General features: G+C 65.3%; 123 protein-coding genes, 1 tRNA gene, 1 pseudogene and 1 riboswitch (2 of these 126 only partly in view). Of the genes and pseudogenes, 62 read left to right on the forward strand and 63 right to left on the reverse strand.

Annotated features, from left to right (window positions below; translation table 11 throughout):
* Both nadB and GGC65_RS12480 read right to left on the reverse strand, forming a co-directional pair.
* Positions 1–1,026 carry the 5' portion of an L-aspartate oxidase gene (gene nadB, locus GGC65_RS12475; protein ID WP_192647458.1) on the reverse strand. Its footprint begins 561 nt before the window's first position, so the window shows 1,026 of its 1,587 coding nt (coding positions 1–1,026); its start codon is at positions 1,024–1,026; its stop codon lies off the left edge, out of view.
* Between the two features lie 99 nt (positions 1,027–1,125).
* Positions 1,126–2,049, reverse strand: a complete 924-nt coding sequence (locus GGC65_RS12480; protein WP_192647459.1) for an ABC transporter ATP-binding protein — start codon at positions 2,047–2,049, stop codon at positions 1,126–1,128.
* Positions 2,050–2,151: 102 nt separating this feature from the next.
* Here GGC65_RS12480 and GGC65_RS12485 point away from each other — a divergent pair, with 102 nt between their 5' ends.
* From GGC65_RS12485 to GGC65_RS23770, 4 genes and pseudogenes are all read left to right on the forward strand, one after another.
* Entirely contained in the window at positions 2,152–2,706 is a 555-nt protein-coding gene (locus tag GGC65_RS12485) for a DUF4402 domain-containing protein (RefSeq protein WP_192647460.1), read from the forward strand.
* A gap of 138 nt (positions 2,707–2,844) precedes the next feature.
* Complete coding sequence (locus GGC65_RS12490; protein WP_192647461.1) at positions 2,845–3,042, forward strand: zinc-finger domain-containing protein; 198 nt, start codon at positions 2,845–2,847, stop codon at positions 3,040–3,042.
* Positions 3,043–3,194: 152 nt separating this feature from the next.
* Positions 3,195–3,692: a DUF4402 domain-containing protein gene (locus GGC65_RS12495; protein WP_192647462.1), complete on the forward strand. Its 498-nt coding sequence runs from the start codon at positions 3,195–3,197 to the stop codon at positions 3,690–3,692.
* A gap of 42 nt (positions 3,693–3,734) precedes the next feature.
* A pseudogene (locus tag GGC65_RS23770) lies at positions 3,735–4,370 on the forward strand (TldD/PmbA family protein); the annotation flags it as partial.
* Positions 4,371–4,746: 376 nt separating this feature from the next.
* Here the strand turns inward: GGC65_RS23770 and GGC65_RS12505 are convergent.
* A tRNA-OTHER gene (locus tag GGC65_RS12505) sits at positions 4,747–4,874 on the reverse strand.
* Between GGC65_RS12505 and GGC65_RS12510 the strand changes: the two genes are divergently transcribed.
* The 11 genes from GGC65_RS12510 to GGC65_RS12560 all read left to right on the forward strand — a co-directional run bounded on the left by GGC65_RS12510 (position 4,833) and on the right by GGC65_RS12560 (position 14,533).
* On the forward strand, positions 4,833–5,177 hold the full coding sequence (locus GGC65_RS12510) for a metallopeptidase TldD-related protein (RefSeq protein WP_192649701.1): 345 nt from the start codon (positions 4,833–4,835) through the stop codon (positions 5,175–5,177). The two genes, GGC65_RS12505 and GGC65_RS12510, sit on opposite strands and share 42 nt — an antisense overlap.
* A 125-nt stretch (positions 5,178–5,302) precedes the next feature.
* Positions 5,303–5,824, forward strand: coding sequence for a signal peptidase I (lepB, locus tag GGC65_RS12515; protein ID WP_192647463.1), 522 nt, complete (start codon positions 5,303–5,305; stop codon positions 5,822–5,824).
* A gap of 154 nt (positions 5,825–5,978) precedes the next feature.
* The gene (locus GGC65_RS12520) at positions 5,979–7,211 is read left to right on the forward strand and encodes a hypothetical protein (protein ID WP_192647464.1); all 1,233 of its coding nucleotides are present in this window, start codon (positions 5,979–5,981) and stop codon (positions 7,209–7,211) included.
* Between the two features lie 81 nt (positions 7,212–7,292).
* Positions 7,293–7,694 (forward strand): hypothetical protein, encoded by a 402-nt coding sequence (locus GGC65_RS12525; protein WP_192647465.1) that lies wholly within the window; start codon positions 7,293–7,295, stop codon positions 7,692–7,694.
* An 88-nt stretch (positions 7,695–7,782) separates the two neighbouring features.
* On the forward strand, positions 7,783–8,358 hold the full coding sequence (locus tag GGC65_RS12530; protein ID WP_225940801.1) for a DUF924 family protein: 576 nt from the start codon (positions 7,783–7,785) through the stop codon (positions 8,356–8,358).
* 28 nt (positions 8,359–8,386) lie between these two features.
* Positions 8,387–8,950 (forward strand): pyridoxamine 5'-phosphate oxidase family protein, encoded by a 564-nt coding sequence (locus tag GGC65_RS12535; protein ID WP_192647467.1) that lies wholly within the window; start codon positions 8,387–8,389, stop codon positions 8,948–8,950.
* Positions 8,950–9,180, forward strand: a complete 231-nt coding sequence (locus GGC65_RS12540; protein WP_192647468.1) for a DUF2007 domain-containing protein — start codon at positions 8,950–8,952, stop codon at positions 9,178–9,180. Before GGC65_RS12535 ends, GGC65_RS12540 begins: the two co-directional genes overlap by 1 nt.
* 18 nt (positions 9,181–9,198) lie before the next feature.
* Positions 9,199–9,897, forward strand: coding sequence for an endonuclease/exonuclease/phosphatase family protein (locus tag GGC65_RS12545; protein WP_192647469.1), 699 nt, complete (start codon positions 9,199–9,201; stop codon positions 9,895–9,897).
* 164 nt (positions 9,898–10,061) lie between these two features.
* The gene (locus GGC65_RS12550) at positions 10,062–10,400 is read left to right on the forward strand and encodes a P-II family nitrogen regulator (protein WP_192647470.1); all 339 of its coding nucleotides are present in this window, start codon (positions 10,062–10,064) and stop codon (positions 10,398–10,400) included.
* 17 nt (positions 10,401–10,417) lie between these two features.
* Positions 10,418–11,782, forward strand: a complete 1,365-nt coding sequence (locus tag GGC65_RS12555; protein ID WP_192647471.1) for an ammonium transporter — start codon at positions 10,418–10,420, stop codon at positions 11,780–11,782.
* A 315-nt stretch (positions 11,783–12,097) separates the two neighbouring features.
* On the forward strand, positions 12,098–14,533 hold the full coding sequence (locus GGC65_RS12560) for a TonB-dependent receptor (protein WP_192647472.1): 2,436 nt from the start codon (positions 12,098–12,100) through the stop codon (positions 14,531–14,533).
* Between the two features lie 231 nt (positions 14,534–14,764).
* Here the strand turns inward: GGC65_RS12560 and GGC65_RS12565 are convergent, their stop codons facing one another.
* Together GGC65_RS12565 and GGC65_RS12570 are read right to left on the reverse strand one after the other, a co-directional pair.
* Positions 14,765–15,244 (reverse strand): hypothetical protein, encoded by a 480-nt coding sequence (locus tag GGC65_RS12565; protein ID WP_192647473.1) that lies wholly within the window; start codon positions 15,242–15,244, stop codon positions 14,765–14,767.
* The gene (locus GGC65_RS12570; protein ID WP_192647474.1) at positions 15,241–15,615 is read right to left on the reverse strand and encodes a VOC family protein; all 375 of its coding nucleotides are present in this window, start codon (positions 15,613–15,615) and stop codon (positions 15,241–15,243) included. The genes GGC65_RS12565 and GGC65_RS12570 overlap by 4 nt, the downstream gene beginning before the upstream one ends.
* Before the next feature lie 96 nt (positions 15,616–15,711).
* On the opposite strand from GGC65_RS12570, the gene GGC65_RS12575 reads away from it, so the two are divergent.
* Entirely contained in the window at positions 15,712–16,254 is a 543-nt protein-coding gene (locus tag GGC65_RS12575; RefSeq protein WP_192647475.1) for a winged helix-turn-helix transcriptional regulator, read from the forward strand.
* Here GGC65_RS12575 and GGC65_RS12580 read toward each other — a convergent pair.
* The 5 genes from GGC65_RS12580 to GGC65_RS12600 form a co-directional block, all read right to left on the reverse strand.
* Positions 16,251–17,837 (reverse strand): GMC family oxidoreductase, encoded by a 1,587-nt coding sequence (locus GGC65_RS12580; protein WP_192647476.1) that lies wholly within the window; start codon positions 17,835–17,837, stop codon positions 16,251–16,253. The genes GGC65_RS12575 and GGC65_RS12580 overlap by 4 nt on opposite strands.
* Before the next feature lie 93 nt (positions 17,838–17,930).
* Entirely contained in the window at positions 17,931–18,239 is a 309-nt protein-coding gene (locus tag GGC65_RS12585) for a hypothetical protein (protein ID WP_192647477.1), read from the reverse strand.
* Positions 18,236–19,150, reverse strand: a complete 915-nt coding sequence (locus GGC65_RS12590) for a sterol desaturase family protein (protein WP_318780163.1) — start codon at positions 19,148–19,150, stop codon at positions 18,236–18,238. Before GGC65_RS12590 ends, GGC65_RS12585 begins: the two co-directional genes overlap by 4 nt.
* Entirely contained in the window at positions 19,143–19,550 is a 408-nt protein-coding gene (locus tag GGC65_RS12595; RefSeq protein WP_192647479.1) for a hypothetical protein, read from the reverse strand. Before GGC65_RS12595 ends, GGC65_RS12590 begins: the two co-directional genes overlap by 8 nt.
* The gene (locus tag GGC65_RS12600) at positions 19,547–19,981 is read right to left on the reverse strand and encodes a TIGR01244 family sulfur transferase (protein WP_192647480.1); all 435 of its coding nucleotides are present in this window, start codon (positions 19,979–19,981) and stop codon (positions 19,547–19,549) included. Before GGC65_RS12600 ends, GGC65_RS12595 begins: the two co-directional genes overlap by 4 nt.
* Before the next feature lie 103 nt (positions 19,982–20,084).
* Between GGC65_RS12600 and GGC65_RS12605 the strand changes: the two genes are divergently transcribed.
* Positions 20,085–20,714: a GNAT family N-acetyltransferase gene (locus GGC65_RS12605; RefSeq protein WP_192647481.1), complete on the forward strand. Its 630-nt coding sequence runs from the start codon at positions 20,085–20,087 to the stop codon at positions 20,712–20,714.
* Here the strand turns inward: GGC65_RS12605 and GGC65_RS12610 are convergent.
* The 6 genes from GGC65_RS12610 to GGC65_RS12635 form a co-directional block, all read right to left on the reverse strand.
* Positions 20,651–21,511, reverse strand: a complete 861-nt coding sequence (locus GGC65_RS12610) for a sterol desaturase family protein (RefSeq protein ID WP_192647482.1) — start codon at positions 21,509–21,511, stop codon at positions 20,651–20,653. The two genes, GGC65_RS12605 and GGC65_RS12610, sit on opposite strands and share 64 nt — an antisense overlap.
* A gap of 74 nt (positions 21,512–21,585) precedes the next feature.
* Positions 21,586–22,644, reverse strand: coding sequence for an AraC family transcriptional regulator (locus GGC65_RS12615; RefSeq protein ID WP_192647483.1), 1,059 nt, complete (start codon positions 22,642–22,644; stop codon positions 21,586–21,588).
* 62 nt (positions 22,645–22,706) lie between these two features.
* The gene (locus GGC65_RS12620; protein ID WP_192647484.1) at positions 22,707–23,012 is read right to left on the reverse strand and encodes a UrcA family protein; all 306 of its coding nucleotides are present in this window, start codon (positions 23,010–23,012) and stop codon (positions 22,707–22,709) included.
* Positions 23,013–23,160: 148 nt separating this feature from the next.
* Positions 23,161–24,939: a DNA helicase RecQ gene (recQ, locus tag GGC65_RS12625; protein WP_192647485.1), complete on the reverse strand. Its 1,779-nt coding sequence runs from the start codon at positions 24,937–24,939 to the stop codon at positions 23,161–23,163.
* Between the two features lie 63 nt (positions 24,940–25,002).
* The gene (ybaL, locus tag GGC65_RS12630) at positions 25,003–26,640 is read right to left on the reverse strand and encodes a YbaL family putative K(+) efflux transporter (RefSeq protein WP_192647486.1); all 1,638 of its coding nucleotides are present in this window, start codon (positions 26,638–26,640) and stop codon (positions 25,003–25,005) included.
* A gap of 131 nt (positions 26,641–26,771) precedes the next feature.
* The gene (locus tag GGC65_RS12635; protein ID WP_192647487.1) at positions 26,772–27,536 is read right to left on the reverse strand and encodes an SDR family oxidoreductase; all 765 of its coding nucleotides are present in this window, start codon (positions 27,534–27,536) and stop codon (positions 26,772–26,774) included.
* A 118-nt stretch (positions 27,537–27,654) separates the two neighbouring features.
* Between GGC65_RS12635 and GGC65_RS12640 the strand changes: the two genes are divergently transcribed.
* Positions 27,655–28,557 (forward strand): LysR family transcriptional regulator, encoded by a 903-nt coding sequence (locus tag GGC65_RS12640; RefSeq protein WP_192647488.1) that lies wholly within the window; start codon positions 27,655–27,657, stop codon positions 28,555–28,557.
* On the opposite strand, the gene GGC65_RS12645 is transcribed toward GGC65_RS12640, so the two are convergent.
* From GGC65_RS12645 to GGC65_RS12670, 6 genes are all read right to left on the reverse strand, one after another.
* Entirely contained in the window at positions 28,554–30,572 is a 2,019-nt protein-coding gene (locus GGC65_RS12645; protein WP_225940802.1) for a putative bifunctional diguanylate cyclase/phosphodiesterase, read from the reverse strand. The two genes, GGC65_RS12640 and GGC65_RS12645, sit on opposite strands and share 4 nt — an antisense overlap.
* A 119-nt stretch (positions 30,573–30,691) precedes the next feature.
* On the reverse strand, positions 30,692–32,512 hold the full coding sequence (locus GGC65_RS12650) for an ABCB family ABC transporter ATP-binding protein/permease (protein ID WP_192647489.1): 1,821 nt from the start codon (positions 32,510–32,512) through the stop codon (positions 30,692–30,694).
* A gap of 40 nt (positions 32,513–32,552) precedes the next feature.
* Complete coding sequence (locus GGC65_RS12655; protein WP_192647490.1) at positions 32,553–32,702, reverse strand: hypothetical protein; 150 nt, start codon at positions 32,700–32,702, stop codon at positions 32,553–32,555.
* A 104-nt stretch (positions 32,703–32,806) separates the two neighbouring features.
* A complete protein-coding gene (locus GGC65_RS12660) occupies positions 32,807–33,367 on the reverse strand; it encodes an LptA/OstA family protein (protein ID WP_413052752.1) in 561 nt (186 codons plus the stop codon).
* 14 nt (positions 33,368–33,381) lie between these two features.
* A complete protein-coding gene (gene lptC / locus GGC65_RS12665) occupies positions 33,382–34,020 on the reverse strand; it encodes an LPS export ABC transporter periplasmic protein LptC (protein ID WP_192647491.1) in 639 nt (212 codons plus the stop codon).
* A 17-nt stretch (positions 34,021–34,037) separates the two neighbouring features.
* The gene (locus tag GGC65_RS12670) at positions 34,038–34,655 is read right to left on the reverse strand and encodes a ribonuclease D (RefSeq protein WP_192647492.1); all 618 of its coding nucleotides are present in this window, start codon (positions 34,653–34,655) and stop codon (positions 34,038–34,040) included.
* 261 nt (positions 34,656–34,916) lie between these two features.
* Between GGC65_RS12670 and GGC65_RS23730 the strand changes: the two genes are divergently transcribed.
* Positions 34,917–35,696: a cold-shock protein gene (locus GGC65_RS23730; RefSeq protein WP_192647493.1), complete on the forward strand. Its 780-nt coding sequence runs from the start codon at positions 34,917–34,919 to the stop codon at positions 35,694–35,696.
* A 228-nt stretch (positions 35,697–35,924) separates the two neighbouring features.
* On the opposite strand, the gene GGC65_RS12680 is transcribed toward GGC65_RS23730, so the two are convergent.
* The 4 genes from GGC65_RS12680 to GGC65_RS12695 all read right to left on the reverse strand — a co-directional run bounded on the left by GGC65_RS12680 (position 35,925) and on the right by GGC65_RS12695 (position 38,137).
* On the reverse strand, positions 35,925–36,386 hold the full coding sequence (locus GGC65_RS12680; RefSeq protein WP_192647494.1) for a Dps family protein: 462 nt from the start codon (positions 36,384–36,386) through the stop codon (positions 35,925–35,927).
* A gap of 114 nt (positions 36,387–36,500) precedes the next feature.
* Positions 36,501–37,070, reverse strand: a complete 570-nt coding sequence (locus GGC65_RS12685) for a TMEM165/GDT1 family protein (RefSeq protein ID WP_192647495.1) — start codon at positions 37,068–37,070, stop codon at positions 36,501–36,503.
* A gap of 31 nt (positions 37,071–37,101) precedes the next feature.
* A complete protein-coding gene (locus GGC65_RS12690) occupies positions 37,102–37,431 on the reverse strand; it encodes a hypothetical protein (protein WP_192647496.1) in 330 nt (109 codons plus the stop codon).
* Between the two features lie 61 nt (positions 37,432–37,492).
* Positions 37,493–38,137 (reverse strand): GGDEF domain-containing protein, encoded by a 645-nt coding sequence (locus GGC65_RS12695; RefSeq protein ID WP_192647497.1) that lies wholly within the window; start codon positions 38,135–38,137, stop codon positions 37,493–37,495.
* A gap of 206 nt (positions 38,138–38,343) precedes the next feature.
* On the opposite strand from GGC65_RS12695, the gene purE reads away from it, so the two are divergent.
* The 10 genes from purE to GGC65_RS12745 all read left to right on the forward strand — a co-directional run bounded on the left by purE (position 38,344) and on the right by GGC65_RS12745 (position 48,118).
* Positions 38,344–38,841, forward strand: a complete 498-nt coding sequence (gene purE, locus GGC65_RS12700; protein WP_192647498.1) for a 5-(carboxyamino)imidazole ribonucleotide mutase — start codon at positions 38,344–38,346, stop codon at positions 38,839–38,841.
* A 6-nt stretch (positions 38,842–38,847) separates the two neighbouring features.
* Positions 38,848–39,921 (forward strand): 5-(carboxyamino)imidazole ribonucleotide synthase, encoded by a 1,074-nt coding sequence (locus tag GGC65_RS12705; RefSeq protein WP_192647499.1) that lies wholly within the window; start codon positions 38,848–38,850, stop codon positions 39,919–39,921.
* Positions 39,918–40,409 (forward strand): dihydrofolate reductase, encoded by a 492-nt coding sequence (locus tag GGC65_RS12710; RefSeq protein WP_192647500.1) that lies wholly within the window; start codon positions 39,918–39,920, stop codon positions 40,407–40,409. Before GGC65_RS12705 ends, GGC65_RS12710 begins: the two co-directional genes overlap by 4 nt.
* Before the next feature lie 4 nt (positions 40,410–40,413).
* Positions 40,414–41,595, forward strand: a complete 1,182-nt coding sequence (locus GGC65_RS12715) for a dipeptidase (RefSeq protein WP_192647501.1) — start codon at positions 40,414–40,416, stop codon at positions 41,593–41,595.
* A 118-nt stretch (positions 41,596–41,713) separates the two neighbouring features.
* A complete protein-coding gene (locus GGC65_RS12720; RefSeq protein ID WP_192647502.1) occupies positions 41,714–42,643 on the forward strand; it encodes a bifunctional riboflavin kinase/FAD synthetase in 930 nt (309 codons plus the stop codon).
* Positions 42,644–42,676: 33 nt separating this feature from the next.
* Positions 42,677–43,723 carry a glycerophosphodiester phosphodiesterase family protein gene (locus GGC65_RS12725; protein WP_192647503.1) on the forward strand — a complete coding sequence of 349 codons (1,047 nt, stop codon included), beginning with the start codon at positions 42,677–42,679 and terminating at the stop codon, positions 43,721–43,723.
* A 76-nt stretch (positions 43,724–43,799) separates the two neighbouring features.
* Entirely contained in the window at positions 43,800–44,090 is a 291-nt protein-coding gene (locus tag GGC65_RS12730; protein WP_192647504.1) for a GIY-YIG nuclease family protein, read from the forward strand.
* 136 nt (positions 44,091–44,226) lie between these two features.
* The gene (gene ileS, locus GGC65_RS12735) at positions 44,227–47,154 is read left to right on the forward strand and encodes an isoleucine--tRNA ligase (RefSeq protein ID WP_192647505.1); all 2,928 of its coding nucleotides are present in this window, start codon (positions 44,227–44,229) and stop codon (positions 47,152–47,154) included.
* Entirely contained in the window at positions 47,151–47,672 is a 522-nt protein-coding gene (lspA, locus tag GGC65_RS12740; protein ID WP_192647506.1) for a signal peptidase II, read from the forward strand. The genes ileS and lspA overlap by 4 nt, the downstream gene beginning before the upstream one ends.
* Before the next feature lie 26 nt (positions 47,673–47,698).
* Positions 47,699–48,118, forward strand: a complete 420-nt coding sequence (locus tag GGC65_RS12745; protein WP_318780164.1) for a DUF3035 domain-containing protein — start codon at positions 47,699–47,701, stop codon at positions 48,116–48,118.
* A gap of 58 nt (positions 48,119–48,176) precedes the next feature.
* On the opposite strand, the gene GGC65_RS12750 is transcribed toward GGC65_RS12745, so the two are convergent.
* The 4 genes from GGC65_RS12750 to GGC65_RS12765 form a co-directional block, all read right to left on the reverse strand.
* The gene (locus GGC65_RS12750; protein WP_192647508.1) at positions 48,177–48,845 is read right to left on the reverse strand and encodes a hypothetical protein; all 669 of its coding nucleotides are present in this window, start codon (positions 48,843–48,845) and stop codon (positions 48,177–48,179) included.
* A 117-nt stretch (positions 48,846–48,962) separates the two neighbouring features.
* Positions 48,963–50,891, reverse strand: a complete 1,929-nt coding sequence (dxs, locus tag GGC65_RS12755) for a 1-deoxy-D-xylulose-5-phosphate synthase (RefSeq protein WP_192647509.1) — start codon at positions 50,889–50,891, stop codon at positions 48,963–48,965.
* 46 nt (positions 50,892–50,937) lie between these two features.
* Positions 50,938–51,180 (reverse strand): hypothetical protein, encoded by a 243-nt coding sequence (locus tag GGC65_RS12760; protein WP_192647510.1) that lies wholly within the window; start codon positions 51,178–51,180, stop codon positions 50,938–50,940.
* On the reverse strand, positions 51,177–52,010 hold the full coding sequence (locus GGC65_RS12765) for a hypothetical protein (protein ID WP_192647511.1): 834 nt from the start codon (positions 52,008–52,010) through the stop codon (positions 51,177–51,179). Before GGC65_RS12765 ends, GGC65_RS12760 begins: the two co-directional genes overlap by 4 nt.
* A 212-nt stretch (positions 52,011–52,222) precedes the next feature.
* On the opposite strand from GGC65_RS12765, the gene GGC65_RS12770 reads away from it, so the two are divergent.
* Complete coding sequence (locus GGC65_RS12770) at positions 52,223–53,254, forward strand: MipA/OmpV family protein (RefSeq protein ID WP_192647512.1); 1,032 nt, start codon at positions 52,223–52,225, stop codon at positions 53,252–53,254.
* Between the two features lie 198 nt (positions 53,255–53,452).
* Here GGC65_RS12770 and GGC65_RS12775 read toward each other — a convergent pair whose 3' ends face one another.
* On the reverse strand, positions 53,453–54,343 hold the full coding sequence (locus tag GGC65_RS12775) for a LysR family transcriptional regulator (RefSeq protein WP_192647513.1): 891 nt from the start codon (positions 54,341–54,343) through the stop codon (positions 53,453–53,455).
* 138 nt (positions 54,344–54,481) lie between these two features.
* On the opposite strand from GGC65_RS12775, the gene GGC65_RS12780 reads away from it, so the two are divergent.
* From GGC65_RS12780 to GGC65_RS12795, 4 genes are read left to right on the forward strand one after another with little or no spacing between them, the layout of a single operon-like run.
* Positions 54,482–55,108, forward strand: coding sequence for a pyridoxamine 5'-phosphate oxidase family protein (locus GGC65_RS12780; RefSeq protein WP_192647514.1), 627 nt, complete (start codon positions 54,482–54,484; stop codon positions 55,106–55,108).
* Entirely contained in the window at positions 55,105–55,515 is a 411-nt protein-coding gene (locus tag GGC65_RS12785; RefSeq protein ID WP_192647515.1) for a VOC family protein, read from the forward strand. Before GGC65_RS12780 ends, GGC65_RS12785 begins: the two co-directional genes overlap by 4 nt.
* 12 nt (positions 55,516–55,527) lie before the next feature.
* The gene (locus GGC65_RS12790; protein WP_192647516.1) at positions 55,528–56,004 is read left to right on the forward strand and encodes a DUF1348 family protein; all 477 of its coding nucleotides are present in this window, start codon (positions 55,528–55,530) and stop codon (positions 56,002–56,004) included.
* Positions 56,005–56,029: 25 nt separating this feature from the next.
* Positions 56,030–56,485 carry a DMT family transporter gene (locus GGC65_RS12795; RefSeq protein WP_192647517.1) on the forward strand — a complete coding sequence of 152 codons (456 nt, stop codon included), beginning with the start codon at positions 56,030–56,032 and terminating at the stop codon, positions 56,483–56,485.
* Positions 56,486–56,793: 308 nt separating this feature from the next.
* Here GGC65_RS12795 and GGC65_RS12800 read toward each other — a convergent pair whose 3' ends face one another.
* The 3 genes from GGC65_RS12800 to GGC65_RS12810 form a co-directional block, all read right to left on the reverse strand.
* Positions 56,794–57,198 carry a GFA family protein gene (locus GGC65_RS12800; protein ID WP_192647518.1) on the reverse strand — a complete coding sequence of 135 codons (405 nt, stop codon included), beginning with the start codon at positions 57,196–57,198 and terminating at the stop codon, positions 56,794–56,796.
* A 77-nt stretch (positions 57,199–57,275) separates the two neighbouring features.
* Positions 57,276–57,971 carry a helix-turn-helix transcriptional regulator gene (locus GGC65_RS12805; RefSeq protein WP_192647519.1) on the reverse strand — a complete coding sequence of 232 codons (696 nt, stop codon included), beginning with the start codon at positions 57,969–57,971 and terminating at the stop codon, positions 57,276–57,278.
* Between the two features lie 15 nt (positions 57,972–57,986).
* The gene (locus GGC65_RS12810) at positions 57,987–58,427 is read right to left on the reverse strand and encodes a DUF6265 family protein (RefSeq protein ID WP_192647520.1); all 441 of its coding nucleotides are present in this window, start codon (positions 58,425–58,427) and stop codon (positions 57,987–57,989) included.
* A gap of 79 nt (positions 58,428–58,506) precedes the next feature.
* A riboswitch (TPP riboswitch) is annotated at positions 58,507–58,618 on the forward strand.
* A 42-nt stretch (positions 58,619–58,660) separates the two neighbouring features.
* Between GGC65_RS12810 and thiC the strand changes: the two genes are divergently transcribed.
* The 7 genes from thiC to GGC65_RS12845 all read left to right on the forward strand — a co-directional run bounded on the left by thiC (position 58,661) and on the right by GGC65_RS12845 (position 65,381).
* Entirely contained in the window at positions 58,661–60,547 is a 1,887-nt protein-coding gene (gene thiC / locus GGC65_RS12815) for a phosphomethylpyrimidine synthase ThiC (RefSeq protein ID WP_192647521.1), read from the forward strand.
* An 85-nt stretch (positions 60,548–60,632) separates the two neighbouring features.
* Positions 60,633–61,409: a hypothetical protein gene (locus GGC65_RS12820; protein WP_192647522.1), complete on the forward strand. Its 777-nt coding sequence runs from the start codon at positions 60,633–60,635 to the stop codon at positions 61,407–61,409.
* A gap of 259 nt (positions 61,410–61,668) precedes the next feature.
* The gene (locus GGC65_RS12825; RefSeq protein WP_192647523.1) at positions 61,669–62,559 is read left to right on the forward strand and encodes a hypothetical protein; all 891 of its coding nucleotides are present in this window, start codon (positions 61,669–61,671) and stop codon (positions 62,557–62,559) included.
* Between the two features lie 166 nt (positions 62,560–62,725).
* The gene (locus GGC65_RS12830; protein WP_192647524.1) at positions 62,726–63,661 is read left to right on the forward strand and encodes a hypothetical protein; all 936 of its coding nucleotides are present in this window, start codon (positions 62,726–62,728) and stop codon (positions 63,659–63,661) included.
* 250 nt (positions 63,662–63,911) lie between these two features.
* Positions 63,912–64,457, forward strand: a complete 546-nt coding sequence (locus GGC65_RS12835; protein WP_192647525.1) for a sel1 repeat family protein — start codon at positions 63,912–63,914, stop codon at positions 64,455–64,457.
* Positions 64,458–64,499: 42 nt separating this feature from the next.
* Entirely contained in the window at positions 64,500–65,012 is a 513-nt protein-coding gene (locus tag GGC65_RS12840) for a 2'-5' RNA ligase family protein (protein ID WP_192647526.1), read from the forward strand.
* Between the two features lie 60 nt (positions 65,013–65,072).
* Positions 65,073–65,381: a hypothetical protein gene (locus GGC65_RS12845; protein ID WP_192647527.1), complete on the forward strand. Its 309-nt coding sequence runs from the start codon at positions 65,073–65,075 to the stop codon at positions 65,379–65,381.
* A gap of 15 nt (positions 65,382–65,396) precedes the next feature.
* Here the strand turns inward: GGC65_RS12845 and GGC65_RS12850 are convergent, their stop codons facing one another.
* Both GGC65_RS12850 and GGC65_RS12855 read right to left on the reverse strand, forming a co-directional pair.
* On the reverse strand, positions 65,397–65,675 hold the full coding sequence (locus tag GGC65_RS12850) for a hypothetical protein (RefSeq protein WP_192647528.1): 279 nt from the start codon (positions 65,673–65,675) through the stop codon (positions 65,397–65,399).
* A gap of 17 nt (positions 65,676–65,692) precedes the next feature.
* Positions 65,693–66,121 (reverse strand): hypothetical protein, encoded by a 429-nt coding sequence (locus GGC65_RS12855; protein WP_192647529.1) that lies wholly within the window; start codon positions 66,119–66,121, stop codon positions 65,693–65,695.
* A 138-nt stretch (positions 66,122–66,259) separates the two neighbouring features.
* Between GGC65_RS12855 and GGC65_RS12860 the strand changes: the two genes are divergently transcribed.
* From GGC65_RS12860 to GGC65_RS12880, 5 genes are all read left to right on the forward strand, one after another.
* A complete protein-coding gene (locus GGC65_RS12860; protein ID WP_225940804.1) occupies positions 66,260–66,802 on the forward strand; it encodes a hypothetical protein in 543 nt (180 codons plus the stop codon).
* On the forward strand, positions 66,802–67,236 hold the full coding sequence (arr, locus tag GGC65_RS12865; RefSeq protein ID WP_192647530.1) for an NAD(+)--rifampin ADP-ribosyltransferase: 435 nt from the start codon (positions 66,802–66,804) through the stop codon (positions 67,234–67,236). The genes GGC65_RS12860 and arr overlap by 1 nt, the downstream gene beginning before the upstream one ends.
* A gap of 70 nt (positions 67,237–67,306) precedes the next feature.
* On the forward strand, positions 67,307–67,744 hold the full coding sequence (locus GGC65_RS12870; protein WP_192647531.1) for a nuclear transport factor 2 family protein: 438 nt from the start codon (positions 67,307–67,309) through the stop codon (positions 67,742–67,744).
* Positions 67,741–68,220 (forward strand): ester cyclase, encoded by a 480-nt coding sequence (locus GGC65_RS12875; protein WP_192647532.1) that lies wholly within the window; start codon positions 67,741–67,743, stop codon positions 68,218–68,220. The genes GGC65_RS12870 and GGC65_RS12875 overlap by 4 nt, the downstream gene beginning before the upstream one ends.
* Positions 68,221–68,231: 11 nt before the next feature.
* Complete coding sequence (locus GGC65_RS12880; RefSeq protein WP_192647533.1) at positions 68,232–69,041, forward strand: ThuA domain-containing protein; 810 nt, start codon at positions 68,232–68,234, stop codon at positions 69,039–69,041.
* Here the strand turns inward: GGC65_RS12880 and GGC65_RS12885 are convergent.
* The 4 genes from GGC65_RS12885 to GGC65_RS12900 are packed head-to-tail and all read right to left on the reverse strand — an operon-like array spanning position 69,038 to position 71,053.
* Positions 69,038–69,283: a hypothetical protein gene (locus GGC65_RS12885; RefSeq protein WP_192647534.1), complete on the reverse strand. Its 246-nt coding sequence runs from the start codon at positions 69,281–69,283 to the stop codon at positions 69,038–69,040. The two genes, GGC65_RS12880 and GGC65_RS12885, sit on opposite strands and share 4 nt — an antisense overlap.
* Positions 69,280–69,678, reverse strand: coding sequence for a DUF1801 domain-containing protein (locus GGC65_RS12890; RefSeq protein WP_192647535.1), 399 nt, complete (start codon positions 69,676–69,678; stop codon positions 69,280–69,282). The genes GGC65_RS12885 and GGC65_RS12890 overlap by 4 nt, the downstream gene beginning before the upstream one ends.
* 10 nt (positions 69,679–69,688) lie before the next feature.
* A complete protein-coding gene (locus GGC65_RS12895; RefSeq protein WP_192647536.1) occupies positions 69,689–70,117 on the reverse strand; it encodes a DUF1801 domain-containing protein in 429 nt (142 codons plus the stop codon).
* Positions 70,118–70,174: 57 nt separating this feature from the next.
* Positions 70,175–71,053 carry an arylamine N-acetyltransferase family protein gene (locus GGC65_RS12900; RefSeq protein ID WP_192647537.1) on the reverse strand — a complete coding sequence of 293 codons (879 nt, stop codon included), beginning with the start codon at positions 71,051–71,053 and terminating at the stop codon, positions 70,175–70,177.
* A 204-nt stretch (positions 71,054–71,257) separates the two neighbouring features.
* Here GGC65_RS12900 and GGC65_RS12905 point away from each other — a divergent pair, with 204 nt between their 5' ends.
* The 4 genes from GGC65_RS12905 to GGC65_RS12920 all read left to right on the forward strand — a co-directional run bounded on the left by GGC65_RS12905 (position 71,258) and on the right by GGC65_RS12920 (position 74,476).
* Positions 71,258–72,112, forward strand: coding sequence for a hypothetical protein (locus GGC65_RS12905; protein WP_225940805.1), 855 nt, complete (start codon positions 71,258–71,260; stop codon positions 72,110–72,112).
* A 29-nt stretch (positions 72,113–72,141) separates the two neighbouring features.
* Positions 72,142–72,603: a nuclear transport factor 2 family protein gene (locus GGC65_RS12910; protein WP_192647538.1), complete on the forward strand. Its 462-nt coding sequence runs from the start codon at positions 72,142–72,144 to the stop codon at positions 72,601–72,603.
* Entirely contained in the window at positions 72,600–73,817 is a 1,218-nt protein-coding gene (locus GGC65_RS12915; RefSeq protein ID WP_192647539.1) for an MBL fold metallo-hydrolase, read from the forward strand. Before GGC65_RS12910 ends, GGC65_RS12915 begins: the two co-directional genes overlap by 4 nt.
* 68 nt (positions 73,818–73,885) lie before the next feature.
* Positions 73,886–74,476: a hypothetical protein gene (locus GGC65_RS12920; RefSeq protein WP_225940806.1), complete on the forward strand. Its 591-nt coding sequence runs from the start codon at positions 73,886–73,888 to the stop codon at positions 74,474–74,476.
* On the opposite strand, the gene GGC65_RS12925 is transcribed toward GGC65_RS12920, so the two are convergent.
* The 4 genes from GGC65_RS12925 to GGC65_RS12940 form a co-directional block, all read right to left on the reverse strand.
* Positions 74,473–74,901 (reverse strand): OsmC family protein, encoded by a 429-nt coding sequence (locus tag GGC65_RS12925; RefSeq protein ID WP_192647541.1) that lies wholly within the window; start codon positions 74,899–74,901, stop codon positions 74,473–74,475. The two genes, GGC65_RS12920 and GGC65_RS12925, sit on opposite strands and share 4 nt — an antisense overlap.
* Before the next feature lie 114 nt (positions 74,902–75,015).
* Entirely contained in the window at positions 75,016–75,213 is a 198-nt protein-coding gene (locus tag GGC65_RS12930; RefSeq protein ID WP_192647542.1) for a DUF2061 domain-containing protein, read from the reverse strand.
* Positions 75,214–75,286: 73 nt separating this feature from the next.
* Positions 75,287–75,634, reverse strand: a complete 348-nt coding sequence (locus tag GGC65_RS12935; RefSeq protein WP_192647543.1) for a DUF962 domain-containing protein — start codon at positions 75,632–75,634, stop codon at positions 75,287–75,289.
* 35 nt (positions 75,635–75,669) lie between these two features.
* The gene (locus tag GGC65_RS12940; protein WP_192647544.1) at positions 75,670–76,359 is read right to left on the reverse strand and encodes an alpha/beta hydrolase; all 690 of its coding nucleotides are present in this window, start codon (positions 76,357–76,359) and stop codon (positions 75,670–75,672) included.
* Positions 76,360–76,461: 102 nt separating this feature from the next.
* Between GGC65_RS12940 and GGC65_RS12945 the strand changes: the two genes are divergently transcribed.
* Complete coding sequence (locus tag GGC65_RS12945) at positions 76,462–76,683, forward strand: hypothetical protein (RefSeq protein WP_192647545.1); 222 nt, start codon at positions 76,462–76,464, stop codon at positions 76,681–76,683.
* A 29-nt stretch (positions 76,684–76,712) separates the two neighbouring features.
* On the opposite strand, the gene GGC65_RS12950 is transcribed toward GGC65_RS12945, so the two are convergent.
* The 6 genes from GGC65_RS12950 to ung form a co-directional block, all read right to left on the reverse strand.
* Entirely contained in the window at positions 76,713–77,153 is a 441-nt protein-coding gene (locus GGC65_RS12950) for a hypothetical protein (RefSeq protein WP_192647546.1), read from the reverse strand.
* Positions 77,154–77,322: 169 nt separating this feature from the next.
* The gene (locus tag GGC65_RS12955; protein WP_192647547.1) at positions 77,323–77,508 is read right to left on the reverse strand and encodes a hypothetical protein; all 186 of its coding nucleotides are present in this window, start codon (positions 77,506–77,508) and stop codon (positions 77,323–77,325) included.
* Between the two features lie 153 nt (positions 77,509–77,661).
* On the reverse strand, positions 77,662–78,126 hold the full coding sequence (locus GGC65_RS12960) for a YaiI/YqxD family protein (RefSeq protein WP_192647548.1): 465 nt from the start codon (positions 78,124–78,126) through the stop codon (positions 77,662–77,664).
* A gap of 10 nt (positions 78,127–78,136) precedes the next feature.
* The gene (locus GGC65_RS12965; RefSeq protein ID WP_192647549.1) at positions 78,137–78,418 is read right to left on the reverse strand and encodes a DUF427 domain-containing protein; all 282 of its coding nucleotides are present in this window, start codon (positions 78,416–78,418) and stop codon (positions 78,137–78,139) included.
* Positions 78,419–78,434: 16 nt separating this feature from the next.
* Positions 78,435–79,193: a sulfite exporter TauE/SafE family protein gene (locus GGC65_RS12970; RefSeq protein WP_192647550.1), complete on the reverse strand. Its 759-nt coding sequence runs from the start codon at positions 79,191–79,193 to the stop codon at positions 78,435–78,437.
* The gene (ung, locus tag GGC65_RS12975) at positions 79,190–79,903 is read right to left on the reverse strand and encodes a uracil-DNA glycosylase (RefSeq protein WP_192647551.1); all 714 of its coding nucleotides are present in this window, start codon (positions 79,901–79,903) and stop codon (positions 79,190–79,192) included. The genes GGC65_RS12970 and ung overlap by 4 nt, the downstream gene beginning before the upstream one ends.
* 288 nt (positions 79,904–80,191) lie before the next feature.
* Here ung and GGC65_RS12980 point away from each other — a divergent pair, with 288 nt between their 5' ends.
* Complete coding sequence (locus GGC65_RS12980) at positions 80,192–81,022, forward strand: 23S rRNA (adenine(2030)-N(6))-methyltransferase RlmJ (protein WP_192647552.1); 831 nt, start codon at positions 80,192–80,194, stop codon at positions 81,020–81,022.
* 328 nt (positions 81,023–81,350) lie between these two features.
* Here GGC65_RS12980 and GGC65_RS12985 read toward each other — a convergent pair whose 3' ends face one another.
* Positions 81,351–84,431 carry a TonB-dependent receptor domain-containing protein gene (locus GGC65_RS12985; protein ID WP_225940807.1) on the reverse strand — a complete coding sequence of 1,027 codons (3,081 nt, stop codon included), beginning with the start codon at positions 84,429–84,431 and terminating at the stop codon, positions 81,351–81,353.
* A gap of 163 nt (positions 84,432–84,594) precedes the next feature.
* Here GGC65_RS12985 and GGC65_RS12990 point away from each other — a divergent pair, with 163 nt between their 5' ends.
* The 6 genes from GGC65_RS12990 to GGC65_RS13015 all read left to right on the forward strand — a co-directional run bounded on the left by GGC65_RS12990 (position 84,595) and on the right by GGC65_RS13015 (position 95,479).
* Positions 84,595–84,927 carry a phosphoribosyl-ATP diphosphatase gene (locus GGC65_RS12990; RefSeq protein WP_192647554.1) on the forward strand — a complete coding sequence of 111 codons (333 nt, stop codon included), beginning with the start codon at positions 84,595–84,597 and terminating at the stop codon, positions 84,925–84,927.
* A 10-nt stretch (positions 84,928–84,937) separates the two neighbouring features.
* A complete protein-coding gene (locus tag GGC65_RS12995; RefSeq protein ID WP_192647555.1) occupies positions 84,938–85,315 on the forward strand; it encodes a histidine triad nucleotide-binding protein in 378 nt (125 codons plus the stop codon).
* A 108-nt stretch (positions 85,316–85,423) separates the two neighbouring features.
* A complete protein-coding gene (locus GGC65_RS13000; protein WP_192649525.1) occupies positions 85,424–91,264 on the forward strand; it encodes an alpha-2-macroglobulin family protein in 5,841 nt (1,946 codons plus the stop codon).
* Between the two features lie 4 nt (positions 91,265–91,268).
* Positions 91,269–93,425, forward strand: coding sequence for a penicillin-binding protein 1C (gene pbpC / locus GGC65_RS13005; protein WP_192647556.1), 2,157 nt, complete (start codon positions 91,269–91,271; stop codon positions 93,423–93,425).
* Positions 93,426–93,529: 104 nt separating this feature from the next.
* Positions 93,530–95,068, forward strand: a complete 1,539-nt coding sequence (locus GGC65_RS13010; RefSeq protein ID WP_192647557.1) for an amino acid permease — start codon at positions 93,530–93,532, stop codon at positions 95,066–95,068.
* A 171-nt stretch (positions 95,069–95,239) separates the two neighbouring features.
* Positions 95,240–95,479: a hypothetical protein gene (locus tag GGC65_RS13015; protein WP_192647558.1), complete on the forward strand. Its 240-nt coding sequence runs from the start codon at positions 95,240–95,242 to the stop codon at positions 95,477–95,479.
* Positions 95,480–95,578: 99 nt separating this feature from the next.
* On the opposite strand, the gene GGC65_RS13020 is transcribed toward GGC65_RS13015, so the two are convergent.
* Positions 95,579–96,901, reverse strand: coding sequence for a hemolysin family protein (locus GGC65_RS13020; protein ID WP_192647559.1), 1,323 nt, complete (start codon positions 96,899–96,901; stop codon positions 95,579–95,581).
* Positions 96,902–97,122: 221 nt separating this feature from the next.
* Between GGC65_RS13020 and GGC65_RS13025 the strand changes: the two genes are divergently transcribed.
* Complete coding sequence (locus tag GGC65_RS13025) at positions 97,123–97,812, forward strand: OmpA family protein (protein ID WP_192647560.1); 690 nt, start codon at positions 97,123–97,125, stop codon at positions 97,810–97,812.
* A 57-nt stretch (positions 97,813–97,869) separates the two neighbouring features.
* On the opposite strand, the gene GGC65_RS13030 is transcribed toward GGC65_RS13025, so the two are convergent.
* The 6 genes from GGC65_RS13030 to GGC65_RS13055 are packed head-to-tail and all read right to left on the reverse strand — an operon-like array spanning position 97,870 to position 101,965.
* Positions 97,870–98,499, reverse strand: a complete 630-nt coding sequence (locus GGC65_RS13030) for a MarC family protein (RefSeq protein ID WP_056367581.1) — start codon at positions 98,497–98,499, stop codon at positions 97,870–97,872.
* Positions 98,496–99,164: a hypothetical protein gene (locus GGC65_RS13035; RefSeq protein ID WP_192647561.1), complete on the reverse strand. Its 669-nt coding sequence runs from the start codon at positions 99,162–99,164 to the stop codon at positions 98,496–98,498. The genes GGC65_RS13030 and GGC65_RS13035 overlap by 4 nt, the downstream gene beginning before the upstream one ends.
* Positions 99,164–100,060 (reverse strand): bifunctional methylenetetrahydrofolate dehydrogenase/methenyltetrahydrofolate cyclohydrolase FolD, encoded by an 897-nt coding sequence (folD, locus tag GGC65_RS13040; protein WP_192647562.1) that lies wholly within the window; start codon positions 100,058–100,060, stop codon positions 99,164–99,166. The genes GGC65_RS13035 and folD overlap by 1 nt, the downstream gene beginning before the upstream one ends.
* The gene (locus GGC65_RS13045) at positions 100,060–100,359 is read right to left on the reverse strand and encodes a YggT family protein (protein WP_192647563.1); all 300 of its coding nucleotides are present in this window, start codon (positions 100,357–100,359) and stop codon (positions 100,060–100,062) included. Before GGC65_RS13045 ends, folD begins: the two co-directional genes overlap by 1 nt.
* Before the next feature lie 44 nt (positions 100,360–100,403).
* Positions 100,404–101,312: an acetylglutamate kinase gene (argB, locus tag GGC65_RS13050; protein WP_413052727.1), complete on the reverse strand. Its 909-nt coding sequence runs from the start codon at positions 101,310–101,312 to the stop codon at positions 100,404–100,406.
* Positions 101,309–101,965 (reverse strand): queuosine precursor transporter, encoded by a 657-nt coding sequence (locus tag GGC65_RS13055; protein WP_192647565.1) that lies wholly within the window; start codon positions 101,963–101,965, stop codon positions 101,309–101,311. The genes argB and GGC65_RS13055 overlap by 4 nt, the downstream gene beginning before the upstream one ends.
* A gap of 116 nt (positions 101,966–102,081) precedes the next feature.
* Here GGC65_RS13055 and GGC65_RS13060 point away from each other — a divergent pair, with 116 nt between their 5' ends.
* The 3 genes from GGC65_RS13060 (at position 102,082) to GGC65_RS13070 (ending at position 104,497) form a co-directional block, all read left to right on the forward strand.
* Positions 102,082–103,422 (forward strand): NupC/NupG family nucleoside CNT transporter, encoded by a 1,341-nt coding sequence (locus tag GGC65_RS13060; protein ID WP_192647566.1) that lies wholly within the window; start codon positions 102,082–102,084, stop codon positions 103,420–103,422.
* A 120-nt stretch (positions 103,423–103,542) separates the two neighbouring features.
* Positions 103,543–104,166 (forward strand): beta/gamma crystallin-related protein, encoded by a 624-nt coding sequence (locus GGC65_RS13065; protein WP_192647567.1) that lies wholly within the window; start codon positions 103,543–103,545, stop codon positions 104,164–104,166.
* A gap of 13 nt (positions 104,167–104,179) precedes the next feature.
* Positions 104,180–104,497 carry an MliC family protein gene (locus tag GGC65_RS13070; RefSeq protein WP_192647568.1) on the forward strand — a complete coding sequence of 106 codons (318 nt, stop codon included), beginning with the start codon at positions 104,180–104,182 and terminating at the stop codon, positions 104,495–104,497.
* Positions 104,498–104,533: 36 nt separating this feature from the next.
* Here the strand turns inward: GGC65_RS13070 and GGC65_RS13075 are convergent, their stop codons facing one another.
* The 5 genes from GGC65_RS13075 to egtD all read right to left on the reverse strand — a co-directional run.
* Positions 104,534–105,676: an epoxide hydrolase family protein gene (locus GGC65_RS13075; RefSeq protein WP_192647569.1), complete on the reverse strand. Its 1,143-nt coding sequence runs from the start codon at positions 105,674–105,676 to the stop codon at positions 104,534–104,536.
* Positions 105,677–105,704: 28 nt separating this feature from the next.
* Positions 105,705–106,193 carry a hypothetical protein gene (locus tag GGC65_RS13080; protein ID WP_192647570.1) on the reverse strand — a complete coding sequence of 163 codons (489 nt, stop codon included), beginning with the start codon at positions 106,191–106,193 and terminating at the stop codon, positions 105,705–105,707.
* A gap of 150 nt (positions 106,194–106,343) precedes the next feature.
* On the reverse strand, positions 106,344–106,877 hold the full coding sequence (locus GGC65_RS13085; RefSeq protein ID WP_192647571.1) for an MAPEG family protein: 534 nt from the start codon (positions 106,875–106,877) through the stop codon (positions 106,344–106,346).
* 2 nt (positions 106,878–106,879) lie between these two features.
* Entirely contained in the window at positions 106,880–107,746 is an 867-nt protein-coding gene (locus GGC65_RS13090; protein ID WP_192647572.1) for a 3-hydroxyacyl-CoA dehydrogenase NAD-binding domain-containing protein, read from the reverse strand.
* Between the two features lie 68 nt (positions 107,747–107,814).
* Positions 107,815–108,719, reverse strand: the 3' portion of a protein-coding gene (gene egtD / locus GGC65_RS13095) for an L-histidine N(alpha)-methyltransferase (RefSeq protein WP_192647573.1). It continues 82 nt past the right edge of the window; 905 of the gene's 987 nt are visible here — the last part of the coding sequence; its start codon lies beyond the right edge, outside the window — the gene reads right to left on this strand; its stop codon occupies positions 107,815–107,817.

Genomic DNA, 108,719 nt, shown 5'->3' on the forward strand with positions numbered 1-108,719 from the left:
CACCACCGGGATCGGCTGCTTCGTCATGTCGATGCCGAGCGTCAGCAGCTTTTCATAAATGTTCGGGAAATGCCCCGCGACGAAATCGGGGTCGAGATGGCTGATGTCGAGATGGACATAGTCGAGCCCCGAGCGCTTGATCTGGTCGTCGTTGGCGCGCGCGACGACATCGCGCGGCGCGAGTTCGGCGCGCGCGTCATAATCGGGCATATAGCGATGCCCGGTGACGGGGTGCTTCAACAGGCCGCCCTCGCCGCGCACCGCCTCGGTAATCAGGAAATTCTTGACGTCGAGATTATAGAGGCAGGTCGGGTGGAACTGCATCATTTCCATGTTCGAGACGCGGCAGCCCGCGCGCCACGCCATCGCGATGCCATCGCCGGTCGCGCCGCGCGGCGCGGTCGAGAATTGATACACGCGCCCCGCCCCGCCGCTTGCTAGGATCGTCGCGCGGCCGACATGCGCGTGGACCTTGCCGCTCTTCTCGTCGAGCGCATAGACGCCCCAGACGCGGCCCGAGCCCGAATAGCGCTCCTCGTGCCGCCCGGTGATGAGGTCGATGCACGCCTGCCCCGGCAGCAGCGTGATGTTCGGATGCGCCTCCGCGGTCTTTAGCAGCGCCGCCTGCACCGCCCAGCCTGTCGCGTCGTCGACATGGACGATGCGGCGGTGCGAATGCCCGCCCTCGCGCGTCAGGTGCAGCGCCTCGGCATCCTTGTTGAACGGCACGCCCATTTCGACGAGCCGTTCGATCGCGTGCGGGGCGTTCTCGACGACGAACTCGACCGTTTCGCGGCGGTTGAGACCGCCGCCCGCGACCATCGTATCCTCGATATGATTTTCGAACGTGTCGCCCGCATCGAGCACCGCCGCTATCCCGCCCTGCGCCCATGCGGTCGACCCGCCGGTCAGCTCGCCCTTCGCGAGCACGAGTACACGGCAATGATCGGCGAGCGCGATCGCGGCGGTCAGCCCGGCAGCGCCCGAGCCGACGATGATGACGTCGTGGGGGATGGAATCCGCCATTAATTTCCCGTTCGTGTCGAGCGAAGTCGAGACGCCCCGAAGGGCATCACCACGCCGATGGGCATCTCGACTTCGCTCGATGCGAACGAGGAAGAGAGGCTAGCCATTCGCCGCGCGCGTCAGGTTGAGGAACACATCTTCGAGGTCGGCCTCGCGCGTCGACACGTCGACGATGCCATGCCCCATCGCATTGACCGCCGCGAGCACCTCGCCCGCGTTCATCCGGTCCTTGTTATAGCTGATGGCCAGCCCGCGCTCACCCTCGCGCTCGACCTTCTCGAACGCCGGGTGCGTCGGCAGCGTCGTCACATCGGCGTCGAGCGTCACGACGACGATCTTCTCGCGCGCCATGTCGACCAGCTCGCGCGTCGGCTTGTTCGCGATCAGCTTGCCATGGTTGATGATCGCGATCCGGTCGCACAGCTCCTCGGCCTCTTCCAGATAATGCGTCGTCAGCACGACGGTGACGCCGCGATCGTTGAGGCTCTGCACATATTCCCAGAGCTGCTGGCGCAGTTCGATGTCGACCCCGGCGGTCGGCTCGTCGAGCACGATGATCGGCGGCGAATGGACCATCGCCTTCGCCACGAGCAGGCGGCGCTTCATGCCCCCCGACAAGGTACGCGCATAGGCATCGCGCTTGTCCGACAGATGGACCGCGGCAAGCAGGTCGTCCGAAATGCGCTGGCCCTTCGGCACCCCGTACAACCCCGCCTGATTCTCCAGCGTCTCATACGGCGTGAAAAAGGGATCGAAGACGATTTCCTGCGGCACGATGCCGATCGAATATTTGGCGTTGCGCGGATCGGCGTCGATGTCGAAGCCCCAGATGCTCGCATGCCCGCTCGTCTTGTTGACCAGCCCCGCGAGGATATTGATCAGCGTCGACTTGCCCGCACCGTTCGGCCCGAGCAGCCCGAAGATCTGGCCGCGCGGCACGTCGAAACTGACATTGTCGAGCGCCTGCTTGCCGCCGGCATAGAGTTTGGAGACGGCGTCGATGCGGATGGCGGCTTCACTCATGGCCGCCTCCATAGCCGCGCGCCTTGCCATGCGAAAGCCCGCTAATTTTCCGTCATCGCGGCGTTAACGCTAAATTGGAAACTCGCCGCTAGGACGGCGGATGTGAGGACCAGCCACATCATTTGCCCGCTGCGCAAGCAGTGCGGCCTAGCCGCCTTTGCGCTTTTGCTTCTGCCCGCCGCCCCGGCGCTGGCGCAGAATGGCGCGCAGGGCGAAGCCGAAGCCATCGTGCTTCGCCCGCTTTCCTTCTTTAAGGTCAACGACCTCGATTTCGGCAGCATCATCGCGTCGGGAACCGCGGGCACGGTGCGCCTTGCCCCCGACGGCACGCGCACCCGCACCGGCGGGGTGACGCTTGCGGGCAACGGCGGCGAGCCCGCGCGCTTTGCCGGACTCGGAACGCCGAATCGCCAGGTCAATATCTCGCTCGGATCGAACACGATCTGGATAACCGGGCCGGGCGTGCGGATGCGCGTGCGCGATTTCGAGATCGGCAGCACGCCGACCGCGATCCTGTCGACGACGCCGACGCGCTTCTCCATCGCCAGCGCGCTCGGCAATTACAACTTTCCCGTTGGCGGGACGCTCGAGGTCGGGGCGAACCAGGCGCCGGGCGATTACAGCGGCACGTTCACGATCACGCTCAACTATCTTTAGGCCTTCTGTGGGGGAAGGACGGCACCGGGGGACCACTTGCACCCCGAAAGGGTGCCTGCGCCGGTGCCGTCAAAGCCCCCAATCGGAACGCGCAGACATGATTGCGGGCGCCCGCCGCGCTTGCTATGGGCGCGGTCGATGACCCAGCCCGCACCCGAAACCATCCGCACGCCCAAGACCCGCATCGCCTGCGACGGCACCGGCGACGGCCTCGCCAACGCGGCGCTCGGCCACCCGCGCGTGTGGCTCGAAATCGACACCGACGAAGGCTTCGCCGACTGCGGCTATTGCGACCGGCGCTTCATCCTGATCGGCGGCGTTGCCGACCACGCATAAGCCGGCCGCCGGAAGTAAACGGCCGCTTTACCAACCCTATGCATGAGTGATGAAGGTCCCGCTGGCATAAGATGTGCCAGACAGGAGCAGAATCTGTGGGGATTCAAGGGACCAGACACTGTCGGGGGGCTGCTCGCGCCCTGACCATCGCCGTGGCATCGGCAAGCGCGGCGCTATGCGCGCCGGCCTATGCCGCCGACATGGGCGGCACGGTCAATGCGGCGGTCGTCCGCCCGAACACGCTGATCAAAACCGACGACCTCGATTTCGGCACCCTGATCAGCGGGCCGACCGGCGGCACCGTCACAATCAATCCCGTCACCAATGCACGCACGACCAGCGGCGGCGTGACTCCGGTCGGCTCGGCGGCGCAGCGCGCGGTGTTCCAAGGCACCGGCGGCATCCTGCTGATCACCGTGTCGGGCAGCACCTCGGTCACGCTCACGCGCGCGGGCGGCGGTGCCGCGCCGATGACCGCGAGTCTCGTCCGCGCCGCGAGCACCAGTGGCGGCGGCATCGCGCTGCTCGGCGGAACCTTGCTGCCGAGCGGCGTCCAAACCTATTATATCGGCGGCACGCTCACCGTCCCCGCCAACCAGCCCGAGGGCGACTACAGCGGCACCTTCACGCTCACCGTCAATTATCTCTGACGAATCTTTGCGGTCGGCGGGCGCCGTGCCTATATCAGCTCCATGACAAGCCCGACCGATCCCCGCCGCTTCCTCTATCGCGCCGACGCGCTCGACCCCGATCTGGCGCAGGCGCTCGCGCGCGAAGCGCTCGCCAAGGCCGACGACGGCGAGCTTTACCTGCAATATCGCGCGACCGAGAGCTTCGGCTTCGACGACGGGCGGCTCAAGACCGCCGATTATTCAACCGACGCCGGTTTCGGCCTCCGCGCCGTGTCGGGCGAGATGACGGGCTTTGCCCACGCGAGCGACATCAGCGCCGGCGCGATCCGCCGCGCCGCCGAGACACTCGCGCTGCTCGATCCGTCAAATCAGGCGCATGCCGCGCCGCCGCCGCGCACCAACCGCCACCTCTATGACGAGGCGAACCCGCTCGACCTCATTCCCTTCGCGAAGAAGGTCGCGCTCTGCCAGGAAATCGACGCCGCGGCGCGCGCGCGCGATCCGCGCATCGTCCAAGTATCGGTCGCGCTCGCGGGCAGCTGGTCGGTCGTCGAAATCGTCCGCGCTGACGGTTTCCTCGCGACCGACATCCGCCCGCTCGTCCGCCTCAACGTGTCGATCGTGGTCGAGGAGAACGGCCGCCGCGAAACCGGCTATTTCGGCCTCGGCGGGCGTTACATGTACGATCATCTCTTCGAACCCGCGCAGTGGAACCGCGCGATCGACGAGGCGCTGGCCCAGGCGCTCGTCAACCTCCGCGCGGTCGACGCCCCTGCGGGCGAGTTCACCGTATTGCTCGGCCCCGGCTGGCCCGGCGTGCTGCTCCACGAAGCCGTCGGCCACGGCCTCGAGGGCGATTTCAACCGCAAGGGCACCAGCGCCTTTTCAGGCCGCATCGGCGAACGCGTCGCCGCGCCCGGCGTGACGGTGGTCGACGACGGCGCGATGGAGAGCCCCGTCGGCGGCGGCCGCCGCGGCTCGCTCAGCATCGACGATGAGGGCACGCCGACCGGCGAAACCGTGCTGATCGAGGACGGTATCCTCAAAGGCTATATGCAGGACCGCCTGAACGCGCGGCTGATGGGGGTCGAACCCACGGGCAACGGCCGGCGCGAGAGTTTTGCGCACGCGCCGATGCCGCGCATGACCAACACCTTCATGAAGGGCGGCAACGACGATCCCGCCGAACTGCTCAGCCGCGTGAAGAACGGCATCTTCGCCAAGAGCTTCGGCGGCGGACAGGTCGACATCGTGTCGGGCAAGTTCGTCTTCAGCTGCACCGAGGCGTACAAGATCGAGAATGGCAAGCTTGGCGACTCGATCAAGGGCGCGACCCTGATCGGCGACGGGCCGAGCGTGCTGACCAAGGTCACCGGCATCGGCAACGACATGGCGATCGACGAGGGCATCGGCATCTGCGGCAAGGGCGGCCAGAGCGTCCCCGCGGGCGTCGGCCAGCCGACCCTGCTCGTCAACGGACTGACGGTGGGCGGGACGGCGTGACCCCCGCAAAGGGCAACATCCCGGTCCGGATGTTGCCGCTGGGCCTGGCGGCCGCGCTGTTGAGTGGTGGTTTGGCGGCGGACGAACGGCCCGCCGACGCCGGCGCCGGGCTGCGGGAATTTCGCATGCCCAGCCGGTCCATGGAGCCCGCGCTACGCAGCGGCGAGCAGTTGACCGCGCGCACGAGGGGCTTTTCGCCGATCGCGCGCGGGTCCATCTATCTGATCCGAAAGCAAGGCGAAGTCCGTGCCTTGCGTGTCATCGGCCTGCCGGGAGACAGGGTCGCGATCACCGGCGGCGGCGTTTTCCTGAACGGCCGCGCGGCCTCTTATTCCGATCCCGATCCAGCAGGACTCGCGGGCCACTGCGTAAAGGGCGCCCCTCTGTTTCGGCGCGAGCATCTACCTGACGGCGAAACGCATGTCGTCATGGCCTGTGACTATCGCTTCGGCCCCGACATGCCCGCCATCGTCGTACCGGCGGGCCAATATTTCCTGCTCGGCGACAATCGCAGCAACGCCGCCGACAGCCGCTTTCCCGAGACCGATTCCGGTGTGGGGCTGGTGCCCGAAGCCGATTTCATCGGCAAGGCGGAGCGCATTTCCGTCAGCGCCGACGCGGCGCGGATCGGCAAGGAAATCGACTGAGCCGCGCCGGACCACCGCGCCGCGACATATGCATTGCACGACTGTGATCGCCCTCACTTGGCGTTCGCCCCTCCCGCGCATATAGCTCTCTCCAACAAAAGAAGAATCGGGTCGCATCATCCGCGGGGGCTCTCCCTGCAACAGGGAGGGTAATATGCGTTCGAGTCTGCGTTTCGTTTCCGTGGCCACCATTGCCGCGATCCTCGCCGCCGTCCCCGGTTCGGCGCAAAAGACCACCGGCCCCAAGGAACGCTACGAGATGGACGTCGCGACGATGTCCGGCTTCGCCGCGATGGCGGGCGGCGGCAAGGGCGGTCTCGGCGGCGCGATGGGGATGATGTTCGGCGGCGACCCGTCGAGCAAGGTCGCGCACCAGCTCCTGCTTCGCCTCGGATCGAACGACGCCGCCACCGCGCCGCCGCCGAAGGGCGATCATTTCTTCCTGCCGCAGGCCAAGATGGGCAAATCGGTCCCGCTGTTCTGGGAGGAAGGCAAGGAAACGCCCGGAACGGAAACCTTCGAGCGCCCGAAGGGCCGCCTGCTCCTCTATTGGGGATGCGGCGCGAAGGCAGGCCCCGGGCAGCCGGTGATCATCGATTTCGCAAAGGTCGCCGCGGGCCAGATCCCGCCGAACCTTTTCTCGAGCGCGGTCCCGGTGATCCGCGAAGTGAGCAAGGCAAACAGCCGCTCCTATATCGACTGGCCGAACAAGAAGGGCGGCCGGCAGCCCGGATCGGGATCTTCGCTGCTCGGCGCGCACCGCATCGCGAGCAATATCGGCCCCGACATCAATTTCACCCTCGCGCAGGATTATATGCAGGGCATCAGCGCCTCGACCGCGATCCAGGGCGACCAATCGGTGATGGTCCGCTGGAATGCCGTGCCGAACGCGACCGGCTATGTCGCCTGGACGATCGGCGGCATGGGCAATGGCAGCGGCAAGAATGACGTCGGCGACATCGTCTGGTGGACGAGCAGCGCGTCGAAGGAATTCGGCGGCGGCCTCTGGGACTGGTTGCCACCCTCTGTCGTCGCGAACCTGATCACCAAGAAGATCGTGATGCCGCCGAGCCAAACGAGCTGCCAGATACCCGCCGAGGTCAAGAAGGCGTCGGGCGAGATGCTGATGGGCAACCTCAATGCCTTCGGGCCCGAGGCGAATTTCTCCTATCCACCCAAGCCCGCGGGCAATGCGGTGTGGAACATCGACTGGACCGCGAAGGTGCGCTTCCGTTCGCACACGATGTTGCTGGTAGGCGCCGATTTCGGCGGCCTAAGCGGATCGGGGGGCGGGTCGAGCACCGGCGGCAGTACGCCGGCCGAACCGGCGAAGAAAAAGAAGTGCAAAGGCCCGCTCGGCATCCCGCTCCCCGACGGGGCGTGCTGAAACCGCGGCGAGTCAGCCTCTGTTCACGCGCAGCACTCTAAGGGAAGCGCCGGGTAGGGTATGAAAGACAGGAGTCGAACCATGCGTCACCTCATCCCGGCGCTTCTCGCCGCCGCCGCGATCGCGGCCGCCCCCGCCGCCACCGCGCGCGAAAAGCTCGCGCCCGAAGACCAGCTTGCGAAGCTGCTCGAAGGCCGCGTCGCGGGCGAGCCGCAGGATTGCATCTCGCTTTCGACCGCGCGCAGCTCGCAAATCATCGAGAAAACCGCGATCGTCTACAAGGTCGGCAGCACCTATTGGGTCAACCGGCCGAAAGGCGGCGCCGAATCGCTCGACGATGACGATATCCTCGTCACCAAGACGACCGGCAGCCAGCTGTGCAGCATCGACCCCGTCGAACTGCGCGACCGCACCAGCCATATGTATGCGGGCTTCGTATCGCTCGGCAAATTCGTGCCGTACAAGCGCGTCAAGGGCGAATAGCCTCGTTCGTCATTGCGACCCCGGCGAAAGCCGGGGGAGCAATCCAGGGGTTGCGTAAACCGCGCTGTATTGCTTCGCTATGCCCGCAATGACGAATGACTCCGAAACGCCCGCCCCGCCACCCGCCGACTGGGCCCGGCAACTCCTCGCCTTCTGGTTCGACGCGCACGGCATGGACGATTGGTACGGCGGCGGCGCCGAATTCGACGACGCCGTCCGCAATCTGGCCGAGGGCTGGCACGAAGCCTTGCGATCCCAGCCCGCCGAAAGCTTCCTGACCGATCCCGACACCGCGCTCGCGGCGACGATCCTGTTCGATCAGGTGCCGCGCAACATCTATCGCGGCCACGCCGACGCCTTTGCGACCGACGATCTCGCACGCGCGATCGCGCACGCTATCGTCGCGCGCGGCTGGCACGAAAACTGGCCCGACGAGCGGCGCCAATTCGCCTGCCTGCCCTTCCAGCACAGCGAGAATATGGACGATCAGCGCGAATCGCTGCGTCTCTTCGCGCAGTTCGACGATCCGATGTTCCAGGATTATGCGCAAAAGCATTTCGACGTCGTCGACCGCTTCGGCCGCTTCCCGCATCGCAACGAAGCACTCGGCCGCACCACCCGCGCCGACGAGGAAGCCGCGATAGAAGAGGGCAAGAATTGGTGATAGGGCGGTCACAAGACGGAGAACAGCCATGGCCGAATTCACCGACACGCTGACCGACAAGCATATCGCCTTCATCGAGAAGCAGCCGGTCTATTTCACCGCGACCGCCGCCGCCGATGCGCGCATCAACCTGTCGCCCAAAGGCTATGCCGACAGCTTCAAAGTGCTTTCGGACGCCCAGGTCGCCTATCTCGACCTCGGCGGATCGGGCAACGAGACCCACGCGCATCTTGCCGCCGATGGCCGCATCACGATCATGTTCTGCGCCTTCGACCGCACCGCTTTGATCCTGCGCATCTATGGCCGCGGTCGCCCGGTGTTGCCGCAGGACGCCGAGTGGGACGCGCTCGCCGCGAATTTCACCCTGATTCCCGGCACGCGCCAGATCTTCGTCATCGATATCGACAGCGTCCAGACAAGCTGCGGCTGGGGCGTGCCGATGATGGAATTGAGCCAAGAGCGCGACACGCTGCAAAAATATCACCGCCAGGCCGACCGCACGCTGTGGGTCGAAAAATTCAAGGAGCGCACGAAAAGCATCGACGGCCTGCCGACGCGTCCGACCGACCGTTTCATTACGGGCGACGCCTGATGCCCTTGGTCGAGCTGGTACGCCTGCCCAATGGCGCCGAGGCCGAGTTGCTGCGCGGCCGGCTCGAAAGCGCGGGCGTCCATGCCGTCTGCTTCGACGCAGGCATGAACATCGCCGAAAGCGTCGGCTTGCTCATCCCCGTGCGCGTGATGGTGCTCGACGAAGACCTCGACGAAGCGCAAGCGCTGATCGCCGAATTTGAGGCCGGCGGGAACGGAAGCGCCGCCTGAGCGCTTGAAAAACACGTCATGATCAAGGTCGCCAGTTATAATATGCGCAAAGGCATCGGGCTCGACCGGCGCCGCGACCCCGGCCGCGTGCTGTCGGTGCTCGGCGAACTCGACGCCGATATCGTCGCGCTGCAGGAGGCCGACCGCCGCTTCGGCACGCGCGCCAGCGCGATACCGCCGCATATGTTCGACGAGCATAGCGACTATGTCCCCGTCGACCTCTTGAGCGGCCGCCCCTATGCGATCGGCTGGCACGGCAACGCGCTGCTCGTGCGCAAGGGGATCGAGGTCGAAGAAAGCCACGCGCTCCACCTGCCGACGCTCGAACCGCGCGGCGCCGTTGCCGCGACGCTGCGCATCGGGGACACGCGGCTGCGTGTCGTCGGCATGCATCTCGACATTTCGGGGCTGCGCCGCCGCCAGCAGGCGCGCGCGATCCTCCACCATGTTGCCGAGGGCGAGGCCTTGCCGACGATCCTGATGGGCGACTGCAACGAGTGGCGCAACCGCGGCGGCTGCCTCGCCGATTTCGGCGAGCGCCACCACATGGTCGACACCGGGCACAGCTTTCACAGCCGCCGCCCCGTCGCCAAGCTCGACCGTATCTTTGCCACGCCCGATCTCGAAGCGGTCGAGGCCGGGGTGCACCAGAGCGCGCTTGCCGCGCGCGCATCGGACCATTTGCCAATCTGGGCGCGATTTAAAGCCGCCGACTGAACTGCCTAAAATTTAGGCAAGGCACTGCCTTTCCTGCCCATCGAACGACCGATTGTTCGCTGCATCGGCTCCAGACCGTCACAAAATGTTAACTTTCGCGCCGCCCGCGCAATCTGGCACAGCTGTTGCAGTGCAACATGGTGCCATTAGCAAAAGGGGGCGTCATGAAGCTGATCTTGGCCATCATCAAACCATTCAAGCTCGACGAGGTGCGCGAAGCGCTCACCGGCCTGGGCATCGCCGGCATGACCGTGACCGAGGTCAAGGGCTTCGGCCGGCAAAAGGGGCAGACCGAAATCTACCGCGGCGCCGAATATGCCACCAACATGGTGCCGAAGGTGAAGATCGAGCTCGTCTGCGACGATGCGCTCGCCGCAAGGGCGGTCGAAACGCTACAGCAGACGGCCGGCACCGGATCGATCGGCGACGGCAAGATTTTCGTCCTCGACGTCGGTCAGGCCGTGCGCATCCGCACCGGCGAGACCGGCGAGGCGGCACTGTAATGATAAAGGGGGAAGCAATGAACTTCGCAAACAAGATTGCGGCGGGAGCCGGGGCCGCGGGCCTCGCACTCTTCGCCGCACTGCCCGTTTGGGCGCAGGAAGCGGCACCCGCCGTCGCCGAAGCCGCCACGCCGACGCCCGACAAGGGTGACACCGCCTGGATGATGATCTCGACCGTGCTCGTCATGGCGATGATCGTCCCGGGCCTCGCGCTGTTCTACGGCGGCCTCGTCCGCACCAAGAATATGGCGTCGGTGCTGACCCAGATCCTCGCCGTCGCAGCGCTTGCGATGATCATGTGGGTGATGTTCGGCTACAGCCTTGCCTTCGGCGGCGATGCCAACCAGTTCATCTCGTCGGGCAAGGCCTTCCTCGCCGGCGTCACCGCCGATTCGACCGTCGCGACCTTCACCGACGGCGTCGTGATCCCCGAATTTGTGTTCATCGCCTTCCAGATGACCTTCTCGGCAATCACTGTCGCGCTGGTCCTCGGCGGCCTCGTCGAGCGCATGAAATTCTCGGCGGTCATGGTCTTCGCCATCGTCTGGCTGACCATCGTCTATTACCCGATCGCACATATGGTCTGGTATCTTGGCGGCACCGACGAAGCGACCGGCCTGATCTTCGGCTGGGGCGCGCTCGATTTCGCGGGCGGCACCGTCGTCCACATCAACGCGGGTATCGCCGCGCTCGTCGGCTGCCTCATTATCGGCAAGCGTTCGGGCTACCAGAAGGACATCATGGCGCCGCACTCGCTGACCATGACCCTGATCGGCACCGGTTTGCTGTGGGTGGGCTGGTTCGGCTTCAACGCCGGCTCGGCGCTCGAAGCCAATGGCTCGGCCGGTCTCGCGCTGATCAACACCTTCACCGCGACCGCCGCCGGCGTCCTCTTCTGGATGCTCACCGAACGCGTCCTCGGCCACAAGGGCTCGCTGCTCGGCGCTTGTTCGGGTGCGATCGCCGGCCTCGTCGCCGTGACCCCCGCTGCGGGCAATTCGGGTCCGTTCGGCGCGATCCTGCTTGGCGCGATCGCCGGTATCGTCTGCTGCTGGTTCGTGATGAAGCTGAAAGCGAAACTCGGCTTCGACGACTCGCTCGACGTGTTCGGTATCCACGGCATCGGCGGCCTGATCGGCTCGATCCTCACCGCGGTCACCATGCTGCCCGCGCTCGGCGGTCCGGGTGCCGACGATTATGATCTGGCTGGCCAGCTCGTCATCCAGATCAAGTCGGTCGGCGTCGCCGTCATCTGGTCGGCGGTCGGGTCCGCCATCGCCTTCTACATCGCCAAGGCCGTCACCGGCGGGCGCGTCTCCGAAGAGGTGGAGCGCGAAGGCCTCGACCTCGGCGAGCATGGGGAGCGCGCCTACAACTATTGATCGACGAGACAGGATACCCGCCACCGTACGCTCTCTCTCCTTTCAAAACGGCGGCGGCGGGATCCTACCGAGGTTCCTCCTGCGAACCACTGGCCGGGGCTTGTCCCCGGCCTTTTTTTCCGATTGTGGCCGGGACGGCCGCGGGCCCGGGGCTTGTCCCCGGCCTTTTTTTGCCCGTCGTATCGACTGTGGCCGCGGCGCAACATCTCGCGGTAATTTTGTTGCGCGCGATTCGAGCTCCATTGCGAATTGATGACAAGAGGCGCACCATCCTGTCCGGACCAGCAAAGATTGGCCATCAGGAGGAGGATTAAAATGAATGCACGAGCTTCCATGCTCGCGGGCTTGTCGTGCCTTGCGCTCGCAAGCACCCCGGCAGTGGCGCAGGATGCGCCCGAAAACAGCTATGATGGCAACGAGATTATCGTCACCGCGACCAAGCGCGACGCGAGCCTTCAGGATGTTCCCTTCTCGATCAATGCGCAGACCGAACGCGCGATCGAGCGCGCCAACGCGAGCACGGTCGAGGATCTTTCGCGTAATGTTGCGGGCCTGACCGTCCAGAATCTCGGGCCCGGCCAAAGCCAAGTGTCGGTGCGCGGCGTTTCGGCAGGCCAGATCGCCCGCGACCAGCCCGGCGTGAAGGAACAGGTCGGCGTCTATCTCGACGAATCGGTCGTCTCGCTGTCGCTGTTCACCCCCGACCTCGACCTGTTCGATTTGAACCGCGTCGAGACGCTGCGCGGGCCACAGGGGACGCTTTTCGGCTCGGGATCGGTCGGCGGCACGCTCCGCTACATCACCAACCAGCCCAATCTCGATCGCATCGAGGGCAAAGTCGAAGGCAATGTGAACCTTGTCGACGGCGACGATTTCGGCGGCCATCTGAAAGGCGCGATCAACCTGCCACTCAGCCCCAATCTCGCGATGCGCGCGGTCGGCTATTACACGCGCTACGCGGGCTTCATCGACGCGCTCCGCGAAGGCGGCGGGACAAGCGAGGACGTCAACAGCGGCGAACGTTATGGCGGGCGCTTCTCCTTGCTCTGGAAACCCGCCGAAGATCTGTCGATCACCCCGCGCTTCGTCTATCAGAAGGTCAAGACCGACGGCTTCAACCGGCAGGAGGTCTATAACCTCTTTGCCAATGATTTCACGACGACGCGGCCGCGCGTCGTGTTCGACGAACGCCAGCAATATCTGCTGCTCGACGAGGCGTTCGAAGATGAGGTCAAGCTCTTCGACCTCACGATGAACTATGACGGCGACGTGATCGGCGTGACGTCGGTGACGACTTACACAGACCGCGACATCCTCGTCAGCCGCGACGCAAGCGCGCTCACGGGCAGCGTGTCGTCGGACCTTGGCTTTCCCGATGCGGGCATCCTGCTGCCCTCGAACCTCGTCGATACCACGGGGGTCAAACAGTTCACGCAGGAAGTGCGGGTGAACTCGTCGGGCGACGGTCCCTTCCAGTGGCTGATCGGCGGTTACTATGCGAACGTCAAACGCGACTATACCCAGCGCCTGCCGACCCCAGGCTATGACGCCTTCACCAACCAGTTCTTCATCAACGCCTGCAACGCCGATCCCGACGATTGCGGACCGGGGGGCGTGCCGCTCACCGCGGCCGATATCGCCAACGGCTTCGGACCCGATTCGCCGTATAATGCCGACATTCCCTATGATCTCTCGCAGATCGCGATCTTCGGCGAGGTTAGCTACGACTTTACCGATCGCCTCACCGCGACATTGGGCGGACGCTATTATGCGTTCGACGAAAGCCGGCGATTCGTTTCGGGCGGGCTGTTCCCGAATGGCGACAATGCGCGTGACAAGACGTCGTCGACCGGCTTCTCGCCGCGCCTGCTGCTGAGTTACGATGTCGCCGACGGGATCACGCTCAACGCGCAGGCGTCGAAGGGCTTCCGCCTCGGCGGGGTCAACGATCCGCTCAACCTCCCGCTATGCGACGGCGGCAACGCGGGTGGTCCCGATGCCGAGACCTTCGGCGGGCGGCCGCGCTACGACGATGAGACGCTGTGGAACTATGAAGGCGGCGTAAAGGCGCAGTTCGGCGGCATCACCTTCAACGCCGCGGGCTTCTATACGAAGATCAACAATCTGCAGGTCACCGCCGACGCCGGAAGCTGCTCGTCGCGTATCGTCTTCAACGCCGATGCGCACACGATGGGGCTCGAATTCGAGCTGTCGGCCAGCCCGGTCACCGGGCTCGATCTCGGGCTGTCGGGGAGTTATGTCGAGGCCGAGTTCGATTCGACGCTGACCCGCCCGAACGGGACGGTGATCGAGGGGATCCGCAACGGCAACCGTTTGCCCTCGGTTCCGCGGTTCCAGATGGCGGCGAATGCGACCTACAGCTTCCCCATCGATCCGTCGGCGGACACCAATGCGTTTGTCACCGCGTCGTTCCAGCATGTCGGCAGTCGCTACACCCAGCCGGGCGATCAGGAGAACAACCCGCGGACCTTCGTCCACGGCTTCACCTTCGGCGGCGCACCCATCGGCTCGGCGACGACGCTCGACCTCAAGCTGCCCGACTATCAGCTCGTGAACCTCGGCGCGGGGATCGAGTTTCCGAACGAGCTCGAAATCTCGGTTTATGTGAACAATCTGCTCGACGAAAATGCGCTGCTCGCCTTCGACCGCGAACGCGGCGGACGCGCGCGGCTCGGCTTTGCGACGAACCAGCCGCGCACCTTCGGCGTCACCGTTCGCAAGGGCTTCTGAGGATGGAAAACGGGCCGGGACATATACGTTCCGGCCCGTTTTTACGCCCTGAAATGCTGCACAAATTTTGTGCAGCATTGCCGTAATTTTGGCCTTTTCAACATGACATTAATATGGCATTCATTGGGTCAACAGTTTCAGGAGGGGAGAGCCTGAAAGGCTGGGCCGGGACGCAAGTCCCGGCCCTCTTTTTTTGTGCGCAACACAGATTCTGCCGAGAATCGGCAGTTTTCAGGGATTTGTGCGCGTGTAGCGCAGCATGGCAAAGACGCGCCAGCTGCCGTCGTCCTGCAGAATCGAATCGCTGACGACGAGTCTTCCGCCCTCTTCAAGCACATAGGTCGATCGGCCGATCTCGACATCGGCGCTGCCCCAATGCGTCCACCATTTCGCCGCATTTGCCCCGCCGAGGACGGCGCGCGTGCGGCCGTAGCTATCGGTCCATTTCCCGCGCACGCGACCCTTCGCATCGAAGGCGTAATTGGCCCCGGCCGAATAGGCGACCGGCGGAGTGCCGGCGATATGCAGGCGATAGACGAGCCTCGTCGCGCCGCCCTCGCCCGGCGCGATGTCGAGCGTGGCGGTCGCGGGCTTGCCGAACGCCTCGCCCTCACCGGCCCAGTTTCCGTGCCACGCGGCGAGCGACGGCGCTTCGGCGGCGGGCGCAGTCGACGCGACAATCGCCGCGACCACCCACCAAGGCGCTGTCATGCTGCAATCTCGGACTGCGAAAACATGAAGGCATTGCCGTTGGGATCGTAGAAGGTGATGAGTTTCACCAGCCCCGGAATATGCTGGATGTCGCCGTCCTGCCGCACGCCCTCGGCATCGAGATGCGCCTTCGCCGCCTCGATATCGGCAACCTCGAACACATTGGTCGCGCCGCCGCCCTGCACGACATTCTCGACCTGACTCAGCCCGATATTCACCCCCGCCATCGGCGTCTTCAGTTCGCACCAGCCGATCTCGTCGGCGCGATAGAGAAGCTCGCACAACATCACCCGCTCGTACCAGGCAATCGACGCGGTCATGTCCTTGACCCCCATCGAACAGGTGAGCTCGGATCCGATCTGAAGCGCCATATCATATCTCCCTTTCCGCAAGAAAACCGGTGCGGGCGAGAATCACCCGGCCCGTATCGCTTGCGCCCATAGTCTGGTTTGTATAGTTAGTTGTAAATGCGGTCAACCACGCCCGACCCCCTGCTCGTACAGCTCGGCAGCCATCGCTGGCTCGTCCCGCTGCTCGCCGATCTGGCGGCGCACAAGGGCGCGCGGTTCGTCGAGTTGATCCATCGCCTGGGGCTGTCGCGCGACAGCTGCGCGCGCACGCTCGAGGCCGCGACGGCGATCGGCTGGGTGCAGCGCAACCCCGGTCACGGCCACCCGCTGCGCCCCGAATATATTCTGACGGAGAAGGGCAAGGCGGCCGCCGCACGCGCCGCGACGATCGCCAAGGCGCACGATGCAATCGGCCTGCCACCCGGCGCTGCGACGCGCTGGGGTCTGCCGCTCGTCGCCGGGATCGGCGCGGGCCACGACCGTTTCAACGCGCTGTCCCGCCTGCTGACCCCCGCCACGCCGCGCGCGCTCTCGCAGGGGCTCGCCGCGCTCGGCAAGCATGGGCTGGTGACACGCGAGGTGCTCGACCTGCGCCCGCCGGCCAGCCGCTATGATTTGACCATGAACGGCGCGCTGCTCGCCGCAGCGTGCGCCGCCTAGTTCAGCGCTGCCTTCACGAAATCGGCGGCGCGTTCGCCGATCATGATGCTCGGCGCGTTGGTGTTGCCCGACACCAGCCGCGGCATGATGCTCGCATCGGCCACCCACAGTCCCTCGATGCCATTGAGCTTCAGCGTCGGATCGACCACCGCGTCGGCGTCGCTGCCCATCCGGCACGTGCCGACGGGATGATAGACGGTGTCGGCGCGGCTGCGGATCAGCGCGTCGAGCGCCGCATCATCCTCGATATTCACCGGGTGCCGGTCGGTCCCCGCATAGTCCGCGAGCGGCGGCGCGGCGGCGATGCGGTGCATCATCCGCACCCCCGCGCGCAAGGTCGCCATGTCACGTTCGTCGGTCAGGAACCCGGGATCGATCGCCGGTGCCGCCGCAGCATCGCCCGACGCGAGCCGCACCGTCCCGCGGCTCTCGGGGCGCAGCACGCACGCATGGCACGAAAAACCGTGTCCCTTCACCTTGGTCCGCCCGTGATCCTCCAGCATCGCCGGAACGAAATGATATTGGATGTCGGGCGCGGGCAAGTCGGGCCGCGACTTCCAGAACCCCCCCGCCTCGGCAAAGCAGGTCGTCATGATCCCGCTGCGCTGCGTGCGATGCTCGAAGATCGCCTTCACCATCCGCCAGGTGCCGCCCAGGCTGTCACCGAACGGCTCGGTCGAGCGCGTCTCCCAGCTCGACACATAGTCGATATGGTCCTGCAGATCGGCGCCAACGCCGGCGCGATCCGCCACAACGTCGATCCCTTTGTCTTTCAAATGCGCACCCGGCCCGATCCCCGACAGCATCAGGATCTGCGGGCTGTTGAAGGCGCCCGCCGACAGGATCACCCCGCCCCGCGCGCGCAGCGTCTCGCGCTTCGACCCGCGCCGGATCACGACGCCCGTGGCACGACCGTCCTCGACGAGGATTTTCTCTACCAGCGCGCCGGTGCGCACCGTGAAATTGCCATGCTCGCGCAGCGGCTCGACATAGGCGCGCGCCGCCGACCAGCGTTCGCCGCCCTTCTGCGTCACCTGATAGAGGCCGAAGCCCTCTTGGCTAGCCCCGTTGAAATCGGCAGTGCGCGGCAATTGCAGCGCCGCCGCGCTCTCGATGAACCGACGGCTCGTCACATTGGGCCAGCGCTGGTCCATCACATTGAGCGGCCCGCCGCTCCCGTGAAATTCGTCGCCGCCGCGCTCATTGCCCTCGCTGCGTTTGAAGAAGGGCAGCACATCGGCATAGCTCCACCCCGTCGCGCCCAGCGAAGCCCATTGGTCGTAGTCGAACTTGTGCCCGCGAATATAGACCATCGCGTTGATCGCACTCGACCCGCCGAGCCCGCGCCCGCGCGGCTGGTATCCGATGCGGCCGTTCAGTCCCGCCTGCGGCACCGTCTCGTACCGATAGTTCGACGATTTCGGGATGAAGGGCATGAAGCCCGGCGTCTTGACCCGGACCGTGTCGTTGCGCCCGCCCGCCTCGATCAGGCAGACGGTGCGCGAGCCATCCTCGGCGAGCCGTCCCGCCGCCGCGCTCCCCGCGCTGCCGCCGCCGATAACGATGATGTCGAACTGATCCATATACCGCTCCCCTCGCGCCGCCTTGGGGCGGTCGCCCGGGTGCTTACATGAATGTCATTAGCCAACGACGCAAGCCGCCAGATGCAACGGTCGTCAGATGCAGTTGCCCATGGCGCAACCCGCCAGAAGGAGCAGTGACGGCGCCGCTCCCAGCAGGAGCAGCGTACCGCCCCCGGCGATCAGCCAGCGATTGCCGGACCGCCAGCCCATAGCGGCGCTCGTCAGGAAGATCGCGACGGACAGCAGAGCGGCTAGCGCGAACGACGGTCCCGCGGACCCGACAAAAATTGCCGGCCCGCCATAATGAAGTTCGTTGGCACTCGCGATCACGGCGAGAAGGATCGGGAACGCCCCGGCGACGAGGGCCAATACGTCCCAATATCGCCAGCGCACCGCACTCATTCGGCTGGCTCTTCCGCAGACCGCCCCGCCGCCCAGCGTTCCTTGATCGTCGCGCTCGTCTGCCGGCTGCCGTCATGGCTCCAGCCGGGTTCGCGCCACATATAATCGAGCTTGTGCTTCCACGGCGCGGCCCAGACATCCTTCGCGATGCCGACCCATTCGTGGACCGCGGCCCAGAGGATGTTGAAGCTGCCAAGCTGCTTGACGATGCCATAGCGCACCGGTTCGTCGTCGCGCTCGGCGACGAAACTGCCGAACATCTTGTCCCAGATGATGAAGACGCCGGCATAATTGGCGTCGAGATAGCGCGGGTTCACGCCGTGGTGGACGCGGTGATGCGACGGTGTGTTCATCACCGCCTCGAACCAGCGCGGCAGCCGCTTGATCGCCTCGGTATGGATCCAGAACTGGTAGATCAGGTTGAGCCCCGCGCAGAAGAAGACCATCGCGGGCGGAAAGCCGATCAGGAACAGCGGCAGGCGGAACAGGAAGGTCAGGCTGAAGAAACCCGTCCACGTCTGCCGCAGCGCGGTCGACAGATTATAATGCTGGCTGCTGTGGTGGATGACATGGCTCGCCCAGAACCAGCGCACGCGGTGCGCGCTGCGATGGAACGCATAATAGGCCAGATCGTCGAGGAAGAAGCAGAGGATCCACGCCCACCACCACGTCTTGAACGCGATCCCGATGTCGAACAGGCGAAACTGGTACACCCACACCGACATGCCGATCACCGCCGCGCCGACGAGCGCCCCGGCGACCTGGCTCACGGTGCCGAGCATCAGCGACGTCAGCGTATCGCGCGCCTCGTACCGGCTCTTGTCGCGCCGCAGCGAGATGATCATCTCGGCGATCAGCAGCAGGATGAAGGCGGGAACGGCGTAAGTCACCGGGTCCGGCAATTTATCCACGACTGAACTCGCGCATCCGGCTCGCCCACATCCCCGCATCCTTCCCCAATTGCAGCGTCACCGCGCCGAATGTCCTCTCCGGCATCGTCAGTGTCAGGAAATCCTTGTCGAGCCGCCCGATCACGCTCGCGTCGACCGGCCGCGCGGCAAAGAAATTGCCGTGCGCGCGCACCAGCATCATCCGCCCCTCGGCATTGCGCACGATCGCGGCAAAGCCGGCGCGGTCGCGCGCGACCTCAATCCCGCGAAACCCCGCCTCGGCCTCTTCGGCAAGCCGGATCGCATGATCCGCGTCGGCAATCCGCGGATCGCCGCCGAGACCGATCTTCCCGACCAGCCAGGCGACAAAAAGCACCGCCACCAGCGATGCGCCCAGCTGGATCAACTCGGCCTGGTTCATTTTTCCCCCGCGAGCGCGTCCAGCATCGGCCGCAGGCCACCGAGGTCATAGCCCGCATTCGCCGCCGCCTCGACGATGCCATCGACATCGTCACCCGCGCGCGCGCGCGTCAGCGCCCACAGATGCGTCGAGCGCGTACCCGACCGGCAATAAGCGAGGATCGGCCCCGTCGCACCGGCGAGCAATTTGTCGAGTGCGTCGATCTGCGCGTGGCTGAAACCCGCATGGCCGATGGGGATCGCCGCATAGGCCAGCCCCTCGGCGGCGGCGGCGTGCGCGATATCGTCGCCCTGCGGCGCCGACGGTTCCTCGCCATCGGGACGATTGTTGATCAGCATCGCAAAGCCCGCGGCTTTCGCCTCGGCGACATCCTCGATGCTGATCTGCGGGGCGACGCTATAGTCGGCGGACAGGGTTCGAAAATCGCTCATGCCAGCGATCTACTCCCGCCGCCCGCTTGCTGACAAGCATGAAGGTGGGGCAGAAGGCGCGTTGCCGCTTTCCTTGCCGCGCGCATCACCTATGGTCGCGACCATGAACGAACATTTCGAATGGGCCTTTGGCTATTGCGCGGCGCGCGGATACGCAGCGCCCGTTGCCGCCACGCTTCCCCCAGCGCTGTGGTTCGATGCCGGCAAGCCCGACCAGACCGGCCGCTTCATCCTCGGCAATGCGTCGGGCGAAGCCGCCGCCGCTGCCTTCGCCGCAGTCGACGCACCGCACATCTATGTCGACATCGCCGCCCCGCGCGACGCGATCCTTCCGCATATCCCCCCGCACTGGCAGCCGCGCGATCCGATGTGGCTGATGGCGACCGGCGCCAACATGCCCGAAGCGCGCGCCACCCCCGACTTCACGATCGAGGTCGAAGAAGGCGCCAACCGTTTCGAGGCGGTGGCGCGGCACACCGACGGCGCGCTCGCCGCGCGCGGCGTGCTCGGCATCCACGCCGCCACCGCCGTCTATGACCAAATTGTCACCGAAGCGCAGTTCGGCCGCCGCGGGCTCGGGTCGGCGATCATGGCCGAACTCGGTCGCCGCGCCCTTGGCCGCGGCGTCACCGAATGCCTGCTGGTCGCGACCAGCGACGGCAAGGCGCTCTACGAACGGCTCGGCTGGACGCTGCGCAGCGACATCGTTTCGGTCATTTCGCCGCCGGCCTGAGGCCCCGCCACCTCGCGCAGCGGTTCGCGCGCCACCACCTCGTGAAACCGCGCGGCATAGTGCGGATGTTCGGTCCCCATCCATTTGTCCCACCAGGTGAAATAAAGCCCGTAATTGCGGTTGAACCCGCCGCTATGATGCAGATCATGATGCGTCGTCGTGTTGATCCAGCGCGTCAGAGGGGTCGACAGCCACCAGCGCGGATGCAGTTCGAACCCGGCATGCCCCATCGCGTTGCGGATGATCTGGAAATTGATCCACAACATCATCACCCACGCCGGGGTCGCGACGAAGAACAGCCAGATCGGCACGAACAATATCATCACAAAGGCTTCGGGGATCGCAAAGCTGTATGCCGCCCAAGGCGTCGGGGTCACCGAGCGATGGTGCGCGCGGTGGAACGCCTTGAACAGCTTCGGATGATGCATCGCGCGGTGCACCCAATAGAAATAGGCATCATGCGCGACGATGATCGCCGCGAGCAACGCCATGTCGCCAAGCAGCCCATAACTGCCCTGGAACCGGTGCAGCACGCCCGCGTCGGTGCCCCAGACGATGAACAGCGCCACGAACAGATAGACGCCCGCCGTCTGCAATGATTGCAGGACCTCGCGGCGCCTGTCGGCGGCGGTGGCTTCGCGCGCCTGGATCTTGCGCGCGGCAAGGCTCGACCGCCGTAGCCCCCAGACGACCGCGCTCGTCACCCCCGCCGCAATCAGATAGCGGCCGAAGTCGAAGGCAAAGATCGCCGGACCCTTTTCGAGCAGGATGGCGAGGGGAGGAAAGGCGTGGATCATGCGGGCATCCTTCAAATCGATGTCCGCTGCTCAGCAGCTTTCCTCAGGCCCCGCGCCGCGAAGTCGAAAATCGGCTAGCCGATTCCGGAATCGGCCAGCCGCCCCGCGCGATAAGCGCTCGGGGTCATTCCCTCGGCATCGCGAAACGCGCGGTTGAATGGCCCCAGCGAACCGAAGCCCGCGTCGATCGCGATCGTCAGGATCGGCACCTCGCGCTGCGCCGGATCGGCGAGCGCCGCGCGAATCTCGTCGAGCCGAAAGCTGTTCAGGAACGCGGTGAAGTTGCGAAAGCCCATCTCGCCGTTGATCGCGCGCCGCACGCGATATTCGGGCTCGCCAAGCTGCGCCGCGAGGATGGTGATCGAAAAGCCCTCGGCGCGATAGGCGCGCGCCTCGGCCATCACCGCATGCAGCCGCTGCGCAAGCGCCGAGGGCGTAGCCGGCGGCTCCCCCCGCTTCGGCGGTGGCCCGGGCGCGGCGAACAGTTCGGCGAGCCGAAAGCGATACAGGCCGATCGATACGATAAAGGTCGCGATCAGGATCGCGACCAGCGTCACCGACCGCCCAAGGTCGGGCGCCGTGCCATGGCCGTCGAACATCTCGACAAAGGTCACGAGCAGGATGAAGCCGCCGATCGCGCAGACGAGCGCCGCGCGAAAACCGCGCCGCGCCTCGATCAGGTCGTTCGCCCGCCCGCGCCACGCGATCCACATGCCCGCCACCGCAAAGACGAACATGCCGATGCGCACCAGCACCCAGATTGCAAAGCTGAACGTCCCCGTCGCGGCCATCAATATGATCTGGGTCGCCGGCAGCACGGCGAACGCGGCAACGAGCAGCCAGCTGCGCCAGCCGATCCCCTGCTGGTCGTCGAACCACAGCCGCACGAACAGCCAGAAAAAGGCCGGGACCATCACCGACAGCGCGTCGCAAATGGCATAGGGAAAGCGCGCGACTCCTCCGGGGCTGAAGACCGGGACGAGCAGATAGGCAATGATCGACAGGTTCATCGCAATGGCGACGCGCGCGGGAAGGACATGACCATGGTCGCGCGCAAGGATGGCGATCCACAACAGGAACAGCGCGATGGCGCCGCCACGAATCATTGGGTCGAGGATCAGGAACGACGCCATCGCGTTTTGCTACTGCAAGCCACGTCGGCGCGCCACCGTCGCCGCGGCCGCGCCGCAGCGGCTCACTGCGCCGCCAGTCGCTGGAGCTGACTGTCCCGCAATGTCCGCATGGCCAGGTCGCGCGTCGCCGCGCGGCATTGCTTGGCTATACGGCGCGCCCGGGGGCTCAAATGCTCGACATCGCTCCGGCACGCCATCTTGACCGCGCGCGCGATCCGAAGTTCCGCGGTCTTCAGACCCGCCGGCGTACCGAGGTCGAGCCCGCGCATGTCGACACGCACGCGCGTCGGCGCTTCGGACGCTTGTGCCATCGGTATAGCAGCGACAAGGCATCCGGCGAGCAGCGCGGGGATCAGTCGGTGTTTCATCGTCGAAATCCTTTCATCGATCGGCGCCGCAAAGGGAGAGCGGGCTCGATGAAGGATCGGGTGGCGATAATCGGCGCAGCGGTCGCGCCGCGTTCGGAATATGGCTAGCCGTTTGCGAAATCGACCAGTCGCGCGACCGGCTTTTAGTTCAAAATTGCCGGATCACGTTCAGGAAAGCATCGCCCCAGGCGTCGAGCTTCTTGCCGCCCACGCCGGGAATATCGGCCAATGCGCTTCGCGTCGCCGGCCGTTCGCTCGCCATCGCGCGGAGCACCGCGTCGTGGAAGATCACATAGGGCGGCACATTCGCCTCGGCCGCCAGCTCGCGCCGCATCGCGCGCAGCGCATCGAACAGCGGATCGCCGACCGGGTTCGGCGTTGCGTTTGCGCCGCCCCGCGCCGCTCTTTGCGTCCGCTTCACCGGCGGTTCGGCCATCAGCACCGCGGTCTCGCCCTTCATCATCGCGCGCGCCGCGGGGCCGAGCATCAGCCCGCCATGCTCGGTGGTGTCGAGCGCCTCGCGCGCCATCAGCGAACGCACCAGCGGCTTGATCAGCCGCGCTTCTTCGCTCGCAACGATCCCGAATACCGACAATTTGTCATGCCCGCGGCCGACGATCCGCTCGTCGCTCCGTCCGCACAGCACTGCTTCGATATGCCCCGCACCGAAACTCTGCCCGGTACGATACACCGCCGAGAGCAATTTCTGCGCGAGCACGGTTGCGTCGACCTGCCGCCCGGGCTCGAGGCAATTGTCGCAATTGCCGCAGCGTTCGGGCGGGTTCTCGCCGAAATGCCGCAGCAGCAGCGCGCGGCGGCATTCGACCGTCTCGACCAGCGCCGCAAGCGCATTGAGCCGCACCCGCTCGCCCGCGACACGCGCCTCGGGCAGCTCCGCAAGGCGCATCCGTGCGCGCGCGAAATCGTCGGCGCCCCACAGCATCATCGCCTCGGCGGGGTCGCCGTCGCGCCCGGCGCGGCCGGTTTCCTGATAATAGCTCTCGATCGATTTCGGCAGCCCGGCATGCGCGACGAAGCGCACATCGGGCTTGTCGATACCCATGCCGAAGGCGACCGTCGCGGTGACGATCCCGTCCTCCGACGCAACGAAATCATGCTGGACCTGCGCGCGCCGCTCGGGGTCGAGCCCCGCGTGATACGCCGCAACACTCCGCCCCGTCGCCGCCGCAATCTGTTCGGCGAGCCGCTCGGTGCCATTGCGCGTCGGGGCGTATACGATCCCCGGCCCCGGATTGGCGGCGATAAATTCGACGAGTTGTTTCGCCGGGCTCACGCGCGGGCGGATCGCGTAACGGATATTCGGCCGGTCGAAGCCCGCGAGGATCAGCCCGTCGGCCGGAATGCCAAGCTGGACAAGGATGTCCTCGCGCGTGTGCTTGTCGGCCGTCGCCGTGAGAGCAAGCCGTGGCACCACCGGAAAGGCATCGAGCAAAGGGCGCAGCAGACGGTAGTCGGGCCTGAAATCATGCCCCCATTCGGACACGCAGTGCGCTTCGTCGATCGCGAACAGCGCCGGCATCTGCGCCTCGAGCAGGGTCTTGAACCCTTCACCCGTCGCGCGCTCGGGCGCGACGTAAAGCAGGTCGAGCTGGCCGTCGCGATACGCCTGCCGCGTGTCGGCCCAATCGGCGTCGACGCTCGTCAGGCTCGCGGCGCGAATCCCCGCCGCGCGCGCACCGCGCAGCTGGTCGTGCATCAGCGCGATCAGCGGCGACACGACGATAACGCAGCCGTTCAGCGCAACCGCAGGCAGCTGGTACGTCAGCGACTTGCCCGCCCCCGTCGGCATCACCGCGAGCGTCCGCGCACCCGCCATCACGCGATCGACGACCTCGCCCTGACGCCCGCGAAAGGCATCGAAACCAAAAGTGGACTTGAGGAGCGGGAGGAGAGCGTCGGCAGACATTGTGGGTGGGCGATAGGGCGGATGCGGAGGAGAGGGAAGCCCCGGACTCCTCCAATCCAATCATTAAGCCAAAGTCAGCATCGCCCGCTCAGCCATCCGCGACGCGGTCTCGCGTTCCGCCATCACGACATGATCGGCGCCGCGGCGCACCAGGTCGGCGACCTCCTCGTCCGAATGCGCACGCGCCACGATCACCAGCTTCGGGTTGATCGCCCGCGCGCGCCGCACAATCGCACCCGCCTCGACCCCCTCGGGGATCGCGATCAGCAGCGTCGCTGCGGTGTCGAGCCCGGCCTGTCGCAAGATGCTTTCCTTGGTGGCATCGCCGAGAATCACCGTCGCGCCCGCCTCGCGCGCCGCGGCCGCCATATCCTTCTGGTCCTCGATCACCGTCAGCCCCTCGCCGCGCCCGCAGATCAGGCTGCCGATATGGCTGCCGACGCGGCCGTAACCGATCAGCACGACCCCGGCGTTGCACGGTTCGGGCGCGTCGACGCCCTCCGCCTCGACCGCTTCGGGCTCGTCGGAACGCATGCGCTTGACCGCGAGCGAGAAGAGGATCGGATTGAACAGGATCGACAGCAAGGATCCCGCGAGGATCAGGTCGCGCCCCGTTTCGGGCAACACCTTCAGCCCCACGCCGAGCCCGGCAAGGATGAACGAAAATTCGCCGATCTGCGCAAGGCTGACCGACACCGTCAGCGCGGTCCCCGAATTATGGCCGAAGGCGCGGACAAGCGCATAGGCGGCGACCGACTTGCCGACGACGATGATCGCGACCGTCGCGAGCACCGGCCCCGGCTGTTCGATCAACACCTTGGGATCGAAGAGCATGCCGACCGAGACGAAAAACAGCACCGCAAAGGCATCGCGCAGCGGCAGCGTCTCTTCGGCCGCGCGCCGCGACAGCTGCGTTTCGCCGAGGATCATGCCCGCGAAGAAGGCGCCCAACGCAAAGGACACATCGAAAATCACCGCCGCGCCGAACGCGACCCCGAGTGCAATCGCGAGCACCGCGAGACGGAACAGCTCGCGCGATCCCGAATGCGCGACCCAGTGGAGCACCCACGGCAGCACGCGCCGCGCGATCACGAACATGAAGGCGACGAAGCCGACGACCTTGACCAGCACGATCGCCGCCGACTGGAGCAACCCGGCCGAGCCCCCTTCGTCGCCGCGCGACCCGAACATCGCGGGCAACAGCACGAGTGCGAGCACCATCACCAGATCCTCGACGATCAGCCAGCCGACCGCGATCCGCCCCTTTTCGGTCTCGACCATGTCGCGCGCCTGCAATGCACGCAGCAGCACGACCGTCGACGCGACCGACAGCGCCAGCCCGAACACCGCGCTGCCCTCGATCGACCAGCCGAGCCACAGCCCGAGCATCATGCCGAGCGCGGTCGCGACCGCGATCTGCGCGATGGCGCCGGGCACCGCGATCTTGCGTACCGAGAGCAGGTCTTTCAGCGAGAAGTGCAGCCCGACCCCGAACATCAGCAGGATTACGCCGATTTCGGCCAACTGCATCGCCAGCCCCGTATCGGCGACGAACCCCGGGGTGAACGGCCCGACCAAAATGCCCGCGAGCAAATAACCCGCGATCGGCGAAATCTTGAGCCGGTGTGCCAGCGCGCCCATCAGGAACGCCACGCCCAGACCGGCGACGATGGTTCCGATCAGGCTGGTATCGTGCGGCATAGCCCTTGCGTAAAGGGCGCGGGCGCGAGGGGTCAACCCAAGGCGCGACATTTAGTTACGATTGTCGGGGTCAGGACGCAATTCGGGCGGAGGTTCCGTCGAACCCCCGCCCGATTTACGATGCAGCGCCCTCAGCTGCGCGTGATCGACGCCCCGCCGTCGAGCAAAGATGCCGTGCCGGTGACGAAGCTCGCATCGTCCGAGGCGAGATAGAGCACCGACTTCGCAATCTCGATCGGCTGCGCGACGCGTTTCAGCGCGTGCAGATTGGTCACGAAATCCTTCTTGTCCGCGCTGTCGTTGACGTCGTGATACATGTCGGTTTCGACCGCGCCCGGCAGCACCGCATTGACGCGCACCTGCTGCGGCCCATACTCGGCGGCGAGCGCCTGCGTCAGCCCGATCAGCCCCGACTTGCTGGCCGAATAGGCCGCGCTGCCCGGGAAGGCGAAGCTGTAGCCGACAAAGGTCGAGGTGAAGATCACCGACCCGCCGCCATGCTTCACCATCTCGGCGATCTGGTGCTTCGCGCCGAGGAACGAGCCGGTGAGGTTGACCGCAAGTGCGTCGGCGAACCCCGCGCCCGACACTTCGGTGCTCGGTCCCGCTTCGCCGAACACCCCGGCGTTGTTGAACGCGATGTCGAGCCGTCCGTAATTGTCGACCGCGGCGCGAACGAGCGCTTCGTGGAAGGCTTCGTCGCGGACGTCGCCGGCGACCGCAACGGCCTTTCCGCCCGCAGCCGTGATTTCGGCAACCAGCGCGTCGAGTTCGGCCTGGCGGCGCGCCCCGACGACGACCGAGGCGCCCTCGGCGGCAAAGAGTTTCGCGGTTTCGCGGCCGATGCCCGAGCTGGCGCCGGCGACAATTGCGACCTTGTTCAGCAAACGATCCATGATCTTTCTCCTGTTCGGCGGCGGGCCCGATGCCCGTCTCGATGAAAGGAAGATGGACCTGAGGACACGTTCGGAATAGACGGCAACTCTTGGTCCTGCTTTTCGGGAAAACCGAACAATGATCCGCATCGAAGGTATCGCCGCATTCGTCGCCACGGTCGAGCATGGCTCGATCAGCGGCGCCGCGCGCCAGCTTCGCCTGTCGAAATCGGTGGTCAGCGAGCGCCTCGCCGAACTCGAACGCTCATTGGGCAGCGCGTTGCTCCACCGCACCACGCGCAGACTGAGCCTGACCGAGGACGGCAGCGCCTTCCTCCCGCGCGCACAACGGATCACGCGCGATGTCGTCGAGGCCGCAGCCGACATCGCCGAACGCCGCGGCACGCTCGCGGGCGCGCTGCGCATCGCGGCGCCGGTAACCTTCGGCCATATGCATCTCGGCCCCGCGCTCTATCCGTTCCTGAAAAGCCATCCCGAAATCCAGCTTACGCTCGACCTCGACGACCGCCGCATCGACGTCGCGTCGAGCGGCCACGACGCGATCATCCGGCAGGGTGTCATCGACGATACGCGCCTTATCGTCTGGAAACTTGCAAAGAGCCGCCGCATCCTGGTCGCGTCCGCCGCCTATCTCGCCGAGTATGGCACCCCGACCTGCCTGCAGGATCTGCGTAACCACCGCGGTATCTTCTACACCAACCGCGGCGCCAGCGACTGGCATTTCCGCACCGACGACGGCCCGGTCTCGATTCAGGCGAAACAGGCGCTCGGCGTCAACAATGGCGACATGATTCGCGATGCGGTCACCGCCGGCCTCGGCATCGCGATGCTCCCCGCCTTCATCGCCGGTCCCGCAATCAAGGCCGGCAAGCTCGTCGCCATCCCCATCGCCATCGCCCCCGACGAGGAGTGGATCTATATGGCGCATTCGCAGGGCCGCGACCCGTCGGCGAAACTCCGCGCGCTGCGCGATCATCTGAAAGCGACGTTCGGCGACCCGCCCTATTGGGAAACGGCTTAAGCGACCGCGACCTGTGGTTCGTCGTCGCCCCGCGCCACGCCGCGCCCCGGACGCCCGATCAGGAAGCCTTGCGCCTCGTCGCATCCTTCGCGGCGCAAGACGTCGAGCTGCTCGGGAGTCTCGATCCCCTCGGCAAGGATCGGGATCGAGAGGCTTTTGCCCAGCGCCAGCACCGCGCGAAGGATCGCGGTCGACTGGATATTCCCCTCCAGCTCGGCGGCGAAGAAACGGTCGAGCTTGATCTTGTCGAAGGGGAAAGCACGCAGCGTCTCGAGCGACGAATAGCCCGTGCCGAAATCGTCGAGCGCGACCCCGACGCCCAGCGCCTTGATCTGGCGCAGCACATGGAGGGCGCGTTCGCGGTCGGCGATGATCGCGGTCTCGGTCAGCTCGATCTCCAGCCGCCGTGGCGGCAGCCCGGTGTCGAGCAATATCTGGTGGAACAGGCGCGGCAGGTCGACGTGCGCGAGCTGGAGCGGCGACACATTGACCGCGACCTTCGAGGCATGTGGCCACGCCGCCGCATCGGAACACGCGCGCCGCATCACCCATTCGCCAAGCGTCAGGATGAAGCCATTCGCCTCGGCGAGCGGGATGAACACCGCCGGCGGGATCGGCCCACGCACCGGATGCGTCCAGCGAAGCAGCGCCTCATAACCCGTCACCTCGCCGGTCGTGACCGAGGTCTGGACCTGATAATGGACGTCAAGCTCGCGCCGGTCGATCGCGCTGCGCAGGTCGGCGGCAAGTTCGCGCTGGTCGCGGATTGCCTCGTCGAGCTGCCAGTCATAGTGGCACGGCGCGGTCGCCGCGTCGGTCTTCGCGCGGTACATCGCAAGGTCCGCATTGTTCGACAGCATCTCGGCGGTCGCCGCATCGTCGGGGAAGACCGCGACCCCGATGCTCGCGCCGAGCCGCGCCTCGAAATCGGGAAATACCAGCGGCGTTTTCAGCTCGGCATCGAGCCGCGCGGCGAACGCCATCAGCTGCGCGCGATCGGTAAAGCGGGTCAGCGCAACAAACTCATCGCCGCCAAGCCGCGCGACGAATTCATTGTGACCGAGCGCGTCGCGCATCCGCTGCGCAATCCGCGCGAGCACCTCGTCCCCCGCCTTGTGGCCATGGACGTCGTTGATTTCCTTGAACCGATCGAGGTCGATCGCACACAGCCCGACCCGCTCGCCGCTCACCAGCGCCGCGCCGATCTGCCGCGACAATTCGGCGCGAAAGGCGGTGCGGTTGGGCAAGCCCGTCAGCGCGTCGCTCATCGCCATATGCGTCAGCTCGCGCATGGCGTCCGAGCGCGTCTGGCGGTCGAGCATCGCGGCGAAGACCCCCGCAGCGATCACGATCCCGCCGACCAGCACGGTCGCGAGCGCCAGCGCGTTGAACTCCGCCGGGCGCAGCGGCGTTTCGTCGAGCGCCATCGGGGTGATCCGCATCGCCGTCATCGCGAGGAAGTGGAGCGACGCGATCGCGAGCACGATCAAACCCGTCGCCAGCGGCATGCGGTATCGAACCGCCCGCGCCGTACGGAGGACCGTCAGCGCGGCGGCGGCGAACACCATGCCGCAAATCACCGCCGCGGCGACATAGGCATCGTCCCACGCGACAATGCCGTCGACGCGGTACGCGGTCATCCCGGTAAAGTGCATGGCGGCGATCGCGCCCCCGAACAGCGCCCCGCCGATCGCGCCGAAAATCTCGTCCTTGCCCCACGCCGCAACCGCGAAGCCGATAAACGAGCCGACCATCGCAACCATCAGCGAGGCGATTGTCAGAACGGGATCGAGTGTCACCGGCGCCTTCGCCTCGAAGGCAAGCATCGCAACGAAATGGGTGCACCAGATCGTCGCGCTCGCGGCGACGGCGACCAGGAACGCCCAGGCGATGCCCTGCTTTCGCTGCGCCTCGCGCGCGCGTTCGAACATCTGCACGATCGCAAAGGCGCCAACGCCGCAAATTGCGACCGCCAGCGCAACGAGCCACGGATCGTGGTCGATTGCGATACACATCGCCAGCCTGATCAAATCCCCGCCTTTCAGATCGAAAGCCCGCCAAAATGGCGGGATGGTCCAGAAAGGGGCAATTGCTGGAAATCACTTACAAAATTGTAAATGCCAACCGGACGCAGTCAGGCCTCGACGGTCCCCTCGTCGCGCTCGGCCTGCTGCCGCGCCCACATGTCCGCATAGAGTCCGCGCATGTGCAGCAGTTGCTCGTGCGTCCCCGTCTCTGCGACGCGGCCGCGCTCGAGCACGATGATCCGGTCGGCGTTCACGACCGTCGACAGGCGGTGCGCGATCACCAAGGTCGTGCGCCGCGCCGCGATGCGCTCGAGCGTGTCCTGGATCGCCGCCTCGGTGCGGCTGTCGAGCGCACTCGTCGCCTCGTCGAGGATCAGTAGCGGCGGATTCTTGAGCAGCGTCCGCGCGATCGCGACGCGCTGTTTCTCGCCGCCCGAGAGCTTCAGCCCGCGTTCGCCAACCTCGGTATCATAGCCTTGCGGCAGCAAAGCGATGAAGGTGTCGATCGCCGCGCCCTCGGCCGCCTCGGCAATCGCATCGGCGCTCGCCCCCTCGCGGCCATAGGCGATATTATAGCCGATGCTGTCGTTGAACAGCACGGTGTCCTGCGGGACGATGCCGATCTCGGCGCGCAGGCTCTTTTGCGTAACTTGGCTGATATCCTGACCGTCGATCAACACCCGCCCGCCCTGCGGATCGTAAAAGCGGAACAGCAACCGCGCGATCGTCGACTTGCCCGCGCCCGACGGCCCGACGATCGCCAGCGTCTCGCCCGCGCCGGCCGCGAAGCTCACGCCGTTCAGGATCGTGCGGTCGGGCTCATAACCGAAGACGACATTCTCGAATGCCACCGCGCCGCCGTTCACGACCAGCGGCCATGCACCCGGCGCATCGCTGATCTCGGGCGGGGTGTCGATCAGGCGGAACATCGCCTCCATGTCGATCAGCCCCTGGCGGATCACGCGATAGACCATGCCGAGCATGTCGAGCGGGCGGAACAGCTGCGCGAGCAGCGTATTCACCAGCACCACGTCGCCGACCTTATATTCGCCGATCGACCAGCCCCACACGGTGTAGGCCATCGCGCCCGCGAGCGCGGCGTTGGTGACAAGGCTCTGGCCGATATTGAGCCAGGCGAGGCTGTTCTCGCTCTTCACCGCGGCCTTGGCATATTGGTCGGCAACGTCGCGATAGCGCGCTTCCTCCCGCTCCTCGGCGCCGAAATATTTGACCGTCTCGTAATTGAGCAGGCTGTCGACGCTGCGCCCAATCGTCAGCGTGTCGAGGTCGTTCATCCGCGTGCGCAGCGCGTTGCGCCAGTCGGTCACCTTGCGGGTGAAGATGATGTAGACGACGACCATGAACGCGGTCGCGCTGGCGAGGCCGAAGCTGAATTTGGTCCAGAAGATGATCAGCACCGCGGCGAGTTCGACGATCGTGGGCGCGATGTTGAACAGCAGGAAATAGAGCATCGTGTCGATGCTCTTCGTCCCCCGTTCGATCACCTTGGTGACCTCGCCCGTCCGCCGCGCGAGGTGGAAGCGGAGGCTCAGCGCATGGAGATGGCTGAAGGTCGTGATCGCCAGCTCGCGTGTCGCATCCTGTCCGACGCGTTCGAACACGACGTTGCGGAGGTTGTCGAACAGCACCCCGGCAAAGCGCGCGCCGGCATAGGCAAGCACCAGCCCGATCGCGAGCGCGACGCCATCCTCCATCCCCGGCGCCATCTTGTCGATCGCGGCGCCATAGAGGAAGCCCATCGACAGCTGGACGCCCTTCGACGCGAGCACGATGAGTGCGGCAAGGCAGATGCGGACCTTCGCCTCCGCCTGCCCCGCCGGCCACAGATAGGGGAGGAACCGCTTCAGCGTCGCAAGGACGGGCGGTTCGCGTGAGGCATCGGCGGACGTGGAGGTATCAGGCGGCATGCGCGCCCCATGTAGGGGCGATAGGCCGCGCTAACAACGCTTACCGCGACTGGCCATATCCGGCATGGCGGATGATCCGGTCGATCAGGCGCCGTTCTTCGGATGTCGGGGTCGGTACGATCACCACAGGGGGTTCCTGGCGGCGGCCGAACATCGGACGTCGGGGCGGGACGATGGGGGAAAAGCGCATGGGGGCTGCTTTCACACTATGCGGCGTCGCCCCCCGGCTCCGCGATGATCTGGTCCCGCACCCTTGGTGCAGGCGCGTGGTTGCAACCCGGTTAAAGCTGTTGGTTACTGCTTTCTTTCCGGTACCGTGAAGGTGCCCGTGACGCGCCCGCCGGTGCCGCCCTGGATCGGGTTGCCGTCGGGGCCGCGCGCCGCGCCGCGGCCGTCGACCGTCGCGCGGCCGGTGCTGAGGTCGATCACCATGCGCCCGCCGTTCAGCCGGTTGCCGCGCTGGGTCAGCTGGACATTGCCGACCATCGTGATCAGCCGCCGGTCGAGGTCATAGATCGCGACATTGCCCGAAGCGCGCTCGTCGCCCTTGGTCACCACGACGCCGCCGGTCGCGTCGAGCCGGTTGACTTCGGTGCCGCCCTGGCGGCTGTAGGCCACGGTCATCCGCGCCGCGGTCAGCGTCATTCCCGCCTGCGTTACGCGGACATTGCCCTCGAGCACGACGCGGTCGGCGCGGTCCTGCACCTCGATGCTGCCGGCGTCGAAATCGACCGGGGCGGCGCTGTTGTGGTTGGCGAGCGCCTGCGCCTGCGCGGTGTCGCCGCCGGTGCCGGCCGACAGCAGCGCAAGACTGGTCAGCGCAAAGCCCGCGCCGGCCAGCAACATGCTTTTCATCGGCGATAGGCGGTTCATTTGATCACTCCCTGATTGATCCGCAGCCGCGCATTGCCCTGCAGGCGCACGATCCGTTTGTCGAGGTCGGCGGTCAGCTGGTTGGCCGAAAACGTGCCGATGTTCAACGCGCCATTGACGCCATTTTGCCCGATCAGGCTGCGTGTCTTGAGATCGACCGCAACATTGCTCGCATCGATCCGGTATCCGCCCGCGCTCTTGACCTGCACCAGCCCCGGCACCGCGACCTTTTCGGTGTCCATATTATAGGCGCTTTCCTTCGCGACGATCGTCGCCGGGCCGTCGTTCAGGCGGATCGCGCCTGACAGGTCGGTCATCCGCACGATCGGTTCGGCCGAGCTTTTCTGGACCGCGCTGCCCGCGAGCAGCGCAAACGGCTGCCCCTTCGCATCCTGGCCGCGATATTCGGCGCGCGTCACCTTCATCCGCTCCTTGGCCATCTCGACCTTGTCCTTCGACAAGAGGAAGCTGATCTCGGCGCGCTGGGTGAAGGGCGAGAAGACGAGCACCGCCGCGACGACGCCGATGACCAGCGGCAGGCCGTAACGCAGGATGCGCACGACGCGGTCGTGGCTCGACCCGCTCGCCGCCCACATGCGGCGCATCGTGCGGTCAAGATCGGCGCGTTCGGACACTCGCGAATCGCTCCCCGTCAGGTGTGCGCGAAAATGTCGGCCTCGGGCCAACCCGCGAGGTCGAGCGCCGCGCGCGTCGGCAGGAAATCGAAACAGGCCTGCGCGAGTTCGGTGCGCCCTTCGCGCGCCAGCCGCGCATCGAGGATCGTCTTCATCGCATGCAGGAAGCGCACGTCGCTCGCGGCATAGTCGCGCTGCGCATCGCTGAGTTCGGCGGCGCCCCAGTCGCTCGACTGCTGCTGCTTCGACACTTCCTGGCCCAGCAACTCGCGCACCAGTTCCTTCAGGCCGTGGCGGTCGGTGTAGGTGCGGATCAGCTTCGAGGCGATCTTGGTGCAATAGACGGGCGCCGTAACGACACCGAGCGCCTGCTGCAGCGCCGCAATGTCGAAGCGTGCAAAATGAAATAGTTTCAACCGGTTAGGATCGGTCAATATCGCCTTTAGCACCGGCGCGTCATAGGCGCTGCCGGGTTTGAAGCGGACGAGATGCTCGTCGCCCGACCCGTCGCTGATCTGGACGAGGCACAGCCGGTCGCGCTGCGGGTTCAGGCCCATGGTTTCGGTATCGATCGCGACCGCGCCGGGGCCCAATACGCCCTCGGGCAGATCTTCTTCGTGGAAATAGACAGTCATAAGCCCGCCTTAGGCCAAGCGGCCGTGCCGCTCAATGACTGGTTTTCACTGCCGTGCCGGCGCCGCTTCGACCTGCGGCAAAGCGTGCAAAATTCCGCATCATCTTTCCGAAATTTTCTGTTCGCAGCCTGTGGATTATTAGGCTATATATTGCGCCCTTGGTGGCATGGGGCGAGTCCGTGCCTGTGGTGAACTGCGTCCCCGTCCGGCGCAATGAGCCGGTTGAATGGGGTGTGGACGACCGAAAGCGACTAACAGACTATGAGTTTCAACAAGGATCGGCGCGGCCAGCGTGGGCGCGGCAAGCGCGATGATTTTGGCAATTTCGACAGCTTCGAACCTGCACCCTATGGCGGCGACAGCTACGGCGGCGGACGCGGCGGCTTTGGCGACCGCGACCGCGGTGGTTTCGGCGGCGGTGATCGCGGCGGCTTCGGCGGTGGCGACCGCGGCGGCTTCGGCGGCGGCGATCGCGGCGGCTTCGGCGGCGGACGTGGCGGCGGCATGCCCGCGCAGGTCGTCGGCGAAGGCAATGGCACGGTGAAATTCTTCAACGCGGCCAAGGGCTTCGGCTTCGTGGCGCGCGACGATGGCGGCGAAGATGTGTTCGTGCACATCAGCGCGGTCGAACAGGCGGGCCTCGCCGGCCTCGCTTCGGGCCAGCCGCTCGGCTTCACGCTCGTCGAACGCAATGGCAAGGTGTCGGCCATCGATCTCAAGATCGAAGGCGAACCGATGCCGATCGAGGACCATGGTCCGCGCCGTGACGACCGCGGCCCCGGCGGCGCGCCGGGCGGCGCTCGCGGCCGTCGCCAGCTGACCGGTGAACGCACCTCGGGCACCGTTAAATTCTTCAACACGACGAAGGGCTTCGGCTTCATCGCGCGCGACGACGGACAGGCCGATGCCTTTGTCCACATCAGCGCGGTGCAGCGCGCCGGCATGGCGGGCCTCGACGAAGGCGACCGCGTCGCGTTCGACATCGAAGTCGACGACCGCGGCAAGTTCGCAGCGGTGAACATCCAGCCGCATCAGGACTGATCGGCCGGACAATCGGACAAATGAAAAGGGCGGCTCTCGGGCCGCCCTTTTTGTTTGGGGGTCACTGGCCGCTTTCGACCGATTGCGGATCTTGCGCCTACCTAACCCGTTCGCATCGAGCGAAGTCGAGATGCCCCTCGGGCTACACTTTGTTTCGACGGGTGTCTCGACTTCGCTCGACACGAACGGGCTTAGGGGTGGCAGCGTTCCACCTCAAAGCCGCCGACCTCAATACCCCAGCGTCGCCTCGAGGAACCAGATCCGCTGCTGCGCCTCGTCGGCCCAGCCGTCGACCAGCCCGCTCGTCGCAATGTCGCCATCGGCTTCGGCCGCGGCCTTCACTTCCTTGAGCTGGCCAAGCAGGGTCTTGTTGTCGTCCGCCAGTGCGCGGATCATCGCCTCGGCATCGACACCCGCGGCATCATCGTCGCGGATCGAGGCGCGGCGGCTGACGTCGCCGATCGAACGCAAGGTCGGCGCGCCATTCTTGCGCACGCGCTCGGCGATCAGGTCGGTCGTCGCGAAAATCTGCGCCGCCTGTTCGTCGAACAGCAGGTGGAGCTCGCGAAAATGCGGGCCCTGGACGTGCCAGTGATAATTTTTGGTCTTGAGATAGAGCGCAAAGCTGTCGGCGAGCAGCGCGTTCAGCGCATCGGCGACTGCGGGGGCGTTGTCATTCTTGTCGGACATGGGAGCATCCTTTCTGTTGCCCCACCGATATAGCGAAGCGCGCGGGCGCTTTCCCATTGAACCTTTGGCTAAGCTTCATCGACAAAAACGATGAAACTCGCCGCGAAAGATCGATCAGCCGATCAATCCGAACGCACCAAGCGCGGTGCGAAACCCCCAAAGCACGAGGATCGCCGCCGCCGCCCAGCGCAAATTGCGTGCGGCGCGCCGTTCGGCGAGCACTGGCCCGAAGGCGAGGAACGGCAGCATCGCGAGCGTCCAGCCGACCAGCCCGCCCGCCGCGGCCCACTGCCCCGCCCCGCTCGTTGCCGCGAGCGCACCGATCAGGAAATGACTGCGGTCGCCAAACTGTGCCGCGAGCATCCGCCCCGCGAGCATGACGGGCGACGCGTCGGCCATGCCCGCTTCGGCGAGTGCCGGCCGGACTCGCCATAAGAGCGCCACCGCCGCCGACAGCATCGCCATCGCAACGAGCAGAGCGGCGACCCCCTGCCCGATCATCCCATTCGCGATCGCTCCCGCAACCGCGGCAATGACGGCATTGACGATGAACGCGCCGAACGCGATCACGGCCGTAACGCGCCGGTCGGCGCGCGCGCTCAGCAGCCGCGACAGCGCGATCCCGCTGCGCCCGTCGGCATTGGCGAGCAGCACCGCCACCAGCGCAAGCATGATTGCATCCATCGATTAAGTCTGAATCGTCAGGCGTTTGGCGTCAATGCCCCAGCCGAACCGCGACCGACGCCAGCCAGGCTTCCTGCGCGGCCGACGGCAACGGCCCCCGCGGCACCGCCGCCGCATCGCTCATCGCGTCGAGATAGGTCAGGATCGCGGCGCGATAGCCGCCCCCCGCGACCGCCGATTCGAGCCGGCTTGCCAGGGTTTCGACCGCGGAAAAGCCGTTATCGCGTGCAAGGCAGCGGATATCGTCGATCCCCTGCACGATCTGCGCCAGCGCACAGTGCGGCAGCGCTTCGGCCAGCGCACCGATCTGTCCGGTGATCCGGTTCTGGATGTCGAGATATGGGTCGATCTGGTTTCGCATCTTACCCCCCTGTCGTCATGGGAAACGATGCGCCCTTTTGGTTAATGCGCGGTTAGCGCACTCACCGGTGCCCCGGCAGGCCGCCCAGCCCCTGTTTGCTGCGATACATATCGCGGTCGGCGGCCGCCAAAATGTCGGATTCGGTCATCCCGGTCTGCAACATCGCGACCCCGAAGCATGCCGACAATGCGATCTCGTGCCCGTCATATTCGGCGGGCGCCGCGGTCAGCACCGCGCACAGCCGGTCGACCTGCGCGCGCGCGCCGTCCTCGCTCGACTGGTCGAGGATCAGCCCGAATTCGTCGCCGCCGATGCGCGCCGCGACGTCGGTCGCGCGGATCGAGCCCGCGAGGCGCTTGGCGATCTCCATCAGCGCGAAGTCGCCCGCGGCGTGGCCGAAACTGTCGTTGATATATTTGAGCTGGTTGACGTCGATAAAGACGACCGCGGCGCGTTCGGCGTGCCGCTCGAACCGCGCCATGCGGTGGTGGATCGCGGTCAGGAAGTAACGGCGGTTGAACAGGGGCGTCAGCGTATCGCGCTCGGACACGCGTTCGAGCTCGGCGACGGCGATCTTCAACACGCGGTTTTCGCGGCGCAAAGCGTCGCGTTCGCGGCGTACTTCACGCAGCTGGTCCTCGATGGAGTCCAGAGCGACGGTGCCGAACTGGTCGACCGCGATCCGTGCCCCCCCTACGCTATCCATTCAATGTCCCCGAACCCTACCCACGATCCCCGGCCGAATGCCGACGGCTATTGAGCGGCGACCCTAGTCCCGACTTGATACCAATCGGTAAACGCGGCGGCATCAATCGCGCGGCGTTGCCCGCGCGCAAACCAGTCGCTAGGGGGGATGCGGCGGCGATTCACCGAGCGACAAGGGCGCGATGAACACCGGGCAGGAGGGATGGAATGGGCGATACAGCCCCGCAAGTCGGTGTCATCATGGGCAGCCAGTCGGACTGGCCGACGATGGCGCACGCGGTCCAGATCCTCGAAGAGTTCGGCATCGCGCACGAGGTGCAGATCGTCTCGGCGCACCGCACCCCCGATCGCCTTGTAAACTATGCCAAAAGCGCGGCAGACCGCGGTTTGAAGGCGATCATCGCCGGCGCCGGCGGTGCCGCGCACCTTCCCGGCATGGTCGCCTCGATGACGCGCGTCCCGGTGCTCGGCGTCCCCGTCCAGTCGGCGGCTTTGAGCGGCGTCGACAGCCTTTATTCGATCGTCCAGATGCCCGGCGGCATTCCGGTGGCGACCTTTGCGATCGGCAAGGCGGGCGCGACCAACGCCGGCCTGTTCGCCGCCGCGCTGCTCGCGAATAATGATGCCAGTCTGGCACAAAAACTCGACGCGTGGCGCGAGACGCAAACGAACAGCGTCGCCCCCACCCCCGTGCGCGAGGGCTGATCGCAGGTGCTCTCCCCCGGTTCGACGATCGGCATCTTGGGCGGCGGCCAGCTCGGGCGGATGCTCGCGGTCGCCGCGGCGCAGCTCGGCTATCGCACGCATATCTATGCGCCCGACCGCGAAAGTGTCGCCGCAGATGTCGCGGCGCAGCACACGCAGGCCGCGTGGGACGACGAACCGCGCCTCGCCGCTTTTGCCGCGCATTGCGACGTCGTTACCTATGAGTTCGAAAATGTGCCGGTCGATACGGTGCGCTTCCTGGCGGGCCATGTCGCGGTACGCCCCGGGGTCGAGGGGCTCGAAATTGCGCAGGACCGTTTGACCGAAAAGAATTTCGTCGCCGGGCTCGGCGGTCGCCCCGCGCCCTTCGCCGCGGTGCCCGACCGCGCTGCGCTCGACGCCGCGCTCGAACGGATCGGCGCGCCCGCGATCCTCAAGACCGTCCGCATGGGCTATGACGGCAAGGGGCAGGCGCGCCTCGCCACCGCCGCCGATGCCGATGCCGCCTGGAACGGCATCGACCGCCACGCCGCGGTGCTCGAAGGCTTCGTCGACTTCGACCATGAATTTTCGGTGCTGCTGGTCCGCGGCATCGACGGTGAGACGCGCTTCTGGGATTCGCCGGTCAATGTCCATGAGGGCGGAATCCTCGCGACCTCGACCCTGCCGCCGCCACAGGCCGTGCTCGACCAGCAGGACGACGCGCGCGCGCTAATGGCAAAGATCGCCGACGAGCTCGACTATGTCGGCGTCCTCACCGGCGAATTTTTCGTCGGCCGCGACGGCCCCGTCTTCAACGAGATGGCGCCGCGTGTCCACAACAGCGGCCACTGGACGATCGAGGGCACGGTCGCCAGCCAGTTCGAAAATCATATCCGCGCGGTCGCCGGCCTGCCGCTCGGCAGCACCGCCACCGCCGCTTTGCCGGTGACGATGCACAACCTCATCGGCGGCGGGATCGAGACGGTGCCCGCGCTGCTCGCCGATCCCGCCTGCCACGTCCACCATTATGGTAAAGCCGAGGTCCGCGACGGCCGCAAGCTCGGCCATGCCACCTGGGTCGGAGCCTCTCCCGCATGAATCGCCCCGAAATTACGCTTGTCCTCGCACGCGCCGCCAATGGCGTGATCGGCGCCGACGGCAAGATGCCTTGGCACCTGCCCGCCGACCTTCGCCGCTTCAAGCAGATCACGATGGGGCGCCCGATGATCATGGGGCGCAAGACCTTCGACAGCCTGCCCGCGATCCTCGAAGGCCGCCGCCACATCGTACTCACCCGCGATCCCGAATGGCAGGATGAGGGCGCCGAGCCGGTGGCGACGATCGAAGAAGCGCTCAAGCTCGCCAACGCGCCGCATGTGATGGTGATCGGCGGCGCCGAAATCTATCGCCTCTTCCTGCCGCTGGCCGACCGCATCGAGCTGACCGAGGTCGCGCTCGAACCCAAGGGCGACGCAGTCATCGACTATCCGGCCGCCGCCGAGTGGCAGGAGATCGCACGCGAGGATCATCCCGCCGACGACGCCGGCCGCCCCTCGTACAGCTTCGTCACGCTGACAAGGAAATAGGCTCATGCGTCGCTGGCTGATCGGCATATTGCTCGTCGTCGCGGTCGCCGCGCTCGCCTTCTTCACCCTCGCCCCCGGCATGCTCGAACGCGGGATGAACAAAATCGACGGCAAACCACTGCCGACGGTCAGCGAGCGCGCGAAGACGCTGCACCAGACGCTGACGATCGTCGACCTCCACAGCGACACCTTGCTCTGGAAACGCAATATCTTGGAGCGCGCCGACCGCGGCCATATGGACCTGCCACGGCTCGAGGACGGCAATGTCGCGCTGCAAATCCTCGCGAGCACGACCAAATCGCCCAAGGGCCAGAATTATGACGCGAACGGCGGCGATACCGACAATATCACCGGCCTCGTGATCGCGCAGCTCCAGCCTGTGCGGACGTGGAATTCGCTCCTCGAACGCTCGCTGTGGCACGCCGAAAAGCTGCACCGTGCGGTCGCCGCTTCGGCCGGCAAGCTACGCTCGGTCAATGCCCCCGAGGATATCGACGCGCTGCTCGCCGAACGCCGGGGCAAGGCGCCGCCCGTCGGCGCGATGCTCAGTATCGAGGGGCTGCACGGGATCGAAGGCAAGCTGACCAACCTCGACAAGCTCTACGCCGCCGGCTTCCGCATGGCCGGCCTCACCCATTTTTTCGACAATGATCTCGCGGGATCGATGCACGGCCTCAGGAAGGGCGGGCTCACCCCGACCGGGCGGCAGGTGGTCGAGGCGATGGAAGCCAAGGGCATGATCGTCGACATCGCGCATTGCTCGAACGCGTGCGTCACCGACATTTTGAAGATCGCGCGCCGCCCGGTCGTCTCGAGCCATGGCGGCGTGCAGGCGACGTGCAAGGTCAACCGCAACCTCAGCGACGAACAGATCAAGGGCGTCGCCGCGACCGGCGGCCTCATCGGCATCGGATACTGGGACGCCGCGGTTTGCGACACGTCGCCCGCGAGCATCGCCAAGGCGATGAAGCATGTCCGCGACCTCGTCGGCATCCAGCACGTCGCGCTCGGCAGCGACTATGACGGCGCCACCACCGTGCGCTTTGACACGTCGAAGCTCGTGCAAGTCACGCAGGCGCTGATCGACGCAGGCTTTTCCGACGACGAAATCCGCGCCGCGATGGGCGGCAACGCGATCCGCATACTCAAGGCCGGGCTCGTACCCCTGACGCCGCCAACTCTATGACGAAACTCACAAACTCCGTTCGTGCTGAGCTTGTCGAAGCACCGTCCTTCTTTCTTCAAAGGTTGAAAGGAAGAACGGCCCTTCGACAAGCTCAGGGCGAACGGAGAGGGGTGAGGTCATGATCCGCCTCGACGGCCATCAGCGCATCGAGGGCGATCTGCGCGGCGGCGTGATCGCCCTCGGCAATTTCGACGGCTTCCATGCGGGGCATCAGGCGGTCGTCGGCCGCGCGGTGCGTCATGCGAAAGACGAGGGCCGCCCCGCGATCGTCGCGACCTTCGACCCCCATCCGGTGCGCTTCTTCAAACCCGATGTCCCGCCCTTCCGCCTGACCACGCTCGCCCAGCGACAGGAATTGTTCGCCGCGGCCGGCGCCGACGCCATGCTCGTCCTGCCCTTCGACGCGACCCTCGCCGCGACGACGGCGGAGGATTTCATCACCGAACTGCTGCTGGGTCGCTACGGCGCCGCCGGCGTCGTCACCGGTGCCGACTTCGTCTTCGGCAAGGGCCGCGGCGGCGATGTCGTCACGCTCGCCGACCATGCCCGCCGTCTCGGCTTCTTCACCGAGATGGTCGCGCCCGTCGACGATACCGAAGAGGTGATCTCGTCGAGCCGCATCCGCGAGGCGCTCCAGGCCGGCGACTGCGCCGCCGCAACGCGCCTGCTCACCCGCCCCTTCACCGTGCGCAATGTCGTCCAGCACGGCGACAAGAACGGCCGCCTGCTGGGCTTCCCGACCGCGAACCTCGAAATGGGCCAATATCTGCGCCCGCGATACGGCATTTACGCCGTAACCGGAAAACTGCCCGACGGCCGTATCTTAAAGGGCGCCGCGAACCTCGGCATCCGCCCGAGCTTCGACCCGCCAAAGGAATTGCTCGAACCGCATTTCTTCGATTTTGCCGAAGACCTCTACGGGCAGGAAATCGACGTTGCCTTCCACGCCTTCATCCGGCCCGAGGCGAAGTTCGACAGCATGGACGCCTTAATGGTTCAAATCGCTATGGATTGTGACGCGGCAAAGGCGCTACTGGCGGGCATCTGACCCCTCGCCGCAAGAGGGGCGACGGGGGGGATGATGACCGACAGCGACGACTGGGCCAGCGCACTCGAAGGCCCGAAGAAAAAGCCGATGAAACGGCGCACGAAGATCCTGCTCTGGATCTTCGCCGCGATCGTCGCGTGGCTCACCCTGTCGAACGCCAGCTTCCTCGCCCCCGACCCGCAAGGCAAGCCAAAGCTCATCGCGCACCGCGGCGTCTATCACCTCTACGACAAGCGCGTCGCCGCCGGCCGCGACACCTGCACCGCCGCGCACGCGCTGCCGCCGAGCCATGAGGTGTTCGAAAACACCTCCGAATCGATGCGCTGGGCGGTCGGGCTCGGCGCGAACATGGTCGAGGTCGACGTAGCCCCGACGAAGGACGGCCGCATGGTCCTCTTCCACGACTGGACCCTCGATTGCCGCACTAACGGCAAGGGCGCGACGCGCGACCTGACGCTCGCCGAGCTCAAGGCACTCGACATCGGTTACGGCTACACCGCCGACGGCGGCCAGACCTTCCCGCTGCGCGGCAAGGGCGTCGGCAAGATGCCGACGGTCGAGGAAGGTCTCGCGGCGCTTCCCGTCCACCCCATCCTCTTCAACTTCAAATCGAAGGACCCGCACGAAGCCGACCAGCTGTTCGCGATCCTGAGGGCATCGGGCCGCGACAGCGCGAAACGCGGCGACGCCTTCTACGGTGCCGAAGCGCCCGTAAAGCGCATGCGCGAACTCCTTCCCAAAAATTGGTCCTTCGACCTCACGGGCGAGGGCAAGGCGTGCACCAAGGATTATGTCGCATACGGCTGGACCGGCATCGTCCCCGAAAGCTGCCGCAACGGCGTGCTCGCGATCCCGATCAACTATCAATGGGCCTTCTGGGGCTGGCCCGACCGGCTGATCGCACGCATGGACAGCGTCGGCGCGCGCGTCATCGTGCTCGGCCCCCATGAAAGCGGGAAGTCGAACGAAGGCCTGACGACCCCCGGGCAGCTCGCGAAGGTGCCCGCCAGCTTCAACGGCTATATCTGGGTCGAGGACATCCGCGAAGTGGGCCCCGCGCTCCGGCCGCGGCAGAAGTAAACCAGCGGCAGAGATTGCTCCGGTGCGGACAAAGGTGATCCCCGGCGAAAGCCGGGGCCCATTATAACCCCACGCCATGAAGCAAGGCTGGATCTATATCCTCACCAACCGGCGCAACGGGACGCTCTACATCGGCGTGACCAGCGACCTCCCGCAACGCATAGCACAGCATCGCGAAGGCCTGATCGGCGGCTTTGCCAAGAAATACGGCCTCAAGATGCTCGTCTGGCACCAGCATTTCGAAAATCTCCACGACGCCCGCCACCGCGAAGTCCAGATGAAAGAATGGAAACGCGCATGGAAGATCGAGCTGATCGAAGCCACGAACCCCGAATGGCGCGATCTATATTTCGAGCTTTTGCGCTAGCTTTCTGGGCCCCGGCTTTCGCCGGGGTTCACGATAGGGTTGGCCATTTGTGAACCCCGGCGAATGCCGGGGCCCACTGCGCCATACGCAATCGTGAAGGTTTGCTCCCACGCAAATCTGCGCTAAGCGGCCGCGCATGACTGATACGCCCTCCGCCGCCGAACAGCGCGACTATCGCGACACCGTCTTCCTGCCCAAGACCGACTTTCCGATGAAGGCCGGCCTGCCGCAGAAGGAGCCGCTGATTCTGGCGAAATGGATCGAAGGCAATCTCGAAGGGCAGATTCGCGAGAGCCGCAAGGGCCGCGAGCAGTTCATCCTCCACGACGGCCCGCCCTACGCCAATGGCGACATGCACATCGGCCATGCGCTCAACCATATCCTCAAGGACATGGTCGTCCGCACCCAGACGCTGAAGGGCAAGGATTCGCCCTACGTCCCCGGCTGGGATTGCCACGGCCTGCCGATCGAGTGGAAGGTCGAGGAGCAGTATCGCAAGAAAAAGCTCAACAAGGACGAGGTTCCGGTCGAGGAATTCCGCGCCGAATGCCGCGCCTATGCGCAGCATTGGGTCGACACCCAGCGCGAGCAGCTGAAGCGCCTTGGCATCGGCGGCGACTGGGATCATCCGTACCTCACGATGGATTATGAGGCCGAGGCCACCATCGTGCGCGAACTGCTCAAATTCGCGGCGAACGACATGCTCTATCGCGGCGCCAAGCCGGTGATGTGGTCGCCGGTCGAAAAGACCGCGCTCGCCGAGGCCGAGGTCGAATATGAGGATATCGTCTCGACGCAGATCGATGTCGCGTTCGAGATCGTCGAGAGCCCGATCCCGGAACTGGTCGGCGCTTATGCGGTGATCTGGACGACGACCCCGTGGACGATCCCGGTCAACCAAGCTTTGGCCTATGGACCCGAGGTCGAGTATGCGCTTGTACCCTATGGTGGGCGCAAGCTGCTCGTTGCGAACGCTCTTCTCGAAGGCGTGATGGAACGCAGCGCGGAGGCCTATTCTAACAACAATTCGAGCTTTGCTGGTTCGTTTGAACAGAACCACCCTCGGAAGCTATTCAAAGGCTCCGACCTCGCCGGGACCATTGCCCGCCACCCGATGCACGCGCTCGGCGGCTTTTTCGCGCGCCCGCGTCCCTTCCTTGCGGGCGATTTCGTCACCACCGACAGCGGTACGGGCCTTGTCCATATGTCGCCCGACCATGGCGAGGATGATTTCGACCTGTGCAAGGCGAACGGGCTTGACCCCGTGTTCGCGGTCGAGGGCGACGGCAAATATCGCGCCGACTGGGGTTGGCTCGGCGGTCAGGGATCGGTGATCAACCCCAAGTTCAACGCCCCCGACGGCCCGATCTGCACCGACCTTCGCGAAGCGGGCGCATTGCTCGCTGCCAGCGCTGATTACAAGCACAGCTATCCGCATAGCTGGCGCTCGAAGGCGAAGGTCATCTATCGCTGCACGCCGCAATGGTTCGTGCCGATGGACAAGGTGATGACGCATATCGAGCCCAAGACCCCGCGCGAAAAGCGCTGGGAGAATGAGGGCGGCGCGATCAACCCGCATGAAGAGGATCTCTGCGACGCGCCGACGCTGCGGCAGGCGGCGATGCAGGCGATCGACGACACGCGCTTCGTCCCCGCCAAGGGCCGCAACCGCATCGGGTCGATGGTCGAAGGACGTCCCGACTGGGTGCTGAGCCGTCAGCGCGCGTGGGGCGTGCCGATCACGCTCTTCGTCGACCGCAAGACCGGCCACTATCTCAACGACCCGATCGTCAACGACCGTATCGTCGCGGCGGTGCGCGAGGGCGGCGTCGACGCGTGGAACGACGCGCGCGCGCAGGAATATCTTGGGCCGAACTATGACGCCGCGAACTACGAACGCATCGTCGACATTCTCGACGTCTGGTTCGATTCGGGCTGCACCCACGCCTTCGTGCTCGAAAGCGGCAAATGGCCCGCGCTGATCCGCCACGACGGCGGCACGCACAGCGCCGACCTCTATCTGGAGGGCAGCGACCAGCATCGCGGCTGGTTCCAGTCGTCGCTGCTGGAGTCCTGCGGCACGCGCGGGCAAGCGCCGTACAAGGCAGTGCTGACGCACGGCTTCACGATGGACAGCAAAGGCTTCAAACAGTCGAAGTCGCTCGGCAACACGACCGATCCGGTCAAGGTGATGGAAACCAACGGCGCCGACATCATCCGCCTGTGGGCGCTGTCGGTCGACTTCACCGAGGACCACCGCATCGGCGACGAAATCCTGAAGGGCGTCGCCGACCAGTATCGCAAGCTACGCAACACCTTCCGCTACCTGCTCGGCGCGCTCGACGGGTTTTCGGAAGAGGAACGCATCACCGACGTTTCCGCGATGCCCGAGCTTGAGCGCTATATGCTCTCGCTGCTCGCCGTCCTTGATGCGAAGATGCACCGCGCGGTCGATGATTTCGACTTCAACGGCTATACGCGCCTGCTCGCCGATTTCTGCAACGAGGATCTGTCGGCCTTCTATTTCGACATCCGCAAGGACGTCCTCTATTGCGACCTAGGCCCCGCCGCGCCGCTCGGCACCGACACGCGCCGCGCGTACCGCAGCGTGCTCGACATATTGTTCCACGCGCTCGTCCGCTACGCGACCCCGGTGCTGGTGTTCACCGCCGAGGAAGTCTGGGGCACGCGCTATCCCGACGCGGGCAGCGTCCATCTGCTCGAATGGCCCGCCGTCGATGCCGCATGGAACGATGCCGCGCTCGCGGGCAAATGGGCGAACGTCCGCACCCAGCGCGAAGCGGTGACCGAGGCGATCGAACCCTATCGCCGCGAAAAGACGATCCGTTCGAGCCTCGAGGCCGAAGTCACGATCCCCGATCCGACGCTCGATCCCGCCGCACTGGAGGAAATCTTCATCGTGTCGGTCGCACGCGCCGGCGACGAGCTCGCGGTTACGCGCACCGAGAACCACAAATGCGGCCGTTGCTGGCGCCACCTGCCCGAGGTGACCGAGGACGGCGCCTTGTGCAATCGCTGCGACACGGTATTGGACGCAGCATGAGCAGCACACGTTCGCCGCACCTGCGCTTCGGCCTGATCTTTGCGGCCCTCGCCTTCGTCTTCGACCAGGTCACCAAATGGGTCGTCACCGTGCCGCTGTCGCTCGAGCCCAAGGGGCAGATCGAGCTTATTAGCTTCTTCAACCTGACCTGGGCGGAGAATTGCGGCATTTCGCTGTCGATGTTCGCCAGCTGCACCGACACGACGCGCTGGACGCTCGTCGCGGTGACGGGGATCGTCGCTGCCGCGGTCGCCTTCTGGATGACGCGCGAACAGGCGAAGGGCGACGTGATCGCGCTCGCGATGATCCTCGGCGGCGCGCTCGGCAATATCGTCGATCGCGTGCGCTTCGGCTATGTCGTCGACTTCGCCGACCTGCATATCGGGGATTTCCGTCCCTTCATGATCTTCAACGTCGCCGATGCGTGCATCACGCTCGGCGTGCTTTTGCTGGTTGCGCGCGCGCTGCTCTTGGGCGAAAAGGCCGCGACACCGGACGGCAAGCCGTCCGCCGATTAACGGGGCGCATTGGGAGTATGATTAAAGTGAACCGGACCACCGCCATTTTGGCCGCCTCGATCCTTGCCACGACGCTTTCGGCCTGCGGGTCGAACAGCCTGTTCAGCCGCGACCGTCCCGACGAGATGATGGTGTCGCGTCAGGCGCCGCTCGTCGTGCCGCCCGACTATTCGCTGACCCCGCCCGCGCCCGGCACCGCACGCCCCGGCGGCGAATCGACCGCCGAGCAGACGCTGCGTGCGCTCTTCGGCGGCCCGTCGGCACGCAGCGCGAGCGAAACGCAGATCATCGGCAGCGCCGACGGCCAGCGTGCCGATCCCGGCATCCGCAGCCAGGTCGGCAGCCCCGACACGCAGGTCGTCGACAAGGGCCTCGTCGTCCGCGACATCCTCGCCGCCCCCGAAGGCGACGGCCGCGACGCATCGGCGGCAATCCCAACCGCGTAACGCGCATTGCAAGTTCAGGATAACGGCCCGGCTTTCCGGGCCGTTTTCTTTTGCACGCCTAGCTGAACAGGCTCGACAGCAGCAGCATCGCAATCAGGCTCTCGACCATCGCGCGCGACGCATGGCCGAACGCCACCAGCCGCCCGCATTTCAGATGCTGGTTGAACCAGGCGGTCTGCAGGAAGCCGAACCACAGCAGCCCGACCAGCGCGAGCGCCCCGCCCGCAAGCACGGCCCAGTCGTGCGCGAGCTTGATCAATATCACCGCCCCGCCGAGCATCATCGCCAGCACCGCGGCAACATAGCATTGGCTGTAAAAGGGCGCGCGCAACGTGTCGCGGTTGACCTGCAATTTCTGCGCGCGGACCATCCGCGTCGCCATCATCACCGGGAACAGGCTGTAGGTGACGATCCGCAATATGATCAGGTCGGTGTTGTTGCTGACAAAGGCCGACAGCCCGACCTTGCTCGCGACCACCGCATCATTGCCGACCAGCGCGATCTCGGCGGCATGGATGATGATCAGCGACAGCAGCAGGAACAAAGGCGGGCTCAGCGTATCGGTATATTGCTGGTCGCTCGCGTCGCCCTGCTCGACATCCGAATAATCCATCATCTGCAGCGGCCGCACGAGCGTGCGCCACAGCGTGATCGGATAGAAGACCAGCCACGACATCACCTCGTACAAAAGCTCGTCGAGCGATTGCAGGAGGTTGAAGAAATTCATGGCGTTCGGCGCTCCCCTCTCTTCCGTTCGCCCTGAGCTTGTCGAAGGGCCGTCCCTCTTTCAAGCTTGGAAAGAAAAGAGCGGTGCTTCGACAAGCTCAGCACGAACGGGGAGAGTTCACGCCCGCGCGCCCGCTTCCTCGACGCCCGCGCTGTTATGCCGCAGCGCCTTCAGCACGGTGTCGACGATCTGCGGCGCGTTGAGCCCCGCTTCGTCATATTGCAGTTCGGGCTTGTCCTGATCCTGGAACATGTCGGGCAGGCGCATCGTGCGCAGCTTCAGCCCTGCGTCGATCAGTCCCTCGTCGCTCGCGAGCGTCAGCACATGTGCGCCGAGCCCGCCGACGCTGTTCTCCTCGATCGTCACGCAAACTTCGTGGCTCGCGAGCGTCTTGCGGATCAGCTCCTCGTCGAGCGGCTTGGCGAAGCGGAGGTCGATCACGCTCGTCGACAGCCCGCGCGCTTCCAGCGTGTCGGCCGCCTTCAGTGCCTCGGCGAGCCTTGTGCCGAGCGACAGGATCGCCACCGTCTTGCCGCTGCGCACGACGCGGCCCTTGCCGATCTCCAGCTTCACCGGAACCTCGGGCAGCGCCACCCCGGTGCCATTGCCGCGCGGATAGCGGAAGGCGATCGGGCCATCATCATATTCGGCGGCGGTATAGGTCATATGGACCAGCTCGGCCTCGTCGGCCGCCGCCATCACCACCATGTTGGGCAAGGTTGCCAGATAAGTGACATCGAACGAGCCGGCATGCGTCGAGCCGTCGGCGCCGACGAGCCCCGCGCGGTCGATCGCAAAGCGCACCGGCAAATTCTGGATCGCCACATCATGCACGACCTGATCATAGGCGCGCTGCAGGAAGGTCGAATAGATCGCCGCGAACGGCCGCATCCCCTGCGCCGCAAGCCCGGCGGCAAAGGTCACCGCATGTTGCTCCGCAATCCCGACGTCGAAGGTCCGCTCGGGATGCGCCTTCGCGAATTTATCGACCCCGGTCCCCGACGGCATCGCCGCGGTGATCGCGACGATGCGCTTGTCGGTCTCGGCGAGCTTCGCCAGCGTCTCGCCAAACACATTCTGGTACTGCGGCGGTCCCGGCGGCGCCTTCGCCTGCTCGCCGGTGATCACGTCGAATTTCTGCACGCCATGATATTTGTCGGCGGCGGCCTCGGCAGGGGCATAGCCCTTGCCCTTCACCGTCACCGCATGGATCAGCACCGGGCCATGGTCGCTGTCGCGCACATTTTCGAGCACCGGGATCAGATGCTCGAGATTATGCCCGTCGATCGGCCCGACATAATAAAAGCCGAGTTCCTCGAACAAAGTCCCGCCCATCGCCATGCCGCGCGCATATTCGTCGGTCTTCTTCGCCGCCTTGTGCAGCGGCTCGGGCAGCTTGCGCGCAAAGCGCCGCGCAATCTCGCGCAGCTCGATAAACGGCCGCGACGACACCAGCTTCGCCAGATAGGCCGACAGCCCGCCGACCGGCGGCGCGATCGACATGTCGTTGTCGTTGAGGATGACGATCAGCCGGTTGCCCGCCGCGGCGGCGTTGTTCATCGCTTCATAGGCCATGCCCGCCGACATCGACCCGTCGCCGATCACCGCGATCGCGCGGCCGGGTTCGTCCTTCAGCTTGTTCGCGATCGCAAAGCCAAGCGCCGCGCTGATCGAGGTCGAGCTGTGCGCCGCGCCGAACGGATCATATTCGCTCTCGCTGCGCTTGGTGAAGCCGCTGAGGCCACCCCCGGTGCGCAGCGTCCGGATGCGGTCGCGGCGTCCGGTGATGATCTTGTGCGGATAGCATTGGTGCCCGACGTCCCACACGATCTTGTCGCGCGGGGTGTCGAACACATAATGGAGCGCGGTCGTCAGCTCGACGACGCCGAGCCCCGAGCCGAGATGCCCGCCGGTCGTCCCGACGGCCGAAATCATCTCGGCGCGCAGCTCGTCGGCGAACTGGCGGAGGTCTTCGGGCTTCAGCTTGCGGAGGTCGGCGGGGACATCCACCGTGTCGAGCAGCGGCGTATGCGGACGATCAGTCATCGTGCGGTCATACTGCCAAGCGGATGGGGTGTCGAACGAAAAGGGATCAGTCGCCCTCGCGCTCGTCGCGCTCCCCCCCACGCTCTTTCGCCGCATCGACCTGCGCATAAAGCCCGCGCACCATCAGGTCGGTGAACACCAGCATCACCCCGACCATCCCCAGGAACAGCGCGACCGCGACCGCGGGAAGGGGCCCGACCATGCCGACCCCCTCCTTCTTCATCATGGCCGCGAGCACCGCCGCCGCCGCCATGAAGGCATAGCCGATGAAGCGCGGGATACGGCTCATTCCGCCTCCTCCGGGAGCGAACCATAGTCCGAAAGGTCGATTGCCATGATGTCGGCGACCAGGTCGCGCTTCGCAACATAGCGCGCCGCATCCTTGAGGTCGGCCGCGAGATGCGGCTTCAGATAGGGCGCCGCCGCCATCGGGTCGCGCCCGGCCAGCGTCTCGCTGATCGCCAGCGCGCTCATCAGCGCGCGTTCGGACAGATAACCCTGCCAGCCCGAGATATACCAGCCCGCGCCGATCGACGTCCCGGCCTCGTCCTTGGTGTGATAACCATAGCGTGCATTATTGCCGAGGAAGATACCAAAGCCGAGCGCGACCGCGGTGAGGTCGGTCAGCAGCTCCTCGCAGTCGGCACCGCCGGGCGCGGCACGCTGTGTGCCGGTCATCCAATAATGCGCCGTTTCGTGCCCCAGCGTCGCGACGAGCGCTGATTCGTCGGCGAGCTGGCTGCGCGAGGCGACGATCTCCGCCAGCCAGCCGCCCGCGCCGTCCTCGACGAGCTGGAAGGTGCCCGCCGCACTTTGCCCGCTGTGGGTGACCGCATGCCGCTCCGACACCGCCATATGCGCCCGCGCGCCATCGACCATCACCAGCCGCGTCGGCCAGTCACCGATCCCCGCGATCGCCATCACCTGTCCCAGCAGTTCGGACGCGCGGGCGTCGCCGGATAACCGGCTATCGGGAAAACAATCGCCGTCGGGCGTCGCCAACATACGGACGCGATGCGCATCCAGTCCGCCGAATTCATCGAGCAGCCAGCGGAACCCCGCCAATTGCCATTCCCACTCGTCGGCCGACAACGGCCGCTTCGGTCCGAACAGGCTCATGCCGACGGGCGTCCGGCGGGCACGCAATCGCGTCCGCTGGCGGAACCAATAGCGACGCGAAGGAATATCAAAACAGTGAAGGCGCATCGGTGCATGAAAACCACATGCGGCCAAATGCATCCTTCGGCAAGACGAAGCCGTTACAAGGACGGATTGTTTACTTACGCCCTCGTAAAACGGGGCAAGGCAACAGGATATTGAAGCGGATGACCATGCGCGATTTAAGACTGTTCTTCCGCATCGGCCCGTCTGGACGAATCATCCCGCTTCTTGCCGCCTTCGCGTTCGCCGCACCCGCCGCCGCCGACGACGCGCCCTTGCCTTATGACCTGACCGCCACAACCCCCGACAATGGGCTGGTGGACGGGCTCGCGACCGGCATCGACGCCGAACCGGCGCGCTATGTCCAGAACACCGATATCGACGAGAATATCCTGCTGCCGGGCCGGCGCGACGATGACGACGAGGAATCCGAACGCAAATGGTCGCGCGACTATATCGCCGTCGCGGCCGGGGTGATGAACACCCCCGATTATAACGGATCGGACGATCGCCGTTTCCTGCCCGCCTTTTACGTTCGCGGCCGGTACGAGGGTTTTTCCTTTTCGACCCGCGGCACCAATTTCCAGGTCGACCTGATCCGCCATCGCCGCGGGCAAAAGATCGACTGGAAATTCGGCCCGATCATCAGCCTGCGCAACGACCGTACCGGCAGCGTCAAGGATCCGCAGGTCGACCTGCTGCCCGACCGCAAGATGGCGGTCGAAATGGGCATCTTCACCGGGGTCACCAAGACGGGCGTGATCACCAGCGCTTACGACCAGCTCGGCTTTCGCATGGTCGCGCTCAAGGATATTTCGGGCCGGCACGGCAGCTGGACCGCCTCGCCGACGATCGACTACGGCACCCCGCTCTCGAAACGCGCCTTTGTCGGCATCTCGGCGTCGATGAACATCTATGGCAAGGGTTTTGGCCGCTATTATTTCGACGTCGACCCGCTCGGCAGCGCCGCGAGCGGCCTGCCCGTCTATAGCGGCGCGGGGCGGAAGGCGACGATCGGCAAATATACGCTCGGGATGGCGGGCGCCTATGCGCTGTCGGGCGACCTGCGCAAGGGCTTCGTCCTGATCGGCGGCGCGCAATATGGCCGCATGGGCGATCGCTTCGCCGACTCGCCGATCGTGAAGGACGCGGGCAGCAAGGACCAGTGGCTGTTCGGCGCGGGTTTGGCGTATCAGTTCTGACGGCTTTCGACCGGAAGCGGACGTCTCTTCTCCCCTCCCGCTTGCGGGAGGGGTCGGGGGTGGGCAGCAACGTTGCGATCAGCCCACCCCGCTGCGACTAACCAGCAAGCTGGCAAGTCTCGCTGCCCCTCCCGCAGGCGGGAGGGGATATTCGAGCACTACTCAAACGGCAGCTTCCCACCCCTAAGCCGCCATTCCTCAAACCAGCCCCGCCATCCGCATCCGCGCTTTCATTTCCGCGATGAACAGCCGCACCGCGGGCAAGCCCGCGCGCGACGGTTCGAACAGCAGATGCACCGGCAGCGCGGGCGGCTGCTCATCCGCCAGCAGCGATATCAGCCGCCCCGCATCGACCGCCTCGATGACCTGATAGCTCAGCAGATTGGCGATCCCCAGTCCCGCCTCGGCCGCCGCCAAAATCCCGTCGACGGTGTTGAGAAGCAGCCGCGGCCGCGGTTCGACGCGCCAGCGGCCCGATACGAACTGCCATTCGCCCGCCGCTCGCGGCCCCATCGCCGCGATCAGGTCGTGCCCCGCCAGATCGGTCACGCTTGCAGGCGCCCCGCGCCGCGCCAGATAGGCCGGACTCGCGACCAGCATCTGCCGCACCCAGCCGATACGAACCGCCTTCAGCCCCGAATCGGCGAGCGGCCCGATCCGCACGGCGACGTCGATCCCCTCCTCGACGATGCGGACATTGCGGTCGATCAGCATCATCCGCACCGCCAGCTCACGGTGCTGCGCCATCAGCCCGCCGACTACAGGTAGCACATGCAGCCGCCCGAACATCACTGGCGCGGTCAGGTGCAGCTGCCCACGCGGTTCGGCCTCGGCACCGCGCAGCTCGCGCTCGGCGCCCGCGAGATCGGCGAGGATGCGCCGCGCCTGCTCCAGAAACGCCGCCCCCGCGTCGGTCAACGCGACCGCGCGCGTCGAACGGTGGAACAGGCTCGTCCCCAGCCGCGCCTCGAGCGCCGCGATCCCGCGCGTTACCGCGGGCGGCGAGCTGCCGAGCTTGCGCGCCGCGGCGGCGAACCCGCCCTCGCTTGCGACAGCAACGAACATTTCCAGCGTGAGCAACCGGTCCATTATTATTCCATTTACCGGAATTAACTTGTTCGATCTTCCTTCATTATCACCAACAGCGCAATGACATATATCCGGACGGGCGAACGAAGGCAGCCCTCCTCCCGGCCTTCGTTCGCTTCCTTTTCGAAAGGCGATCCGATGGCGCAGAATTACCGGCACACATTGTTCGACGATGCGGTGAAGGCCGAGCAGGAGCGCCATGGCTCGCGCGCATCCTATGCCAAGATGGACGCCGGGGCCGATGGCACCCCCGACACGCTGACGCCCCGCGAAATCGCCTTTATCGAGGCACGCGACAGCTTTTACATGGCGAGCGTCAATGCCGAAGGCTGGCCCTATATGCAGCACCGCGGCGGCCCCGCGGGCTTCCTCCTCCACGTCGCGGGCAACCGCATCGGCTTCGCCGACTATCGCGGTAACAAGCAATATATCAGCACCGCCAATATCAAGGGCAATGACCGCGTCTCTTTGTTCCTGATGGATTATCCGAACAAGGAACGGCTGAAACTCGTCGGCCACGCCCACAGCGTCGAACTCGCCGACGATCCTGCCGCGGTCACCGCACTCATGCCAAAGGCTTATCGCGCGACGCCCGAGCGGGCCCTATTTATCGATGTGATCGGCTGGGAATGGAATTGCTCGCAGCACATCACCCCGCGCTTCACCGAGGCCGAGATTTCCGCCGCGATCCGCCCGATGGCGGATGAACTCAACCAATTGCGCGCCGAAATCGCCGCGCTCAGAGCAGAAAAGGACGCAAAATGACCACCGCACTGACCCAGGGCGCCCACCATATCGGCCTCGCCGTCCGCGATGTGACCGAAGCGCGCGACTTCTTCGTCGAGGCCTTGGGCTTCACCGTCGCCGCCGAACGTCCCGACTATCCCGCGATCTTCGTCTCCGACGGCACGACCCTGCTCACGCTGTGGCAGGTCGCCGATCCCGCGAGCGCGACGCCGTTCGATCGCCGCGCCAATATCGGCCTTCACCATCTCGCGCTCCGCGTCGCCGACCTCGATGCGCTGCGTACCGTCTTCGCGCGCGTGCAGGGCCATCCCGGCGCGGTAATCGAATTCGACCCCGAACCGATCCGCGAAGGCGCGACGACGCATCATTTCATCGCCGCGATGCCCGGTGGTATCCGTATCGAATTCGCGACCCCCTTCGCCTGAGAGGAAAAGCCGATGGCCCGTCCCCCGCTTCCCCCCTTCGACCATGACAGCGCGGTCCTGAAAGTCCGCCTCGCGGAGGATGGCTGGAACAGCCGCGACCCCGAACGCGTCGCGCTCGCCTATACGCCGGACAGCGTGTGGCGGAACCGCTCGACCTTCGTCACCGGCCGCGCCGCGATCGTCGATTTCCTCACCGCCAAGTGGCAACGCGAGCACGACTATCGGCTGGTCAAAGGGCTTTGGGCCTTCACCGGCAACCGCATCTCGGTGCGCTTCGCCTATGAATGGCACGATGGCGATGGCCAGTGGTGGCGCTCTTATGGCAATGAGAATTGGGAATTCGCCGACAATGGCGAAATGCAGCGGCGCATCGCGAGCATCAACGATCTTGCGATCGGCGAGACAGACCGCCTGCTGCTCTGGCCGCGCGACGGCGCGGGCGACCGCCGGCCCGACGACCATCCGGGCCTCGAAGAATTGGGCCTGTAGCCGCTACGACTGGGGAGGAATACCGATGGCCGCCAACAATGCACCCGCCTTTGCCACGATCATGCTGCTCACCGGCATCGGCATCCCGTTCCTTGCCGCGCTCAATTCGGGGCTGGGGCAAAAGCTTGGGCATCCGATGGCGGCGTCGGTCGTGCTGTTCGCGGTCGCGCTGCTCATCGCGATCATCGGCGCGCTGTGGACGGGATCGATGGGACAGGTGCGGCTGTCGGCCGAAACCCCTTTCCACTTCCACCTCGGCGGCATCTTCGTCGCCTTTTACGTCATCGCGGTGACCTTCATCGCGCCGCGCTTCGGGGTCGGCAATGCGATCTTCTTCGTGCTCGTCGGCCAGCTGATCAGCGCCGCGACGATCGATCATTTCGGCCTGTTCGGCGCTATGCGCTCGGCGATCGACGCCAGGCGCATCGCGGGGATCGCGCTGATGATCGCTGGCGTCTGGCTCGCGCGACGTACGGGTTGAAGGCTGGAAACGACCGATTGCGGCCGCTCCGCTACCTAACCCGTTCGCATCGAGCGAAGTCGAGATGCCCCTCGGGCTAGGCGCGATCTCGATGGGTGTCTCGACTTCGCTCGACACGAATGGGAAGAGGGCGTGGCTGTTTTCGACCGATTGCCGACCTATCCTGCATCGTCACCCCGGACTTGATCCGGGGTCCATGACTTCGGCGCCGCGATGGATCCCGGATCAAGTCCGGGGTGACGAAGAAGAAGGAGGCAACGGCCGATCCCCACCCCATAACCGCCGTTACACTGGCCGGAATCGGGCCCCTACATATGCGCCGTCACCTCGGGCGCATTCCACCAATTATTGGCCGCGCCGTCCATATGCTGCACCGGCAGCGCCGCCATCTCGGCGGGCGTCAGATCGTCGAGGCACGCGATCGACACCGAATAATAGGCGCCGCCAATCTCCTCGACATAGCCGTGGCCGAACGACGACACGCCGCACGTCTTGCAAAAGACATGATGCGCGCTGCCCGATCCGAACACATATTCCTCAAGCGCCGCGGGATCGGTCAGCAGGCGAAAGGCGTCGGGCTTGATCTGCGCGCTCCAGTTGCGCTTCTTGGTGCAGATCGAGCAATTGCATTTGCCCGTCCCCGCATCGAGATCGATATCGGCCTCGAATTTGACGGCGCCGCAGTGGCACGAACCATGGTGGGTCTTCAGCATCTTTCATCCTCCGGTCTGGCGGCGCGCGCTGCGCCCCTCACCCGAAGGGGATTAGCCCACCCCCCTGACAGATCATGTCAGGAGGCCGCATCCAGTCCATTCTGCCGCCACCAGTCGGCCATCAGCACCGCGCGCCGCCGCCCGAAGCCTTCGCTGCCGATCCGCGCCGCGGCGATGCGGTCGATGCGAAAGCTGCGGAAATCCTGCCGCAGCAGGCACCAGGCCGCGATGATCTGCTTGTCCTCGAAATAGGCGAGCGCGGCGGGCCAGATCGCGCGTTCGGTCGCGGCGCCCTTTTCGTCGGCATAGTCGATATGCAGCACCTTTTCCGCGCGCATCGCGTCGCGCACGACGGCAAGCAATGGCGCATTGCTCTCACGCCAGCGGCTGTTCACCGGCCACAGCCCCGACTCGTCGATCCGCTGCTTGAGCTCGTCGGGGCTCGCCGCCGCGATCTTGGCGAGCGCCAGCCCCGCGGCGCGCGACAGCGACCCGTCCTGCCGCCCCTCGACCCAGCGCGCGCCGAGCACCAGCGCCTCCAGCTCCTCGGCGGTGAACATCAAGGGCGGCAGGAAGAATCCCGGCCGCAGCATATAGCCGACCCCCGCCTCGCCCTCGATCGGCGCCCCCAAGGCGACCAGCGCCTGGATGTCGCGATAGAGCGTGCGCACCGACACGCCCTGCTCTTCGGCGAGTATCTCCGCCGTCACCGGCCGCCGCCGCCGGCGCAAATTGTCAATGATCGCGAAGAGCCGCCCCGTCTTGTCCGCCATGATACTCCGCTTCGCTCAGCGCCGCCGATAGGTCCAGCTCCGCGCCTTCGTCCCGTCGATCTTCGAGATCGTCGCGGTCAGCGTGTCGCCGGTGCGCGCATAGGCGATGCGCTGCGGATAATCATGCGCGGCATTTTCGAAGGTCGCGCTCGTCGCATCATGCTTCGCCAGCGGAAACGCGACCGGCGCGCGCGCCTGCGGCTGCGCCAGATAGGCGAGCGTGCCGCCCTCCCCCGCCGCGATCCGCAGAAATTCGAACTCGCGCAAGCTCTCGCCGCGCCCCGACCGGCTGTACCCGATCATCATCGCCCCGCGCGGCGCCGACCAGCTCTCCTCGGTCCAGCGCCCGTCGGCCTCGCTCACCCAGTCGCCCGCGAGCCAGCCGAGATCCGCGACGCTCGCCGCCGGGCTCGCCGCGACGAGCAAGAGCGATAGAACAGCCGCCATCATCCGCATCGAACCTCTCCCTCGCCGCTCTTTACCACCGCCCCGCCGCCATCATCAATGGACAGCTGACCGACCGCCGCCTATAAGCACACCATCCCCGGGGAGCCGCGTCTGTGATGGCCGGTTGAGAGCGGAATAGACCGCGACCCGTTGAACCTGATCCCGGTAACTCGGGCGGAGGGAGGGCCGGCTTTCACCGCGTGAGAACCGTCTTTCGCTCCGAATATATGGAGCGACTGCACATGGCCGACATCGACGCGAAATTCGAAAACTCCGCCCCCATCGGGGTGACGACCGGCCCGATCCGCGGCAGCCGCAAGATCCATGTCGCGACGCAGACCGGCAGCGGCATCCGCGTCGCGATGCGCGAGATCGACCTCGACCCGCATTCGGGCGAGCCCCCCGTCCGCGTCTATGACACCAGCGGCCCCTATACCGACCCCAATGCCACCATCGACATCGCCAAGGGCCTCGCCGAACTCCGCCGCGACTGGATCCGCGGCCGCGACGACGTCGAGGAAGTGACCCAGCGCGAGGTGCGCCCCGAGGATAACGGCCAGCTCGGCCCGGATCGCAGCGGCGGCGTCCCTGCCTTCCCCAACGTCAAGAAGCGCGTGCTCCGCGCCAAGCCCGGCGCGAACGTCAGCCAGATGCACTATGCCCGCCGCGGCATCATCACGCCCGAGATGGAATATGTCGCCGAGCGCGAGAATCTCGGCCGCGCGCGCCTCGCCGAGTATAAGCGCGACGGGCAGGACTGGGGCGCCAGCATCCCCGACTATGTCACCCCCGAATTCGTCCGCGACGAGGTCGCGCGCGGCCGCGCGATCATCCCCAGCAACATCAACCACCCCGAAAGCGAGCCGATGGCGATCGGCCGCAACTTCCTCGTCAAGATCAACGCCAATATCGGCAACAGCGCGGTCGCGTCCGACGTCGCGAGCGAGGTCGACAAGATGGTCTGGTCGATCCGCTGGGGCGCCGACACCGTCATGGACCTGTCGACGGGCCGCAACATCCACGACACGCGCGAATGGATCATCCGCAACTCGCCCGTCCCGATCGGCACCGTCCCCATCTATCAGGCGCTCGAGAAGGTCGGCGGCATCGCCGAGGATCTGACCTGGGAAATCTTTGCCGACACGCTGATCGAACAGGCCGAACAGGGCGTCGACTATTTCACCATCCATGCGGGCGTCCGCCTGCCCTACGTCCCCCTCGCGGCCAAGCGCATGACCGGCATCGTGTCGCGCGGCGGCAGCATCATGGCGAAATGGTGCCTCGCGCATCACAAGGAAAGCTTCCTCTACGAACGCTTCGACGAGATTACAGAGATCATGAAGGCCTATGACGTCGCCTACAGCCTCGGCGACGGCCTCCGCCCCGGCAGCATCTATGACGCGAACGACGAGGCGCAGTTCGCCGAACTCTACACGCTCGGCGAGCTCACCAAGCGCGCCTGGGCGCAGGATGTGCAGGTGATGATCGAGGGGCCGGGCCACGTCCCGATGCACAAGATCAAGGAGAATATGGACAAGCAGCTCGAGGCCTGCGGCGAGGCGCCCTTCTACACGCTCGGGCCGCTCACCACCGACATCGCGCCGGGTTACGACCATATCACCAGCGGCATCGGCGCCGCGCAGATCGGCTGGTACGGCACCGCGATGCTTTGCTACGTCACGCCCAAGGAGCATCTGGGCCTGCCCGACCGCGACGATGTGAAGGTCGGCGTCGTCACCTACAAGCTCGCCGCGCACGCCGCCGACCTTGCCAAGGGCCACCCCGCCGCGCAGGTCCGCGACGACGCGCTATCGAAAGCGCGCTTCGAATTCCGCTGGCGCGACCAGTTCAACCTGTCGCTCGACCCCGACACCGCCGAGCAGTACCACGATCAGACGCTCCCCGCCGAGGGCGCCAAGTCGGCGCATTTCTGCAGCATGTGCGGCCCGAAATTCTGCTCGATGAAGATCAGCCAGGAAGTCCGCGATTTTGCCAAGCTGCAAAATCAGGACAGCGCCGCCTTCATCGCCGCCGAAGAGGCCGAAAAGGGCATGGCGAAAATGAGCGAGGTTTATGAGGAAACCGGCCGCGAGCTGTATATGGGCGCGGGTGGCCGGGAGCATGATTGAGTAAGCGTGAGCTGAGAGCCACTACCCGCTACATTGACGTTCAGCGCCAGATTCCATAGCTTCGCTCGAAAGGCGAGGAATAGTCATGACCATAAAAGTGCACAGTGTCGACCACGACGACGTTATTAAGAGCGCCTACGCCGTGGGATGCACGACCTATAATTTTGCCTTGAAAGAGTTCATTCCTCTTATCGACAGATTTGATGAGCAAAGGAAAAAGCAGAACGCTAAATTCTACGCCAGATTGAGAGAGGATATAGTAAAAGGTTGCATAATGCCGCCGATTACCCTTGCATTTGTATCCAAATCCAATTCAAATAACGGCTCGATCAAAGATATAAATAATTTTGTCAACGATAACGTTTCTAAAGGATATATTCTGGACGGACTTCAGAGGTTAAATACCTTGCTATCATCATCAAAAGATGCGGGCTTTGATGGAAGTAGAAATTTATACGTCAATATCATTATTACTGAAAAATATGACTTCCTACTTTATCGAATGATAACATTGAATAATGGGCAGAAGCCCATGACGCCTCGTCATCAGATAGAAATTCTGACTAAAAACTTGCTTGATTTTACCAGCTTCGAAAATATCGTTATTCAGACAGAAAAGGAGACGGAAGAATCTCTTGTTCACGGGTCATTTAAGCTAGCCGACATATCAGCCGCCTATACCGCCTTTCTTACGAACAACGTTAACAATGATAATAACAAAATCATTGATGAGAAAATGAATGAGATTTTGGTCGGCCGCGTCATGAGCAATGATCTGTCGAGTTCAAAATCTGAGTTCTCGGATATACTATCACTCGTAGACAAATTCTCGATTGATAAGTCTGCAAAAAAATGGCTGTAAATTCAAAATAATTTGATTGGGTTTACTGTCGGATCAAAATTATCCTTTGACGTCGTTAACGATCTTGATGCTGAAGATTTCGCGCGTGAAATTCAAAAGTTTGAATCCGCGTTTTCGTCAATCAATCCCTCCAAGGTAAATGTTGGACGATACAGGCGAGAATTGTCTGAACATTACTTTAAAGAGTTGGAGAATTATGTAGATGCGAATGTCGACGACATAACGGAGAGCTTTTTCGATCTAACCGTCGCTGACTGAAATGAAAACCTTTCAGGTTTTGGATACACCGAGAAGCTCTCAGGCATTGCCAGAGGAGCTAAGGAGCGGTGCAAAACTTCCTCATATATCCGATATATACAAGATCCTTATGGGCCGCGCCGATATCAAGCGGGTTTCTTCAGGACATATATATAAATGCAGGTATGATTTCGTTTTTGAGACTCACACTAACGGGATCATTGGTTCAAACGGATTTATTGCTAGAATTACAGAAGAATCCGTTAGCAAGGCAGATTTCTTAAAGGAGTTTTCTAGACTCAAGAGAGACAACGTCGAATTTTATAAAAATCTTCGCCAAGAAATATGTCATTGCATTGTAGCTCTCTTAGAGGAGAGCTACGTAGAGTCCTTCGTGTACCTATATAGAAGCATGGAGAAAGTCGCGATTGCATTTCCGCTTCAATATATATCCTCCATCGCCGATTTTCATAAGGCAAAAGAGGCGCTGGATTCCCTATTTAGATCAGATTCTGGAGAACTAGCTTTTGCTTCAAAATTTGCAAAACTACTTTCCAAGAACAGAGACTATCTCACCGAATACAAAGTTTCGTTCTACACAGAAATTGAAAATGTGAACGAATTTAAAGTTCTTGTTAAAGAGATAAACAGATGCTGCCCCGATACATTTAAAGAAAATGCGGATATAAATGAGGATGAGGGATATTTTTCTATAGATTTTTCGCAAGTTCCGAGTTTAATTGTCAATGTTCGGAATAGACTGTTTCATAATAGCAACTCCGGTCAAGCAAACTTCAACATAGACAAGATCGGCGGCGCCGAGGAGCTTTGTCGCATGATGGTTTATGGAGGACTCCATTGGCTAACGCTGGTTTACGGCGAGGTCGTCAGAGAACGCCTGCGGAAAATTTGATCCGGCGGGATGCGATTGCGGTGACAGTTCACCAAACCCCAAAATTGCAGACCTACGAGGCGCCCCACCTCTCCGGCGGCGCCGAATAGCCCCGCAAATCCTATTTCGCACACCGCACCCCAAAAACCCCTTTCCTAATAAATCCCCGTCTGGTTCATCCTGTTGGATGAAGCACGACAAGATCACCGACCTCGCCGCCGTTCGCGCCCGCGCACGGCGCGCGAAAAAGGCGCCCGGCGCCGTTCGCATCACCAAGGCGCGCCGGCCGCCGCCCGACGACACCCGCTCCCTCGCCGCCGCGCCGGAATTCGTCCCCGCAAGCCCACGCGAACGCCATGATGGCTGGACGCCCGAAAAGCAGGTCGAATTCATCGATGCGCTCGGCGAATGCGGCTGCGTAACCGAGGCATGCGAGCGCGTCGGCCTGTCGCCGTCGACCGCCTATCGCCTGCGCCGCCGCGTCGACGCGTACAGCTTTCGCGCCGCGTGGGATGCCGCGATCGACTATGCGATCCGCCGCCTGTCCGACGCCGCCTTTTCGCGCGCGCTGCACGGCGTCACGCGCCCGGTGTGGTTCCAGGGCGAACAGGTCGGCGAGCGGCGCTATTATGACGAGCGGCTGACGATGTTCCTGCTGCGCTATCGCGACCCCGACACCTATGGCGCGTGGCGCGACCGCCGCGAACCGCGCCGCCGCCCCGATGCCCGGGCGATCGCGCTCGGCCGCTGGACCGGCCATGTCGCCGAGGATGCCTGGGATCGGACCAGCGGCACCATCGTCGATCGTGCGCGCGAGGAGGACGGCACCCTATGGTTGACCGACGAAGAGGCGGCGCTGGCCGACGCCGCGGCGTCGGCGCCCCGCTATGCGACGCAGGAGGAAACCGACGCGCGGCTGATCGCCAGCATCGCGGTGATGAAGCGGCTGAAAGCGCTCGGCATCGCGACCGACGGGCTGACCGACGCCGAATTCCATCGCCAGATCGGTCTGGAGGAAGCCCGCCGCGCCGCCGCCGGCACCACGCTGACCGTCGATTCGGGCGAAGATGAAAAGGGGGATGACGGGGCGGAAGGGCAGGAGCCCCCGGAAGGCGAGGCATGAGAGGGGGATGTGGCGTGACCTTTGTGACCTTCCGGGCCGATGTGACCTTTCGGCCTGTGACCTTTCGGCCCGCCTCGACGGCCCGCCCGTCGTCCCCGCCCCCACACCATGCTACACTCCCGAGTGGCTGCCCCCGCGCCCCAATGTTTCTTGGTGCCCCGCTCGACGGCTGGGCAGATAAGCAACACACTGGACAACCAGCGCACACCATAGCATCAGTATCGAATGAATATTACCGGGGGAGGATTCAATGAAATCGATCGGAAAGCTCGGGGCATCTATTCTGCTGACAGCAGCGCTTTCGGCCTGCGCGGTGGGCGTAAAGAGAACGCCGGGCATGAACTTGTACACGAGCGGCGACTATGCAGCGGCTATTCCTGTATTGACCAAAGAAGTTGAGGCCGGCGAGGTTTCGGCGCGCTACTCGCTGGGATTGGCGTATCGCGATGGCACGGGCGTCGAAAAGGACGCGACCAAGGCGGAAATCCTGCTGACCGGCGCCGCGATCGGCGGCGATCCGCGCGCTGTCGAAGAAATCCGCAAGATGTTGAAGACCGAAAATCGCTGTACAAAAGACAAGGAATTGCACGATTTATGGGGCGCCGTCGGGCTGGGCAACCGCAACCTCGTAACCGGCGTGGTCGAACTGTATAGCGCGCCGCGGGTCAGCCTTATAAAAATGGCGTCGATTTACGACGATCCTTGCAACGGGCGTCCGGTTCAACCCGAAGCTGCAAAGAGCCTGCGATCGCTTTCGGGCGGCCCCCGCCACATCTGGATTTACGTTCCGGGCTAAGCGCCATTCGGCTCGCGCGCGCACCATGCTACATTCCAGTCCATGCGCGCCCGGAACCCCCTCTATGTCATGGCCAAGCCGCCGCCCGAGGTGCAGGCGGCGATCGCCGCGCTGCCGCGCAACGACCCCGGGCGCGGACCCGAGCTGCTCCATGTCACGCTCATCTCGCTCTACGACCTGCATTATGCGCCGCCCGAGTGGCTGTCCGCGACCATCGCCGCGCTGGGCAGCTTCGCCGCGGCGCCCTTCCCGCTCCGCTTCGACCGGATCGAGAACCGCAAGGCGGTGACTTTGCGCACGCGCGATCCGCTGGCCGGGGCGCGGGCGTTCCAGAAGGCGCTGGTCAACCATCTGCTGCGCGAAAAGGCGCCGATCATGGACGGCACCACCCCCGAACCGCACATCACGATCAACTATCGCGGCGACCGGCTGAACGCCCAAAGGATGCCGCCGATCGGCTGGACGGTCGACGAGATCATCCTGACCGAAAGCATAGTCGGCAAGACCACCCATGTCGAACATGGCCGCTGGCGGTTGTGCGGGGATGCTGGCTGACGACCGCCGCGTTGGAACCCCGCCGCCGTTCGCGGGTCATAACTTTCAAAGGAGCGCCGCATGTCGCACCCCTCGAACATCGTCCATTGCAGCGGCCCCGGCGATCCGCACGCGCTCGACGGCATTTCGCGGCGCCACCGCAGCGGCGATCTCGACAAGCCGTGCCCGGTCTGTAGCGGCTACGGCCAGTGGAACACCCAGATCGACCTTATCAGCCACCGCTCGATCCGCCACGCCTGCCCCAAATGCGACGGGCGCGGGTGGATCGAGACCGGCGACGACATGGTCCCCAGCCACGACATCGGGCGCAGCGAGGCCGGACATCCCATGTGGACGGTGCGGCTCGACCCCTCCGACGATATCGAGTGATCGCGCGCGCCGCGCTTACCCCGCCGCCAGCCCCAGCGCGCCGCGCACCCAAGCGGGCCACCATTCGCTGTGATAGGCGGCAACCGCCGCTGCGAAGGCGATCGCATAGGCCCCGCTTCCCCACGCCAGCACCGGGTGCACGCGCCCGCGCGTCGCGATGTCGTACAGCGCCGCAGCCGCGATCAGCGCGATCGTCCCGGCCCAATTGCCAAGGACGATGCCCCAATAGCCGTCGCCCAGCGTCATGCCGATCGGCTCGCCCCACCAGCGCCCGAACGCCGCCGACAATATCACCGCGGTCGCGAGCAGGATCAGCCTCTTATGCGCCGCCGGGTCGCTGCGCTTTGCAAAGGCCAGCGTCGCGGCAGCGCGAAGAAGCGGGCATTTTCGGGGTCGCGCGGTGCATAGAAGCGCTGGCTGTGGATCTCGGCGGCGATCGCCGACACCGTCATCACCGGGACGAGGATGACGAGGCTCAGCCCCAGCAGCCGATGCAGGTCGTGCCGCCGCGCGCCGATCAGCAGCGCCTGCACGGTCAGGATCGTCATCCACGCGAAAAAGGCCCAGACATGGATCTCGAGCATCGCGGTCGCGGGATAATCGGCGGTGCCGCCGAAGCGTTTTGCGATCTGCGGCGCAAATCCCATCGCGACGCCGAGCCAGGACATGGCGATGAAGCTCAGGAAAAACAGCCGGTCGCCGCGATGCCACGCCGCGAACCCCGGACGCGTGCCCGTCATAAACCCCCCTTACCGACCCGGCACCAGAGCATCATGGCGGCGGGGCGCGGTCAAATGAAAACATCCGGCCGCGCGCGGCTCGACTCGTCCGATCGGGCCCGATAGGCTGGCGGCGTTTGGCGATATGGGAGAGTGACGATGCGTGGACAGGCTTGGCTGATGATGGGCGCAATGCTGGCGCTCGCCGGGTGCGGCAAGGCCGAGGCCCCGGCTGCGGCGCCCGAAAAATCGGTGCTCGCCGACGGCCCCGCCGCCGAGATCCGCGCGGTCGCCGAAGCCGACCTGCCGCAGGGCGTCCGCGACGCCGTGCTCGCCAAGGTCCCCGGCATGAAAATCGCCGAGACCGAACGCAAGGAACGTGGCGGCAAGATCTTCTTCGACGTTGAGGGGACGCGCCCCGACGGCAGCCCGGTCGAACTCGACCTGATCGAGGAGGCGGGCAAATATCGCATCGTCGAGATGCAGCGCGACATCGCCTGGGCCGATGCCCCCGCGCCGGTGCGCTCCGCCGCGGGCGCCGCAGCCGACGCCTTCACCCCCGCGCGCGTCATCGAAAGCACGCAGGAGGACGGCACGATCGTCTATGAACTGTTCGCGCCCGGCAAGGCCGACGAACCCGCCGCCGAGGTGAACTGGAAGGATGGCAAGGCGGCGCTGCGTAGCGAGCGGAACGAATATTGATGACCGGCCTCGCCCCCACCGGGCCCTCCCCAATCGGACCAGACGCGGGCGCGACCTTCTATCACGGCACCCGCGCCGACCTCGCTGTCGGCGACCTGCTCGCGGTCGGCTGGGGCAGCAATTATCAGGCCGCGCCGATGTCGTGGATCTATTTCTCGGCCGCACTCGAGTCCGCAATCTGGGGCTGCGAGCTGGCGGCGGGCGACGGCCGCGAGCGCATCTATATCGTCGAGCCGACGGGCGACTGGTTCGACGACCCCAATCTCACCGACAAGAAATTCCCCGGCAACCCAACGCGCAGCTATCGTAGCCGGTCGCCGCTGCGCATTATCGGCGAGGTCGAAAGCTGGACCCCGCACGACCCCGAGGTGCTCGCGGCGATGCAGGCCAATCTCGCGCGGTTGCAGGCCGAGGGCGCGCCAATCATCGACTGAGCCGCTTGCCAAATCGGCGCTACAAATGTAGCGCGTAAGCCGGTTCATCTTGTCCACACGGGAGCTTCCGATGCTGACGACCTTGCTCACCCTCGCCGCCGCAGCCGCAACCCCGCCCGCCGCCTCCCCTGCCGATCTCGCCGCGATCGAGGCGACCTGCTTCGACTATGTCGACGGCCAGCTCGAGGGCGATCCCGAACGCGTCAAGCGCGCGCTCCACCCCGACCTCGCCAAGCGCCGCATACTCGGCGACACCCCCGACGAGCGGCTCGGCCTGCAGCGCATGAGCCGCGAGGAGCTCGTCGACCTGACGAAGCGCGGCGCGCTCAAGACGCCGAAGGCCGAGTGGAACCGGTCGTGCCGCATCCTCGATGTCGCGGGCAACGCCGCCGCCGTCCGCGTCGAAACGCCGTGGTTTGTCGACTATTTCCACATGGGCAAGTTTGGCGAGCGCTGGGTGATCGTCAACGCGATGTGGCATATGAAGCCGAGGGAGGCTGCAAGATGAGGACCGTTCTGATCCTGGCCGCCGCGCTGCTGCTCGTCCCGGCCGCGAGCGCGCAACCCGCGGCCGCGAATAGCGCGATCGAAGCGCAGCGGGCGACCGCCGAACGCGTCTTCCTCGAAAAAATGGGGCAGGGAAAATTCGACATCTCGCCCGAGGTCTATACGCCCGATTTCCGCGTCCGCGCGCCGGGCGGCGACTATACGCTGGAGATGGACAATGCGTCGGGCGCCGAATGGCGCCGCGCCGCGCCCGACCTCAAGGTCCGCGTCATCCGCACCCTCGTCGAAAAGGATTTTGCCGCGGTCCACTGGCACGCGAGCGGCACCAACAGCGTCGCCGCAGCGGGGCTTCCCGGCGCGGGCAAGCCCTTTGCGATCGACGGCATGACCTTTTTCCGATTCGAAGGGGGCCGTATCGCCGAGGAATGGGGCGTCATGGATATTGCCGCGCTGATGAAGCAGCTCGCAGCGAAATAGCGCCCCCGACCATGATGCAACCGATGCTCGCCGCGCTATTGATCGCCCTGCAAGCGGCGCCGACCGCTCCCGATCCGCGCCGCCCCACGCCGACGTTCGACAGCGTGCCGCCCGAGCTGCCCGCGCTCACCCGTCCCGCGGTGCTGATTATCAGCAAGACCAACGGCTATCGCCATGACAGTATTGCAGAGGCGGTGCCCGCGATCGAAGCGCTCGTAAAGGCGCGCGGCTGGAGCAGCTTTGCGACCGAGAACGCCGCAGTGTTCAACCCGCGGCAACTCGCCAAGTTCGACGTCATCGTCTTCGCGAGCGCGAGCGGCGACATTTACACGTCCGATCAGCGCGCCGCGTTCCAGTCGTGGATCGCTAACGGCGGCGGCTTCGTCGGACTTCACAGCGCGGGCGACGGCAGCCACCCCGACTGGGTCGTGAAGATACGCGGCAATGGCAAATTCGTCGGCCATCCGGGCGGCACCGACCAGTTCCAGACGGCCAATCTGATCGCCGCCGACCGCAGCCACCCCGCCACGCGCCACCTGTCCGCGCTCTGGCCGTGGACCGACGAATTTTACAGCTGGGACGCTCCGCCCGCCGCCGACGCGCATATCCTCCTCAGCCTCGACGAAACGAAGATGCGGCTCGACCCGAAGCTGCGGATGGGCGACCACGCACTCGCCTGGTGGCGCTGCGAAGGCCGTGCCCGCATCTTTTACTCGGCGCTCGGGCACAAGGCCGAAGCTTGGTCCGACGCCATCCATCTGCGCATGGTCGATGGCGCGATCGCCTGGGCCGCACGCGAGGAAGGAATGGGCTGCGGTTAGTCGTCGGGTGTGACCGACGGCGCCCAGACCGACTCTGCTGCCTTGCCCAGCGCATCTGCAGCATAGATGCTCGCCGCCGACCCCGACCGCGCGCCATAGAGCCAGACCAGCGCGTCGAGGATTGCCGCCGCGCTGTCGCGCGAGATCGCCGGCGCCCACCCGTCGCGGTCGCGATTATCTATCTCGATCGCATCGAGCAGCGCCGCCGCGGCGGCGGACGATTGCGCGCCGTCGCCGTTCATCGCGTCTTCGGACGCGCCGGCTTTTCGAGATTGGCCTCGACTGCCGCGCGGACCAGCGCCTTGAACGCGGCCTCGTCGACGCTATCGCCCTCGAACAGGTCGATCGCGCGCCGCGTGTTACCGTCGAGGCTCGAATTGAACAGCTTCTTCGGGTCGGCCAGCCCCGCGCCCTTGGCAAAGGTCAGCTTGACCTTGTCCTTATAGGTTTCGCCCGTGCAGAGGATCCCGGCATGTTCCCACACCGGCACGCCTGCGGGGTTCGTCGGCTTCTGCCACTTCACCGTCTCCTCGACGTCGGGATCGGCGGCGTGGATCAGCGCGCGCAGCTTCGCCAGCGTGTCGCCGCGCCAGTCGCCGAGCCCCGCGATCTTCGCATCGATCAGGTCCGCCGCCATGCTGTGCTCCTCACATCTTTTCGCCGGGCAGCGCCGCGGCCTGCTTCACCCAGTCAGCGAACGCCGCCTCGTCGACCTTGTCGTCTTCATGGATATGGAAATAGCGCGTGTCGCCGCTCTTCGACGCAACCGGCGGCACCGGATCCAGCGATTGGCCGCGAAAGAAGGCGACCTTGATATATTTGTCGAAGCAATGGATGCTCAAGAACCAATGCGTCGGCTCGTCGCCCTGCCCCGGCGGACCATAGAGCGGCGAGTTCCACTTCACCGCCTTCGCGACCCCCGGAACGCTCTTTTCGATCAGCGCGTCGAGCCGCTTCCACACCGCCGACTTCCGCCCCGGCATCGCCGCGATATAGGCCTGCACCGGCGCGTCGCCATAGCCTTTCGGTATCTGCGGATTGCCGCCCGACAGCAGGACGACCTTCTTGTCGGCCATGGAATCGCGCTCCCTTCTTTCATCGGCAAAAGAACGCGATAGCCGCGGCGAGTCAAGCTAACCCGCGATCTCCGCCGTCGCCGCGCGCTCGATCGCGGCGCGCCAGTGGCGCTGTACCGGCAGCAGGAAAATCTCCGTCAGCGCGCGCTCGATCTCGTCGGCGGTCAGGTAACGCCGGTCGATGCGTCCGTCGACGAGCCGCGTCGTCAGCCGGTTGTCGCGCAGGCCATAGCGCGCCTCGGCGGTCGTGCGCGCCGCGCTCAGCTGGTGGCGGAAATGCGAGTCCGGATGCGCCGACGTGTACCAGTTTCCGATCTCATAATCTATCGCGGGCGGCGGCGCGTCGTCGATACGGTACAGCGTCCGCCATTCGCCCTCGATCAGCGCCGCAACCTGCCACGCGTCGCCGTGCCGCACGATGCGATAGGTCTCGTGCCGCGTCGGCTGCGGTTCCTCGCTGTCCATCACGAGCGGAGCAGGCGGTACCGTCGCGCCGAAACCGACATCGACGAGCCACGGCCGGCCTTCGAGCTTCACCCGAACCACCATGTGCGTGCGCGGGGTCGGCGGCGCATCGTCGGGCAGCATCCAGCGCACGCGGCCGATCAGCCCCTCGGCGTCGAACCCGATCGCCTGCAGCACGCGAAGGAACAGGCCATTTTGTTCGAAGCAATATCCCCCGCGCCGCCGGCCGATCAGCTTGGCGTCGACCGCGTCTGCGCCGATATCGACCCCTGCGCCGGTCAGCGCGTCGATCGCCTCGAACGGGATCGCGGCGATATGCGCCGCCTGCAACGCCGCGAGCACCTCGATCGTCGGCGCCACCGGTCCGCGATAGCCGATCCGCGCGAGGTAGCGCGGCAGGAAGGCCGCGGCGGGCGCATCGCTGTCGGAGTCGGCGGGACCCGAAGGCGTGGCAGCGGGATAGTGCAACATGGACAATGCTCCGTTCGCGAATCAACTGTCCGGCCCTTATGAAAGCTCAAGCCCGGTTGAGATCAAGCGCCGATTGACGAGGCCGCTCCCTGTCCCGCAAAACGCCATCATCTTGGTAACTTAGCCATTGCGGGCGGCCCCGCACTGCGGCAGACGCGTTGCACAACATAAGTCGCATAACAGAAACATTTCAGGGAGCCCCTCATGCGCACCACGACTTATTCCCGCTTCACCGCCGCGCTCGTCCCGGCCACGTTGCTCTTTACAGCCGGCACGGCCAATGCCGCGACCTGCGAGGAAGCCTTCGTCAAAAAGGGCAATCCGATCACCGCGCTGCGCTTCACCGCCGCGGTGACCGTCGCCGACCTGCCCCCTGCGGTCGCCATCGGCCAGATGCGCGGGATCGTCGCGGCGAAGGGCTATGACATCATGGCCGACGAGGCCGAATATGGATCGATGCTGATCGAACAGCCGATGACCGGCACCGTGCGCGCCTTTCCGATCCAGATCACTGCGACGCAAACCGGCGGAATCGGTACTGTCGTTATGGAAGCCAAGCTGCGCGCGGGCCAGTCGGTCGGCAGCGATGCGGCGAAGGCCGAAATGTGCGGCATCCTGAACCAGATCAAGGGCGGCAAGGCGGGCGCTGCCGCTGCCAAGAAGGGCGCGACCGCGACGACCGTCGCCGCCGCGCCGGTGAAGATCAGCGCCCTCGGCTTCTCGCAGCAGGTGTCGAAGGACACCGAACGCAATTCGGCGGGCATTCTCACTCGCTACAAGGGCAAACAGTTCACGATCGACGGTTCGGTCGCCTATGTCACCAAGGACGGCAAGGATTTCCGCGTCGGCTACAAGATCCCCGAACCTTGGGAACAGGCAATCCGCCTGCCGAACCAGGCGCCGTTCAAGACCGATATCGTCTGTTATATGGCGCCCGGACAGGCCGCCTATTCGCTCCAGCTCAAACCCGACAAGGGCATCAAACTGACTGGCACCGTCGAGGATTTCGATGAATATAAGCATGTGATCTGGCTGAAGGACTGCCGCCCGGCGCAGTGAAGGGGCGGTATAGCGACGGGAGGGACGTCATGCGCGAAATGATAGCGGCGGCGCTGGCTTTCGGCATGGCAGCTCCCGCCCTTGCTGCCGATGCGCCGGCGGACGAGGTGGCGAACCTCCGCGCCTTCGCCGACGCATTCGACGCCGCGCAGATCGCGCAGGACCGTGCCGCTCTCGACCGCATGGTCGCCGACGATCTTGTCTTCATCGACGGCAGCGGCAAACGGTACGGCAAAGCGTTTTTCATCGACGGCTGGACCGGCGCCGACGATGATTACGACCCGGTCACGCTGACCGATCGCGTCATCCTCCCGCTCGGCAAGGATGTGGGCCTCGCCAGCGCCGAGACGATCCTGTCGGGCCGCTCGGCGGGCACGCCCTTCCGCGTCCGCATCCGCTTCACCGATATTTTCAGGCGCCAAGGCGACAGCTGGCAGGCGACCTATATCCATGTGACGCGGATGGCGCTGGAAGACGCGCCAAAACCTTGACACGTACGCGCCGCGTGGTCCGCTGGACGGTCCGCGTGGTCGGGCTGCTGCTGTTTCTGCTCCTGCTTTTCGCGCTGGTCCTCGCTGTGAACGGGTGGAACGCCTTCGGGCGGGCGCCGTCGGGCCCGCGGCTCGAAAAACTCGAACGCTCGCCGCATTGGAAGGACGGCGCCTTTTCTAACGGTCGCGGCGGCTGGATCGACCGGCAGGCGGCCTATCGCGGGCTGCTCACCGCATCGGCGGTCACCGAGCCCGAGCCCGGCGCACCGGTTCCGGCCTCGCGCACCGACCCCGCCACCCTCGCGCGCCTCCCCCCCAGCGGGCTACGCATTACCTGGTTCGGTCATAGCTCGACCCTCGTCGAGATCGACGGCAAGCGCATCCTCGTCGACCCGATGTGGGGCGAGCGCGCCTCACCGGTCGGCTGGCTCGGCCCCGCGCGCTGGTACGCGCCGCCGATCGCGATTGCCGACCTGCCGCCGATCGACGCCGTGGTGATCTCGCACGACCATTATGACCATCTCGACCAGAGCACGATCCGCGCGCTCGACAGCCGCGGCACGGCCTTCATCGTCCCGCTCGGTATCGGCTCGCACCTTGCCTATTGGGGCGTCGACGAAAAGAATGTCGTCGAACTCGACTGGTGGGGCGAGAAGCGGATCGGCGACGTCGCCATCGTCGCGACTCCCGCACGCCACGCCTCTGGCCGCCTCGGCAGCCAGAGCAACCAGACTTTCTGGGCGGGCTATGCGCTGATCGGGCCGAAGCACCGCGTATGGTATTCGGGCGACACCGGCTTCGCCCCCGAATTTGCCGAGATCGGCAAGCGCCTCGGCCCCTTCGACGCGACCCTGCTCGACACCGGCCAATATAATCCCGCCTGGCCCGACAATCATCTCGGCCCCGAACTCGCGGTCGAGGCGCACCGGCTCGTCGGCGGCAAGACGCTGATCCCGATCCATTGGGCGCTGTTCAACCTCGCGCCGCACGCATGGACCGGACCGCCCGAGCGCATCCTCGCCGCCGCGCGCTGCGTCGGGGTCCGCCTCGCGATGCCGCGGCCGGGCGAAAGCATCGATCCGGCGACCGCGCCGCCGCCGACGCGCTGGTGGCCGAGGCTTGCATGGCAAACCGCGGCGCAAAAGCCGCAGGTCGCAACGCTCGACGGCGATCCCGCGCACCGCGTCGCGATTGCGCCGTGCAAGGCGCCTTGAACATCGTGATTCGACTCTCTCGGCAAATGAGAACATAATAGGAACATTGATCCGATTCGGAGGAATGGATGATGGACCCGATGTTCCGCTATTTTCTGGGCTTTCAGGTGGCCGCCGACCGCGCGGGCTGGCTCGCGCGGCAATTGCCCCCCGTTTCGGGCGATCTGTTCGCGGGGCTCAAGCCGCAGAATTATCACCTCACGCTCTGCACAATCGCAGAAACGCTGGCGCAGCACCCGTTCCTGCGCCAGCGCGTCGCGGCAGCGTTCGCATCGGGTCTCCCCGCCGCTAGTCACATTCCCCTTGGACGCATCATGAGCCGGGAGGTGGGAGCCGAACTCACTACTGTCGGAAGCATCGGCGGCATTCGCCATCTCTATGAGGGCGTCGTCGCGCGTCTTGCGGCGCAGGGCATCGAGCCGATGCATCGCAAGTCGGGCCTCCGCCCGCACATCACGCTCGGCTATGGCCGGAACGAAGGGTTCGACCCGGTTCCGGTAGCGTGGAACGGGACCCCGCGAGAGCTGGTGCTGATCGAAAGCCATATCGGCCACCGACGCCACCGCGTATTGCAGCGCTGGACGCTCGAGCCGCCCGCGCAGGGCGCCTTCGCCTTCATGGAAGACGAGCTGCCCACGCCACTGCGCCGCGCCGCCTAGCCTTCGAGGCTGTGCTCAAGCGTGATCTCGCAGTTGAGCAGCTTCGACACAGGGCAATTCTTCTCGGCTTCCGCGGCGATCGCAGCGAACTCGTCGGCGCTAATCCCCGGCACCTTGCCCGTCAGCGTCAGCGCCGACTTGCTGATCTGAAAACCGCCATCGACCTGGTCGAGCGTCACCGCGGCGCTCGTCTCGAGCGTGTCGCCATTATAGCCCGCGCGCGCGAGTCCGAACGACAGCGCCATCGTGAAACAGGCGGCATGCGCCGCGGCGATCAGCTCCTCGGGGTTCGTTCCCGGCTGCCCTTCGAAGCGCGTCCCGAAACCATAGGGCTGTGCATTGAGGACGCCCGACTTGGTCGTGATCGACCCCTTGCCTTCCTTGCCAAAGCCTTCGTAGCGGGCGGATGCGCGATTGACGGTCATGGTCGTATCTCCTCTTGGGGGTGAGTCTCGTGCCTGTTTCTACATCAAGGGGCCGGCGGGGGCATACCGACAAAGGTATAACCGCACCCTTCCTTCGATCAGGTCATCCTTCGATCAGGCGAGCCCGCGCCGCATGCCAACCCGCTTCCATGCCTTTTCATGAAAGAAGAATGCGACAGCATTGATACAGGGCTCGATGATCGCGATCCCGCCCGCGAGCGCGACCGATCCGGTCATCACATAAGCGACGCTGAACCCGATGGTCAGGTGGATCGAAAGATAGGTGAAGGTCTTTATCAGATCGAGGGGCATGACCCGTCTCCGGCAACTGCGAACCCGCACAAGTTAAGAACGGTTCGCAACAAGCGCCAGATATACCTTTAGGTCAGTCTGATCGATTTTCCCGCACGACGCCCGCCCGGTCGAGTTCGGGGCCCAACCGCCCCGTCAGCCACATCGCCCACATTTTGAAATCGGCGCCAAGGCTCCACAGCGGATAGGTAAAGGTCGCCGGCCGGTTCTTCTCGACTCCGAAATGCGCGACCCATGCGAAGAAATAGCCCGCCACCGGCAAGGCGATCAGCCACCCCCAGCGCCCCGCCACGACCGCGGCAACCGCGATCAGTACGACGAGGCTCGTCCCGATATAATGGAGCGCGCGCGTCGACGCCTTGCTGTGCTCGCGCAGGTAAAAGGGCCAGAATTCGGCGAAGGTCGTATATTGGCGCGCCATCGCGCAATGCTGCCTTCGCCCGCGCCGCGGGTCAACTAGAGGCTGCGCGCCGCCTCGTCGATCAGCGCCGCGACTTCAGCTGGCCGCGATGCGAGCGACGCGTGGCCGGCGTCGAGCGTGATGACCTTTCGCGCACCGAGCCGCCCCGACATCATCGTCTGGTTCGCCGGGGCGATCATCCGGTCTTCGCTCGAAATCTGGTACCAGCTCGGCTTCACCCGCCACGCCGGATCGCTCACCGCCTCGCCAAAGGTCGACGCAAGCGGCGCCTTTTGCGTCACCGCCATCACCAGCGCCTCGTCGGCGCTGACATCCTGACAGAAGCTTTCGTGGAACTTGTCGGGCTTGATCCAGAGATAGCCATCGCCGTCGGGCGCAAGATTTGCGGCGCCCGCGGGCGGATGCTGCTGCGTCAGCGCGCCGAGGCTCTCGCCCGCGTCGGGCGCGAAGGCCGCGATATAGACGAGCCCCGCCACATTCGGCGCCGTTCCCGCCTCGGTAATCACCGCGCCGCCATAGCTGTGCCCGACGAGCAGCACGGGCCCGTCGACCTGCGCCGCGATCTGACGCGTCCGCGCGGCGTCGCCGGCAAGCGACGTCAGCGGCAGCTCGACCGCGCGTATGCCTTTATGCCCCAACCGGTCAAGCTCGACGATCGCCTTCGCCCAATGCGCCGCGCCGCCCCAGAAGCCGTGCACGAGGATGATCGTTGGAAGCGCTGCCATGGTCCCGACTCCTGTAGAATTTCGCGAAGCCCGAAGCTAACATGTCCGCCAATGACCTGACAGCGAAGAACGCTGACGGGATTTCGGGGGAGGAATTGATCCATGAAAAAATCGACGCGTGCCCTGCTCGGGCTCGTCCTGCTCGACCTTGTCGTCATCGCCGGCGCCTGGTGGATGATCGACCGGACACAAAGCGGTGCGTGGAACTCGAACGATCCCGCGGGCTCGATCACGATGGTGACGACGACCGCGGGGATGATCGTCGGCGTGGTCACCGTGGTGCTGTTGCTCGCCTTCGTCACCCACCGCCGCGCCGGTAACTGACCGCCGGGCCTTTCGGGACGCCCGCGCTCTCAATCCTCGCTGTTGACGATCACGTCCCAATGATCCTCGACCAGCGCAAAACGCTTGGCCTCCTCGGCCTTGAATGTTGCAAGGTCGGGGAACAAGCGCGCGCCGACTTTCTCCGCAGCGGCGTCATAGCCGGTCGCATTGCCCACGGCGTCCTCGGCGCCGCGATAGGTGATCGTCACGCGCAGATCCCAGCGCGTTCCGCCCGCCATATGGGTGAAGGGGGTCGTCGTCTCGATGCGGGTGATGAAGCCCAGCCGCTTCATCTCGTCCAAGATCGGCTGATGGTTCTTTGCGTAAAGCGCGCGGAACTCGTCCATGCCTCCCCAGCGGATGCGATAATAATATTCGATCGTCACCGGGGTCATCGTCGACGCGGCCGGTGGGGTCTTGGTCACGGACGGCGCGGTTTCGGGCGCCGCAGCGGCCAGAAGCAAAGGCAATATGGAAAGCATGGCCCCTTCCCCCTTCGCACCGAAATCTACGCGCGATAGCGCGGCCATTCAAGGCGCCCAGAAAATAGTCAGCCCTCCCGCCTGGGTCGCAGGGGCGGGAGGGCTGTGTTCCGGGCCGGCATGATCGGCGCGCCCGGAGACGAAAATATTGTGCGGTTCAGCGCGCCGCGGCCTCGCGGACCTTCTGCACCGCGGGGAGCAGCAGGCCGATCAGGATCTGCACCGGGTTCGAGGTCACCATCATGCCGCCTTGCGCGGGCTGCGCCGACTGCGCCATCGCAGGGGTCGCCGACAGGGCGATGGTGAGGGCAAGCATCGGGGTGAGGATCATCTTCTTGGTCATCGTCTCTTCCTTTTCACATTCGTTGATCTGGTTCGAATTTCGTTCGGGTCGCTCCCGATGACCTGCTTATGCCGCACGGCCGATCACCCGGCCGTGATCGCCATCACTCGGCCGAAGAAATTTCACAACTCACGGAAAAGAAAGGAAAGAAACTTATGTTTGGCGTTTGATCCGCACCAGCGCCCCATCGAGCGCCTGCAGGAATTGCGAGCGATCGGCCTTCGAGAAAGGCGGCGGCCCGCCCATTCCCTCGCTCATCCCCGAACGCAGGTCGGCCATGATCGCGCGCGTCGCGATCGCGGGTCCGATCGACGCCATGGTGAAGGGCTTGCCGTTCGGGCCGAGCACGCTCGCCCCCGCCTTCAACGCCCGATCCGCGAGCAGGATATCGGCGGTGACGACGATGCTCCGGTCATTCGCCGCCTCCGCGATCCAGTCGTCGGCGGCATCGAAACCGTCCGAGACGACGACGCGTTCGATCAGCGAATGGTCGGGGACGCGCAGCCGGCTGTTGCTCACGACCTTCACTGCCACCTCGTGCCGCCACGCGACGCGGTAAATTTCGTCCTTCACCGGACAGGCGTCGGCATCGACGAGAATCTGGATGGCATTCGTCATGGGCAAAACGTCAGCCGACCTCGACACCCTTCCAGAAGGCGATGCGGTCGCGGATCGCCTCGGCCGCCTCCTTGGGGTCGGGATAATACCAGGCGGCGTCGGCGTTCATCTGCCCGTTCACCGTGACATGATGATAATGCGCCAGCCCCTTCCACGGACAGATGCTCGTCGTCGCGCTGTCCGACAGCACACCCGCGGCCACCGCGTCGCGCGGAAAATAATGATTGCCCTCGACCACCACCGTGTCGTCGCTGTCGGCGATCACCGCGCCGTTCCACCGTGCCTGCACCATCGATCCGCCTCCAGCGTCAGCCCGCGAGCCCGTCCCACACCAGCTTGGCGCCAAGCAGGACCATCAACAGATAGATGATAACATAGAAACGCGCGCCATCGATCCGTTTCAGCCAGCGCACGGTGAGCAGGGTCGAGACGATCGCGAGCGGCATCAACAGCAGCGCGGCGACGAGCACCTCATGCGGGAAGGCGCCGAGCGCAATATAAGCGGGCACCTTCATCCAGTTGATCGCCGCGAACAGGATCGAACTGGTACCGACAAAGACAAGATGCGGCAGACGGCGCGGCGTCACCCACATCTGGAACGGCGGCCCGCCGGCGTGCGCGATCTGGCTGGTAAAGCCCGTCGCGACCCCGAACAGGCTGCCGACCCAGCCGGGCGAGGTCGACGCCGCAACGACACGACCGCCGCGTTCGACCCATAGGCGATAGAGGCCGAACGCCAGCGTGATCGCACCAAGCGCCGCCATCAGCTTCGCCTCGTCGACGCGCTCGGCATAAAAATAGCCCGCCGCGACGCCCACGGCGGCGCCGGGCAGCATCCATGCGATCACCCAGCCGTCCCACGTCTTACGGAACGACCAGACGCTGACGACGTCCTGCACGATCAGGATCGGAAGCAGCAGCGCGGCGGCGATCGTCGGCGGCAGCACCAATGCAACGAGCGGGGTCGCGAGCGCGCCGACCCCCGACAGGCCGCCCTTGGCGAGCCCGAGCAGGATCACCGCGATGGCGAGCACGAGCAAGGTCAGCGGATCGGCGAGCAGGCTCATTCGGCGGGGACGTCCACCGTTTCGGGCAAACGCCAATCGATCGCGCCGCGCCCCTGCGCCTCAAGAAACGCGTTCGTCTGACTGAACGGCCGCGATCCGAAAAAGCCGTTGTGCGCTGACAGGGGCGAGGGATGCGGCGCGCGCAGGATCAGGTGCGGGCTGCCCACGCCCAGCCCCGCGACATTCGCCGCCTTCTTCTGCGCATGGCTGCCCCACAGGATGAAGACCTTGGGCGCCGGGTCGGCGGCGACCGCGGCGACGACGGCGTCGGTGAATTTTTCCCACCCCTTGCCCTGATGCGAGGCGGCCATGCCGCTCTCGACCGTCAGGCAATTGTTGAGCAGTAGCACGCCTTGGCTTGCCCAGGATTTGAGATAGCCATGCGACGCGCGCGCGATGCCGAGGTCGCTCTGCATTTCCTTGTAGATATTGACGAGGCTCGGCGGCGTCCGCACCCCCGGCTGGACCGAGAAACAGAGCCCATGCGCCTGCCCCGGCCCGTGGTACGGATCCTGCCCCAATATCACGACGCGCACATCCTGCGGCGGCGTCGCGTCGAGCGCCGCGAACCAGTCGCGCGGGCGCGGATAGATCGCCTTGCCCTTCGCGCGCTCCTCGCCGAGAAACGCCTTGAGCGCCGCCATATAGGGCTGCTCGAACTCGCCGCCGATGCGCGCGAGCCAGTCGGGATGCAGTTTGACCTCGGACATGCCCGCGCTTCACCAGAGCAGCGCGGGCTTGTCCAGTACCGTTACCCGGCGACGGGCGCATCGCGGTAATGCCGATCGCATCCGGCACCTCGATGATCGAACATTCCCATGCGGCTGTCTGCGCCTCGGGTGACGATCGCCAACGCGGGCTTGCGGCCTTGCGCAGAATGCTTTGAAGGTTTCCGCCCGACCCTGTACGGGCCCCGGATTGGTTGCTTCCATCGCCTCGCGCCCGGCTTCAGCGCCAGCCGTTCGTATGAAGGCAGATCGTCAGGATTCTGGGTTACAATGAATTATCGCCATAGCTTTCATGCAGGCAATAGCGCCGACGTCGTAAAGCACAGCCTGCTGATTGCCCTCGTGCGGGCGTTGCAGCTTAAAGAGAGCCCGCTCACCCTGATCGACACCCATGCCGGTTGCGGCCTGTACGACCTTGGCGGCGATGAGGCGCAACGCACCGGCGAGGCTGCACAGGGCGTGGTGCGCGCCTTTGCCGACACGAACCCCTTGCTGGACGACTATCGCGCCGCCGTGCAGGCGGTGAATGCCGCGGAAGAACCGCGCCTCTACCCCGGATCGCCGCGTTTCCTGGCACAACTTCTGCGCTCGCAGGATTTTCTGATCCTGAACGAGAAACATCCCGAAGACGTCTATGCCCTGCGCGGCGCCATGCGCGACACTTCCGCGGCCGTGCATCAGCGCGACGCCTACGAGCTCTGGCTGGCGATGCTGCCGCCCCGCACCGCGCGCGGCGTGGTGGTGGTCGACCCGCCGTATGAGCAGACCGATGAACGCGAACGTATCACCGCCACCTTGGCCGCCGCCAGTCGCAAATGGGCGCATGGCGTGACGGTGGTCTGGTACCCGCTGAAGCACCGCGCCACGCATATGCGGTGGAAGGGGCAGCTACGAAAGCTCGGCATCCCGAAGTTTCTGGTGGTGGAGCATTGGTTGTACGATAGCGATCAGCCCGACATCTACAACGGCGCGGGCCTTTTTATCGTCAACCCGCCCTACGCCTTCATGCAGGCGCTGCCGCCCCTGCTGGAAGCCCTGCGCGCCGCGCTGGCGCCGGAGGGGCATAGGGGAAAGATCACAACCGATTGGTTGGGAGATTAAAATAAACCGTCATCTTCGCCTTCACCCAAAGGAGGAAATGCCACGCTTCAGCTTGTAAGCAAATTGGGTCACGCTGAATTTGAAACACGGCTTTCGCGCTGGATGCCATTGCTCAGGACGATTGCGCCTAGTCACCTTGGACATCAACGGTGAAGACCGACGGCTTACCGCGCGAAGCCGGGTTCCATCCTGCCGATCGGCTACCGGAATGTTTAGCGGCCAAGACAGCCGCTCGGCGGGACGATATCGACCGATCAACGACGTCGCCCCCACGAAGGCAGGGGGCGACGGTGATGTGATCGTCCGCTTCACGCCCCAGATCCGCCCGTTAAATCTTCCCGCGCACACTTAGGAAGAAACGCCGTCCCAGATAGTCATATTGCGTCCCGAACGCCGGCGCCTGCCCGATCACGGGCGGCGTCGCGGTGACGACGGTCGACACGCGCGGCGGCGCCGTGTCGAACAGGTTCGCGACCCCCAGCGTGATGCGGAACCGCTCGGCAACATCGCGGCTCAGCGACAGCGAGTGATAGAAGGTCGCGGGCACGCTGACGTCGGGGCAGAAGCGCCCGCCCGGACGGAAGCTCGACGTTCGGCATGCGTCGCCGCCCTGCGCGCGCAGCAGATCCTCTTCGTTCGATGCGGCACCGGTGACATCGATCCCGTAGAAGAGCGTCCAGCCATCCTTCATCCAGCCGAGGTTGAAATCGCCGACCCATTTCGGATTGCCGATCTTGCCATTGTCGTCGACCTCGGTGCCGGGGAAGAGCGACACCTTATCCTTCACCTGCCACGTCATCTGCGCGCGGAACGCGAGCGAACCGAGGTTGCCGAGATCCTGATCGACCGCGAGCGACAGGTCGACGCCGCGGTTCCGCTGGCGGCTGATATTGACATAACGGTCGGTGACGCTCGCGACGCTCTGTGCATCGGGGCCGGCCGTCGTCGAGCGCGTGAAGAGGCCGCACAGCGGCTCGTCGGCGACCTCCGAATCATAGCAACCGCGCAGGATATTGCCCGCACCGAGCAGCGTGACCTCGTCTTTCACCTCGATATCGAAATAATCGACCGCAAGGCGCGTCTTGAGCCCGCCCCACAGCGCCCCCGACAGGTCGGGGGTCAGGATGAGCGACACCGTCTTCGCGGTCGAGGTTTCGGGCTTGAGTTCGCCGAGACCGCCGCCCGAGGTGATCGTCACGGGGCTGATCCCGCCGGCATAATTGGGGCCGATGCCGTCTGCGGCGCAATTGTCGAAGATGCGCTGGCTGATCGCTCCCGCCGCAAGCCGCGCCGCGGTCTGGATGCACGGATCGATATCCGCCTGGCCAAGGAAACCCGTCTGGTCCTGAAGGAACAATTCGAACAGCGCCGGCGCGCGGAACGACGTGCCCCACGTGCCGCGGAAGCGCAGCCAGTCGGTCACCGCCCAGTCGGCGCCGACCTTCCACGTCGTGTCGCTGAATGTGTCGCCCGCCCCGTCGCGTCGCGTCGCCTCGACATGCGTGTAACGCGCCGCGCCCGACAGCGTCAGCCGCTCGATCATCGGCACGCCTTCGAGTAGCGGCACCTCGACTTCGCCGAACAGCTCCTTCGATACCGTGCGCCCCGCCGTGATACCCGAGGTGGTGAAATTGGCGACATTGCCCGCCAGCGTCGCTTCGCCCGGCGTGTCGTTGATCTCGTCGCGGCGGATATTCGCCCCGAACGCTGCGCCCACCGATCCCCCCGGCAGGTCGAACAGCTTGCCCGTCAGCAGCGCCTCGGCCGAAGTCTGCTTGAACAAAGTGCGGCCCGTCTCGCGGCCCATCAGGAAGGCGCGCTCGGCGGGCGTGAAGTCGCCGCGCAGCACGCGCGGATCGGTAAAGTCGATGTCGATGCACTGCGCGCCGCGGATCGCGGTCGTCGTTCCGGCGCACGAGCGCGTGCGCAGCGTCTGCGACGCGATCGCATCCTGATAGATGACATCCTGCGTATAGCTGGCGTCGGACCGGCTGTGCTGGCCATGGACGTCCCATTTCCACCCGCCGCCAAATTCGCCGCGTAGCCCGAGAACGCCGCGATAATAATCGACGTCGGCCGCGCTTTCGGATTTCACGAGCACGCGCGGGCGCAGGATCAGATTGCCCGCAAACTCGCCGTTGAGCGGATCGCCCATGTCGTTGGGGTCGCAATTATACGCCGTCGGGTCGCAGAGGAAAAAGGGCAGCATCGACGCGCCGGTGAATTGCTGGAGCTCGATCCGCTGGACGCCATTGTTATGCGACTTGCGGTTGCTGAACAGGAATTCGCCATAGGCGGTGATGCCGTCGGTGACGTCATAGGCGCCCTCGACGAAGGCGCTGATCCGCTTCACCCCGGAAAACACGTCCATATCCTGTTCGGCCGGCTCGAACTGGTTGAGCGCGCCCGTCGACGGACCGTCGAAATTGACCCCGTAGAAATCGGCCGGCCCGAACACGCCGATCGGATTATAGGCGTTGATCGGAATGCCTACCCCGGCAAATTCATTGCCATATTGCCCCGCGAAGATCGCCTGCCCGTTCGGCGCGATCAGCCCCGGGCCGAACGTCGGAAAGCCGTCCTGGTCGACGCCCGAAAAATCACTGAACACGATCATATTGGCTTGCGTGCTGCTGCACGCCGGGCGCCCGGTACGGAAATCGACGATATCGGCGCGGCTGCCGTCGGCCTCGCGCTTGAGGTACTCTTCGGAGCAGAAGAGGAAGTCGCGATCGCGGCGGGTGAGGTTCTGCTGGCGGAAATAATCGACCGTCGCGAAGATATGCCCGCGGTCGAATTTCTTCCCGAAACTCGCATCGACGCCATAGCTTTCGCCGCCGCCATGTTCGGTGATCGACGAGAAACCGCCGCCCTCGAGCCCGTTCAAATCATCGCGGGTCAATATGTTGACCACGCCGGCGACGGCATCCGATCCATAGATCGACGAGGCGCCGGTCTTGAGTATTTCGACCTGCCGCACCACCGACAGCGGCAGGACGTTGAGATCGAACGGCGCCACCGAACCGCGAATGCCCGCCGGGCCCGCGCGCCGACCATTGATCAGCACGAGCGTGCGCTCGGCGCCTAGCCCGCGCAGCGACACCGTCTGCACATCATTGCCGCCGTTCGCGACGAAGCGGTTCGAAATCGCCGAAGTAATCTGGATCGATCCCTGCGCCGCCGGAACCTGCTGCAGGACGTCGGCCAGCTGGACCTGTCCCTGCAACTTTGCGCTCTCGGGATCGATGACCTGGATCGGGTCGGCGCTGGTAAACTCGCTCTTCGCGATGCGCGATCCCGTGACGATAATCTCGTCACCGCCCTGCGCCGCCGCGGGCGATGCCGCCAATGCAATTATCGAGGCCGTCGCGGCCAGAAACACCGAGGCGTTGGTGCCCATTTTCATCATCGTCTTCCGATTACCAAAGTTGATCCCGCCCCCCGGCAGCGCGGAAACTACGCGAATGGGCGTTTCGATATGGTTACCGCGACGGTAAGTTTTTGCGCCGCGCGGCGCCCGCTTGTCGTGCGCGCACGGCGCGGCTAGGCAAGCTCGCGAAAGGATCGGCGCGATGAGCAAGGCAATGGGCGAGACGCTGGGACGGCTCGAAGCAGTCATCCACGACCGGCTCGCGGCGGGCGAGGCCGAGGCGTCCTATGTCGCGAGCCTCGCCGCGAAAGGCCGCGGCAAGATCGCGCAGAAACTCGGCGAGGAAGCCGTCGAGGCGGTTATCGCCGCGGTCAGCGAGGATGATCCCGAACTGATCGGCGAGGCGAGCGACCTTGTCTTCCACCTTTCGATCCTGATCGCCGAGCGCGGGTTGACGTGGGACATGATCGCCGCCGAACTCGACCGCCGCCACGGAACCTCGGGCCACACCGAAAAAGCCGGCCGCCCCCAATAGGAGCTCTCCCATGCCGATCGACGCGACCCTCCCCTATGACGACACCAACATCTTCGCACGCATCCTGCGCGGCGAGCTGCCGTCGAAGACCGTCTATGAGGACGAGTTCGCCCTCGCCTTCCACGACATCAACCCGCAGGCGCCGCTCCACATCCTCGTGATCCCCAAGGGCGCCTATGTGAGCTGGGACGATTTCTCCGAACGCGGGAGCGACGCCGAGATCGCGGGCTTCGTCCGCGCCGTCGGCAAGGTCGCGCGCGACGCGGGCCTCGTCGCCCCCGGCTATCGCCTGCTCGCGAACGTCGGCCTCGACAGCCATCAGGAGATCCCGCATCTCCACGTCCATATCTTTGCGGGCCAAAAGCTCGGCCCGATGCTTGCGCGCTGATTCCTGCGACGAACCGTGCATAATTAGCGATGAAATCTGGACAGCAATTCGATAAGAGGGCATGACAAGAGACTCGCTGGGTCGCGACAGTGAGGAGATGGCGGAATGATGCAACTGGGGCGGGCGCTGGCTAACCGGCTGGCTGGCAAGGCGAAACTCGCGCTGCTCATTCCCCTCACACTTGCAATGGCCGCGACCGCCGCGGCCGACACCGTCCCGCAGGTCACGCTCGCGACCCCCGGCAGCAGCGGCACCGGCGACGGCACGATCACGCGCTTCACGCTGCGCTTTTCCGAAGACATGGTGCCGCTTGGCGATCCCCGCGCGCCCGCGCCCGCGACCACCGACTGCAAACTTCCTTCGTCGGGCCGCTGGGTCGATACGCGCACCTGGGTGCTCGAATTCGACAAGCCGCTCCCCGGCGGGCTCGCCTGCCATGTCGAGCTGCGCGACGGGCTTAAGACCGCGCGCGGCGTGTCGGTCGCGGGCAACAGCCGCTTCGCGCTCGACACCGGAGGTCCCTCGGCGCGCGCCGTGCTCGCGGGCGGGATGGACGGCGATATCGAGGAGGACCAGATCTTCCTCGTCGCGACCAACGTCGCCGCCGACCGCGCCTCGGTCGGCCGCTTCGCCTATTGCGCGGTCGACGGCATCGGCGAGAAGATCCCGGTCGACGTCCTGCCGCGCGATACCGCGACGCAAATCCTGACTGGTCTCGGCGACAATAATTGGTCGCGCCAGTCCTTCACCTACGACGCCGGGCTGCCGCAGCGTTTCCCCGCCGCGGGCGCCGACCGCGAGGCTGCGCTCGACCGCATCGTCCCCGTCAAATGCCGTCGCCCGCTGCCGCCGGGGCGCGAGATGGCGCTCGTCTGGGACGCCCGCATTTCACAGGCTGGCGTGCCGTCGCGCACCGCCGGCCGCGACCAACGCTTCGACCATGATGTGCGCCCCGCCTTCACCGCCAAAATGTCGTGCAGCCGCATCAATCCGCAGGCGGGCTGCAACCCGATCAAGGATGTGACGCTCAGCTTCGCTTCGCCCGTCGCGCGCGAAACGATCCTCGCCGCGACGCTCAACACCGCCGACGGCAGGAAATTGACGCCGAAGATCGACGAGGACGACCGCAACGACGCGTGGCTGACCAGCGTCCGCTTCACCGGCCCGCTGCCGCAGAATGTCGACGCGACGCTCGTGCTCCCCGCCGACGTCACCGACCAGAGCGGCCGCAAGCTGCAGAACCAGTCGAATTTCCCGCTGAAATTCCACATCGACCGTGCGCCGCCGCTCGTCAAATTCGCCGCCGAATTCGGCATCCTCGAAGCGGGCGAAGGCGGCGTGCTGCCCGTCACCGTGCGCGGCGTCGAGAGCAGCCTCGTCCAGTCGAACCTCAAAATGCCCGCCGCGACGCTCAAGGTCGGCGATGACGACGCCGCGATCGCGCGCTGGCTGAAGCGCGTCGCCGACGCCGACGACACCGACTATCGCGAGGAGAAGGACCGCACGGGCAAAGAGGTCACCGTCAACTACACCGGCACCAAATCGGTGTTCGACGGCGCGCCGTCGGGCGGCGAGCGCCGCGACCTGCAACTCGCGCCCGCTGCGGGCGGCAAGGAGTTCGAAGTCGTCGGCATCCCGCTCGCCGAAAAGGGCTTCCACGTCGTCGAGATCGCGAGCCCCGAGCTTGGCGCCGCGCTGCTCGGCCGCAAATCGACGCGCTATGTCGCGACCGCCGCGCTCGTCACCAATATGGCGGTGCATTTCAAATGGGGCCGCGAAGGCTCGCTCGCGTGGGTGACGTCGCTGAATAGCGGCCTTCCCGTCGCGGGGGCCGAGATCCGCGTCACCGACGCCTGCACCGGCCGCCTGCTCGCGCGCGGCACCGCCGACAAGGCCGGCCGCCTCGCCTTCGCCGGCGGGCTGCCGCAGCCCGAAACCTATTCGAGCTGCGAAGAAAATCCCGACATGGCGAAAAGCGAAGGCCATGCGCTGATGGTCAGCGCACGCGCGGGCGACGATTTCAGCTTCACGCTCACCGACTGGGGCAGCGGCATCCGCCCCTATGATTTCGACCTCCCCTATGGTTGGTCCGAACGCGACGACATTCTCCACACCGTCTTCGACCGCTCGCTCGTGAAAGCGGGCGAGACCGTCCATATGAAGCATGTGCTGCGCCGTCCGGTCGGCACCGGCTTCCGCACCCCCGAAGCGCTCGCGGGCAAGCTCCGCCTCGTCCACCGCGGCTCCGACACCGAATTCGAAATGCCCTTCGCGATTGCCGCGAGCGGCAGCGGCGACACGACATGGAACGTCCCCGCCTCGGCGCCGATGGGCGATTATGAACTCGTCTTCGTCACCAAGGACAAGGATGGCGAGGACAAGACGATCTGGTCGGGCCAGTCGGTCAAGGTCGACGAATATCGCCTGCCGACGATGAAGGCGACGATCACCGGGCCGAAAACCGCGCTCGTGCGTCCCGCCGCCGTCCCGCTCAACCTTTTCGTCGGCTATCTGTCGGGCGGCCCCGCGCCGAACATTCCGGTCGAACTGCGCACCAATTTCCGCTCGAGCTGGTCGCCGCCCGAAGATTATCGCGACTGGGATTTCGACGGCCAGCCGGTGAAGGAAGGCGTCGTCCAGCTCGACGACAGCGGCGACGAACCCTCGGCCGAACTGCCGCTCGCGCGTTCGGTACCGCTCAAACTCGACGCCAATGGCGCCGCAACGACCAATGTCACGGTCGACCAGCCGATCACCGAACCGACGATGATGGCCGCCGAAATGGATTATGAGGATGCGAATGGCGAGACGCTGACGTCGAGCCGCCGCATCACCCTCTACCCCTCGGCCGTCCGCCTCGGCGTCAAAACCGACGGCTGGCTGATGCGCGACAATGACCTCCGCCTCAATTTCATCGCGCTCGACCTCGATGGCAAGCCGATCGCCGGCAAACGTATCGCCGTCGCAGTCTATAACCGCGAGATCATCACCGCTCGGCGCCGCCTGATCGGCGGCTTCTACGCCTATGACAACCAGATGCGCACGACGAAGCTGGACGCGACCTGTTCGGCGACGACCGACAAGCTCGGCCGCGCGAGCTGCGCGATGGCGCCCGGCGTCTCGGGCGAGGTCACCGTCGTCGCGACGACGCAGGATGCCGATGGCAATGAAGCGCGCGCAGTGCGCTCGGTCTGGCTCGCGGGCGATAATGACTGGTGGTTCGGCGGCGACAATGGCGACCGCATGGACGTGATCGCCGAAAAGCCGCGCTACGCCGCGGGCGACACCGCCCGCTTCCAGGTCCGCATGCCGTTCCGCGAAGCGACCGCGCTCGTCACCGTCGAGCGTGAGGGTGTGCTGTCGAGCTTTGTTGTGCCGCTGAAGGGCACCAATCCCGTCGTGCAGGTCAAGCTGCCCGCGACCTATGCACCCGACGTCTATGTATCGGTCATGGCGGTGCGCGGCCGCGTGACCGGCGAGGAAAGCTGGTTCCGCAAGATGAAACGCGCGGTCGGCTTCAAGATCGAGAATAGCGAGGGCGCTCCGCCGACCGCGCTCGTCGACCTTGCCAAGCCGAGCTACCGCATGGGCATCGCGCGCATCAAGGTCGGCTGGGAAGGCCATCAGCTCGGTGTCAAGGTCAAGGCCGACAAGGCAAAATATTCGGTCCGCGAAACCGCCAAGGTCGCGATCGAGGTCAAGACCCCCGACGGCAAGGCGCCGAAGAACGCCGACGTCGCTTTCGCCGCGGTCGACGAGGCCTTGCTCCAGCTCTCGCCCAACGAAAGCTGGGACATCCTCCCCGCGATGATGGGCGAACGCACGCTCGATGTGCTCACCTCGACCGCGCAGATGCAGGTTGTCGGCAAGCGCCATTATGGCCGCAAGGCACTCGAACCGGGCGGCGGCGGTGGCGGCGACCTCTCGGGCCTGACGCGCGAGGATTTCCGCCCGGTCCTGCTGTGGAAGGGCAATGTCCCGCTCGACAGCAAGGGCCGCGCCAAGGTCGACGTGCCGCTCAGCGACAATCTCTCGGGCTTCCGCCTTGTCGCGATCGCCACCGACGGCTCGCAATATTTCGGGACCGGCGAAACGAGCGTCCGCACCGTGCAGGATCTCGGCGTCTTCGCCGGCATGCCCGAACTGGTGCGCAGCGGCGACACTTACGATGCGCGCTTCACGCTGCGCAACGGCACCGACCAGCCGATGGAGGTTACCGCGACCCCGACGCTGTCGCCCGCCGTCGCGACCGCGCCGCCGCTCACCGTCACCATTCCGGCTGGCGGCGCGGTGCCGATCAGCTGGTCGATGACCGCGCCCGAAACCACCGGTCCGATCGAATGGACGGTCGATGCGGTGGCGAAAGGCGGCAAGGCGCGCGACCGCCTCGTCTTCGAACAGGTCGTCGAACCCGCGGTGCCGGTCGAGACATGGGCCGCCAGCCTGTTCCGTGTCGGCCCCGCGACGACGCTGCCGATCGCCATCCCGGCGGGCGCGCTGCCCGGCGGCTATGTCGATATCGCGCTCGCGGGCACGCTCGCGCCGCCGCTCACCGGCGTGCGCGACTATATGAGCGCCTATCCCTACAGCTGCTTCGAACAGCAGACGTCGCGCACGGTCGCGCTCGGCGATGTCGGGCGGTGGCAGGCGCTCGCGGGTGCGATGCCGACCTATCTCGATGACGACGGGCTGCTCCGCTACTGGCCGAACGAGAATCTCACCGGCTCGATCGAACTCACCGCCTATGTCATGAACGTGACCGCGGCGAACGGCTTCGCGATCCCCGAGGCGTCGAAAGCGAAGATGGTGAAAGCCCTGCAAGCGGTCGTCGAAGGGCGCCTCACCCGCAAGGGCTATGGCCCGTGGGATATCCGCCCCGTACGCATCGCGGCCTTGGCAGCCCTCGCACGCAACAATGCGTCGAGCGCCGGCCTCGTCGCCGCGATCGACGTCGCGCCGGTCGATATGGCGACCGGCACGCTCGCCGACTGGCTCGTCGCGCTCGAAAAGACGCCGGGCGTGCGGAACGCCCCCGCGCTGCGCACCGCGGCCGAGGCCGAACTGCGCAAGCGCCTCGTCTATGAAGGCACGCGCCTAGATCTCGTCGACGATGCACGCGCCCCCTGGTGGATGATGACCAGCGGCGACGAAATGGCGATCAAGGCTTTGGAAGCCGTGCTCGGCCGCAAGGGCTGGGAGGATGACGCGGGCAAGCTGATGGTCGGCGTCGCGCAGCGCCAGCGCAAGGGCCATTGGGACACCACCCCCGCCAACGCATGGGGCGCGGTCACCGTCCGCCGCTTCGCCGAACTGTATCCGGCAAGCGCGATCACCGGCGTCACCAACGTCAGCCTCGCGGGCGCCACCGCCTCGCAAAGCTGGCCGCTTCCCGCCGAGCCGGTTTCGCCGCTCCGCGTCGCGCTGAACGCCGCGACGATGAGCCTGAAGCATGAGGGTAGCGGCGCGCCATGGGCCACCGTGAGCGTCAAGGCGGCGGTGCCATTGAAGGAACCGCTCAACGCAGGTTACCGGATCAAGCGCTCGGTCAGCATCGTCAAGGCGGCGAACAAGGACCGGCTGACGCGCGGCGACGTGATCAAGGTGCGGATCGAGGTCGTCGCGGCCGCGGGGCGGACGTGGGTCGTGATCAACGATCCGATCGCGCCCGGCGCGACGATCGTCGGCAATCTGGGTGGCCAGTCCGAAATGCTGGCCGAACAGGCGGGCGGATCGGGCGCGCAGCCAAGCTATGTCGAACGCGGCAAGGACGCTTGGCGCGGCTATTTCGGCTGGATGCCCGCGGGCACCCACGCGGTCGAATATGTCGTCCGCTTGAACGGCTCGGGACGCTTCTCGCTGCCGCCGACGCGCGTCGAGGCGATGTATTCGCCCGCGATCCGCGGCCAGTGGCCGAACGCGCCGATGACGATCGCCAGCGTCACGCAGTGATGCAATGAACCTGTCGCCCGTCCCCGGGCGCCGGCGGCGCTGGCCCCATGTCCTCGCATGGGCCGCGCTCGCGGCGCTGGTCTTCGTCACCGCCGCGCATCTCGCGACCCGTCCGCCCGCGATGCCCGCCTTCGAAAAGGTGCGCGCCGACTGGCGCCCCAGCGAAGCCTGGCTCTACGACCGCGACGGCCAGTTACTCGACAGCGAGCGCGTCAATTTCGAGCGACGCCGCCTCGCATGGGTGCCGCTGAACGATATCAGTCCCGCCGTCCGCACCGCCGTCGTGCAAAGCGAGGACCGCCGCTTCTGGTCGCACGGCGGGGTCGACTGGCTCGCGATCGCCAGTGCCGCGCGCGCGCGCCTGACAATCTTGGGGGGGACCGGCGACCGCTCGCGCGGCGCGTCGACGCTTGCGATGCAGCTCGCGGCATTCCTTGACCCCGGCCTCGCGCAGCCCGGCAAACGCGACTGGCGGACCAAGCTCCGCCAGATGCGCGCCGGACAGGCGCTCGCGGAAGACTGGTCGCACGAGCAGATGCTCGAGGCCTATTTCAACCTCGTGCCCTTACGCGGCGAGGCGCAGGGGATCGGCGCCGGCGCGCAAAGCCTGTTCGGCAAGAAGCCGGCCGAACTGAACCGCACCGACGCCGCACTCTTCGCCGGGCTCCTCCCCAATCCCGCCGCAGACGCCGAGGCGCTCGGCCGCCGCGCCTGCCGGATTGCGCAGGCAAAAGATTGTTCGGCGATCCGCGCCGCCGCCGCGACGCTCGTCTCTGGCGAGCAGGCCGCGCGCTTCGACCCCGCGCTCGCACCCCACCTCGCCGTCCGTCTGCTCGACCAGCCCGGCAAGCGGGTCAAAACCACCATCGACCGCCGCATCCAGGCCGCCGCGATCGTCGCGCTGCGCCGCCAGCTCGCCGGGCTCGGCTCCGACCGCGTCCGCGACGGCGCGGTCGTCGTGCTCGACAATGCCACCGGCGAGGTGCTCGCCTATGTCGGCGGGGTCGGCCTCAAATCGACCGCGGCGTCGGTCGACGGCGCCAATGCACGGCGGCAGGCAGGCTCGACGCTGAAGCCGCATCTCTATGCGCAGGTGATCGAACATGGCTGGCTCACCGCCGCCTCGATCCTCGACGACAGCCCGGTCCAGCTCGACACCGCCTCGGGGCTCTACGTTCCCAAAAACTACGACCACAGCTTCAAGGGGCCGGTCAGCGTGCGCCACGCACTCGCCTCCTCGCTCAACGTCCCCGCCGTCCGCGCGCTCGTCATCGACGACGTCCAGCAATTCCGCGACCGCCTTTGGGCTTTGGGCTACCACGGCCTCGTCGAGGACGGCGAATATTACGGCTTCAGCCTCGCACTCGGCTCGGCCGAAGTTTCGCTCGTCGAACAAGCCAACGCCTTCCGCACCTTCGCCAATCAGGGCCGCTACACGCCCGTTCACTTCATTCGCGGCGAAAAGGCGGACGAGGCGCGCCAGATCGTCAGCCCCGCCGCCGCCTTCATCGTCGGCGACATCCTCGCCGACGCCTCTGCCCGCGCCGACGCCTTCGGCGCCGACAGCGCGCTCCGCCTCCCCTTCTGGGCGGCCGCCAAGACGGGGACGTCGAAAGGCATGCGCGACAATTGGTGCATCGGCTGGTCCGACCGCTTCACCGTCGCGGTCTGGGTCGGCAATCTCGAGGGCGATTCGATGCGCGCGGTCTCGGGCACCTCCGGCGCCGCCCCCGTCTGGCGCGACGTGATGCTCGCGCTCCATGCGGGCAATCCCGGCAAGCCGCCCGCCATGCCCGAGGGTGTCGAGGCGCGGCAAATCGCCCTCCCCGGTACCCGCGAACCGCCGCGCCGCGAATATTTCCTGACCGGCACCGCGCAGACCGAAATGGCGGCCGCGCCGCAAGCCGCCCGCCGCCCGCGCATCACCAGCCCGGTCAGCGGCAGCGTCTATGCGCTCGACCCCGACATCCCGATCGACCGCCAGCGGCTCGCGGTCATCGTGAGCGGATCGGTGGCCGGATACCGCCTGATCCTCGACAAAAAGCCGCTCGGCGATGCCGATGCGGGCCAGCAAATCCTGCCGCGCCCCGGCATCCATATGCTGACGCTCGTTGATCCAGGCGGCCGAATGATTGACCGAGTGCGCTTTACCGTACGGTAAACCGCGCGAGACCTGCTGAAATTAAGTTGCGCTGGCGCGCGGAGCAGCTAGTCTGCGCCGCCATGAGAGGGACGGCAGTTCAGCCGCCCCCCAAGGGGAAGATTATGCTATTTGACCGCGTAAAGCCGTTGGATGCCATTTTGGCGACAGCGGAAAAAAAGTCGCTTACGCGCACGCTCGGCGCTTTCCAGCTCACCATGCTGGGGATCGGCGCCGTGATCGGCACCGGGATTTTCGTTCTGACCGCAGAGGCCGCGCAAAAGGCCGGCCCAGGTATGATGATCAGCTTCATCATCGCCGGCTTCGTCTGCGCCTTCGCCGCGCTCTGCTATGCCGAAATGGCCTCAATGGTCCCCGTATCGGGCTCGGCCTACACCTATAGCTACGCCGTGATGGGTGAGTTGATCGCATGGATGGTCGGCTGGGCGCTGATCCTCGAATATGCGGTCGCCGCCGGCGCCGTCTCTGTCGGCTGGTCGGGCTATGTCGTCGGGCTGATCGAACATGCGTTCAGTATAGACATACCCTCGGCATGGGTGCTCGGGCCATTCGACGGCGGGATGATCAACCTGCCGGCGATGTTCATCGCGGGCGTTGTCACTATGCTGCTCGTGATCGGTACGCGCGAATCGGCAACGATCAATGCGATCCTCGTCGTCATCAAGGTCGCGGCGCTGACGCTCTTCATCATCCTCGCGGTTCCCGTGATGAACATGGAGAATTTCGAACCCTTCGCACCGCTCGGCATCGGCGGCATAGGCGCCGCCGCGGCTTCGATCTTCTTTGCTTATGTGGGCTTCGACGCCGTCTCGACCGCGGCCGAAGAAACCAAGAATCCGCAGCGCAACATGCCGATCGGCCTGATCGGCAGCCTTGCGATCTGCACCATCTTCTACCTGCTCGTCGCCGCCGGCGTCATCGGCTCGGTCGGCGCGCAGCCGGTCGGCATCGATGCCGCTGCGGGCCATGCGCTCGAACCCGGCAGCCGCGAACTCGCCGCCGCCTGCGGTGCAATCGGCGATCAGGCGGTGGTCTGCTCGAAGGAAGCACTGGCCTGGACGCTGCGCGAAATCGGCTGGCCGCAGATCGGCAACCTGATCGGCCTCGCCGCCGGTCTCGCTTTGCCGTCGGTCATCTTGATGATGATGTTCGGCCAGACCCGCATCTTCTTCGTGATGAGCCGCGACGGTCTGCTGCCCACCGCCTTCTCGAAGATCCATCCGAAGTTCAACACGCCGCACGTGATCACGATCATCACGGGCATCGCCGTCGCGCTGTTCGCCGCCTTCTTCCCTGTCGGGCAGCTCGCTAACATCTCGAACTCGGGCACGCTCTTTGCCTTTGCCGCGGTGTCGATCGCGGTGATGGTGATCCGTCGCACCGATCCCGGCCGCCACCGTCCGTTCAAGACGCCGCTGATCTATATCACGGCGCCGATCGCGATCCTGGGCTGCCTGTACCTCTTCTTCAACCTCGACCAGAAGAGCATCAATCTCTTCCTGATCTGGGCGGGTATCGGCCTCGTCGTCTACTTCGCCTACAGCCGCTCGCGCAGTCATGTGGGTCAGGGCCATGTCGAGGTGCACGAAGACGATGCGGACGCACCGCCGCCGCCGGTTCCGCCGGCACCGTCGTTCAACTGACGTTTCAAGACGCAAAGGGAAAGGGGGCTTCGGCCCCCTTTCTTTTGGCCAGCGTGTCGAGCAAAGACGCGGCCGTTATCGACCATTTGACGACTTTCCACTGAATCTCTGGTAATAGCCATCACGGGCTGTCGGCATCAGTCGCGCGAAAATCGTGTGGGGGCAGGCGAGATGGTGGAGAGTTTTGGAGCAGTGGTTGGCTGGGCACATCATGATGCAGGTGACCGCATTATGCTCCGGATCGAAAGCGTACAATCTTCGGAAGCGGCCAAGAAGCACGACCCCGATTTGTTTCGTTTCCTTATGACCAAGCAGCAGGCGGCTATTTTGGGCAATTATCTGGTGCGGCTTTCCGGTCAGCCACCGGTCGTTCCCAAAAAACGAGGCTGGTTTCGCCGTCTCTTTGGATGACGGAGGCTTCTAGCTATTGCTGATCGCGTCTCAATATCCGCAATCGGCCAATTGCGGGCCCCCATTGCGCGAGCGCAGCCCTTTTCGCCTTAAGTCCGCCTAATCCGTTTCCTCGTTCTCTGGCGCCCGTACTTCGCTGACGAGCAATTTGTCGATCTTGCGTCCGTCCATGTCGACGATCTCGAACCGCCAGCCCTTGTCGGTGAAGCGCTCGCCTTCCTTGGGCAAATGCTTGAGGATCGCGAGCGCATGCCCCGCTGCGGTCGCGTAATCGCGGTCGTCGCCAAGTTCGATACCCAGCCGTTCGGCCATCTGGTCGGCGGGCATCGAACCCGCGATCAACAGGCTGCCGTCATCGCGTTCGACGACGAAGGGCTCGCTCCCGATATCCTGGTCAGACGCGAACTCGCCGGCAATCGCCGAGAGCAGGTCGGCAGGCGTCACCAGCCCGTCGAAATGCCCATATTCGTCGTGAACGAGCAGCACGGGCACTTCAGCGGCGCGCAAGGCCTCGAGCGCGTCCATCGCGTCGATCTGGTCGTGGATGACCTTCGCGGGCCGCATCAACTGCTCAAGGTCGAGTACCTCGCCCTGGAACAGCGCGGCGGCAATGTCGCGCGCCTGCACGACACCGACGATATCGTCGACCGAGCCGCGCGCGACCGGCAGGCGGCTGTGAGGCGTTTCGAGCAATTTGTCGCGTACGCCACGCGCGTCGAGCGAGATATCGACCCAGTCGACATCCTTGCGCGGCGTCATCACCTCGCGCACCGGCCGGTCGGCCAAGCGCACGACGCCTGAGATGATCGCGCGTTCGCTTTCCTCGATCACCCCCGATTTCGACGCCTCGGCGACAATCAGGTGCAGCTCTTCGGCGGTCACGCGATCTTCGGATTCGCGATTGAGCCCGAGCAGGCGAAAGACGAGCGCCGAACTGTTGTCGAGCAGCCACACGAGCGGCGCCGCGACGCGCGAAAGCCAGTACATCGGCACCGCGACGGCGATCGCGATACGCTCGGGCGCCCGGAGTGCAAATTGCTTGGGTACCAGCTCGCCCGCGATCAGCGAGAAATAAGTGGTAATCGCAATGACCGCAGCAAAGCCTGCGGCTTCCGCATTTTCGGCATCGAGGCCGAACCAGGCCGAAAGCCGGTCGGCCACGGGCTGGCCGAGGCTCGCGCCCGAATAGGCGCCGGTCAGCACGCCGATCAGCGTGATGCCGACCTGCACCGTCGACAGGAAGCGGCCGGGGTCGGACGCGAGTTGCCGTGCGATTTTGGCGCCCCGGCTGCCTCGCTTCTCGGCCGCCTGCAGCCTCGGGTCGCGTGACGAGACGATGGCGAGCTCGGACATGGCGAAAACGCCATTTAGGAGGACGAGGACGGCGATAATCGCAACGTCGGACCAGGGAAAAGGGGTCATTGGGCGGTCGTACGGCGCTTCGGCGCCCGGCCCCTGTCATCGTCGGTCATGTCCACCCTATAAGCGAAACGCATGGCATTGCACAATGGCACAGGCCTGAACGTCCGGCTCAGCCCGCATTCAGGCAAATTTTGGAACCAGATCGCCAGCCATATGTTATCGGCAAGCAAGGGCGGCGTGCCACGGACCAGAGGCATCCGCCGGGTAAAGGGAGCGAAAAGATGAACAGCAAGACGATCAAGCTCACCATTTTGACCAGCATCGGTGCGCTCGCGCTGACCGGCTGCGTCACCGATCCGGTGACCGGCGAACGCAAGATATCGAAGGCCGCGATTGGCGGCGTCGGCGGTGCGCTCGGCGGCTACCTGCTCGGCGACCTCATCGGCGGCCGCAATAGCCGCACCGAGGAAATCGTCGGTGCGGGCATCGGCGCGGTCGCCGGCGCGGGTGTCGGCTATTATATGGACCAGCAGGAAAAGAAGCTACGCGAACGCACCGCGGGCACCGGGATCGACGTCGAGCGGCAGGGCGACCAGCTCGTGCTCAACATGCCCGGCGACGTGACCTTCGACCTCAACAGCGCGATGGTGAAATCGCAGTTCCGCAGCGCGCTCGACAATGTCGCCTCGACGCTCGCCGAATATCCGAGCACCTATATCGACGTCTATGGCCACACCGACTCGACCGGCAGCGACACCTATAACCAGGGCCTGTCCGAACGCCGCGCCGCCTCGGTCGCCGACTATCTCGCCGGCCGCGGCATCCAGCGCGCGCGCATGGCGACGCTCGGCTATGGCGAATCGCAGCTGAAATGCTCGCCCGAACGCAGCGAAGCGGATTATCAGTGCAACCGCCGCGTCGAGATCCGCATCGCGCCGGTCACACAGGCCGACGTCAACGCGGCGCGGTAAAACAGTTCCATTCCCGTGGAAAAAGAGAGGGCGTCGCCGAAAGGCGGCGCCCCCTTTTTATCCGAGACTCGGGAAGCTCGCCTTCAGCCCGTCGATAACGAACTGCGCTGCAAGCGCGGCGAGCAGCACGCCGAGCAGGCGGGTGATCACCGCTTCGCCCTTGTTGCCGATCAGCCGCATCAGCGGCCCCGCCGAAAGCAGCGCGGCGAGCGTCAGTAGCAGCACGAGCAGCAGCGCGCCGAAAATCACGAAAGCGCGGTCGAGCCCATTATTCTGTGACACGAGCAGCATCACCGATGCGATCGACCCTGGCCCGGCGAGCATCGGCATCGCCATCGGGAACACCGACACGTCCTCGATTTCGGGGGTCGCCATCACCTTTTCGGCGCGCTGTTCGCGGCGTTCGGTCCGCTTTTCAAACACCATGTCGATCGCAATGATGAACAGCATAATCCCGCCGGCGATGCGGAAGCTGTCGAGATCGATATGCAGGAAGCTCAGCAGCGCTTCGCCGAACATCGCGAAGAAAACGAGGATCAGTCCGGCGATCACCGTCGCGCGGATCGCCATCGAACGCCGCTGCGCCGCGCTCGCCCCCGTCGTCAGACTGGCGTAAATCGGCGCACAGCCCGGCGGGTCGATGACCACGAAGAGCGTGACGAAGGCGGAGATGAAAAGATCGATCATGGTTGTTTCGGCCCCGCGACCTGATCGTCGATGACGGTCGCCATCTCCTTTCCGTCCCACAGCCGGATCGTCACGCGGCGCGACTTGTCGGCGCGAACGATCGACGTCCAGCTCAGCGTCTGGTCAGGCGACAGGCCGACCGCCATATCCTCGCCCTCGCTGCCCGCCTCGATCGGCACCGCGGGCCGCGAACCGCAGACCGCCTGTTTCGATGCAATGAAGTCGGGCGCTTCGCGCGGAACTGCGAGCGTATCGCCATGATCGAGCGTCCAGGCCAGCTTGCCCTTCTTGGGATCGCGCAGCCACACCGTCGTGAAATAACCGTTGGCCGGGCCCTTCTGCCATGCGCCCGTGGTGACACCGACATTGCCGTCGCAACTGGTGTAGACCGCATGCGGCTGCCACTTCACCGCCTCGGCGGGGTCCTTTTGCGATTTCAACCAATCGCGCGCCTTGACGCGCTGCGGCACAAACATCACCGCTTCGGGCGCTGCGGTTTCGCGAAACGCCGTCCACTGGCCCTTTTCCTGCGCGAGGCGCGAAAAACCGATCTCGGCGGCGATGAAGGCGCTGGGGTTCGCCGCGAGCGGATCGCGTTCGCGTGCCGCGACGGCGCCACCCGAAATCGCCGCAAGCGAAAGGACCGCGACAGCGAGGTGGCGCATCAAAAACCCTCCGGATCGGCGAGCCCCGCGCGGCGGTGCGCGGCGACGAGCGTGTTGCGCAGCAGGCACGCGATGGTCATCGGGCCGACGCCGCCGGGAACCGGGGTGATCGCGTCGGCGACCGCGGCGACGCTGTCATAATCGACGTCGCCGACGAGGCGCCCCTTCGCGGCACCATCGGCGGGCGGCATGCGATTGATGCCGACGTCGATCACGATCGCGCCGGGTTTGATCCAATCGCCCTTCACCATTTCGGCGCGGCCGACCGCGGCAACGACGATGTCGGCGCGGCGTACCAAATCGGGCAGGTCCTTCGTCCGGCTGTGCGCCATGGTGACAGTGCAATTGGCGCCGAGCAGCAATTGCCCCATCGGCTTGCCGACGAGGATCGAACGGCCGACTACGATCGCATCCTTGCCCGACAGATCACCGAGCCGATCCTGCAGCAGCAGCAGGCAGCCATAGGGCGTGCACGGCACCATGCCGGGGATGCCGAGCGCGAGGCGTCCGGCGCTGACCGGGGTCAGCCCGTCGACATCCTTGTCGGGATCGATCGTAGCGACCGCGGCCTGTTCATCGAGATGACCGGGCAGCGGCAATTGCAGCAGGATGCCGTCGACAGCTTCGTCGGCGTTGAGCCGTGCCAGCAACGCCTCGACCTCGTCCTGCGTCGCGCTCGCGGGCAGGCGATGCTCAAAGCTTTCCATGCCAGCCGCAACCGTCGCCTTGCCCTTCGATCCGACATAGACCGCGCTCGCCGGGTCGTCGCCGACGAGCACGACTGCCAGGCCGGGCGCGCGCGATGTCGCGGCTTTAAAAGCCGGAACGGCATCGGCGATCCGCGCCCGCAGGCCAGCGGCGAACGCCTTGCCGTCGATCACCTGCGCAGCGGTCATCACGCCATCCCGTTGGCGTAGGCAAGCCGCGCGAGATAGTTCAGCACCGGACCGTCAAGAATGATGATGATGATCAGCACCAGCATAGGGGTCAGGTCGAGCCCGCCGAAATCGGGCATGATGCGGCGGAACGGGCGGTAAAGCGGCTCCGTGATCCGGTCGAGCACCATCCACAGCTGGCCGACGAACTGGTTGTGCGTGTTGATGACGTTGAACGCGATCAGCCACGACATCACCGCCTGCGCGATGATGAACCACCACAGGACCGTCAGGATGATGTGGACGATCTGGAGGAGCATGAGAAGCAAGGCGATTTCTCCGAAAAAGGGTCTTGCCGCGTCTCTTAGCGGTGAATGAGCGTCCCCGCACCCCTCGCGGTGAAAATTTCCAGCAGCATCGCATGCGGAATGCGCCCGTCGAGGATGACTGCTGCCTCGACCCCGGCGTCGACTGCAGCGACGCACGTCTCAACCTTCGGAATCATGCCGCCGGTGATCGTCCCGTCCTGTTTCAGTTCCTCGATCGCCGGGCGGTCGAGGTCGGTGAGCAGCGCACCCGATTTGTCGAGCACCCCCGCGACGTCAGTGAGCAGGAAGAAGCGCTTCGCGCCGAGTGCTCCGGCGATTGCGCCTGCCATCGTGTCAGCGTTGATATTATAGGTGGCACCATCGGCACCGAGCGCGACTGGCGCAACGATCGGGATGAAATTGTCGTTGGTCAGGTTGACGAGGATCGTCGGGTCGACCGCGACGGGTTCGCCGACGAAGCCGAGGTCGACGTGGCGCTCGATGCCCGAATTGGGGTCGGGTTCGGTGCGGCTGACCTTTTCGGCGAGAACAAGGTTGGCGTCCTTGCCCGAAATGCCGACGGCGCGGCCACCGAGCGCGGCGATCCAGCTCACGATTTCCTTATTGATCTTGCCCGCCAACACCATTTCGGCGACCTCGGCGGTCGCGGCGTCGGTGACGCGCAGCCCACCGACGAAGGTCGATTCGATCCCGAGCTGTTTCAGCATCGCGCCGATTTGCGGCCCCCCGCCATGGACGACAACGGGGTTGATGCCGACCGCCTTGAGCAAGACGACATCTTCGGCGAAATCGCGCTGCGCTTCGGGGTCGCCCATCGCGTGGCCGCCATATTTGATCACGAAGGTCTCGCCGGCATAACGCTGCAGATAGGGTAGCGCTTCGACGAGCGTTTCGGCCTTGGCGAGCAGGTCGGGCATTTTCGAAGGGTCGGTCATCGTCATCATCCTGCCGGCAGTTCGGCTTTGGCGTCCATCTTGCGGCCGATGGCAACCACCGCCATCACCAGCAAGGGCACCATCACTGCCGACAGCACGACCTTCGCGATCATCTGGCCGACCATCAGATCAACGATCGGCCGAACGCCGTAGAAGCTGACCGTGATAAAGATCAACGTGTCGATGATCTGGCTGAGCGCCGCCGCGATAAAACCGCGCAGCGGCAGCAACCGGCCGTTGTTCGCGGTCATCCGGGCAAAAATCCAGACGTTGAGGCTGACCGACACGCCGTAAGCGAGAATGCCCGCCGCCATCATCCGCCAGCCCTGCCCGACGATGATCGGAAAAGCCTCCTTGGCGGGCTCATACATCCCCTCGTCGGTCGGCAGTTGCAGCACGAACACAGTGAGGATGATCGCGAGAATCAGCGGAATGAAGCCCAGCCGCACCAGTCTGTCGGCGACGGCACGCCCGTGCAATTCGGCAATGCCGCTCGAAATCGCGATCAGCGTCAGGAAGGGGAAAATCCCGGCTTCAACGGCCAAAGGACCAAGCGCAACCTGTTTCGCGCCAAGGAATCCGCCGAGCGGAACCATGCCGCCGTAGAGGATTGCGAACAGCAGCAACGAAGGCGCGATCACGCGCGAAGAGCTATTTTCCATCGAGGCCGCTTAATCGCTTTTGCGGCGGGTGGAAAGGTGCCGCATCGGCACAGGCTTGCCCCACCGTCAAAGCCCGCTAGACACGGGTATCAATTTGCGGGGGACGCACAGACATTATGGAACGCCTGATCGGTTTGCTTGGCATCGTCGCATTGCTTGCGATTGCCGTGCTGTTTTCATCGAACCGCCGCTGGATTCGCCCGCGCATCGTCATTCCCGCCTTCCTGCTCCAGGCGGGTTTCGCCGTGCTCGTCATCGGCACGCCATGGGGCCGCGCGGTGATCCAGGCAATGTCGAACGGCGTCTCGAACCTCCTGAGCTACGCCGACGAGGGCACGAAATTCCTGTTCGGCGAGGTGCTGACGCAGGCGCCCTATGGCAAGGCCGTGTTCGCGATCGGCGCGCTGCCCGTGATCATCTTCTTCGCCTCGCTGATCTCGGTGCTCTATTACCTCGGGATCATGCAGCTGATCATCAAATGGGTCGGAGGCGCGATCCAGAAGGTGACCGGCATCACCAAGGTCGAAAGCCTCGGCGCCGCGGCGAACATCTTTGTCGGCCAGTCCGAATCCCCGCTCGTCATCCGCCCGTATCTCGCCGGCCTGACCCCGCCGCAGCTCTTCACCGTGATGACCGTCGGCATGGCGGGCGTCGCCGGAACGATCCTCGGCGCCTATGCCGGGATGATTGGCCCGCATTTGCTTCCCTATCTGCTCGCCGCCAGCTTCATGTCGGCGCCCGGTGGCATTTTGATGGCCAAGATCATGATGCCCGACGATCCCAAGGATATCGGCATCGAACCGATCGTGATGCCCGAGGCGAGCCATGACGAGGAAAAGCCCGCGAACATCATCATGGCTGCGGCGCAGGGCGCGCAGACCGGGGTCAAGCTGGCGGTCGCGGTCGGCGCGATGGTGATGGCCTTCGTCGCGCTCGTTGCGCTCGCCAACGGCATTCTCGCCGGGATCGGCGGCTGGTTCGGCGTCGATGGCCTGTCGTTCCAGGCGATCATCGGCGCGATCTTTCGCCCCGTCATGTGGCTGATGGGCGTGCCGTGGGACGAAAGCGCGACGGTCGGCGGACTATTCGGCAGCAAGGTCGTGCTCAACGAATTCGTCGCCTTCATCGACCTTGGCCGGGCGCAGGGCGACATGTCGATGGCGGCGGTCGCGATCGCGACCTTTGCGCTTTGCGGTTTCGCCAACTTCAGCTCGATCGCGATCCAGATGGCGGTGACCGGTGGGCTTGCCCCGAACCAGCGCCCGATGATCGCCAAGCTTGGCCTGAAGGCGCTGCTCGCGGGCAGCCTGTCGAACCTGATGTCGGCGGCGCTCGCAGGCCTGATGCTGGGCGTCGCCCCGCCGCTCGCTGCGCCTCCGCCGGCGGCGCCGGCCGTCGCCGCGCCCGAACTCACTCCGCCGGCCGTACCGACGGCGGAACCCGCCAAGGTTCCCTGATCAATCATCATGCCGGCATAAGCTCCCGGCCGATTGGGAGAATTTGCAAGCCGCCCGCGAATGACGTAACCTTAGGAATATAACGAATCCCGGGTCGCGTTCGCAAAATGGGAGGCTGTCATGAAAACCGCTTATCGTTTGTCGATTCTTGCCGCGGCTGCGGCATCGATAGGGGCGGGTTTCCTCGCCACTTCATACGCGCAGACCGTCGAAACCGAACGATACCGCCCCGACCGCCCACCCGAAGCGACCATCTATCGCGATGCCGGCTATCGCGGCCCCGCGGTGTTCATCGGCGAGGAAAAGCCCAACCTCGGCCTCGCCTGGCCGGTCAATTCGATCCGCGTCCCGAACGGGCGCTGGGAACTTTGCGAAAAGACGCGCTACCGCGGAAATTGCCGGACGGTCGATCGCGACACGCCGATGCTGAACAACGTCCTGCGCGGTCTCACCATCCAGTCGATCCGCCCGGTCGGCGGAGGAGGCGGCGGCTGGAACCCGAACCCGCCCGCCAACGATCAGGTCGCGCGCGGCAATTTCGCCGAATTCCATACGCAGCCTGCGGAGCGCAACTACCGCGTGCTCGCTTGTGCCCGCGGGTCGGCGACCGCCGCTTGCGCCGCGCAGTCCGCCGACACCTGGTGCCGTTCGATCGGTTGGAACGGGTCAGCCCGCGAACATATGGAAACGGTCAGCGGGCGGGTCTACCTCGCCGACGTGCTGTGCGTACGCTCGGGATATTAAGGGGAGACGGGATATGAAGACGACGACTCTTGTCGCGGCGGGCGCCGCGATCCTCGCGCTCGCTGCCTGCTCGTCGGTACCGCGCAACACCGGCACCAGCTATGACTGCAGCGGCGGCACCAAGCTGAAGGTCGACTATGTCGGCAATACGGCCATCGTTCGCGTCAACGGCATGCGTTCGATGGTCCTCAAACAGACGCCGTCGAACAGTGGCCAGATTTACGAGAACAAGAGCGGCGCGCGGCTGCATCGCAATGGCAACGACGTGACGTGGAACACGGCGCTGCGTTCGGCACCCGAAAGCTGCCGCGTCGTCTATACGCCGATGTGAGCTCGCGAGGCGGCCGGCGCCACCAGCCGCCTCTCCCTATAATTTCATTTGCGCCAGCGCCGCGTGGACCTCGCCGACGAACAGGTTGGGTTGCTCCCACGCGGCGAAATGGCCGCCGCGATCGAGTTCGTTCCAATAGACGATATTCTTGTAACGCCGTTCGGCCCAACGCCGCGACAGGCGCATGATCTCGTTCGGAAACAGGCTGCATGCCGTGGGCACGAGAATTTCGCCAGCGGCGAAGCTGCGGAAGCTGTGCCAATAGAGCCGCGCCGACGACGCCGCGCTTGCCGTCAGCCAGTAGAGGCTGACGGTATCAAGCATCGCATCGCGCGAAAGCGCTTTTTCGGGATGGCCGCCCACCGACTGACCGCCGGGCTGGTGCCCGCAATCGGTCCAGCCGTGGCATTTTTCGGCGATCCACGCCATCTGCCCAACCGGCGAATCGGTGAGCGCATAGCCGATCGTCTGCGGCCGGGTCGCCTGCTGGGTCGAATAGCCGCTGTCCTTCGCCTGATACCAGCCAAAGCGCGCGAGATAGAGTTTCTCGCTGTCGGTGAGGTCGGTCATCAGATCAGGCGGCGGCGCGCCGACCACCATGTTCACGTGGATGCCCGCGCAATGATCGGCATGATTCATCCCGATCGCACACGTCACCGCGCTGCCCCAGTCGCCGCCCTGCGCAAAATAGCGATCATAGCCGAGCGCGCGCATCAGCGCGTCCCACGCTGCCCCGATATGCTCGACGCTCCATTTTGCCTCTTCGGGCTTGCCCGAAAAGCCGTACCCCGGAAGCGACGGGATCACGAGATGATAGTCGGCACCAAGCGGCTCTATTACATCGAGGAATTCGAGCACCGACCCCGGCCAGCCGTGCGTCAGGACCAGCGGCCGTGCGTCGGGATTGGCCGACCGGATATGCAGGAAATGGATGTCGAGCCCGTCGATTGTCGCGAGATAGTTAGGCAGCGCACCCAACCGCGCCTCGACCCGCCGCCAGTCATATTCGTCGCGCCAATAGGCCGCGAGTTCCTGCGCATAGACGAGCGGAATGCCTTGATCCCAGTCATCGACCGTTTCTTTTTCTGGCCAGCGCGTGCGCGCGAGCCGATCTTTAAGGTCATCGAGCGCCGCCTGCGGCACGTCGATGGTGAAAGCTCGGATATTGTCGACCTGCATCTGCGCGCCCCTCCCAAGCCGATATTCTTCAGGGCCGCGCAGGCGCCTTGCAGCCGCGTTCGAGCCCGACGCCCTTCAGGAAACCACGGCGCACCGTGCCCGCATAGACAGCGAGCGCATACCGCCGACGCTCGGCATTGGCGCCGGTGACCTCGCCGATCAGCCCGCGAAACGGGATTATCCCTCCCACTACCGTGCCCGCGACCCGGCCTGCGGTCTCTTCGCGCTTCTTCGCACGGTCCTTGTCGACCTGTTCGTTGACGTCGGGGCCGAGCACCGCGTCAAGCTCGGTCACCTCGCGGACGATCGCCGCACATTTACCCAAGCCCTCAAGCGAATAGGGCGCCTCCTGAATCGCCAGCAGCTTTGGCGGAACTTCCTTGCCGTCGAACGGCTCGGCGACCGTGTTCGCGGTGTCCTTGATCGTCGATTCTTCCGGCGCGCCCTGTTGTCCCTGCGCAGCGAATGGCAACAAGAGCGCCGCCGCGGCCAGACTTGTCAGTAAAACATGGCGCATGGTTTTTCCTCCGGTGGCGCGCCGGATTGGCGCATGGAATCAAACGCGTAGAAGCCCAGCCGGCTCCCCCATTTTTCTCGGAACCGTATGATGCGCCAAAACTGCCGCCGGACGCCGCCTCCGTCCAGCAATTTAACGCCGCGCGCTTTTTCAAAGCGCCAGCAGCAAGGCGCCGGCCATCGCAGTCATCGTCGAATAGACTGTCAGCCCAAAGCCGAAGGAGCGCCCCGGCGCGCCGTATGGATAGCCGAACGCAAAGGCGGCGCGCCCGGTCACGAACAGCAGCACCAGCGCCGCGAGTACCGCCGTCCGCTCGGGCGGAAGCACCGTGGCGAGCGCCAAGTGCGCCGGGACGGCAAGCACCACCTGTTCGAGCGTGTTCTGCAGAATGGCCCTCGATTGGCGAACCGCAGGGCTTTCGGACGGCGACGCGCTGCCGCCGATATCCTCTGGCGAACGCACGCGCTGGGTCGAGACCCTAAAAATTGCGACGGCCAGGCAAAGCAGCACGGCGAGGTCGAGCCGGAACGCGAAGCCGAGGCGTTCGGCCAGGTCGTCGATCCGCGGGAACCAGCGCTCGCCCGAACTCCACGCGAACCACAGGACGAGCGCGGTGACAATGGCAGCGCCAAGGGAACTGGCGAAGACGCCGCGCTGCGCGCGCGCCAGATCCTGCGGCGTCATCGTCAGCGTGTCGGAACGGGCGCCTCGCCCGTCCAGTCGTAAAAACCGCGTCCCGCCTTTTTCCCGACCCAGCCCGCATCGACATATTGGACGAGCAAGGGCGCCGGACGGAATTTGGGATCGCCGGTGCCGCTATAGAGCACGCGGATGATTTCGAGACAGGTGTCGAGCCCGATGAAATCGGCGAGCGTGATCGGACCCATCGGGTGGTTGAGCCCGAGGCGGCAGCCGGTATCGATGTCCTGCATCGTCGCGACGCCCTCGCCCAGAGCGAACACCGCTTCGTTGATCATCGGCATCAGCACACGGTTGACGATGAAGCCCGGCGCGTCGTTGGCGTGGACGATTTCCTTGCCGAGCCCGCGGCCGAAAGCCTCGACCTTCGCCAGCGTATCGTCGCTGGTGGCGAGGCCCCGGATCAGTTCGATCAGCCCCATCACCGGGACCGGGTTGAAGAAATGGACGCCGATGAAGCGCGCCGGATCGGGCGCCGCCTGCGCAAGGCGCGTGATCGGGATCGAGCTGGTGTTGCTCGCAAGGATCGCCGTCGCCGACAGATGCTGGCCGACGCTGGCGAAAATCGCGCGCTTGATCTCCTCGCGTTCGGTCGCCGCTTCGATGACCAGGGCGGCGGGGGCGAAGGCGCTGTGATCGGCGACCGGGGTGATGCGGCCAAGCAACGCGTCGGCGTCGCCCTGGCTCAGCTTTTCCTTGGCGACGAGGCGGCCGAGCGCCTTGGCGATCCCCGCCTTGCCCGCTTCGGCGCGCGCGAGGTCGATATCGGACAAAAGCACGTCATGCCCGGCGCCCGCCGACACCTGCGCAATGCCTGCGCCCATTTGCCCCGCACCGATAACGCCGACGATCATATCCTGCCCTTTTCGCTGAAAACCTGCCCGTGCCCCTACGGCCTCGGCCCCGCGCGTCAAGAGCCGCGTCAGGGGGCGGAGCGGAACTCGGTTGCTTCGGCGAGGATCAGCGCGAAAGCCGGATCGGCATCGTCCCACGTCGCGAGCGGGGTCCAGCCCGACGCGCGCAGGAGCAGATTGGCGTCGCGCGGGCCATATTTGTGGCTGTTCTCGCTGTGGATCGTCTCGCCCTTTGCCATCGCATAGAGGCGGCCGTCGATCGTGAACTCCATGTCGCACGCCGCGACGAGATGCATCTCGATGCGTGCATGGACATCGTCCCAGATCGCACGATGGCTGAAATTCGCGACCGGGATATCACCGCCGAGCTCGCGGTTGATGCGTTCGAGAAGGTTGAGGTTGAAGGCGGCGGTCACGCCGGCCGGATCGTCGTAAGCGAGTTCGAGCGTCGCCACATCCTTGATCCGGTCGATCCCGATCAGGAGGAGCGATCCCTCGCCGAGCGCGCAGCGCCAGTTGCGCAAAAGGTCGACCGCCGTGCGCGCGACCATATTGCCGATCGTGCTGCCCGGAAAAAAACCGAGCTTGGGCAGGTCGGCGATTTCATCGGGCATCGTCACGCGCTGGGTGAAATCGGCCTCGACCGGATAGATGGCGAGGCCCGGGAACCGCGCCGCGAGCGCCTCGGCGCTGCCGCGCAGGAAATCGCCCGAAATATCGACCGGCACATAGGCCGAGGGTTCGATCGCATCGAGGAGCAAGGGTGTCTTCGTCGAGCTGCCCGAGCCGAGTTCGACGACAGCGCGGCCGGGGCCGATGGCTTTCGCGATGTCGGCGGCGTGGCGCGTGAGCATATCGGTTTCGCTGCGCGTCGGATAATATTCGGGAAGCGCGGTGATATCCTCGAACAGCGCCGAACCCGTCGCATCGTAGAACCAGCGCGCCGGGATCGCTTTCTGTCTTTGCGACATAC

It is taken from the genome of Sphingopyxis sp. OAS728, assembly GCF_014873485.1.
Taxonomy (GTDB): domain Bacteria; phylum Pseudomonadota; class Alphaproteobacteria; order Sphingomonadales; family Sphingomonadaceae; genus Sphingopyxis.

Bases quoted from the DNA above. Each gene is read 5' to 3' on its own strand.
- GGC65_RS12530 (WP_225940801.1), top strand. From the start codon at position 7,783: ATGACGAATGACTCCGAAACGCCCGCCCCGCCACCCGCCGACTGGGCC.
- GGC65_RS12725 (WP_192647503.1), top strand. From the start codon at position 42,677: ATGACCGACAGCGACGACTGGGCCAGCGCACTCGAAGGCCCGAAGAAA.
- GGC65_RS13060 (WP_192647566.1), top strand. From the start codon at position 102,082: ATGGAACGCCTGATCGGTTTGCTTGGCATCGTCGCATTGCTTGCGATT.
- GGC65_RS12480 (WP_192647459.1), bottom strand. From the start codon at position 2,049: ATGAGTGAAGCCGCCATCCGCATCGACGCCGTCTCCAAACTCTATGCC.
- GGC65_RS12670 (WP_192647492.1), bottom strand. From the start codon at position 34,655: ATGACTGTCTATTTCCACGAAGAAGATCTGCCCGAGGGCGTATTGGGC.
- GGC65_RS12525 (WP_192647465.1), top strand. From the start codon at position 7,293: ATGCGTCACCTCATCCCGGCGCTTCTCGCCGCCGCCGCGATCGCGGCC.
- lepB (WP_192647463.1), top strand. From the start codon at position 5,303: ATGCCCAGCCGGTCCATGGAGCCCGCGCTACGCAGCGGCGAGCAGTTG.
- GGC65_RS12685 (WP_192647495.1), bottom strand. From the start codon at position 37,070: ATGGATGCAATCATGCTTGCGCTGGTGGCGGTGCTGCTCGCCAATGCC.
- GGC65_RS12990 (WP_192647554.1), top strand. From the start codon at position 84,595: ATGAGCAAGGCAATGGGCGAGACGCTGGGACGGCTCGAAGCAGTCATC.
- GGC65_RS13085 (WP_192647571.1), bottom strand. From the start codon at position 106,877: ATGACGCCGCAGGATCTGGCGCGCGCGCAGCGCGGCGTCTTCGCCAGT.
- GGC65_RS12955 (WP_192647547.1), bottom strand. From the start codon at position 77,508: ATGACCAAGAAGATGATCCTCACCCCGATGCTTGCCCTCACCATCGCC.
- lspA (WP_192647506.1), top strand. From the start codon at position 47,151: ATGAGCAGCACACGTTCGCCGCACCTGCGCTTCGGCCTGATCTTTGCG.
- GGC65_RS13090 (WP_192647572.1), bottom strand. From the start codon at position 107,746: ATGATCGTCGGCGTTATCGGTGCGGGGCAAATGGGCGCAGGCATTGCG.
- GGC65_RS13065 (WP_192647567.1), top strand. From the start codon at position 103,543: ATGAAAACCGCTTATCGTTTGTCGATTCTTGCCGCGGCTGCGGCATCG.
- GGC65_RS12690 (WP_192647496.1), bottom strand. From the start codon at position 37,431: ATGCGAAACCAGATCGACCCATATCTCGACATCCAGAACCGGATCACC.
- GGC65_RS12890 (WP_192647535.1), bottom strand. From the start codon at position 69,678: ATGGCGGCGGACCTGATCGATGCGAAGATCGCGGGGCTCGGCGACTGG.
- GGC65_RS12940 (WP_192647544.1), bottom strand. From the start codon at position 76,359: ATGGCAGCGCTTCCAACGATCATCCTCGTGCACGGCTTCTGGGGCGGC.
- GGC65_RS12535 (WP_192647467.1), top strand. From the start codon at position 8,387: ATGGCCGAATTCACCGACACGCTGACCGACAAGCATATCGCCTTCATC.
- GGC65_RS12550 (WP_192647470.1), top strand. From the start codon at position 10,062: ATGAAGCTGATCTTGGCCATCATCAAACCATTCAAGCTCGACGAGGTG.
- GGC65_RS12885 (WP_192647534.1), bottom strand. From the start codon at position 69,283: ATGAACGGCGACGGCGCGCAATCGTCCGCCGCCGCGGCGGCGCTGCTC.
- GGC65_RS12540 (WP_192647468.1), top strand. From the start codon at position 8,950: ATGCCCTTGGTCGAGCTGGTACGCCTGCCCAATGGCGCCGAGGCCGAG.
- GGC65_RS12785 (WP_192647515.1), top strand. From the start codon at position 55,105: ATGACCACCGCACTGACCCAGGGCGCCCACCATATCGGCCTCGCCGTC.
- GGC65_RS12595 (WP_192647479.1), bottom strand. From the start codon at position 19,550: ATGAACCAGGCCGAGTTGATCCAGCTGGGCGCATCGCTGGTGGCGGTG.
- GGC65_RS12895 (WP_192647536.1), bottom strand. From the start codon at position 70,117: ATGGCCGACAAGAAGGTCGTCCTGCTGTCGGGCGGCAATCCGCAGATA.
- GGC65_RS12715 (WP_192647501.1), top strand. From the start codon at position 40,414: ATGCGTCGCTGGCTGATCGGCATATTGCTCGTCGTCGCGGTCGCCGCG.
- GGC65_RS12980 (WP_192647552.1), top strand. From the start codon at position 80,192: ATGAATTATCGCCATAGCTTTCATGCAGGCAATAGCGCCGACGTCGTA.
- GGC65_RS12510 (WP_192649701.1), top strand. From the start codon at position 4,833: ATGAAGGGCGGCAACGACGATCCCGCCGAACTGCTCAGCCGCGTGAAG.
- GGC65_RS12965 (WP_192647549.1), bottom strand. From the start codon at position 78,418: ATGGTGCAGGCACGGTGGAACGGCGCGGTGATCGCCGACAGCGACGAC.
- GGC65_RS12490 (WP_192647461.1), top strand. From the start codon at position 2,845: ATGACCCAGCCCGCACCCGAAACCATCCGCACGCCCAAGACCCGCATC.
- GGC65_RS12800 (WP_192647518.1), bottom strand. From the start codon at position 57,198: ATGCTGAAGACCCACCATGGTTCGTGCCACTGCGGCGCCGTCAAATTC.
- GGC65_RS12860 (WP_225940804.1), top strand. From the start codon at position 66,260: ATGCGTGGACAGGCTTGGCTGATGATGGGCGCAATGCTGGCGCTCGCC.
- GGC65_RS12645 (WP_225940802.1), bottom strand. From the start codon at position 30,572: ATGTGTATCGCAATCGACCACGATCCGTGGCTCGTTGCGCTGGCGGTC.
- GGC65_RS12935 (WP_192647543.1), bottom strand. From the start codon at position 75,634: ATGGCGCGCCAATATACGACCTTCGCCGAATTCTGGCCCTTTTACCTG.
- GGC65_RS12830 (WP_192647524.1), top strand. From the start codon at position 62,726: ATGAAGCACGACAAGATCACCGACCTCGCCGCCGTTCGCGCCCGCGCA.
- GGC65_RS12905 (WP_225940805.1), top strand. From the start codon at position 71,258: ATGCGCACCACGACTTATTCCCGCTTCACCGCCGCGCTCGTCCCGGCC.
- GGC65_RS12970 (WP_192647550.1), bottom strand. From the start codon at position 79,193: ATGAGCCTGCTCGCCGATCCGCTGACCTTGCTCGTGCTCGCCATCGCG.
- GGC65_RS12695 (WP_192647497.1), bottom strand. From the start codon at position 38,137: ATGGATAGCGTAGGGGGGGCACGGATCGCGGTCGACCAGTTCGGCACC.
- GGC65_RS12870 (WP_192647531.1), top strand. From the start codon at position 67,307: ATGCTGACGACCTTGCTCACCCTCGCCGCCGCAGCCGCAACCCCGCCC.
- GGC65_RS12875 (WP_192647532.1), top strand. From the start codon at position 67,741: ATGAGGACCGTTCTGATCCTGGCCGCCGCGCTGCTGCTCGTCCCGGCC.
- GGC65_RS12610 (WP_192647482.1), bottom strand. From the start codon at position 21,511: ATGATCCACGCCTTTCCTCCCCTCGCCATCCTGCTCGAAAAGGGTCCG.
- pbpC (WP_192647556.1), top strand. From the start codon at position 91,269: ATGAACCTGTCGCCCGTCCCCGGGCGCCGGCGGCGCTGGCCCCATGTC.
- GGC65_RS12840 (WP_192647526.1), top strand. From the start codon at position 64,500: ATGCGCGCCCGGAACCCCCTCTATGTCATGGCCAAGCCGCCGCCCGAG.
- folD (WP_192647562.1), bottom strand. From the start codon at position 100,060: ATGACCGCTGCGCAGGTGATCGACGGCAAGGCGTTCGCCGCTGGCCTG.
- GGC65_RS13045 (WP_192647563.1), bottom strand. From the start codon at position 100,359: ATGCTCCTCCAGATCGTCCACATCATCCTGACGGTCCTGTGGTGGTTC.
- GGC65_RS12795 (WP_192647517.1), top strand. From the start codon at position 56,030: ATGGCCGCCAACAATGCACCCGCCTTTGCCACGATCATGCTGCTCACC.
- GGC65_RS12760 (WP_192647510.1), bottom strand. From the start codon at position 51,180: ATGAGCCGTATCCCGCGCTTCATCGGCTATGCCTTCATGGCGGCGGCG.
- GGC65_RS12835 (WP_192647525.1), top strand. From the start codon at position 63,912: ATGAAATCGATCGGAAAGCTCGGGGCATCTATTCTGCTGACAGCAGCG.
- GGC65_RS12570 (WP_192647474.1), bottom strand. From the start codon at position 15,615: ATGGCGCTTCAGATCGGATCCGAGCTCACCTGTTCGATGGGGGTCAAG.
- purE (WP_192647498.1), top strand. From the start codon at position 38,344: ATGGGCGATACAGCCCCGCAAGTCGGTGTCATCATGGGCAGCCAGTCG.
- GGC65_RS12880 (WP_192647533.1), top strand. From the start codon at position 68,232: ATGATGCAACCGATGCTCGCCGCGCTATTGATCGCCCTGCAAGCGGCG.
- dxs (WP_192647509.1), bottom strand. From the start codon at position 50,891: ATGACTGATCGTCCGCATACGCCGCTGCTCGACACGGTGGATGTCCCC.
- GGC65_RS12925 (WP_192647541.1), bottom strand. From the start codon at position 74,901: ATGACCGTCAATCGCGCATCCGCCCGCTACGAAGGCTTTGGCAAGGAA.
- GGC65_RS13035 (WP_192647561.1), bottom strand. From the start codon at position 99,164: ATGCGCCACCTCGCTGTCGCGGTCCTTTCGCTTGCGGCGATTTCGGGT.
- GGC65_RS12855 (WP_192647529.1), bottom strand. From the start codon at position 66,121: ATGACGGGCACGCGTCCGGGGTTCGCGGCGTGGCATCGCGGCGACCGG.
- GGC65_RS13015 (WP_192647558.1), top strand. From the start codon at position 95,240: ATGGTGGAGAGTTTTGGAGCAGTGGTTGGCTGGGCACATCATGATGCA.
- GGC65_RS13070 (WP_192647568.1), top strand. From the start codon at position 104,180: ATGAAGACGACGACTCTTGTCGCGGCGGGCGCCGCGATCCTCGCGCTC.
- GGC65_RS12820 (WP_192647522.1), top strand. From the start codon at position 60,633: ATGACCATAAAAGTGCACAGTGTCGACCACGACGACGTTATTAAGAGC.
- GGC65_RS12945 (WP_192647545.1), top strand. From the start codon at position 76,462: ATGAAAAAATCGACGCGTGCCCTGCTCGGGCTCGTCCTGCTCGACCTT.
- GGC65_RS12605 (WP_192647481.1), top strand. From the start codon at position 20,085: ATGAACGAACATTTCGAATGGGCCTTTGGCTATTGCGCGGCGCGCGGA.
- ybaL (WP_192647486.1), bottom strand. From the start codon at position 26,640: ATGCCGCACGATACCAGCCTGATCGGAACCATCGTCGCCGGTCTGGGC.
- GGC65_RS12650 (WP_192647489.1), bottom strand. From the start codon at position 32,512: ATGCCGCCTGATACCTCCACGTCCGCCGATGCCTCACGCGAACCGCCC.
- GGC65_RS12600 (WP_192647480.1), bottom strand. From the start codon at position 19,981: ATGAGCGATTTTCGAACCCTGTCCGCCGACTATAGCGTCGCCCCGCAG.
- GGC65_RS13055 (WP_192647565.1), bottom strand. From the start codon at position 101,965: ATGGAAAATAGCTCTTCGCGCGTGATCGCGCCTTCGTTGCTGCTGTTC.
- GGC65_RS12680 (WP_192647494.1), bottom strand. From the start codon at position 36,386: ATGTCCGACAAGAATGACAACGCCCCCGCAGTCGCCGATGCGCTGAAC.
- GGC65_RS12720 (WP_192647502.1), top strand. From the start codon at position 41,714: ATGATCCGCCTCGACGGCCATCAGCGCATCGAGGGCGATCTGCGCGGC.
- GGC65_RS12960 (WP_192647548.1), bottom strand. From the start codon at position 78,126: ATGACGAATGCCATCCAGATTCTCGTCGATGCCGACGCCTGTCCGGTG.
- GGC65_RS12985 (WP_225940807.1), bottom strand. From the start codon at position 84,431: ATGATGAAAATGGGCACCAACGCCTCGGTGTTTCTGGCCGCGACGGCC.
- GGC65_RS12780 (WP_192647514.1), top strand. From the start codon at position 54,482: ATGGCGCAGAATTACCGGCACACATTGTTCGACGATGCGGTGAAGGCC.
- GGC65_RS12845 (WP_192647527.1), top strand. From the start codon at position 65,073: ATGTCGCACCCCTCGAACATCGTCCATTGCAGCGGCCCCGGCGATCCG.
- GGC65_RS12790 (WP_192647516.1), top strand. From the start codon at position 55,528: ATGGCCCGTCCCCCGCTTCCCCCCTTCGACCATGACAGCGCGGTCCTG.
- arr (WP_192647530.1), top strand. From the start codon at position 66,802: ATGACCGGCCTCGCCCCCACCGGGCCCTCCCCAATCGGACCAGACGCG.
- GGC65_RS12615 (WP_192647483.1), bottom strand. From the start codon at position 22,644: ATGGCGTCGTTCCTGATCCTCGACCCAATGATTCGTGGCGGCGCCATC.
- GGC65_RS13075 (WP_192647569.1), bottom strand. From the start codon at position 105,676: ATGCAGGTCGACAATATCCGAGCTTTCACCATCGACGTGCCGCAGGCG.
- GGC65_RS12765 (WP_192647511.1), bottom strand. From the start codon at position 52,010: ATGAGCCTGTTCGGACCGAAGCGGCCGTTGTCGGCCGACGAGTGGGAA.
- GGC65_RS12910 (WP_192647538.1), top strand. From the start codon at position 72,142: ATGCGCGAAATGATAGCGGCGGCGCTGGCTTTCGGCATGGCAGCTCCC.
- GGC65_RS12710 (WP_192647500.1), top strand. From the start codon at position 39,918: ATGAATCGCCCCGAAATTACGCTTGTCCTCGCACGCGCCGCCAATGGC.
- GGC65_RS13010 (WP_192647557.1), top strand. From the start codon at position 93,530: ATGCTATTTGACCGCGTAAAGCCGTTGGATGCCATTTTGGCGACAGCG.
- GGC65_RS12560 (WP_192647472.1), top strand. From the start codon at position 12,098: ATGAATGCACGAGCTTCCATGCTCGCGGGCTTGTCGTGCCTTGCGCTC.
- ileS (WP_192647505.1), top strand. From the start codon at position 44,227: ATGACTGATACGCCCTCCGCCGCCGAACAGCGCGACTATCGCGACACC.
- ung (WP_192647551.1), bottom strand. From the start codon at position 79,903: ATGTCCGAGGTCAAACTGCATCCCGACTGGCTCGCGCGCATCGGCGGC.
- GGC65_RS12585 (WP_192647477.1), bottom strand. From the start codon at position 18,239: ATGAGTGCGGTGCGCTGGCGATATTGGGACGTATTGGCCCTCGTCGCC.
- GGC65_RS13080 (WP_192647570.1), bottom strand. From the start codon at position 106,193: ATGCGCCATGTTTTACTGACAAGTCTGGCCGCGGCGGCGCTCTTGTTG.
- argB (WP_413052727.1), bottom strand. From the start codon at position 101,312: ATGATGACGATGACCGACCCTTCGAAAATGCCCGACCTGCTCGCCAAG.
- GGC65_RS12920 (WP_225940806.1), top strand. From the start codon at position 73,886: ATGATGGACCCGATGTTCCGCTATTTTCTGGGCTTTCAGGTGGCCGCC.
- thiC (WP_192647521.1), top strand. From the start codon at position 58,661: ATGGCCGACATCGACGCGAAATTCGAAAACTCCGCCCCCATCGGGGTG.
- GGC65_RS12810 (WP_192647520.1), bottom strand. From the start codon at position 58,427: ATGCGGATGATGGCGGCTGTTCTATCGCTCTTGCTCGTCGCGGCGAGC.
- GGC65_RS13030 (WP_056367581.1), bottom strand. From the start codon at position 98,499: ATGATCGATCTTTTCATCTCCGCCTTCGTCACGCTCTTCGTGGTCATC.
- GGC65_RS12620 (WP_192647484.1), bottom strand. From the start codon at position 23,012: ATGAAACACCGACTGATCCCCGCGCTGCTCGCCGGATGCCTTGTCGCT.
- GGC65_RS12565 (WP_192647473.1), bottom strand. From the start codon at position 15,244: ATGACAGCGCCTTGGTGGGTGGTCGCGGCGATTGTCGCGTCGACTGCG.
- GGC65_RS12930 (WP_192647542.1), bottom strand. From the start codon at position 75,213: ATGCCCCTCGATCTGATAAAGACCTTCACCTATCTTTCGATCCACCTG.
- GGC65_RS12555 (WP_192647471.1), top strand. From the start codon at position 10,418: ATGAACTTCGCAAACAAGATTGCGGCGGGAGCCGGGGCCGCGGGCCTC.
- GGC65_RS12640 (WP_192647488.1), top strand. From the start codon at position 27,655: ATGATCCGCATCGAAGGTATCGCCGCATTCGTCGCCACGGTCGAGCAT.
- GGC65_RS13020 (WP_192647559.1), bottom strand. From the start codon at position 96,901: ATGACCCCTTTTCCCTGGTCCGACGTTGCGATTATCGCCGTCCTCGTC.
- GGC65_RS12730 (WP_192647504.1), top strand. From the start codon at position 43,800: ATGAAGCAAGGCTGGATCTATATCCTCACCAACCGGCGCAACGGGACG.
- GGC65_RS12995 (WP_192647555.1), top strand. From the start codon at position 84,938: ATGCCGATCGACGCGACCCTCCCCTATGACGACACCAACATCTTCGCA.
- GGC65_RS12900 (WP_192647537.1), bottom strand. From the start codon at position 71,053: ATGTTGCACTATCCCGCTGCCACGCCTTCGGGTCCCGCCGACTCCGAC.
- GGC65_RS12825 (WP_192647523.1), top strand. From the start codon at position 61,669: ATGAAAACCTTTCAGGTTTTGGATACACCGAGAAGCTCTCAGGCATTG.
- GGC65_RS23730 (WP_192647493.1), top strand. From the start codon at position 34,917: ATGAGTTTCAACAAGGATCGGCGCGGCCAGCGTGGGCGCGGCAAGCGC.
- GGC65_RS12635 (WP_192647487.1), bottom strand. From the start codon at position 27,536: ATGGATCGTTTGCTGAACAAGGTCGCAATTGTCGCCGGCGCCAGCTCG.
- GGC65_RS12660 (WP_413052752.1), bottom strand. From the start codon at position 33,367: ATGAAAAGCATGTTGCTGGCCGGCGCGGGCTTTGCGCTGACCAGTCTT.
- GGC65_RS13000 (WP_192649525.1), top strand. From the start codon at position 85,424: ATGCAACTGGGGCGGGCGCTGGCTAACCGGCTGGCTGGCAAGGCGAAA.
- GGC65_RS12580 (WP_192647476.1), bottom strand. From the start codon at position 17,837: ATGGATCAGTTCGACATCATCGTTATCGGCGGCGGCAGCGCGGGGAGC.
- GGC65_RS12545 (WP_192647469.1), top strand. From the start codon at position 9,199: ATGATCAAGGTCGCCAGTTATAATATGCGCAAAGGCATCGGGCTCGAC.
- GGC65_RS12520 (WP_192647464.1), top strand. From the start codon at position 5,979: ATGCGTTCGAGTCTGCGTTTCGTTTCCGTGGCCACCATTGCCGCGATC.
- GGC65_RS12655 (WP_192647490.1), bottom strand. From the start codon at position 32,702: ATGCGCTTTTCCCCCATCGTCCCGCCCCGACGTCCGATGTTCGGCCGC.
- GGC65_RS12805 (WP_192647519.1), bottom strand. From the start codon at position 57,971: ATGGCGGACAAGACGGGGCGGCTCTTCGCGATCATTGACAATTTGCGC.
- GGC65_RS12770 (WP_192647512.1), top strand. From the start codon at position 52,223: ATGCGCGATTTAAGACTGTTCTTCCGCATCGGCCCGTCTGGACGAATC.
- recQ (WP_192647485.1), bottom strand. From the start codon at position 24,939: ATGTCTGCCGACGCTCTCCTCCCGCTCCTCAAGTCCACTTTTGGTTTC.
- GGC65_RS12575 (WP_192647475.1), top strand. From the start codon at position 15,712: ATGCGGTCAACCACGCCCGACCCCCTGCTCGTACAGCTCGGCAGCCAT.
- GGC65_RS12775 (WP_192647513.1), bottom strand. From the start codon at position 54,343: ATGGACCGGTTGCTCACGCTGGAAATGTTCGTTGCTGTCGCAAGCGAG.
- GGC65_RS12750 (WP_192647508.1), bottom strand. From the start codon at position 48,845: ATGAATTTCTTCAACCTCCTGCAATCGCTCGACGAGCTTTTGTACGAG.
- GGC65_RS13025 (WP_192647560.1), top strand. From the start codon at position 97,123: ATGAACAGCAAGACGATCAAGCTCACCATTTTGACCAGCATCGGTGCG.